This is a genomic window from Rhodococcus sp. PML026 (genome assembly GCF_000963615.1).
Lineage (GTDB): Bacteria > Actinomycetota > Actinomycetes > Mycobacteriales > Mycobacteriaceae > Rhodococcoides > Rhodococcoides fascians.
Window position 1 is genome coordinate 227501 of sequence record NZ_KQ031368.1, and the last position, 81737, is coordinate 309237.

78 protein-coding genes, 1 tRNA gene, 2 rRNA genes and 1 riboswitch (1 of these 82 cut by a window edge) are annotated in these 81737 nt (G+C 64.2%); of the genes, 28 read left to right on the plus strand and 53 right to left on the minus strand.

The genetic code is table 11. From position 1 onward, the window contains the following. Window positions 1-325: the 5' portion of a pyridoxamine 5'-phosphate oxidase family protein gene (locus VF34_RS03900; RefSeq protein ID WP_045840888.1), read on the minus strand. The gene continues 359 nt to the left of window position 1, outside the view; 325 of the gene's 684 nt are visible here — the first part of the coding sequence; its start codon is at window positions 323-325; the stop codon falls past the left edge of the window. Between the two features lie 92 nt (window positions 326-417). Here VF34_RS03900 and pdxR point away from each other — a divergent pair, with 92 nt between their 5' ends. Continuing rightward, window positions 418-1821, plus strand: a complete 1404-nt coding sequence (pdxR, locus tag VF34_RS03905; protein WP_231578184.1) for a MocR-like pyridoxine biosynthesis transcription factor PdxR — start codon at window positions 418-420, stop codon at window positions 1819-1821. On the opposite strand, the gene murA is transcribed toward pdxR, so the two are convergent. Continuing rightward, window positions 1814-3067 (minus strand): UDP-N-acetylglucosamine 1-carboxyvinyltransferase, encoded by a 1254-nt coding sequence (murA, locus tag VF34_RS03910; protein WP_027497895.1) that lies wholly within the window; start codon window positions 3065-3067, stop codon window positions 1814-1816. The two genes, pdxR and murA, sit on opposite strands and share 8 nt — an antisense overlap. 53 nt (window positions 3068-3120) lie before the next feature. Here murA and VF34_RS03915 point away from each other — a divergent pair, with 53 nt between their 5' ends. Next, on the plus strand, window positions 3121-3714 hold the full coding sequence (locus VF34_RS03915; protein WP_045840889.1) for a cob(I)yrinic acid a,c-diamide adenosyltransferase: 594 nt from the start codon (window positions 3121-3123) through the stop codon (window positions 3712-3714). 19 nt (window positions 3715-3733) lie between these two features. On the opposite strand, the gene VF34_RS03920 is transcribed toward VF34_RS03915, so the two are convergent. The 22 genes from VF34_RS03920 to argS form a co-directional block, all read right to left on the minus strand. Next, window positions 3734-4171 (minus strand): DUF2550 domain-containing protein, encoded by a 438-nt coding sequence (locus tag VF34_RS03920; RefSeq protein WP_027497897.1) that lies wholly within the window; start codon window positions 4169-4171, stop codon window positions 3734-3736. 29 nt (window positions 4172-4200) lie between these two features. Further along, window positions 4201-4560: a F0F1 ATP synthase subunit epsilon gene (locus tag VF34_RS03925; RefSeq protein WP_027497898.1), complete on the minus strand. Its 360-nt coding sequence runs from the start codon at window positions 4558-4560 to the stop codon at window positions 4201-4203. A gap of 30 nt (window positions 4561-4590) precedes the next feature. Then, window positions 4591-6039, minus strand: a complete 1449-nt coding sequence (gene atpD / locus VF34_RS03930) for a F0F1 ATP synthase subunit beta (RefSeq protein ID WP_027497899.1) — start codon at window positions 6037-6039, stop codon at window positions 4591-4593. A gap of 3 nt (window positions 6040-6042) precedes the next feature. Then, complete coding sequence (locus VF34_RS03935) at window positions 6043-7014, minus strand: F0F1 ATP synthase subunit gamma (protein ID WP_032383690.1); 972 nt, start codon at window positions 7012-7014, stop codon at window positions 6043-6045. A gap of 52 nt (window positions 7015-7066) precedes the next feature. Further along, a complete protein-coding gene (gene atpA, locus VF34_RS03940) occupies window positions 7067-8710 on the minus strand; it encodes a F0F1 ATP synthase subunit alpha (RefSeq protein WP_027497901.1) in 1644 nt (547 codons plus the stop codon). A gap of 88 nt (window positions 8711-8798) precedes the next feature. Continuing rightward, a complete protein-coding gene (locus VF34_RS03945; protein WP_027497902.1) occupies window positions 8799-9626 on the minus strand; it encodes a F0F1 ATP synthase subunit delta in 828 nt (275 codons plus the stop codon). 8 nt (window positions 9627-9634) lie between these two features. After that, the gene (locus tag VF34_RS03950) at window positions 9635-10204 is read right to left on the minus strand and encodes a F0F1 ATP synthase subunit B (RefSeq protein WP_027497903.1); all 570 of its coding nucleotides are present in this window, start codon (window positions 10202-10204) and stop codon (window positions 9635-9637) included. A 7-nt stretch (window positions 10205-10211) separates the two neighbouring features. Continuing rightward, a complete protein-coding gene (locus VF34_RS03955) occupies window positions 10212-10451 on the minus strand; it encodes an ATP synthase F0 subunit C (RefSeq protein ID WP_027497904.1) in 240 nt (79 codons plus the stop codon). A gap of 78 nt (window positions 10452-10529) precedes the next feature. After that, on the minus strand, window positions 10530-11255 hold the full coding sequence (atpB, locus tag VF34_RS03960) for a F0F1 ATP synthase subunit A (RefSeq protein WP_027497905.1): 726 nt from the start codon (window positions 11253-11255) through the stop codon (window positions 10530-10532). 441 nt (window positions 11256-11696) lie between these two features. After that, complete coding sequence (locus tag VF34_RS03965; RefSeq protein WP_045840958.1) at window positions 11697-12128, minus strand: Cg1360 family ATP-synthase-associated protein; 432 nt, start codon at window positions 12126-12128, stop codon at window positions 11697-11699. A gap of 94 nt (window positions 12129-12222) precedes the next feature. Then, window positions 12223-13431, minus strand: a complete 1209-nt coding sequence (locus tag VF34_RS03970) for a glycosyltransferase family 4 protein (protein ID WP_027497907.1) — start codon at window positions 13429-13431, stop codon at window positions 12223-12225. 18 nt (window positions 13432-13449) lie between these two features. After that, the gene (locus VF34_RS03975; protein ID WP_027497908.1) at window positions 13450-14112 is read right to left on the minus strand and encodes an L-threonylcarbamoyladenylate synthase; all 663 of its coding nucleotides are present in this window, start codon (window positions 14110-14112) and stop codon (window positions 13450-13452) included. 66 nt (window positions 14113-14178) lie between these two features. Then, entirely contained in the window at window positions 14179-15063 is an 885-nt protein-coding gene (gene prmC, locus VF34_RS03980; RefSeq protein WP_027497909.1) for a peptide chain release factor N(5)-glutamine methyltransferase, read from the minus strand. Window positions 15064-15097: 34 nt separating this feature from the next. After that, a complete protein-coding gene (locus VF34_RS03985; protein WP_045840890.1) occupies window positions 15098-15892 on the minus strand; it encodes an SHOCT domain-containing protein in 795 nt (264 codons plus the stop codon). 106 nt (window positions 15893-15998) lie between these two features. After that, entirely contained in the window at window positions 15999-17075 is a 1077-nt protein-coding gene (gene prfA / locus VF34_RS03990; protein ID WP_027497911.1) for a peptide chain release factor 1, read from the minus strand. 96 nt (window positions 17076-17171) lie between these two features. Continuing rightward, window positions 17172-17405 carry a 50S ribosomal protein L31 gene (gene rpmE / locus VF34_RS03995; protein ID WP_008715081.1) on the minus strand — a complete coding sequence of 78 codons (234 nt, stop codon included), beginning with the start codon at window positions 17403-17405 and terminating at the stop codon, window positions 17172-17174. Between the two features lie 200 nt (window positions 17406-17605). Next, window positions 17606-19738, minus strand: a complete 2133-nt coding sequence (gene rho / locus VF34_RS04000; RefSeq protein ID WP_231578185.1) for a transcription termination factor Rho — start codon at window positions 19736-19738, stop codon at window positions 17606-17608. A gap of 310 nt (window positions 19739-20048) precedes the next feature. Continuing rightward, window positions 20049-20981 carry a homoserine kinase gene (gene thrB, locus VF34_RS04005; RefSeq protein ID WP_032365577.1) on the minus strand — a complete coding sequence of 311 codons (933 nt, stop codon included), beginning with the start codon at window positions 20979-20981 and terminating at the stop codon, window positions 20049-20051. Between the two features lie 19 nt (window positions 20982-21000). Beyond that, entirely contained in the window at window positions 21001-22068 is a 1068-nt protein-coding gene (gene thrC, locus VF34_RS04010) for a threonine synthase (RefSeq protein WP_045840891.1), read from the minus strand. Then, the gene (locus tag VF34_RS04015) at window positions 22065-23366 is read right to left on the minus strand and encodes a homoserine dehydrogenase (protein WP_032368776.1); all 1302 of its coding nucleotides are present in this window, start codon (window positions 23364-23366) and stop codon (window positions 22065-22067) included. The genes thrC and VF34_RS04015 overlap by 4 nt, the downstream gene beginning before the upstream one ends. Next, window positions 23363-24784 carry a diaminopimelate decarboxylase gene (gene lysA, locus VF34_RS04020; RefSeq protein WP_045840892.1) on the minus strand — a complete coding sequence of 474 codons (1422 nt, stop codon included), beginning with the start codon at window positions 24782-24784 and terminating at the stop codon, window positions 23363-23365. Before lysA ends, VF34_RS04015 begins: the two co-directional genes overlap by 4 nt. Beyond that, on the minus strand, window positions 24781-26433 hold the full coding sequence (argS, locus tag VF34_RS04025; protein WP_032385058.1) for an arginine--tRNA ligase: 1653 nt from the start codon (window positions 26431-26433) through the stop codon (window positions 24781-24783). Before argS ends, lysA begins: the two co-directional genes overlap by 4 nt. A 232-nt stretch (window positions 26434-26665) precedes the next feature. Here argS and VF34_RS04030 point away from each other — a divergent pair, with 232 nt between their 5' ends. The 8 genes from VF34_RS04030 (at window position 26666) to VF34_RS04065 (ending at window position 32976) form a co-directional block, all read left to right on the plus strand. Beyond that, window positions 26666-27589 carry a DUF3105 domain-containing protein gene (locus tag VF34_RS04030; RefSeq protein WP_027497918.1) on the plus strand — a complete coding sequence of 308 codons (924 nt, stop codon included), beginning with the start codon at window positions 26666-26668 and terminating at the stop codon, window positions 27587-27589. Next, on the plus strand, window positions 27589-28305 hold the full coding sequence (locus VF34_RS04035) for a DUF305 domain-containing protein (RefSeq protein ID WP_032389965.1): 717 nt from the start codon (window positions 27589-27591) through the stop codon (window positions 28303-28305). Before VF34_RS04030 ends, VF34_RS04035 begins: the two co-directional genes overlap by 1 nt. Window positions 28306-28374: 69 nt before the next feature. Then, window positions 28375-28447 (plus strand) — tRNA-Arg (locus VF34_RS04040). Between the two features lie 60 nt (window positions 28448-28507). Then, window positions 28508-29428: a hypothetical protein gene (locus VF34_RS04045; RefSeq protein ID WP_045840893.1), complete on the plus strand. Its 921-nt coding sequence runs from the start codon at window positions 28508-28510 to the stop codon at window positions 29426-29428. A gap of 14 nt (window positions 29429-29442) precedes the next feature. Next, a complete protein-coding gene (locus tag VF34_RS04050; protein ID WP_045840894.1) occupies window positions 29443-30030 on the plus strand; it encodes a class I SAM-dependent DNA methyltransferase in 588 nt (195 codons plus the stop codon). A gap of 106 nt (window positions 30031-30136) precedes the next feature. Beyond that, entirely contained in the window at window positions 30137-31480 is a 1344-nt protein-coding gene (locus VF34_RS04055) for a DUF2254 domain-containing protein (protein WP_045840960.1), read from the plus strand. A 35-nt stretch (window positions 31481-31515) separates the two neighbouring features. Continuing rightward, on the plus strand, window positions 31516-32049 hold the full coding sequence (locus VF34_RS04060) for a MarR family winged helix-turn-helix transcriptional regulator (protein WP_032365573.1): 534 nt from the start codon (window positions 31516-31518) through the stop codon (window positions 32047-32049). A gap of 102 nt (window positions 32050-32151) precedes the next feature. Then, window positions 32152-32976 carry a DUF7159 family protein gene (locus VF34_RS04065; protein WP_045840895.1) on the plus strand — a complete coding sequence of 275 codons (825 nt, stop codon included), beginning with the start codon at window positions 32152-32154 and terminating at the stop codon, window positions 32974-32976. A gap of 81 nt (window positions 32977-33057) precedes the next feature. Here VF34_RS04065 and VF34_RS04070 read toward each other — a convergent pair whose 3' ends face one another. The 7 genes from VF34_RS04070 to VF34_RS04100 all read right to left on the minus strand — a co-directional run bounded on the left by VF34_RS04070 (window position 33058) and on the right by VF34_RS04100 (window position 42147). Next, window positions 33058-33834 (minus strand): enoyl-CoA hydratase, encoded by a 777-nt coding sequence (locus tag VF34_RS04070; RefSeq protein ID WP_027497924.1) that lies wholly within the window; start codon window positions 33832-33834, stop codon window positions 33058-33060. Then, window positions 33831-34739: a 3-hydroxyisobutyrate dehydrogenase gene (mmsB, locus tag VF34_RS04075; protein WP_027497925.1), complete on the minus strand. Its 909-nt coding sequence runs from the start codon at window positions 34737-34739 to the stop codon at window positions 33831-33833. Before mmsB ends, VF34_RS04070 begins: the two co-directional genes overlap by 4 nt. After that, window positions 34736-35794 (minus strand): enoyl-CoA hydratase/isomerase family protein, encoded by a 1059-nt coding sequence (locus VF34_RS04080; protein ID WP_032383698.1) that lies wholly within the window; start codon window positions 35792-35794, stop codon window positions 34736-34738. Before VF34_RS04080 ends, mmsB begins: the two co-directional genes overlap by 4 nt. Then, window positions 35791-36930, minus strand: coding sequence for an isobutyryl-CoA dehydrogenase (locus tag VF34_RS04085; protein ID WP_032383699.1), 1140 nt, complete (start codon window positions 36928-36930; stop codon window positions 35791-35793). Before VF34_RS04085 ends, VF34_RS04080 begins: the two co-directional genes overlap by 4 nt. 6 nt (window positions 36931-36936) lie before the next feature. Beyond that, the gene (locus VF34_RS04090; RefSeq protein ID WP_045840896.1) at window positions 36937-38478 is read right to left on the minus strand and encodes a CoA-acylating methylmalonate-semialdehyde dehydrogenase; all 1542 of its coding nucleotides are present in this window, start codon (window positions 38476-38478) and stop codon (window positions 36937-36939) included. Window positions 38479-38551: 73 nt separating this feature from the next. Further along, window positions 38552-39304 carry an SWIM zinc finger family protein gene (locus tag VF34_RS04095; RefSeq protein ID WP_045840897.1) on the minus strand — a complete coding sequence of 251 codons (753 nt, stop codon included), beginning with the start codon at window positions 39302-39304 and terminating at the stop codon, window positions 38552-38554. Then, window positions 39304-42147, minus strand: coding sequence for a DEAD/DEAH box helicase (locus VF34_RS04100; protein WP_045840898.1), 2844 nt, complete (start codon window positions 42145-42147; stop codon window positions 39304-39306). Before VF34_RS04100 ends, VF34_RS04095 begins: the two co-directional genes overlap by 1 nt. A 69-nt stretch (window positions 42148-42216) precedes the next feature. Between VF34_RS04100 and VF34_RS04105 the strand changes: the two genes are divergently transcribed. The 3 genes from VF34_RS04105 (at window position 42217) to VF34_RS04115 (ending at window position 44792) form a co-directional block, all read left to right on the plus strand. Continuing rightward, window positions 42217-43116: an NADP-dependent oxidoreductase gene (locus VF34_RS04105; RefSeq protein ID WP_045840899.1), complete on the plus strand. Its 900-nt coding sequence runs from the start codon at window positions 42217-42219 to the stop codon at window positions 43114-43116. A 95-nt stretch (window positions 43117-43211) separates the two neighbouring features. Further along, complete coding sequence (locus VF34_RS04110; RefSeq protein ID WP_052718588.1) at window positions 43212-43928, plus strand: HNH endonuclease family protein; 717 nt, start codon at window positions 43212-43214, stop codon at window positions 43926-43928. A gap of 36 nt (window positions 43929-43964) precedes the next feature. After that, entirely contained in the window at window positions 43965-44792 is an 828-nt protein-coding gene (locus tag VF34_RS04115) for a shikimate 5-dehydrogenase (protein ID WP_045840900.1), read from the plus strand. Window position 44793: 1 nt separating this feature from the next. On the opposite strand, the gene nagB is transcribed toward VF34_RS04115, so the two are convergent. The 3 genes from nagB to VF34_RS04130 are packed head-to-tail and all read right to left on the minus strand — an operon-like array spanning window position 44794 to window position 48017. Next, a complete protein-coding gene (gene nagB / locus VF34_RS04120; protein ID WP_045840901.1) occupies window positions 44794-45588 on the minus strand; it encodes a glucosamine-6-phosphate deaminase in 795 nt (264 codons plus the stop codon). Beyond that, window positions 45589-46773 carry an N-acetylglucosamine-6-phosphate deacetylase gene (locus VF34_RS04125; RefSeq protein ID WP_045840902.1) on the minus strand — a complete coding sequence of 395 codons (1185 nt, stop codon included), beginning with the start codon at window positions 46771-46773 and terminating at the stop codon, window positions 45589-45591. Beyond that, window positions 46770-48017 carry a PTS transporter subunit EIIC gene (locus tag VF34_RS04130; RefSeq protein WP_032365561.1) on the minus strand — a complete coding sequence of 416 codons (1248 nt, stop codon included), beginning with the start codon at window positions 48015-48017 and terminating at the stop codon, window positions 46770-46772. Before VF34_RS04130 ends, VF34_RS04125 begins: the two co-directional genes overlap by 4 nt. Window positions 48018-48194: 177 nt before the next feature. Between VF34_RS04130 and VF34_RS04135 the strand changes: the two genes are divergently transcribed. Together VF34_RS04135 and VF34_RS04140 are read left to right on the plus strand one after the other, a co-directional pair. Next, a complete protein-coding gene (locus VF34_RS04135) occupies window positions 48195-48425 on the plus strand; it encodes a PTS sugar transporter subunit IIB (protein WP_027497937.1) in 231 nt (76 codons plus the stop codon). After that, window positions 48422-48886 carry a PTS sugar transporter subunit IIA gene (locus VF34_RS04140; protein WP_045840903.1) on the plus strand — a complete coding sequence of 155 codons (465 nt, stop codon included), beginning with the start codon at window positions 48422-48424 and terminating at the stop codon, window positions 48884-48886. The genes VF34_RS04135 and VF34_RS04140 overlap by 4 nt, the downstream gene beginning before the upstream one ends. Before the next feature lie 2 nt (window positions 48887-48888). Here VF34_RS04140 and VF34_RS04145 read toward each other — a convergent pair whose 3' ends face one another. After that, window positions 48889-49635 (minus strand): GntR family transcriptional regulator, encoded by a 747-nt coding sequence (locus VF34_RS04145; protein ID WP_027497939.1) that lies wholly within the window; start codon window positions 49633-49635, stop codon window positions 48889-48891. 173 nt (window positions 49636-49808) lie between these two features. Here VF34_RS04145 and VF34_RS04150 point away from each other — a divergent pair, with 173 nt between their 5' ends. Next, entirely contained in the window at window positions 49809-50285 is a 477-nt protein-coding gene (locus VF34_RS04150) for an acyl-CoA thioesterase (protein WP_027497940.1), read from the plus strand. Window positions 50286-50287: 2 nt separating this feature from the next. Here VF34_RS04150 and VF34_RS04155 read toward each other — a convergent pair whose 3' ends face one another. Then, window positions 50288-51313: a phosphotransferase family protein gene (locus VF34_RS04155; protein WP_045840904.1), complete on the minus strand. Its 1026-nt coding sequence runs from the start codon at window positions 51311-51313 to the stop codon at window positions 50288-50290. A gap of 107 nt (window positions 51314-51420) precedes the next feature. After that, on the minus strand, window positions 51421-51735 hold the full coding sequence (locus VF34_RS04160) for a hypothetical protein (RefSeq protein ID WP_141214498.1): 315 nt from the start codon (window positions 51733-51735) through the stop codon (window positions 51421-51423). A gap of 588 nt (window positions 51736-52323) precedes the next feature. On the opposite strand from VF34_RS04160, the gene VF34_RS04165 reads away from it, so the two are divergent. After that, on the plus strand, window positions 52324-53037 hold the full coding sequence (locus VF34_RS04165; protein WP_156158490.1) for a hypothetical protein: 714 nt from the start codon (window positions 52324-52326) through the stop codon (window positions 53035-53037). Between the two features lie 37 nt (window positions 53038-53074). Here the strand turns inward: VF34_RS04165 and VF34_RS04170 are convergent, their stop codons facing one another. From VF34_RS04170 to VF34_RS04180, 3 genes are read right to left on the minus strand one after another with little or no spacing between them, the layout of a single operon-like run. Further along, a complete protein-coding gene (locus VF34_RS04170; protein WP_027497942.1) occupies window positions 53075-54496 on the minus strand; it encodes an NAD(P)(+) transhydrogenase (Re/Si-specific) subunit beta in 1422 nt (473 codons plus the stop codon). Next, complete coding sequence (locus VF34_RS04175; RefSeq protein ID WP_027497943.1) at window positions 54496-54819, minus strand: NAD(P) transhydrogenase subunit alpha part 2; 324 nt, start codon at window positions 54817-54819, stop codon at window positions 54496-54498. The genes VF34_RS04170 and VF34_RS04175 overlap by 1 nt, the downstream gene beginning before the upstream one ends. Continuing rightward, complete coding sequence (locus VF34_RS04180) at window positions 54819-55937, minus strand: Re/Si-specific NAD(P)(+) transhydrogenase subunit alpha (RefSeq protein ID WP_032365557.1); 1119 nt, start codon at window positions 55935-55937, stop codon at window positions 54819-54821. Before VF34_RS04180 ends, VF34_RS04175 begins: the two co-directional genes overlap by 1 nt. A 254-nt stretch (window positions 55938-56191) precedes the next feature. Between VF34_RS04180 and VF34_RS04185 the strand changes: the two genes are divergently transcribed. After that, entirely contained in the window at window positions 56192-56632 is a 441-nt protein-coding gene (locus VF34_RS04185; protein WP_045840906.1) for an HIT family protein, read from the plus strand. Beyond that, a complete protein-coding gene (locus tag VF34_RS04190; protein ID WP_045840907.1) occupies window positions 56629-57273 on the plus strand; it encodes a Type 1 glutamine amidotransferase-like domain-containing protein in 645 nt (214 codons plus the stop codon). Before VF34_RS04185 ends, VF34_RS04190 begins: the two co-directional genes overlap by 4 nt. 7 nt (window positions 57274-57280) lie before the next feature. Here the strand turns inward: VF34_RS04190 and VF34_RS04195 are convergent, their stop codons facing one another. Continuing rightward, window positions 57281-57592 (minus strand): hypothetical protein, encoded by a 312-nt coding sequence (locus tag VF34_RS04195; RefSeq protein WP_027497947.1) that lies wholly within the window; start codon window positions 57590-57592, stop codon window positions 57281-57283. Window positions 57593-57824: 232 nt separating this feature from the next. Here VF34_RS04195 and VF34_RS04200 point away from each other — a divergent pair, with 232 nt between their 5' ends. Next, a complete protein-coding gene (locus tag VF34_RS04200) occupies window positions 57825-59207 on the plus strand; it encodes an FAD-binding oxidoreductase (RefSeq protein WP_032368798.1) in 1383 nt (460 codons plus the stop codon). A 103-nt stretch (window positions 59208-59310) separates the two neighbouring features. Here VF34_RS04200 and VF34_RS04205 read toward each other — a convergent pair whose 3' ends face one another. From VF34_RS04205 to VF34_RS04230, 6 genes are all read right to left on the minus strand, one after another. Beyond that, window positions 59311-60615, minus strand: coding sequence for an aspartate aminotransferase family protein (locus tag VF34_RS04205; protein WP_045840908.1), 1305 nt, complete (start codon window positions 60613-60615; stop codon window positions 59311-59313). Window positions 60616-60689: 74 nt separating this feature from the next. Further along, window positions 60690-61721, minus strand: a complete 1032-nt coding sequence (locus VF34_RS04210; RefSeq protein WP_045840909.1) for a TIGR03842 family LLM class F420-dependent oxidoreductase — start codon at window positions 61719-61721, stop codon at window positions 60690-60692. A gap of 2 nt (window positions 61722-61723) precedes the next feature. After that, a complete protein-coding gene (gene hydA / locus VF34_RS04215) occupies window positions 61724-63145 on the minus strand; it encodes a dihydropyrimidinase (protein WP_045840910.1) in 1422 nt (473 codons plus the stop codon). After that, on the minus strand, window positions 63145-63984 hold the full coding sequence (locus tag VF34_RS04220) for a nitrilase-related carbon-nitrogen hydrolase (RefSeq protein ID WP_197077429.1): 840 nt from the start codon (window positions 63982-63984) through the stop codon (window positions 63145-63147). The genes hydA and VF34_RS04220 overlap by 1 nt, the downstream gene beginning before the upstream one ends. 110 nt (window positions 63985-64094) lie before the next feature. Beyond that, window positions 64095-65615, minus strand: coding sequence for an ATP-dependent DNA ligase (locus VF34_RS04225; RefSeq protein WP_027497953.1), 1521 nt, complete (start codon window positions 65613-65615; stop codon window positions 64095-64097). A 196-nt stretch (window positions 65616-65811) separates the two neighbouring features. Then, window positions 65812-67377: a carboxylesterase/lipase family protein gene (locus VF34_RS04230; RefSeq protein WP_045840963.1), complete on the minus strand. Its 1566-nt coding sequence runs from the start codon at window positions 67375-67377 to the stop codon at window positions 65812-65814. 101 nt (window positions 67378-67478) lie between these two features. On the opposite strand from VF34_RS04230, the gene VF34_RS25175 reads away from it, so the two are divergent. From VF34_RS25175 to VF34_RS04260, 6 genes are all read left to right on the plus strand, one after another. Then, the gene (locus tag VF34_RS25175; RefSeq protein ID WP_027497955.1) at window positions 67479-68129 is read left to right on the plus strand and encodes a hypothetical protein; all 651 of its coding nucleotides are present in this window, start codon (window positions 67479-67481) and stop codon (window positions 68127-68129) included. Between the two features lie 116 nt (window positions 68130-68245). Beyond that, window positions 68246-69643: a sugar porter family MFS transporter gene (locus VF34_RS04240; protein WP_045840911.1), complete on the plus strand. Its 1398-nt coding sequence runs from the start codon at window positions 68246-68248 to the stop codon at window positions 69641-69643. Between the two features lie 62 nt (window positions 69644-69705). Further along, window positions 69706-69805: riboswitch (TPP riboswitch) on the plus strand. After that, entirely contained in the window at window positions 69799-70521 is a 723-nt protein-coding gene (locus VF34_RS04245; RefSeq protein ID WP_045840912.1) for a TenA family protein, read from the plus strand. It overlaps the preceding riboswitch by 7 nt. A gap of 23 nt (window positions 70522-70544) precedes the next feature. Continuing rightward, the gene (locus tag VF34_RS04250) at window positions 70545-71531 is read left to right on the plus strand and encodes an ABC transporter substrate-binding protein (protein WP_045840965.1); all 987 of its coding nucleotides are present in this window, start codon (window positions 70545-70547) and stop codon (window positions 71529-71531) included. Next, window positions 71509-72345, plus strand: a complete 837-nt coding sequence (locus VF34_RS04255) for an ABC transporter permease (RefSeq protein WP_045840913.1) — start codon at window positions 71509-71511, stop codon at window positions 72343-72345. The genes VF34_RS04250 and VF34_RS04255 overlap by 23 nt, the downstream gene beginning before the upstream one ends. Then, window positions 72338-73075 (plus strand): ABC transporter ATP-binding protein, encoded by a 738-nt coding sequence (locus VF34_RS04260; RefSeq protein WP_045840914.1) that lies wholly within the window; start codon window positions 72338-72340, stop codon window positions 73073-73075. Before VF34_RS04255 ends, VF34_RS04260 begins: the two co-directional genes overlap by 8 nt. A 12-nt stretch (window positions 73076-73087) precedes the next feature. Here the strand turns inward: VF34_RS04260 and VF34_RS04265 are convergent, their stop codons facing one another. Both VF34_RS04265 and VF34_RS04270 read right to left on the minus strand, forming a co-directional pair. Beyond that, window positions 73088-74350: an LCP family protein gene (locus VF34_RS04265; RefSeq protein WP_045840915.1), complete on the minus strand. Its 1263-nt coding sequence runs from the start codon at window positions 74348-74350 to the stop codon at window positions 73088-73090. A 20-nt stretch (window positions 74351-74370) separates the two neighbouring features. Then, window positions 74371-75027, minus strand: coding sequence for an FMN-dependent NADH-azoreductase (locus tag VF34_RS04270; protein ID WP_082079136.1), 657 nt, complete (start codon window positions 75025-75027; stop codon window positions 74371-74373). A gap of 65 nt (window positions 75028-75092) precedes the next feature. Here VF34_RS04270 and VF34_RS04275 point away from each other — a divergent pair, with 65 nt between their 5' ends. Next, window positions 75093-75455, plus strand: a complete 363-nt coding sequence (locus tag VF34_RS04275) for a helix-turn-helix domain-containing protein (protein ID WP_032365543.1) — start codon at window positions 75093-75095, stop codon at window positions 75453-75455. Between the two features lie 17 nt (window positions 75456-75472). Here VF34_RS04275 and VF34_RS04280 read toward each other — a convergent pair whose 3' ends face one another. Together VF34_RS04280 and VF34_RS04285 are read right to left on the minus strand one after the other, a co-directional pair. Beyond that, on the minus strand, window positions 75473-75793 hold the full coding sequence (locus VF34_RS04280; protein WP_027497963.1) for a colicin immunity domain-containing protein: 321 nt from the start codon (window positions 75791-75793) through the stop codon (window positions 75473-75475). A 227-nt stretch (window positions 75794-76020) separates the two neighbouring features. After that, window positions 76021-76788, minus strand: a complete 768-nt coding sequence (locus VF34_RS04285; protein WP_032365542.1) for a hypothetical protein — start codon at window positions 76786-76788, stop codon at window positions 76021-76023. 183 nt (window positions 76789-76971) lie between these two features. On the opposite strand from VF34_RS04285, the gene VF34_RS04290 reads away from it, so the two are divergent. Then, the gene (locus VF34_RS04290) at window positions 76972-77256 is read left to right on the plus strand and encodes a GNAT family N-acetyltransferase (RefSeq protein ID WP_027497965.1); all 285 of its coding nucleotides are present in this window, start codon (window positions 76972-76974) and stop codon (window positions 77254-77256) included. Between the two features lie 1116 nt (window positions 77257-78372). On the opposite strand, the gene rrf is transcribed toward VF34_RS04290, so the two are convergent. Together rrf and VF34_RS04305 are read right to left on the minus strand one after the other, a co-directional pair. After that, window positions 78373-78489: ribosomal RNA gene (rrf, locus tag VF34_RS04300) — 5S ribosomal RNA — on the minus strand. Window positions 78490-78655: 166 nt separating this feature from the next. Further along, window positions 78656-81737 (minus strand): 23S ribosomal RNA (locus VF34_RS04305).

Genomic DNA, 81737 nt, shown 5'->3' on the forward strand with positions numbered 1-81737 from the left:
AGTGATGGAACGCGGACCGGGCCAGGACCAACCCGTCGACGACCGTGACCGTCACGCAGATGTCCTGATCAGGCGCCTCCACCAGGCTTCGAGAGGCGACCGAACCATGGAGGTACAGGGTTCCCGCCCTGTCCGGCCCCTCCGGATCCAGGCCGAACACGGTCGGGAGCACACGTGGCACGTTCCCCACCAGTACCCCCATATGACAGAGGCGAGCCGATCGGAGCACGTCGAGCAACGCCGTCCGCTCCGACTGCGCACGCTGCCGACCTCGGACCACGGTGGTTCTGGATGTTGGGGACAGAAGTGTTTCGTCGGCCGTCATGCCACCAGAGTGCCGCCCCGTTGGCTCACTGTCATGGTCTAATAGGGAGCAATAACGCTAGGCCACTTTCTGCCATGAACAGGTGACGCACGATGACCTTGCCGCCGAATGCCCTGTCGATCGCGATAGATCGAGCCGACCACCGCACGTTGCCCGTTCAGGTAGCCGACGGTATCCGGGCGGCAATCGATCGCGGCGAGCTCGAGCCCGGCGTCCGATTGCCAAGTACCAGAGCACTTTCCGTCGAAATGGGTCTGGCTCGTGCGGTGGCGGAGAAGGCGTACGAGCAGCTCGTCGCCGAAGGATGGCTGGAGGCACGTCGCGGATCCGGCAACTACGTCCGAGATGTTCCGCATGCCGTTCGGTCGGACCACAGGCTGCACCGAGCACAGGAAGGCCCACCCACTACGCAGCGCATTTCGCTGCGCCCCGGAATACCGTGGACTCCGCCTCGCGCATCCGATGCGTGGAAGCGGGCATGGCGAGACGTCGGTGGCTCTCCCCCACCGGGCGACTATCCCGATCCGGCCGGCTCACTCGACTTGCGGATGCGCATTGCCGACTTGCTCGGCCGTGCTCGCGGGCTGCACACCACCGCGGATTCGATCGTCGTCACCACGGGCAGCATTCACGGTCTGGACCTGGCACTGGGTTCCCTCTCTGTAAACGTCGGCGTCGAACATGTTCTCGCACTGGAGAATCCGGGATACCGGGCTGCTGCTGCCCTCGCTACACACCGCGGGTGGTCCGTTCACGACATCCCCGTCGACCGCGAGGGCCTCGTCGTCGACGAGCTCGAATCGGTTCCTCACGGCACCCCGGCCGTTTACGTCACTCCCTCACACCAATACCCCACCGGCGGACTCATGCCCATCGGTCGTCGGCGCGCCCTGGCGGACTGGGCACGAAGCACCGGAACCACCATAATCGAGGACGACTACGATTCCGAATTCCGTTACGGCATAGCACCTTTGACGACGGTCACCGAGCTCGTTCCGGACCGTGCCGCCTACCTGGGAACGGTATCGAAGACGCTGGGTGCCGGCGTACGCCTCGGATGGATGGTGGCTCCCCCGTCGATGGTCGAGCGCATCACCGACACACGTCGCGCCATCGGCGACTTCCCGTCGGTTCCCGTCCAGCAGGCCATGACCTCGCTGTTGCGGGACGGCGAATGGGACCGGTCCGTACGCACAGCACGTCGGATCTATCGGGCACGTGACCGCGTCGTCGCCGCTGCGCTGGCGCCATTCGGCGAACTTCGGGGCGTCGGTGCCGGGCTGCACACGGTGCTCGTGCTCGACGCAGACGTTGCACGCGATATTGCAGCCGACTGCGCGGACAACGGGGTCGATCTGCCGACACTCGCACATTCGACGCGATCGCCGACCACCGATGGTGGCATCGTCATCGGCTACGGGTCGGTGGCGGACGATCGATTCGAGCGCGCGCTCCGGGTGCTGGTCGACGCTCTCGAGAAGAGGTCGGTCAGCTGACCCGCTCTATGCTCCCGCCGAGAGCGGTCAGGTTTTCCACGAATCGCGGATAGCCCCTGTCGATGTGGAACACGTCGTGCACTTCGGTCGTACCGTCCGCCACCAGCCCGGCCAGGACCAGCCCGGCCCCAGCTCGAATGTCCGAAGACCACACCGGCGCACTGGAAAGTTGGGGAACACCGCGAACCACAGCATGGTGGCCATCGGTACGCGCATCAGCGCCCAGTCGGATCATCTCCTCGACGAACCGGAAGCGTGCCTCGAACACGTTCTCGGTGATCATCGACGTCCCGTCGGCGACGGTCGCGAGCCCGATAGCCATCGGTTGCAGATCCGTCGGAAACCCGGGGTACGGCAACGTCGCAAAGTTCACTGCTCGCGGCCGTTCGTGCTGAACGACGCGGAAGCCGTCCGGTTCGCTGGTCACCTCGGCACCCGCAGACCGCAGCTTGTCCAGTACGAGCGAGAGATGTTTCGGGTTGACCCCACGCACTCGAACGTCCCCGCGCGTCATCGCGGCCGCGATTCCCCACGTAGCAGCGACAATTCGGTCGCCGATGACGCGATGAGTCGTCGGCTTCAACGCGCTGACACCCCGGATGGTGAGGGTCGAGGTGCCTGCGCCCCGGACATCGGCACCCATCTCGTTGAGCATGTTGCACACGTCGACGATGTCCGGTTCGCGGGCCGCGTTGTCGATCACGGTCTCACCGGTAGCGAGCACAGCCGCCATCAGGATGTTTTCCGTCGCTCCCACAGAGGGGAAAGCCAACCTGATGTTCGCGCCGCGCAACTCGTCGGCTTCCGCAACGACGCATCCGTGTTGAATTTCGCTGCGCGCCCCCAGCAACTGCAGTCCGGACTGGTGCATATCCAGCGGACGCGACCCGATGGCGTCTCCGCCCGGCAATGCCACCACCGCTCGCTTGCACCGCGCGACGAGAGGGCCGAGGACACAGACCGACGCTCGGAACTGGCGAACAGCCGCGAAATCGGCGTGGTATTTCGGCATGGCCGGGGTCGTGATGTGGACGACCGAGCCGTCGAGCTCCACCTCGCACCCGAGTCCGCGCAGCACCTCCGCCATCAGCGGAACATCCAGGATGTCGGGGCAGTTGGTGATCGTGCTGGTTCCCTCGGCGAGCAGGGCCGCGGCCATCAGCTTGAGGACGCTGTTCTTCGCACCACCGACCGCCACCTCACCCACGAGGCGATTACCACCGTTGACCAAAAAGCGTTCACTCACTTCGACAGCGTAGCCAGCGGTACCGACCGGCACCCGCGCGGTACCGTAGCCGCATGGCCGTTCACCTCACGCGCATCTACACCCGGACCGGCGACGACGGGACCACGGGATTGAGCGATTTCTCGAGGGTCTCCAAGAACGACGAGCGGCTGATCGCCTACGCAGATTGCGACGAGACCAACGCGAACCTCGGAGTCGCACTGGCACTGGGAAATCCGAGTGAAGCCGTGCGAACCGTCATCCGGACCGTTCAGAGCGATCTGTTCGACGCCGGTGCCGATCTGTCGACGCCTGTCGTCGACAATCCGGAATACCCACCGCTGAGGATCGATCAGAGTTATGTCGACCGCCTCGAAGCCTGGTGCGACGAATTCAACGACGAGCTACCGGCGTTGACGTCGTTCATCCTGCCCGGCGGAACACCTCTGGGAGCGCTGCTGCACGTCGCGCGCACCGTGGCTCGGCGCGCGGAGCGGTCGGCCTGGGCAGCGGTCCACGCCTCCCCGGAAACCACGAGCGATCTACCGGCCAAGTACCTCAACAGGCTCTCGGATCTGCTGTTCATCCTGAGCAGGTACGCAAACCCGGAGGGCGACGTGCAGTGGGTACCCGGAGCGAGCCGCTCGACAGGTACCGATACCGACTGATTTCTGGCAAGCGACTCGTTCAGGCCGCCGGCCGACGGCGGCGCGAGCGCCCCGACGGGCGTGACTCCACCCAGGACAGGAAAGCGGTCAACGCACTTCTGTCCAGTGCCATTTCGTACTTCTTGCCGTTGTCCGACAACTCCAGCACAGCGATGTCCGGAGTCATGATGTCGAACTCGGTGTCGCGGGGGGCCCGTCGGTCCCCCACCTGAACGTCCTGTCTACCGAGCCGATGATCGGGCCCGGGCCGCAGACTGGACAGTTTGAAGAACACCAACGTGTTGTCGCCGTACCGAATGATGCCGTGTCGCCAACCGGCACCGCCCTCGGACGGCAGCACGCGCATGATCGCTGCCGTACCACCTCGCCGCAGCACTGCAAGACGGTACGCAAAAGCCGCGACGAGCCCTGCGAGCAGCACAACCAGAATGATCAGAGCAATCAATCCGGAGTGCATCGCAGGTCTCGTCGCGGCTTCTCGTGAACCTAGGACCGCTCGACAGCGCGGATACGTCCCTTGGCCACCGCAATGGCCTCGAGGTCGTCGCCGTTCTCTGCCACTACAGCCCGTGCCGATTCGACATCGATGTCATCGGCGAAATCGGCGGACTCCGCCAGCACTGTGACGGTCTTACCCGTCACCGACAGGAAGCCACCGTGCACCGCAGCGATGATCTTCTCGCCGTCGGTCGTCGTGATCGACACCGTGCCCGCCTCGACCAGCTGGCCGAGGACAGGCTCGTGGCCGGCCATGATGCCGATCTCACCTTCGGTGGTCTGAGCACTGACGATGGTCGCAGTACCGGACCACAGCTTCTGCTCCACAGCGACCAGGGAGACCTCCATGCCGCTCTTCTCGGAAGAAGTCACGTCGGTCTACTTTCCGGCCATCTTCTTCGCGGCTGCCTCGACGTCGTCGAGACCACCACAGCTGTTGAAGGCCTGCTCGGGAAGGTGGTCGTACTCACCCTTGGTGACCTTGTCGAACGCCTCGATGGTGTCCGAGAGGGACACGACCGAACCGGCCTCGCCGGTGAACTTCTCGGCAACGATGAAGTTCTGGCCGAGGAACTTCTGCAGACGGCGTGCGCGGCCGACCAGAACCTTGTCCTCTTCCTGAAGCTCGTCCATACCGAGGATGGCGATGATGTCCTGCAGCTCCTTGTACTTCTGCAGGATTCGCTTGACCTCGTTGGCGACGCGGAAGTGCTCGGCACCGACGATGCCGGGCTCGAGGATGCGCGAGGTCGAGCTCAGCGGGTCCACAGCGGGGTAGATACCCATCTGCGAAATCGGACGCGACAGTTCGGTCGTCGCATCGAGGTGCGCGAACGTCGTGGCCGGAGCCGGGTCGGTGTAGTCGTCGGCGGGGACGTAGATCGCCTGCAGCGAGGTGATCGAGCGGCCACGGGTCGAGGTGATGCGCTCCTGGAGCTCACCCATCTCGTCCGCCAGCGTGGGCTGGTAACCGACGGCCGACGGCATACGACCGAGAAGGGTCGACACCTCCGAACCTGCCTGCGTGAAGCGGAAGATGTTGTCGATGAACAGCAGCACGTCCTGGCCCTGCACATCGCGGAAGTACTCCGCCATGGTCAGTGCCGACAACGCCACGCGCATACGCGTGCCGGGCGGCTCGTCCATCTGTCCGAAGACGAGGGCGGTGTCCTGGAGGACGCCCATCTCTTCCATCTCGAGGTGAAGGTCGGTGCCTTCACGAGTACGCTCGCCGACTCCTGCGAACACCGAGGTGCCCGAGAACTCGCGTGCGATACGGGTGATCATTTCCTGGATCAGCACGGTCTTGCCGACACCGGCACCACCGAACAGACCGATCTTTCCGCCCTTGACGTACGGCGTCAGCAGGTCGATGACCTTGATGCCGGTCTCGAGGATCTCGGTCTTGCCCTCGAGCTGATCGAAGGCTGGTGGCTTGCGGTGGATGCCCCACTGCTCGCCGTCGCGGCCGAGTCCGGGGGTGTCAAGGCAGTCACCGAGGGCGTTGAACACGTGGCCCTTGACGACATCACCGACGGGAACCGAGATCGGCTTGCCGGAGTCGACGACAGCCGTGCCACGGACGAGGCCGTCGGTGGGCTGCATCGAGATGGTGCGAACCAAGTTGTCACCGAGGTGCTGTGCAACCTCGAGCGTCAGGGTCTTGGCCACGGTCGGCAGAGTGATCTCTGCGTTGAGGGCGTTGAACAGTGCGGGAATCGAGCCGCGCGGGAACTCGACGTCCACAACGGGGCCGATGACCCGAACGACACGGCCGGACTGTGTGTCCGCTCCGCTCGCGTTCTCTTGGGCTACTGCTGCGGTCATTGCTTAGTCACTTCCTGCGCTGTCGGCCAACGCGTTGGCGCCACCGACGATTTCGCTGATTTCCTGGGTGATCTGGGCCTGCCGAGCCTGGTTGGCCTGACGGCTCAAGGTCTCGACCAATTCGTTCGCGTTGTCCGTCGCTGCCTTCATGGCGGTACGACGCGCCGCGGACTCCGACGCTGCTGCATCGAGCAACGACGCGTAGATCCTGGTGCTGATGTACTTGGGCAGCAGCGCCGAGAGCAGAGTGCCTGCCTCCGGCTCGAACTCGTACTGTGCCTGCACATCCGCGGTCGGTGAGTCGGTCAACGCGTCCGCACCCATCTCGAATTCCTCGTCGGTGTACGAGATTTCGAGTGGTGCCATCCGGCGAACTTCGGGCTTCTGCGTGAGCATCGACACGAAGCGGGTGTAGACGATGTGCAACTCGTCCACGCCCTCGACGGTGCCTTCACCGTTGGGAGCCTCCACCTCGGTGCCCGAACCCGCCATGAACAGCTCGACCAGATGCTTACTGGCCTTCGCTGCATCGGCGTATCCAGGTTCCTGCGAGAAGCCCGTCCAGGCACCCTTCACGTCCCGCTCACGGAACGTGTAGTAGCCCAGGCCTTTTGCGCCGAGCACGTAGATGACCGGGTCCTTGCCCTCGGAGCGCAGGAGCTGGAAGAGCTCCTCCGTTTCCTTGAGGACGTTGGAGTTGTAGCCACCGCACATACCGCGGTCACTGGTCACGACCAGGACTGCAGCACGCTTGGGCTCGGGTCGCTCGTTGAGCAACGGGTGATCGAGCGAGCTCGATGCACTCGCCAGTGCGGAGAGCACCTTCGTGATCTCTTCCGCGTACGGCTTCGATGCGGCAACGCGGGCCTGCGCCTTGGTGATTCGCGAAGTTGCGATCAACTCTTGCGCTTTGGTGATCTTCTTCGTCGAGTTGACCGACTTGATACGGGAGCGAAGCTCGAGAATGCTTGCCATCTAGCTGTTCACGCTCCCTTCTGTGCTCGTCATGTCACCTGTCATCGCCGGCCTACTTGCTGACTGTCTTGCGGGTGACGTTGACCTGCTCCTGGCTGACCTCGTCGGCGTTCAGAGTGTCTGCCTCGGCCTCGTTGACGACGCGGTTGCCGTCCGAGTCCACGAAGCCGGCCTTGAACTTCTCGGTCGCTTCGGTCAGTGCCTTCTGGTTGTCCTCGTCGAGAGCCTTGCCACCGGCAATGCTGTCGTAGACGCCGCTTGCGTTGCGGTGCAGATCTTCGAGCAGCTCGGTCTCGAAGCGGCGAACATCGCCGACCGGAACGGAGTCGTACGTGCCCTGGCCTGCGAGCCAGATCGAGACGATCTGGTCTTCGACGGCCACCGGTGCGTACTGATCCTGCTTGAGCAGCTCCACCAGTCGAGCGCCGCGCTCGAGCTGCGCCTTGGACGCTGCATCGAGGTCGGACGCGAACGCCGAGAAGGCTTCGAGCTCACGGAACTGAGCAAGCTCGAGACGAAGGGATCCGGAGACCTTCTTCATGCCCTTGGTCTGCGCAGCGCCGCCGACTCGGGAAACCGAGATACCGACGTTGATGGCGGGACGGACGCCCTTGTTGAAGAGGTCCGATTCCAGGAAGACCTGGCCGTCGGTGATGGAGATGACGTTGGTCGGGATGTACGCGGAGACGTCGTTGGCCTTGGTCTCGATGATCGGCAGTGCCGTCAACGATCCGCCACCGAGCTCGTCGGACAGCTTCGCCGAACGCTCCAGCAAGCGGGAGTGCAAGTAGAAGACGTCACCGGGGTATGCCTCGCGGCCCGGCGGGCGACGCAGCAGCAGCGAAATCGCGCGGTACGCCTCGGCCTGCTTGGTCAGGTCGTCGAACACGATGAGGACGTGCTTGCCCTGGTACATCCAGTGCTGGCCGATGGCCGAGCCGGTGTACGGAGCGAGCCACTTGAAGCCGGCCGAGTCGGACGCGGGTGCGGCGACGATCGTGGTGTATTCGAGTGCGCCCTGCTCTTCGAGTGCAGCCTTGACGCCTGCGATCGTGGAGCCCTTCTGGCCGATGGCGACGTAGATGCAGCGAACCTGCTTCTTGTCGTCGCCGCTCTCCCAGTTGGCCTTCTGGTTCAGGATCGCGTCGATGCAGACCGCAGTCTTGCCGGTCTTGCGGTCGCCGATGATGAGCTGACGCTGGCCGCGGCCGATCGGGGTCATGGCGTCGATCGCCTTGATGCCGGTCTGCAGCGGCTCCTCGACGGGCTGGCGCTCGAGCACCGAGGCAGCCTGCAATTCGAGGGCGCGGGTCTCGGAGGACTCGATGTCGCCGAGGCCGTCGATGGGCTTGCCCAGCGGGTCCACGACGCGACCGAGGTAGCCGTCGCCCACGGGGACCGACAGCACGTCTCCGGTGCGCTTGACTTCCTGGCCTTCTTCGATGTGCTCGTAGTCACCGAGGATGACGGCACCGATTTCGGTGGCATCCAGGTTCAACGCGACACCGAGGACTCCGCCCGGGAACTCCAGGAGTTCGTTGGACATCGCCGACGGCAATCCGGACACGTGAGCGATTCCGTCGCTCGTGTCCGTAACCGTGCCGACCTCCTCGCGGGAAGACTCCGGTGAGTAGCTCGCGGTGAAGTTATCGATCGCGCTACGGATCTCGTCGGAGGAGATCGTCAGCTCCGCCATAGTGTTTCCTGCTCTTCCTTCGAATGATCGCGGTATGAAAAGCCTCGAATGCCGAGGCAATTCTTCTCGTTACTGTGTCCGTGTCGGACTATTTGAGCGTCTTTCGCAATGCAGCGAGGCGGCCTGCCCCGCTACCGTCGATGACCTCGTCGCCGATACGAACGACAAGTCCGCTGAGCAGTTCGGTATCGACCTCTACGTGCACCGTGACCTGCTTGCCGTACGTGCGGGTCAAGGTCGCGGTCAGCTTTTCGAGCTGACTGTCGCTCAGTGGGGCTGCGCTGCGTACGTGTGCAACTGCGCGGTCGCGCTGTTCGGCGGCCAGATCTGCCAGTCCGTTCAGAACGTCGGCGGGTGCCGCCTTCCGTGGACGCGTGACGGCCTGCACCGCGAGCGCCTCGGTGACCGCGGTGACCTTGCCGTAGAGCAGACGACCCAGCAGTTCGCGCTTGGCCTGTGCCGGCTTGGAGCGATCCGACAATGCCTGCTCGAGCTGCGGGTTGGCAGCCACGATGCGGCCGAGCCGGAACAGCTCGTCCTCGACCGTGTCCAGCTGGTCCTGATCGGCAGCAGCGCGGAGCAGAGCTTCGCGTCCCAACTCGACCAGCGAGTTCAGCAGGTCACGGGCGGTGGACCAGCTTTCGCCGGCCGCAGCCTTGACGATGGTCGCCGTTGCGCTCGACACCTGGCCGGAGAAGACCTCTCCGGCCAGAGCGCTTCGTCGATCGCCCTCGACCGAGGAGTCGGCGAGAGCGGTACGCAACGTGCGCTGCGCGTCGAGAGTCTCGACGACGGCGAACAACTCGGCACCGGTCTGAGCGGCGACGGCCGTTGCCTCGCCGCCCGACGCGGACCCCAGAGCTTCGTGGGCGACCGACCGTGTGCGGGCGAGCGCCTCACGAGAAGTTGCGTACATGGTTCGACTCACTTTCCTGATGCGGAGTCCGCGGTGACGGAATCCAGCTCGTTGAGGAAGCGATCGATCGAACTGGAACGCTTCGCGTCATCGGAGAGCTGCTCTCCGATGACCTTCTCGGCGAGTTCGACGGCCGTACGTCCGAGGTCGCCACGAAGTTCGGTGACGATCTGCTGACGCTGAGCAACGAGCTGACTGTGGCCTGCGGCCACGATCCGATCGCTCTCTTCCTGCGCCTTTTCCTTCATCTCGGCGAGAATCGCCTGTCCCTGGGTGCGCGCTTCCTCGCGGATCTGCGCAGCCTCGGAACGGGCGTCGGCGAGCTGAGCGTGGTACTGCTCGAGAGCAGCCTTCGCCTCTGCCTGTGCCTGCTCGGCCTTCTTGATTCCGCCTTCGATGAGCTCGGAACGCTCGGAGAGGACCGTCTGGAAACGCGGTACGACGTACTTCCAGAACAGGAAGCCGATGATCACGACACAGACGATCGACCAAACGATGTCGTATGTTGCGGGCAGCAGCGGGTTCTGGGATTCCTCCCCCTCCGCCCCGGCTGCGAGCAGCGTTATCGCGTTTGTCATCGCGCTCTCAGAGAATGAAGCCGGCGACGAGGCCGATCAGGGCGAGGGACTCGGTGAATGCAATGCCGAGGAACATGGTCGTACGGAGCTGACCGGCCAGCTCGGGCTGGCGAGCGGTTGCTTCCATGTTCTTGGCGACGACGAGGCCGAGGCCGATGCCACCACCGATCGCTGCGAGGCCGTAGCCGATGGCGCCGTATCCGTTTGCGGTGATTTCCTGCGCCTGGGCCAGAACTTCAAGGCTCATTCGGTTTTCCGTTCCCTTTCTTCGGTCCACATCCGGGTGTCGGAGGTGGCGGTGTAGCTAGTTCGGTCTGTTGGTCGGTCAGTGCGAGTCGGCGTGCAGCGACAGATCGATGTAGATCGCCGTCAGCAGCGCGAAGATGTATGCCTGCAGGAAGATCACGAGCATCTCGAACATCGTGAACAGGAAGCCCATGATGAGCGAGGGTGCGGCGAAGATCTTCAGGCCGGCAGAGGCCTCGAAGAGGAAGAACTGCGTGGCGCTGAAGAACAGCACGAGCATGATGTGACCGGCGAGCATGTTGGCCAGCAGACGCACCGTCAACGTGAACGGGCGAAGCACGAAGTTCGAGATGAACTCGAGCGGGATCAGCAGCACGTGCATGGCCTTCGGAATGCCCGGGATCACGATCGTGCCCTTGACGAACTTGGCTGCACCGAACTTCTTCACACCGGCGTAGACGAACGCGATGTACGCGACTGCGGCCAACACGATCGGCAGACCGATGCGGGCGTTGGCCGAGATGTTCAGGAACGGTATGACCGCGCTGAGATTCACCGCGAAGACCGTGAAGAAGATCGTCATGATGACGGGCAGGAAGCGGCGTCCCTGTTCCTTGCCGAGGACATCCTCGGCCACGTGGATCCGGACGAAGTCGAGAGCGATCTCGGCGACGTTCTGGATTCCGCGAGGAACGATCTTGGGGCTGCGCAGAGCGATCAGCATGAAGACGATCAGCAGAGCCGACATCAGGATGCGGATGAGCATCAGCCGGTCGAGCTCGAACGGGGTTCCCTCGAACAGCACCGCGGGAGGAAAGAAATCGGATAGTGACGGCGGATGGAACTCCGCAGCCAGAGTGGTGACGCTCAGCGGTCTCTCCCGTGTTCGGGCCGCAACCGAGTAACGGCTGCGGTTCGATCGGACAATGACGATCTATCAAGTCGACGAAAATCGGCTCGCAATCGTCAGAGGCTGAGGCCCGGTCTTCATCGGCCAAGCGTCTGTCGGGTGTCGGCGACTCACGTCGACTCGGCAACTCTCAGGGCGAAACCCTACGTTGCCGAAGTCTGTGACTCCGGGCCTACTGTAAGGAAGCTCACGCTGATGGTTACCTGCGGGGGTCCAGTCCGGGGAAAAAGTCTCTTTCGTCCCGGTCTTGCCCATCGCTTGATGCAAACTTTATCAACAGAACTACGACGTTGTGTAGGCGGCCCTCAGCTTAACCGATTACGACAGCTTGTCGTACTACGACTTGTCGGGGTTCCCGTCGGCAGGAACGCTGTCGACGTAGCCCACCTTCGTCTTGACGACACCGAACACCTCCGCGCCCAGGACCACCACCAGAGCCCCCAGAATGGTCAGCCCGAGCGAATACCGGTTGTAGAAGTCCGCATCCTTGAGTGCCACGAGCACGATCAGCGCGATGACCATCTTGACCAACCACCCACCGAGCAACAGCGCTCCGACCGCCGACGCGGGAAACCGTGTGGTCAGAGCCACCGACAGCGCGGTCGTGATGACGAACCCGCCCCCGATGGCCACTCCGATGATCGATCCCCACAATCCTGGAGTTCCCGCAGCAGCAACCGAGATCCCCACGCTCACCACCGTCAGTACCACCAGGCCGATGAGGCCGTAGCGGACCGCGGCACGAAGCGGTGCGAATTGGTCGGGCATGGGCTGCGGGGTGAAGGTCACAGTTGTCGAGAGTACCCAGTGGCACCCGGTTGCCGGCACCAGCCGGGACACGACCGAAGAACCACCGAGCCGATCAGCGGCGTCGGACACCCCGGCGTTCGGATCCGGGTGATCGATCCACCCGCAGAGTGGGCACAGCCGTGACGACGAGCGCGAACACCAGACCGGCAGCGACGAGGAGCACCACGATGCGCCGGTCGAGTAGCGAGGATCCGACCGCACCGAACGCGAGCACACCGACCCAGAGGTAGATCACCAGGACCACCCGTCGATGCGAGTGACCGATCTGCAGGAGTCGGTGATGGAGATGCATCTTGTCGGGGCTGAACGGACTTCGCCCGGCCCGAGTGCGGCGAACGACGGCGAGCAACAGATCGAGTATCGGAATGAGCATCACGGCCCCGACCAACAGGAGCGGCGACAACAGACCCAGCAGATCGCGTGGACCGTAGGCCGTCAACGGAATGCGGCCCGAGGCACTCGTCGAGATCGTGGCCAGTGTCAACCCGATCAACATGGACCCCGAATCGCCCATGAAGATGCGCGCCGGTTGAAAATTGTGCGGCAGAAATCCCAGGCAGGCACCGGCCAGCGCCGCCGCGATCAGGGCAGGAGGGTAGACGCCGACGTCGCCTCCCTGTTCCTGCAGCAGGCCCACCGAAAAGATGCAGATCGCGACCGACGAAATGAGGCCGAGTCCGGCTGCGAGCCCGTCGAGGCCGTCGACGAAGTTCATCGCGTTGACGATGACGACGGTGATCAGAACGGTCACCAGTCCGGCCTGAAGTTGGTCGAGCACCAGGGTGCTGCCCGGTTGGCCGGGCTCGCCGCCCCAAGGCTGGTACAGCACGACCCAGCTCACACCCATGATGACCAGGACGCCGGCCGCCGTCACCTGGCCGACGAACTTCGTCAGTGCGTCCAGACCCCAACGGTCGTCGATGACGCCGACCAACACGATCACGAAGCCTGCGACCAGCGCAGCCGGAATGTCGCGGTTGTAGGCGACATCGAATCCGCGGGCCAACGCGGGCAGCTGCGAGGCGAACAGCAGCGCAGCGAGCATGCCGGCGTAGATGCCCACTCCCCCGAGTCGGGGGGTGGCCTGTACGTGGACGTCACGATCACGAGGAATGGCGACTGCGCCGAACTTGATCGCGGCCACTCGAACGCCACCGGTGGCGAAGAACGTGACGACAGCGGCCGTCAGGAAAACAAGCAGCAGCTCGCGGATCGGAACGCCTGCGCCCAGATTCGACTGGGCAAGCACCTCGACGCTCATGCGGAACGGACGGGCATGTCAGGACGCTCCTGGGACCAGGCTTTCGGCGGTGACACCGAGAACCTCGGCAATCTGCTCCGTGGGAATGGCACCGACCCGCAGGATTCGTGCGTGCTCACCGGTCAGGTCCACGATGGTGGAAGCCACCGCGTGGTCGGCCGGCCCCCCGTCGAGATAAACCGCTGCAGATCCACCGAGTTGTTCTCGCGCCTGCGTCACCGTGGTGGCGGGCGGACTTCCCGAAATATTCGCACTGGACACCGCCAGCGGACCTACTTCACGAAGAAGCTCGAGCGCGACCGGGTGCAGCGGCATCCGGAGCATGACGGTTCCCTGAGCATCACCCAGATCCCACGCCAGCGACGGTGCCTGCTGGACCACGATGCTCAATGCGCCGGGCCAGAAGGCTCGAATCAGATCTCGGGTCCGCGGCCGGACGCTCTGCACCAGGCCGTCGATCGTGTTCCACGAACCGACGAGGACCGGGACCGGCATATCGCGTCCCCGCCCCTTGGCGCGCAGCAGGTCGGTGACCGCGCTGCCGTCGAACGCGTCGGCGGCGATCCCGTAGAGCGTGTCGGTGGGCATCACGACGAGTCGACCGGATTTGAGGGCACCGCGCGCTGCGGTCAATCCGGCAGCCCGCGCATCGGCTTCACGGCAGTCGTAGACGGTACTCACTCCGCCTATCCTTCCACCTTCGGTAACGAAGTGATGTCAGGTGCCGCCGGCTTGCCGCCTTGCCGCTCAGGCAGAGGGCGGCGTCGCCCGTGCCGCCACGACGAAGCGGGGGCGGCCGGCCAGGTCCGGATGCTCGGTGACCTGGGTGAAGACTCGTCGCCGAGACAACAGGGCAGCGACGCCCTCCCCGTTCGAGTCGTCGTGCTCGATGGCGACTCCGCCGCCGACACGTAGCCACCGCGCGATGTTGCCGATCATCGGCTCGATGACCGACAACCCGTCCTCGCCGCCGAAGAGCGCGATGTGCGGATCGTGGTCGAGTACTTCCGGATCGAGCTCGGCCCCGTCCGGAATGTACGGCGGGTTCGCGACGATCATGTCCACCGAGCCGTCGAGGTCGGTCAACAGCTCCCGAGAAGTGACGTCTCCGTGATGCAACGTGATCGGCGAATCACCCTGCTCGGCACGCAGATCCGCGTTGCGCCGGGCCCACGCCAACGCCGATGGATCGAGCTCGACGGCGTGCACGACGGCATCCGGGCGTGCGTTCGCGATGGCCAGCGCCAGCGCGCCCGACCCCGTGCACAGGTCCAGCACCACGGGCGGGTGATGGCCGACGTTCTCGAGAAAAGCGAGCGCCCACGCCAGCAGCAACTCGGTTTCGGGACGTGGAACGAACACCCCGGGACCCACCTCGACATCGATGTTTCCCAATGACGTCGTTCCCGTGATGTATTGCAGGGGAATACGTTTCGCGCGCTGCTCGACTGTTCGGAAGTACGCCTCGACGAGCTCGGGCTCCACCAACGGCACCAACCCCAGCCGACCGCGATCGACTCCGACGAGGTGCGCGGCGAGTAGCTCCGCATCCACCCGAGGGCTCGGCACACCGGCGGCCTCGAGCATCGACGTCGCTTCGAGGATGGCTAGGCGTAACGGCTTGCGGCTCACTTGTACAGACTGCCACGGCGGTCCGACACCGGACTCACAGCCGCCCCAGCAACTCCGACTTCTTGGCGAAGAACTCGTCGTCGGTCAGAAATCCCTTCGCATGCAGACCGGCGAGCGCCTCGATCGCAGCGGTGATGTCCGAGATGTCGACACCGGTGTGAGCAGGTGAACCCGACTGCGCAGACGCGAAATTCTGTGCCGCCGGCTGCGGCTGCTGCGACGAAGGCATGTTCTGCGGTGGCGCGTCGGCGGACCGTTGGTCGACGCGCGGCAGACTCGCCGCGGTGAACGTGCCGTACTGGCTGGTGAACTCCACCGAACCCGGACCCCCACCCTGCTGCTGTTGCACTCCCCCGATGGAGTGATCGAGGGTGTCGTACACCGCCAATTCCCCTCCCACGAGGACAGCGAGGCGACGAGATCCCGGAAACACCGCGTACTGCGATCCGTTCTGGCCACCGCTCGAACTCGGCGAACCCAGATCCGACGGCCACCACGAGCCCCCGCCGAAGGAAGTGCCGCCGAACGATCCCGTACCGGCATCTCTCGGCGGATAGACCTGATGCTGCGCCAACACGGCGGACAGATCGCGGCACAAACCGTCGACCCGACTCTTCAGGCCGTAATCGAACATGTTGCCCACCATCGTCATACCGCCGCGCATCCACTGCCCACTGCCGCCGAGCTCGGGAATGTTGAACTGCGCCATGGTGCCGCGGCCGTTGTTGACGGCGTCGAGCATGGTGCGGACGGCGTCGGTGGACACCCCGTAGCGGGAGGCGAGTTCGGTGACGGCGTTCTCGCCTGCGGGGGTCAAGGCCTGATTCATCTCGGGTGTGCCTTTCGTGGCGCGCGGGCGGGTCGAATCCGATCGCCAGGGTAGCTCGAGATTCGTTCGATCAGCAGCGTGAGAACCGAAAACGGTTGCCGCGCAATTACTCTGCTTGCATACGTGCGTCGCGGTCTGCCTTGGCGAGCGCGTCGAGCAGTGCATCCATGTCACCGTCGAGCAGAGCGTCGAGGTTGTGCGCTTTGAATCCGATGCGGTGATCGGTGATGCGATTCTCGGGGTAGTTGTACGTCCTGATCCGCTCCGAGCGGTCGACGGTACGCACCTGGCTGGCTCGGCCGGCCGAGGCCTCTTCGTTGGCTGCTTCCTCAGCGGCCGCCTGCAGACGCGCCGCCAGCACCTGCATCGCACGTGCCTTGTTCTGCAACTGCGATCGCTCGTTCTGACAGGTGACGACGATGCCGGTGGGCAAATGGGTGATGCGGACAGCGGAGTCGGTGGTGTTGACACCCTGACCGCCCTTGCCGGACGAGCGGTAGACGTCGATGCGCAGATCGGTTTCGTCGATCTGCACTTCCTCGACCTCGTCGGGTTCCGGATACACCAGAATGCCGGCCGCGGAGGTATGCACGCGTCCCTGCGATTCGGTGACCGGCACCCGCTGCACGCGATGGACGCCACCCTCGAACTTCAGCCGCGCCCAGACGCCGTCGAGCGGATCCTTGGTCTTGATCGACAACGTCGCGTCCTTGTAGCCACCCAGGTCCGAGACGTTCGCGTCGAGAACCTCGACTCGCCAGCCGCGGCGTTCGGCGTAGCGCACGTACATCCGCGCCAGATCGGCCGCGAAGAGCGCCGATTCCTCGCCGCCCTCACCCGACTTGACCTCCATCACGATGTCGTCGCCATCGTGCGGGTCGCGTGGTGCCAGCAGATCGGTCAGCGTCTGTTCGAGGTGCAGAACCGTTGCCTCGAGCTCGGGAATCTCTGCGGCGAACGACGAATCGTCGGCGGCGAGTTCACGTGCGGCTTCGAGGTCGTCCTGAGCGGCGGTCAACTTGGTGTGCGCCGACATGATCGGTGCCAGCTCGGCGAACCTCTTGCCTGCCCTGCGCGCTGCGGACGGGTCGTTGTGCAGGGCGGGGTCGGCCAGTTGCTGCTCGAGGCCGGAGTGTTCGGCGAGGATGTCGTCGATGGCCGAAGGCTTGTCTGTTCTCGCCATGGTGACGACTCACTCTCCGAACGGGTGAAACCGGGTGTGGACACAAAAAAGCCGACGCCCGCCCTGTAGTTCACAGGACGGGCGTCGGCGAAACAGCTAGCTGTCTGCGTCGGCCTTCTTGCCGGCGCGCTTGCCGTAGCGAGCCTCGAAGCGAGCGACGCGACCGCCGGTGTCGAGAATCTTCTGCTTGCCGGTGTAGAAGGGGTGGCACTGCGAGCAGACCTCGACGCTGATGCGCTCTTTGTCGGTGGTGCTTCGGGTCTCGAAAGTATTGCCGCAACCACAGACGACTGTCGTCAGTGTGTAGTCGGGGTGAATTCCTGCCTTCATGGTGTCCTTACCGTTCTTTGTAATGGTCGCCGGGTCGCCTTCGCTGATCGAAGACGTGAACCGGAACCGGACTCGGCCGTTGATTATGCCAGAGCGTGTATCTGCCCTGCTAATCGTCGGTACTTCTGTGCCGACAGATGCTTACAACGCGGGCACCTGCCCTCTTGTTCCCCGGACCCTCGGACCCGGGGAACACGGGATCAATCGTTGATGCCGCCGGGAGCTGTCTTCGACACTTCCATCAGGAATTCGAGGTTGTTCCTGCTCTTCTTCAGGCGATCGACCAGCAGGTCGATGGCCTGATGCGAGTCGAGACCGGACAACACGCGACGCAGCTTGTGCACCACGGCCGCCTCGTCCGGAGCGAGAAGAAGCTCGTCGTGACGGGTGCTGGACGGGTTGATGTCCACCGCGGGGAACACCCGACGCTCGGCGATCTTGCGATCGAGCTTGAGCTCGGCGTTACCGGTTCCCTTGAACTCCTCGAAGATCACGGTGTCGCCGGTGGATCCGGTCTCGACCATGGCCGTGGCGATGATCGTCAGCGATCCACCGTGCTCGATGTTTCGTGCCGCGCCGAGGAATCGCTTGGGCGGGTACAGCGCGGTCGAGTCGACACCACCGGAGAGGATGCGGCCCGAAGCAGGCGAGCTGTTGTTGTACGCGCGGCCCAGTCGAGTGATCGAATCGAGCAGGACAACGACGTCCTGGCCGGCCTCGACCAGACGCTTGGCACGCTCGATCGCCAGCTCGGCGACCGCCGTGTGGTCACCCGGCGGGCGGTCGAAGGTCGAGGCGATGACCTCGCCCTTGACCGAGCGCTGCATGTCGGTCACTTCCTCGGGACGCTCGTCGACGAGGATGACCATCAGGTAGCACTCGGGGTTGTTGATGGCGATCGCGTTGGCGATGGCCTGCAGAACGCTCGTCTTACCGGCCTTCGGGGGGCTGACGATCAACGCGCGCTGACCCTTACCGATGGGCATCACCAGGTCGATGATGCGCGTGGTCAGGATGTTCTGCTGGGTCTCGAGGCGCAGCCGCTGGTTGGGGTACAGCGGGGTGAGCTTGCCGAACTCCGGACGCTTGCGCGCGGCCTCGACCTCTCCCCCGTTGACGGTATCCAGACGCACCAGCGGGTTGAACTTCTGGCGCTGACCCGACTGCTCACCTTCACGCGCCACCCGAACGGCACCGGTGACGGCGTCGCCGCGGCGAAGGCCATTCTTGCGCACCAGGTTCATCGACACGTAGACGTCGTTCGGTCCGGCCAGGTAACCCGAGGTCCGAACGAACGCGTAGTTGTCGAGAACGTCGAGAATGCCGGCTACCGGCTGGAGAACATCGTCCTCGCGGATCTCGGTGTCGCGCTCGCGACCGCCGCCGCCCTCGTTGCCCTCGCCGCGGTCGCGTCCACGACGACGCTCGCGGAACCGTCGACCCCTGCGACCGCGGCCTTCGCCGTCGTCGTCCTGGTTGTTGTCACGGTTGTCGCGCGGGCCGTTGTTGCGGTCCTCGTTGCGATTGTCGTTTCGGTTGTCGTTGCGGCCGTCGCCTTGATTGCGATTGCGTCCGCCACGGTCGTTCTGATTGCGGTTGCCGTTCTCACGGTTGGAGTCGCGGTTCGAGTTGTCCCGGTCGCCCTGGTTGCGGCCCGCATTGTCGCGATTGCCGCCGTCCCGGTCGCCCTGGTTGCGGTCGCCCTGGTTGCGGTCGTTCTGGTTGCGGTTGCCGTTGTCGGTGTCACGCGGTTCGCGCTCGGCACCGTCCTGGCGGTTGCGCTCGCCGCGGCTACGACGTGGGCGCTCCGCTGCGGCGTTCTCGCCGGAATCGTCCTGCTTGTCGGTGGTCTCCGCTGCAGCGGTCGACTCCGCGGTAGCGGGGGCCGATGCGGCCGTGTCGCCGCTGCCGTCCAGTGGCAACTGGTCGGGCGCACCTGCGCGGCGACCCGCGGCGCGGCGGCCCCGGGTGCGACGTCCGGCCTCGGGTGCTGCGTCCGACGTGTCGGCAGCCGTCGCAGGCTCGGGAGCAGTGTCGACTGCGGGTCGTTCGTCGGCAACCGGTGCCGACGCAGCAGCGCGTCGAGCCTTGGGAGCGTCGGCCTTCGGTGCATCGCTCTTCGGCGCATCGGACTTCGGCGCAGCGGACTTGGCCGGCGCGGTGCCCGATTGATGCTCGGTGATGGCCGCGATCAGATCGCCCTTGCGCATGCCGGAGATGCTCTTAATGCCGAGTTCGCCAGCGAGGCTGCGTAGCTCGGTGAGAACCATTCCGGACAGGCCGGCGCGACGGCGTGACGTTTCGGGCGCAGAGATGAGTTCCGTATCGGTCACGGAGGTCCTTTCCTTCCCTCGCTCGCTCGATGCGCAGCCGAGGGTTCGTTCCGCAGCTCGGCTTTCTGCCGAACTCGGATATTGCCGTTCATGTTCGACGCACTCCGCCGACGACACCATCGGTCCGAGACCGCAGCGAACTACGGGAAGGACCGAGCCAGGAGCGTCACATCACTCGGACGTTCTGAACTCCCCCGAATACAGTGACCTGATTGCCCTGACGAAACCGGCGTCTGAAGCGCACGATGTACGGACAGGGTTCACCATAGCGTCGTTGTCCTCGCTCGGCAAGAACCCTATTCGGTGTCGCTCATGCGACAGTGACTCCGTCGGCCACCTCGAGGTCGAGAACTCGCCATCCCTCAGCCAGCGCAGCGTCGCGCAGATCGGCCGGGAATTCTTCGGTGCACAGGGCCATGACGGTAGGGCCTGCTCCCGACACCACTGCGGCGATCGAGCGGGCGCGCAAAGTCGCGATCCACCGGGTGGTGTCGGGCAGCGCCTGTGCCCGCTGGCCCTGATGCAGTAGATCCTCGGTGGCAGCCATCAGCAGATCCGGACGCTCGGTCAATGCGACGACGGCGAGCGCACTGCGACTGACGTTGAAGGCGGCGTCGCGGTGCGGCACCAACTCCGGCAGCAATCCCCGTGTGTGCGAGGTCGAGGAGCGCTCGGACGGCACGAGCACGACGACCTTGATGCTGGGATGTACGTCCAGGCGCACGGCGGCGTACTTGCGTGCCGTCACACTGGCATTGGGCGGTTCGCTCCACGACACGACGGCACCGCCGAGGCAACTCGCCGACGCGTTGTCGGGGTGCCCCTCGAACTCGGACGACAACTGCACCAACTGACTGTCCGACAACGACAGCGCAGGGTCCACTTTCGACGCGAGTGCATTGGCCGCGGCGAGCCCGCCGACCACGGCCGAGGCCGAGGATCCGAGACCTCTCGAATGCGGAATGACGTTGCGGCAGTGGACATTCAATCCATCCGCCCATACTCCGGCCGCTTCCAGACCCCGTTCGATGGCCCGCACGACCAGGTGCGTCGGTCCCCACGGAACGTCCGCCGAACCCTCACCGTCGACGTGGATCGACAGGCCCGACGCCGTGGTCGTGACCTCGATCTCGTCGTACAACCCCAAAGCCATTCCGAGACTGTCGAATCCGGGGCCGATGTTGGCACTGGAGGCCGGCACACGCGCGGTCACCGTGAGCCCGATGGGAAGCGTCTTCGTCATTGCCGGAGATTCCGTCAACTCAGGCCAGCTCGAGCGCAGCCGCAACAGCGACGGGATCGACCGAAATCGGTTCCACGACAGGCATTCCCGACAGCGCAGTGTCGGGATCCTTGAGACCGTTACCGGTCACCGTGCAGACAACGGTCAGGCCCGGCTCCAGCCAGCCTTCCTTTCGAGCCGCCAACAGACCGGCGACGCTGGCCGCGGAGGCCGGTTCGACGAACACGCCCTCGGTCCTCGCGATCAACCGGTACGCCTCGAGGATCTCCTCGTCGGTCGCGGCCCGGAATGCTCCGTTCGATTCTTCCTTGGCATTGACGGCACCGTTCCAGGATGCGGGTGAGCCGATCCGGATTGCGGTCGCGATCGTTTCCGGGTCCTTCACGGGCGCACCGTGAACCAGAGGAGCGGCACCCGCGGCCTGCACGCCGAGCATGCGCGGCTTGCGGGTGGTGAGGCCGTCGCGGAAGTACTCGGAGTACCCGCGCCAGTACGCGGTGATGTTGCCCGCGTTGCCGACAGGCAGAGCATGGATGTCGGGTGCATCGCCGAGGGCGTCGCAGATCTCGAACGCCGCGGTCTTCTGCCCCTCGATACGCACGGGGTTGACGGAGTTGACCAGACCGATCGTCGGGAACTCGGCCGTGGTCTTGCGCGCCAGTTCGAGGCAGTCGTCGAAGTTGCCCTGGACCTGAATGATCTTCGCGCCGTGCATGACTGCCTGAGCCAGCTTGCCCATGGCGATCTTGCCCTGCGGAACCAGTACGGCACAGGACATGCCGGCCTTGGCCGCGTAGGCCGCAGCGGACGCCGAGGTGTTGCCGGTGGACGCGCACAGCACTGCTTCTTGCCCACGGGCGAGCGCGTCGGTGACGGCCATGGTCATGCCGCGGTCCTTGAACGAGCCGGTGGGGTTGAGTCCCTCGACCTTCAGGTGCACTGTGCAGCCGGTCAATTCGGACAGGTGCCCGGCGGGCAGCAGCGGGGTGCCGCCCTCGCGCAGGGTGACGGTCTTCCAGTCGGGACCGATCGCCAGACGCGAGCGGTACGCCTCGATCAGACCGGGCCAGGGGGTGTGGACGCTCATACTGTGGTGCCTTCCAATCTGAGAACGCTGGCGACGTGGACGACCACGTCCAACTGCTCGAGGGATGCAACGGTGTCGGACAGTGCGGAATCGGCCGCGAGGTGCGTGACCACGACGAGCCTGGCCCCGTCACCCGCGCCGTGCTGGCGCACGGTGGAGATACTGACGTCGCGCTTGGAGAATTCGGCGGCCACGGTAGCGAGAACGCCGGGCTTGTCGGCCACCTGCATGCTGACGTAGTACCGGGTGAGGATGTCACCCATCGGGGCCACCTTGAGCTTGGCGTACTTGGACTCGAGTGGGCCGCGGCCTCCGTAGAACTTGTTGCGCGCGGCCATCACCAGGTCGCCGAGCACGGCGGACGCCGTCGGCGCGCCGCCCGCACCCTGGCCGTAGAACATCAACCGGCCTGCGGCCTCGGCCTCGACGACGACGGCGTTGAACGCGCCGTTCACCGACGCCAACGGGTGATCGAGCGGAACGAGTGCCGGGTAGACCCGGGCCGAGATGCGCTCCTTGCCCTTGGGCGTGGTGATGCGCTCGCAGATGGCCAGCAATTTGATGGTGCAGTCCAGAGACTTCGCGGTCTCGAGGTCGTCTGCAGTGATCTTGCTGATGCCCTCGCGGTAGACGTCGCCGGCCGTGACCCGAGTGTGGAACGCGATCGAGGCGAGGATGGCCGCCTTGGACGCGGCGTCGTAGCCCTCGACATCGGCGGTCGGATCGGCCTCGGCGTATCCCAATCGCCCTGCCTCGGCGAGGGTTTCGGCGTAGTCCGCACCGGTCTCGTCCATGGCCGAGAGGATGAAGTTGGTGGTGCCGTTGACGATGCCCGCGACCTTGTTCACGCGGTCGCCTGCCAACGACTGCATCAACGGCCGCACCACCGGAATGGCTCCGGCGACAGCTGCCTCGAAATACAGGTCGGCACGCGACTTCTCGGCCGCGTCGGCCAACTCTCCGGTGTATTCGGCGAGCAGGGCCTTGTTCGCAGTGATGACGGACTTGCCGTTCTCGAGCGCCGACAACACCAGCTTGCGTGGGATGTCGATACCGCCGAGCACCTCGACGACGATGTCCACGTCGTCGCGACCGACCAATTCGGCCGGGTCGTCGGTGAGCAGTTCGGCCGGTACTCCGCGATCGCCGTCGATCCGACGTACCGCGATTCCCCGAATCTCCAGTGGCGCACCGATTCTGGCCTCGAAGTCCGCTGCATTCTCGGTGAGGATCCGGACGACCTCGCTACCGACGTTTCCGAGTCCGAGTACGGCGACGCCTATCGGCTTCGATGTCATGGCTGAACCTCCAAGCTGAGCAGATCTTCGATGGTTTCCCGCCGCAGGATCAGGCGCGAACGCCCGTCCTTGACCGCGACCACAGCGGGCCGCGTCAGCAGGTTGTAGCGGCTGGACATGGAGTAGCAATAAGCGCCGGTGGCTGCGACGGCGAGCAGATCACCGGGCCCGACGTCGGCCGGCATCCACGTGTTCTTGATGACGATATCGCCACTCTCACAGTGCTTTCCGACCACGCGAGCCATCACGGCGTCGGCGCCGCTGGTACGCGAGACCAAGCGGCAGTCGTACTCGGCCTGATACAGCGACGTACGAATGTTGTCGCTCATACCGCCGTCGACACTGATGTACCGCCTGCGAGTGGCGTTGTCGACGGTGACGTCCTTGACGGTGCCCACCTCGTAGAGCGTCACGGTGCCCGGACCGGCGATGGCTCGACCCGGCTCGACGGCGATGGTCGGAACCGGCAAACCGGCCGCGGCCGACTCCGTCTCGACGATGCTCGCCAGCTTGGCCGCCAATTGGTCGACGGGCGGCGGATCGTCACTCGGTACGTACGAAATACCCATGCCGCCACCGAGATCGAGCGTCGAGATCTGCGAGGTCTTGTCCACGCCGAACTCGGCAACGATGTCGCGCAGCAGCCCGATGACCTTGTGCGCAGCCAGCTCGAAACCGTCGACCTCGAAGATCTGCGAGCCGATGTGACTGTGCAGCCCCACGAGACGAAGGTTGTCTGCGGCGAACACCCGACGGACGGCTTCGATCGCCGAGCCGTCGGCGAGCGAGAAGCCGAACTTCTGATCCTCGTGGGCGGTCGCGATGAACTCGTGCGTGTGTGCCTCGACGCCGACGGTGATGCGAATCAGCACGTCCTGCACCACACCGGCCGAACCGGCCACGGCGTCGAGACGGTCGATCTCGATATTGGAGTCGAGAACGACGTGCTCGACTCCGGCACTCACTCCGGCCTCGAGCTCGGCCACGGATTTGTTGTTGCCGTGCATCGCAATTCGATCCGCCGGGAATCCGGCAGCCAGGGCGATGGCCAGCTCACCGCCCGAGCAGATGTCGAGCGAGAGACCCTCGTCGGCCACCCAACGAGCGATCTCGCCACACAGAAATGCCTTGGAGGCGTAGTGAACTCGTTCGGGTGCCCCGAACGCAGCGGCCATCTCGCGGCAGCGTGCGCGGAAGTCGTCCTCGTCCACGACGAACAGTGGGGTGCCGTACTGCGCCGCGAGGTCGGTGACCGACACCCCAGCGAGCCGAACCGTGCCGTCGTCGCCGCGTGCCGCGTTGCGTGGCCACACCTGTTCGGGAAGCGTCGTCATGTCCGACGCGGCGCTCGGACGCTCGGACATCGACTGCTTGGCTGGGGCATCGGCGTGCTTGGGCCCTGCCGGATGTGCGCTCACATGCGCTCCGGTGCGCTGACACCGAGCAGTTCGAGGCCGTTGGCCAGAACCTGCCGGGTTGCGTTGCCCAATGCCAGTCGTGCGGTGTTCACAGGTCCGGGCTCCTCGTCTCCTTGGGGAAGTACTCGACACGCGCCGTAGAACCGGTGGTAGGCCCCCGCCAGTTCTTCGAGGTAGCGGGCGATCCGGTGTGGTTCGCGTAGTTCGGCGGCACTGGCCACCACCCGCGGGTACTCGCCGATCGTCCTGATCAACTCGCCCTCCTGCTCGTGCGTCAGCAGGCTCAGATCGGGATCGTCGCCCGAGATCCCCAGTTCGGCGGCATTGCGCGCGAGCGATGCCAACCGGGCGTGGGCGTACTGGACGTAGTACACCGGGTTCTCGTTGCTGGCGCTGGCCCACAGGGCGAGGTCGATGTCGATGCTCGAGTCGACGGACGACCGGACCATGACGTAGCGCGACGCGTCGACGCCGATGGCTTCGACCAGATCGTCGAGCGTGATGACGGTGCCTGCCCGCTTGCTCATCTTCACCGCGACGCCGTCTCGAACGAGGTTGACCATCTGCCCGATCAGAACCTCGACGGTCTCGGGGTCGTCGCCGAATGCAGCGGCGGCGGCCTTGAGTCGACCGATGTAACCGTGGTGGTCTGCTCCGAGCATGTAGATGCACAGGTCGAAACCGCGCTGCCGCTTGTTCTGGAAGTACGCGATGTCGCCTGCAATGTAGGCAGCATTACCGTCGCTCTTGATGACGACGCGATCCTTGTCGTCGCCGTACTCGGTGGACCGAAGCCACCATGCACCGTCTTCCTCGTACAGGCTCCCCGAGCCCTTGAGGTAGTCGACCGATTTTTCGACGGCACCGGACTCGAAGAGTGAGTTCTCGTGGAAGTAGACGTCGAAATCGACACCGAATTCGTGCAGGTTCGCCTTGATGCGGTCGAACATCAGCTGGGTACCGATCGACCGGAAGGTCTCGTCCTGCGCCTCGGGTGCCAGCGCCAGCGCTTCGGGCTCCTTCGCCAGCACCTGCTGTGCGATCTCGGCGATGTACTCGCCCGCATAGCCGTTCTCCGGTGCCGGCTCTCCCTTGGCCGCGGCGATGAGCGACCGGCTGAAGCGATCGATCTGAGCGCCGTGATCGTTGAAGTAGTACTCGCGAGTGACCTCGGCTCCGTGCGCGGTCAGGATGCGTCCGAGGGCATCACCGACGGCAGCCCATCGGGTTCCACCGAGGTGCACCGGTCCGGTGGGGTTGGCCGAGACGAACTCGAGGTTGACCTTCTTGCCTGCCATCGAGGATCCGTTGCCGAACTCGGCACCGGCGGCCAGCACGCGGGCAACGATCTCGCCCTGCGCTGCGGCAGCCAGCCTGATGTTCAGAAAGCCGGGGCCTGCGACGTCTGCACTGGCGATCGCGGCGTCGGCCGCGAGTGCCTCGGCGAGCCAGCCGGCGAAATCACGGGGATTGGCTCCGGCCTTCTTCGCCACCTGCAGCGCCACGTTGGTGGCGTAGTCACCGTGCTCGGGATTGCGGGGACGCTCGACCGTGAGCTTCGCAGGGAGAACGGATGCGTCCAGGCCGCGGTCGGCAAGCACCTTGGCGGCGGTCGCGTGAAGCAATTCGGCAAGATCGGCGGGAGTCACAGGTAGCCATCCTATTGGCTGGTGTGCGGCATACTCGCATCCACTGCCCGTCCGAGCGCGGGGCCACCTGGCCGATGCGGTCCACACGGGCTCTGAGCACGCTCTCAGACAGAGAACGTACAGTAGGGGCGCTCTGCGCGGACGACCGTCGAGCACGGCCGTCACCAGCAGATACGTACCACGAGCGCTACCGACCACCCACTTTTCCTCGACTGAGAGAGCAACCACAGCGATGCCAACGGGTCCCGACAAAGGCAGTCAGAACAAGTCGGCTGCGAAGGCAGACAAAGCCATCAGTGCAGCCAACAAGAAGTCAGCTCGCAAGAAACAGGGCGGTGTCCCCGCCGCCAAGGGCAGACAGATTCCCTGGCTGACGGTTGCCGGTGTCGTTGTGGTCGTCGGACTCGTCGTGGGCCTCGGGGTCAACCTCTACCCCAAGTACCAGGACCGCGCCGAGGCGCAGAAATTCGCGCCCAGCGAAAGCAATCAGGATCCGTCGACGGGAATCGACGGCGTCACCATCAAGGAATACCCGGCAGCCCTGCACGTCGGGCGCGCGCAACGCGTCGCCTACGACCAGACGCCGCCGTTCGGTGGACCGCACGATGCGGTGTGGGCCACTTGCACCGGCATCGTCTACCCCGAGGCCATCCGCACCGAGAACGCTGTGCACTCCCTCGAACACGGAGCGGTCTGGGTGACGTACAACCCCGACGACCTGAACGAAGACCAGATTCAGTCCCTCGCCGACCGCGTCGACGGGGAAACGCAGATGATGATGTCGCCGTACCCGGGCCTCGACACTCCCGTCTCGCTGCAGTCCTGGGGTCACCAGCTCAAGCTCGACAGCGTCGACGACGAGCGCATCGGTCAGTTCATCTCGGCTCTGCGCCTCAATCGATTCGCCTACCCGGAGGTCGGTGCCAGCTGCGCATCCGTGCCCGGAGTCGGTGACAACGCGTTCGATCCCGACAACCCGCCGCTGTTCGACGCTTCGGCCCCGGGAGCGGACGCCGTTCCGATGGACGGCGCAGGCATCACTCCCGACGCCAGCGAGACCAGCGGCGCAGGCGGAATGCCGAGCGGCCTGCCCGGCGGAGCACAGTTGCCCGGCGGAGCACAGCTGCCCAGCGATCTCCAGGTGCCCGCGAGCTGATGACCGAATCGACAGTCGACTCGGTCAACGGCGTCCCCGAGACCAAGCGGAGCCAGCGCACTGCGCTGGTCGCCTTGGCCGTGATAGCCGTACTTGCGATCGGATTCGCGCTGGGCTTCCTGGCGCAGAATCCGTTCCGCAACGGTGACAACTCCCCCGCAGCAGATTCGGTCGACGTCGGATTTGCCCAGGACATGACGGTGCACCACAACCAGGCCATCGAAATGGCCGCGGTCGCGTTGACCAACGCGCCCGATCAGGCCGTCAAGAGCCTTGCGTTCGACATGCTCACCTCGCAACAGAATCAGGTGGGCCAGATGCAGGGCTGGCTCGCGTTGTGGGACCGCGCGCCGATCTCGACCGACGGCTACATGACCTGGATGACGGCCGACGACTCTCACGGCCATTCGATGGGCGGCATGTCGATGGAACCGGGATCCTCCGATCCCACCAGAGCCATGCCCGGCATGGCCAGCTCCGCGGAGCTCGCCGCACTACGCCAAGCGACCGGAACCGACGTCGACGTCATGTTCTTGCAGCTGATGCTGCGTCACCACGAGGGCGGCCTGGCGATGATGGAATACGCCCAGACGCACGCGCAGTCTCCTGCGGTGATCAACCTGGCGAAGTCCATGGTCGCAACGCAGACGAGTGAGTCGACTCTGATGAAGCAGATGCTCGCGGCGAAGGGTGCGCAGCCGCTGCCCGAGGGGTGATTTCGACTCGCGTCGCACATGCGCTAGTCTTTCGTACAGCCCAACAGGCACGCCGGCTGAAGCCGGTGCGCCCCCGTAGCTCAGGGGATAGAGCGTTCGCCTCCGGAGCGAAAGGCCGCAGGTTCGAATCCTGCCGGGGGCACACATCTTTCACGCATGTCACTTCTCCGAGGTGACTGCTCGAACGAGACGGACTGTTCACATGTCCGAGGATCTCCCCGATATCGACACCGTCATCGACGAGCTGTATTCACTGGCACCCGCCGACTTCGTGTCGCACAGATCGGCGTATGTGACCCGGTTCAAGAAGGCCGGAGACAAGTCCGGTGCCACTCGTATCGGCGGACTCCGTAAACCCACTGTCGTGGCCTGGTTGGTGAACACACTCGCTCGTCAGGACGAATCCGCGGTCGCCGAGTTGTTCGACCTCGGTGCCGAACTCGAACGGGCTCAGCAACGCGGCGACGGTCATCGACTGCGTGAGTTGTCAACCGCTCGAAGCGCTTCGATACGCGCGCTCACCGATCGAGCCGTGGCATTGGGTCGCGAACGTGGCGTGACCGTCGGCGACAACGCGGCGCGCGAGGTTTCCAACACCCTCAATGCCGCAATGGCCGATCCGGAGATCCGCGACCGGGTTCGTGCGGGCCGAACGGTGGTGGCCGAGACATACAGCGGCTTCGGCCCCGCGCTGCTCTCGCTCGTTCCGGATCCTCCCGAGACCGAGACCGAGACCGAGGACGACGGCGAACCGGACATTGCCGATGACGCGCCCGAGTCCGCAGCGGAATCCGATGCCGAGAACGAAGCCGAGCTGCTGCGCCAGGCCGAACACGATCGCCTGGTCGCCGAACTCGACGCTGCCGAAACCGCATTCGATGCCGCACGTGATGCGGCCGACGCTGCCGACCAGGACACGGAGCGCGCTGCGTCCGAACGACGCAGCGCGACAGCAGAAGTCGAGAGACTCGAAGCCGAGCTGGAGGCCGCGAGAGCCACAGCGAAGGCAGCGCGGGCCGCGGAGAGAAAAAGCGTCGAACAGGCAGAGTCGACGGCGGAGGCGCTCGAGGCGGCCCGGGCACGCGTGACCGAAGCCCGGTCGGCCCTCGACGAACCGAGCTGACCTACCCTGGCGGCATGACCACACGCTGGCAAGCCGAGAACTCCGCCGACGACTCCGCCCGGTACATCGAGCGATTCGATCGTCTGGCCGAACGCGGCGTGGATCTGCACGGTGAAGCCCGCATGGTCGACGCGGTGGTCTCCCCCGCGTCGACCATCCTCGACGCCGGCTGCGGTACGGGCAGACTCGGTGCCGAACTGGCGCGACGTGGCCACCACGTCACCGCCGTGGATCTCGATCCGATTCTGGTCGAGAAGGCGCGTAGTCACCCCGAACTCGACGTGCATCTCGCGGATTTGACCACGCTCGAGTTGAATCGCACGTTCGACGCGGTCGTCGCGGCCGGCAATGTGTTGGTTTTTCTGGAGCCCGGCACCGAACATGCTGCGCTCGAACGCATCTGGGCACATCTGAACGACGGCGGAGTGTTCGTCACCGGCTTCGCCACCGACCGGGCATACACAGCCGACGAACTCCACGAGGATCTCACTGCCGTCGGATTTTTCGTCGAACATCGATTCTCCACCTGGGACCTGCGGCCCTGGCGCGCCGACGCGCACTGGGCCGTCACCGTGGCACGAAAGCCTGCTCTGCTCGCTTGAGACGAAACGAGACCGGCCTGTCCCGGCAGGCCTCGTTCGAACGAAGCGAGCGCCGCGATTCCAAGTGCGGGTGTCGATTCGTTCCTGGGCGGGAAGACTGTCGCTCATGAAGGAACACATAGCGCGGTTGCGGGAGTCGTTCTGGTTCATTCCCGCCGTCCTCGGAGTTCTCGCACTCCTACTGGCGCAGGCGCTCGTCAGTCTCGATCGCTACCTACTCGACACCCGCGTGGACCTGACGGGTTCGTTGCTCTATCACGTCGGGGCGAGTGGCAGCCGGGACATCCTCGGGGCGATCGGTGGCTCGATGCTGGGGGTGGCTGCCACGTCGTTCTCCATCACCATCTCCGTCCTCGCCACGGCCAGCTCCTCGTACGGCCCCCGCCTGGTACGAAACTTCATGGCGGACCGCGGGAATCAGGTGGTTCTGGGTATCTTCGGGGCGACGTTCCTGTACTCGCTGATGGTGCTGCGGTCGATTCGTTCGATCGAATCCGATGGTTCGGTGTTCGTCCCGGACATCGCCGTCAACGTGGCCGTCGCGCTCGCCGTCGTCGACGTGGGCGTGCTCGTCTACTTCATCCACCACATCGCGCAGTCGATTCAAGTGGCCACCCTGTCCGCGAGAGTCCGCGACGAGTTGTCGGAATCCGTCGACTCCCTTTACCCGACGGATCGTCCCGACGACGCCGCTTCGATCGACGGCTTCTCGAAACCACCTGTCTACGTGACGGTCCTGGCCGAGACATCCGGGGTGATCATCGACATCGACGAGGACGCACTGCTGGGCATCGCGACCGACAACGGCACGCTGATCGAGATTCATCGGGTCCCGGGCGAGCACATCGTCTCCGGCGAGCCGCTCGTCGACATTCTCGCCGACCGCTCGGCCGACATCTCCGACGCATCGATAGACCGAGTCCGCTCTTCTTTCGACATCGGTACCAGTAGGACGCCGCGCCACGACATCGCGTTCGCCGTCGAGCAAATGACGGAAATGGCGGTCCGGGCGCTGTCCACCGGGGTCAACGACCCCTACACGGCGCGTAACGCCATCGACGATCTCTCCGTCGGACTCGTTGCACTGGTCCAACGGCCGGCACTGTCACGCGGACGGCGTGGAACCGACGGAGAGGTGCGACTGATCGTGCGGCGGGTGCCCGTCTCGATCTTGATCGACCATGCGCTCGATGCGGTGCGCATCTACGGGACCGGCAGTCCCATGGTGGTCCAGGCCGGAATTCGTCTCGCCGAGAGGGTCGGCCGCGCTGCGCGCTCCACCGACGATGTCGACGCCGTGCTGGCGCAATTGAGCCTGTTGGACGCCGCCCTGACCGTCGACGAGACAGACAGCGCGCGCACAGTCGATGCCCGCGAGCAGATTTCGCGGACTCGAGCAGCGATCACCGATCGGGTACCACTCGCGGTACTTCGCACCGTCATTCGGTAGACGCTCGAACCGGGCATCGTGGGAGGATGGTGTGTATGCCAGCACCGTCGCCGCTTCCCCTCGACCCCATTGCAGAGGCCCACCGTCAGTGGACCAAGCACGGGTGGTCCGATGCCGCCGACGGTATGGCCGCGGTGACGTCGTTGATGCGCGCGCAGCAGATCATGCTGGCCCGGGTCGAGGAAGCGCTCAAGCCGACGGGACTGACCTTTTCGCGCTACGAATTGCTGACGTTGTTGACGTTCACCAAGAACGGCGCGTTACCGATGGCGAAGGCCAGTGCCCGACTGCAAGTGCACCCCACCAGTGTGACCAACGCGGTGGACCGCCTCGAATCGGTCGGCTACGTGCGCCGCATTCCCCATCCCAGCGATCGACGGACCACCCTGGTCGAAATCACCGAGCAGGGGCGCACGTTGGCGGTCGAAGCCACCGAGCGCCTGAACACGCTGGTGTTCGCCAAGCCCGGGCTCGCGCGCGACAAGCTGATGGCGCTGGTGCGCATCCTCGCGGAACTGCGTTCGGATGCAGGCGATTTCGACAGTGATGACATCACCACATCGTTCTGAGTTCGATGGTGACTCGTCACAAGACAATGGCACAGCCGTACCGTTCGTGGTCCAATTGCTCCGGGAACAGGCCGGAGTCGGTCTGCTGAAGGGCGGGGCGGGGTGCTGGTGTTGGGGGTCGGAGCGGGTGCGCACGGTGCACGCGCAATTCTGACGTATCTGGACAGCCCCCATCGCACACCTATCGTGTCTCGGACGGTGCGCCGCGCTCCCGGTCAGTCGCTGGCCACCACGATCGCCACCGGCGTCGACGCCATCCACTCCATTGCCGCGACGATGTCGCTCCCGGTGCAGTTCTCTGCCATCGCCTACCGGGTCGCCACCGATCCCGGCACGGTTGCCACCCGAGGGACCGCTCGAACGGCCTCCCTGGTTCCGGAAACCGCTGCGCAAGTGCGGTTTCTACGATTCATCGGGCTGGTACCCAATCACGGCGTCACCATGCTGTGCGACATCGGGAGTACCGGCACCACGGTCACCGTCATCGATCTCGCGTCCACTCGCACCCTCATGACGCGGCGCACTGCCACGTTCTGCGGCGACGATCTCGATCACTCGGTGCGCCGGCTGCTCTCGTCCAACGGCGTTCGCGTCGGAATCGACGCCAGCCGGTCCATCAAGGAGCAACTGAGCATCGATTCCGTCGTCAGCACCACAGATCCAGCCGGCACTGCACGGCATGTGCTGACGCGGCGCGACTTCGACGATCTGATCGCGGGACCCGTCCGTTACGCGGGCATGCTGGTGGAGCAGACCATCGAATTGTCCGGTGCCAGGCCGCAATCCATCGTCGTGGTCGGCGGCGGCGCGAACATCACCTCGATAGCGCGGTCTCTCGAACTGCGGACCGGCCTGACGACCCTGGTGCCGACGATGCCCGAGCTGGTCTCGGCCCGCGGGGCCGCCCTCCTGTCCCCCGACAGGTAGGACTGCCCCGGAAGTGGAGCCCGCGGAACGACCTGAAAGCACGCGTGGAGCCCGCGGAACGACCCGAAAGTGCGGCCAGCACTACCGGTGCTGGAAGTTGGGCGTGCGCTTCTCGATGAAAGCCGACATGCCTTCCTTCTGATCCTCCGTGGCGAACGTCGAATGAAACACGCGGCGCTCGAACAGAACTCCCTCACGAAGGCTCGACTCGAACGATCGGTTCACTGCTTCCTTCGCCATCATGGCAACCGGTAGCGACATCTCGGCGATCGTGGTCGCGGTTGCGATGGCGTCGTCGAGCAGATCGGCGACCGGCACGATGCGCGAGACCAATCCTGCTCGCTCGGCTTCCTCGACCTTCATGTTCCGGCCGGTCAGGCACATCTCCATGGCCTTGGCCTTGCCCACCGCACGCGTCAGGCGCTGCGAGCCACCGATTCCCGGAATGACGCCGAGCTTGATCTCGGGTTGTCCGAATACCGCGGTGTCGGAGGCGATCAGCACATCACACAGCATCGCGAGTTCGCAGCCGCCACCGAGTGCATAACCGGAGACCGCCGCGATGAGGGGCGTCCGCGCCGCGGCCAGTCGATCCCACGCCGCGAAGAAGTCGTCGAGGTACACGTCCATGTACGACTTGGGCTGCATTTCCTTGATGTCGGCCCCGGCCGCGAAGGCCCGTTCGGATCCGGTGATCAGAATGGCACCGATCTCGGAATCTGCATCGAGTTCCTCGACCACCGACACGACCTCACGCATCAACTGAGAGTTGAGCGCGTTCAATGCTTTCGGTCGGTTCAGCGTGATGATGCCGACGCGTCCCCGGCGTTCGAGCAGGATGGTTTCGTAGTCGGTCACTGAGCAGCTCCGTTCGAGCGTTCGCGGATGTCGTTGATGATGCCGGAGAAGTCCACGTCGGTTCCGCCGCCGGACGTTTCCTTGAACCGAGCGTAGAGCTCGGCTGCGCGAAGTCCGAGTACTCCCTCGACCCCGTTGTCGCGCAGTGCATTCGCAGCCAGACCCAGATCCTTGTCCATGAGGGCCGCCGCGAATCCGGGCTTGTACTCGTTGTTCGCCGGGCTCGTCGGAACCGGACCGGGCACCGGGCAATTGGTCGTCAACGCCCAGCATTGGCCGGACGCAGTCGATGCCACGTCGAAGAGCGCCTGATTGCTCAGGCCGAGCTTCTCGCCCAACACGAAGGCCTCGCTGATGGCGATCATCGATACGCCGAGAATCATGTTGTTGCAGATCTTGGCGGCCTGACCGTTGCCCGCCGGTCCGCAGTGCACGACCTTGCGACCCATGACATCGAGAACGGCAGCGGCGGAGGCGAAATCGTCCTCCGAACCACCGACCATGAACGTGAGCGTGCCTGCGGCCGCTCCCCCGACACCGCCCGAGACCGGAGCGTCGAGGCTACGGTGTCCAGCCTCGTGTACCAGCCGGTGCGCGGCATGCGCGTCGGCGACATCGATGGTCGACGAATCGATGAACAACGTCCCCGGTGCCGCGGCCGGAAGCAGGTCCCCGTACAGCCCGAGTACCAGTTTTCCGTTCGGCAACATCGTGATCACGATGTCGGCTCCGGCGACGGCCGCAACCGCGGACTCCACCACAGTGACGCCGTCCTTCGTGGCCTGCTCCAGCGCCGCGGGAACAAGATCGAAGCCCTGCACCGTGTACCCGGCCGCAGCCAGGTTGGCGGCCATCGGTCCACCCATGTGCCCGAGGCCGATGAATCCGATCGTCTTCTCGCTCATGACTGCTCACCTTCTGTAAGTGCTTTCGACAGACCGAGTTCGGCGTCGCCCAGGGGCGCGAAGTATCGATCGACGTCCTCGGCAGTGACATCCGCCGACGTGGCCGGCTGCCACTGGGGGTTGCGATCCTTGTCGACGACCTGCGCCCGAATTCCCTCGACCAGATCGTGACTGCTGAGCGACGCGACCGACACGCGGTACTCCTCGTCGAGCACGGCCTCGAGGGAGGGCAGCGTCGCCGCCCGTCGCAGCGACCGCAGCGTCACCGCAAGAGACACCGGCGATTTGGACGCGATGTCCTGTGCCGCCTGCTGCGCCTCCGGCACCGGCGATGCAGCCAGAGCGTCGACGATGCCCTGAATGTCGTCACCTGCGTAGCACTCGTCGATCCATTCCTGCTGAGCAGCGACGGTGGATTCCGGAGCCGACTCGCTGAACGTGTCGACGGCCTCCCCGACACTGACCGTCTCGAGGGCGGTGTAGAACTCCTCGAGTTTGTCCGACGGAATGTAGTGATCGGCGAATCCGACCGCGATGGCATCGGCCGCATTCATCCGCGCCGTGGTGAGCGCGAAGTGGGTACCGGTTTCGCCGGGCGCACGCGAAAGAAGGTAGGTGCCACCGACATCGGGAATGAATCCGATGCCGACCTCGGGCATCGCGATCTTCGAACGTTCGGTCACGATGCGGGTGTTCGCGTGGGCCGAGAGCCCGACGCCACCGCCCATGACGATGCCGTCCATGATCGCGACGAAGGGCTTGGGGAAGCGGGCGATCGCGGCGTTGAGCACGTACTCGTCGCGCCAGAAGTCCTTGCTTCCGCTGCCGCCGTCCTTGGCGTCGTGGTAGATCGAGACTATGTCGCCGCCCGCGCACAATCCGCGCTCGCCGGCTCCGGTCAACAGGACGACGTCGACGCTGTCGTCGGTTGCCCACTGCGCCAACGCCGGAGCTATCTGCTGCACCATCGCATGCGAGAGTGCGTTGATCGCTTTGGGGCGGTTCAGAGTGATGCGACCGATCCCGCCCGAAACCTCCAGTAGGACATCGCTCATGCTGCACCCACGATGGAGCGAGCTACGACCACGCGCATGATCTCGTTGGTACCTTCCAGAATCTGGTGGACCCGGAGGTCGCGAACGATTTTCTCGACACCGTACTCGGCGAGATAACCGTATCCGCCGAGCAACTGCAATGCTCCGTTGGCGACCTCGAACCCGGTGTCGGTACCGAAACGTTTTGCCATCGCGCACATTTCGACCTTGTCGGCTGCGTTGTTCTGCAACCCGTCCGCAGCTCGCCACAGCAACGTTCTTGCCGCTTCGAGTTCGGTCTTGAAATCTGCCAGTCGAAACTGCAGGGCCTGCGAGTCGAGCAACCTGGCGCCGAATGCGTTGCGGTCGGCGAGGTAGGACACGGCCTTGTCGAGAGCGGACTGTGCGCCGCCGATCGAGCATGCGGCGATGTTGATGCGTCCGCCGTTGAGCCCGTTCATCGCGATCCGAAATCCGTCGCCCTCGCCGCCGAGCAGGTTGGCAGCCGGAACGCGGGCACCTTCGAAGATCACCTGGCGGGTGGGTTGAGCGTTCCACCCCATCTTCTTCTCGTTCGCTCCGAACGACAGTCCCGCCGTGTCCTTCGGAACGATGAACGCCGAGATGCCGCGGGGACCCGGCGCTCCGGTGCGGGCCATGACGACGTACACCTCGGAAGTGCCTGCGCCGGAGATGAACTGCTTGACGCCGTCCAGCACGTACTCGTCACCGTCGCGGACGGCCTTGGTACCGAGCTTTGCCGCATCGGATCCAGCGCCGGGTTCGGTGAGGCAGTAGCTACCGAGCTGGTCCATCGAGCACAGCCCCGGAAGCCAGCGCTGCCGTTGCTCGTCGTCGCCGTACGTGTCGATCATCCAGGCGACCATGTTGTGGATGGAAATGTAGGCCGCGATGGACGGGTCACCGGTTGCGAGTTGCTCGAAAATGCGCACCGCGTCGACGCGGGTCAGACCCGATCCGCCCACGTCTTCACGAATGTAGATGCCGCCCATCCCGAGAGCAGCAGCCTTGCGCAGCACGTCCACCGGAAAGTGCTTCTGCTGATCCCATTCGACGGCGTTCGGTGCGAGGAACTCGTCCGCGAAATCACGAGCAGTGTCGTTGATGGCACGCTCGTCCTCGTTCAACGTGAACATCGTCGATCAGTCCATGTTCGGAATGACGAAGTGATTCTGCGCAGCAGGAGCGGAGTCCACGGAGTGACCCGACGAAGCTGCTTCCTTGGTGCCCGACGGCCAACGCTGAGTGACGGTCTTGGTCTTGGTGTAGAAGCGGATGGAATCCGGTCCGTGCTGGTTGAGATCGCCGAATCCCGAACGCTTCCAACCACCGAACGTGTGGTACGCGATCGGCACCGGAATCGGCACGTTGACTCCCACCATGCCCACCTGGACGCGGGAGCAGAAATCGCGAGCGGTGTCGCCGTCGCGGGTGAAGATCGAGACGCCGTTTCCGTACTCGTGTTCGGACGGCAGACGCAGCGCGCCCTCGTAGTCCTTCGCGCGCACGACGATCAGCACCGGACCGAAGATCTCTTCCTTGTAGATGCGCATGTCGGTGGTCACCTTGTCGAACAGCGTTGCGCCGGCGAAGAATCCGCCCTCGTGGCCCTCGAGACTGAATCCGCGTCCATCGACGACCAACTCAGCACCCTCGTCCACACCGATCTGGGTGTAATCGTTGACGCGCTTCAACGCATCGCTACCGACGAGCGGGCCGAAGTCCGCGTTCTCGTCGTCGCTGCGGCCGATCTTCAGTTTCGCCACCCGCTCGGTCAGTTTGGCGACCAACGCGTCGGCGGTCTCCTCACCGACGGGAACCGCGACGGAAATCGCCATGCACCGCTCGCCGGCCGAACCGTATGCAGCTCCGAGCAGAGCGTCGGCGACCTCGTCGAGATCGGCATCGGGCATCACCAATGCGTGGTTCTTCGCCCCACCGAAGCACTGTGCGCGCTTGCCGTGCTGCGCCGCCGTCTCGTAGATGTACTGCGCGATGGGCGTCGATCCGACGAAGCCGATCGCCTTGACGCGATCGTCGGTGAGCAGCACGTCGACGGCGTCCTTGCCGCCGTTGACCACGTTGAACACGCCCGGCGGCAGACCTGCCTCGAGGAACAGCTCGGCGAGCTTGAGGGGCACGGACGGATCTCGCTCGGACGGCTTGAGAATGAAGGCGTTACCGCAGGCGATGGCCGGGCCGGCCTTCCACAGCGGAATCATGGCCGGGAAGTTGAACGGGGTGATGCCGGCAACGACACCGAGCGGCTGACGCATCGAATAGACGTCGATACCGCCACCCGCACCCTCGGTGTACTCACCCTTGAGCAGGTGCGGAACACCGACGGCGAACTCGACGACCTCGACGCCACGCTGGATGTCGCCCTTGGCGTCGGCGATGGTCTTGCCGTGCTCCGACGAGAGCAGCCGCGCGAGTTCTTCGGTGTCGCGGGTGACGAGCGCGAGGAACTTCATCAGCACCCGAGCGCGCCGCTGCGGGTTCCACTTCGCCCACTCACGCTGCGCCTGCTCGGCGTCGGCGATGGCGGCCTCGACCTCGGATACGTCGGCCAGGGGCACCCGGGCCTGCACCTCACCGGTATTGGGATCGAACACATCCCCGAACTGTCCGGAGGTGCCGGCGACATGCTTGCCGCCGATGAAGTGCGTGAGTTCGCGAGCCATGGGTGTCCGTCCTCGAGCGTGGAATTAAGTACGCTCATCCTATAGTCGGATGTCCATGTAAGTCCAGGAGCGGTCACATTCGGTCGTAGAACGCGCGCAGATCAGCGCAGGCCCGGCTGACTTCCGCCTCCGTCGAACCGTCGGCGCGAAAGATTCTGCGCAGGATCAGCGGATCGAGATCGTCCGTCGCCGGAGCGAACGACACCTTGGGAAGTTCGGGGAACGCTGCACGATCGCCGAACCAGTCGTCCGGGTCGATCTCCTCGTCGCTGTCGCCGACCCCCTCGATCAACTGATCCAGATCGACACCGCGCAGTGTCAGGATCGTCCCCGCGGACGCGTCGATGTGCTCGGCGGCGATGTACATCAGCGCTGCCGCGTGTTTGCACGGCCACCCGTCGTCGGGGCACGAACAGTCGAAATCCAGTTGCCCCTTGTCGTGGGGAAGCAGCACCGACGCCAGCGCCTGAGGAATCGCGTTGGACGCGAGTTCCGCCAGCATGCCGGGGTTGGATCGCACTCGGCCGACGAGCGCGGCCACCTCGCCTTCGGTGAGCGGCTCGACGCTGACCGACGCCGAGAACGGCTCGAGCTGACTGCCCTGCACCTCGCCGTAGATCTGCCCGCGTTCGACGCCGAGAGTGAGCACCTGACCCTGGCGGGCATAGGTTCGGCCCCGTGCGATCCGGCCCGGATCGGCCAGATCTTCCATCGCGGCGACGAAGTGCCTGCCCCACCACGTCTGCCCGAAGGCACCCCGCTTGTTACGAGACTCGATGCCGCCCTTGGCTTGTCGACGCTTGCCGTACTGCGAGAAGTCGGCCATCACTCCCCCACTGCGTCTTCGCTGAGACGAAACAGTTCCTGCAGTTCCGCAGTGTCCATCTCGGTCACCCAGCTCTCACCGGTGCCCACCGCCAGGTCCGCCAAGTCCTGTTTGGACACCAGCATCGAATCGATGCGTTCCTCCACGGTGCCCACACACAGCAGCTTGCGCACCATCACATTCTTGCGCTGGCCGATACGGAAAGCGCGGTCGGTCGCCTGGTTCTCTACCGCCGGATTCCACCAACGATCGAGGTGCACAACATGATTGGCGGCAGTGAGGTTGAGCCCGGTACCACCGGCCTTGAGCGAGAGCATCATGATCGGCGGACCGTCGTCGCTCTGGAACTTCTCGACCATCTCATCGCGCTTGCCCTTGCTCACGCCGCCGTGCAGGAACGGCACCTGAACTCCGAAACGCTCGGCGAAATACGGTGCCACGAGCTCACCGAACTCTCGAAACTGCGTGAACAACAACGCCTTCTCGTTGTCACCGAGAACGGAATCGAGCATGTCCTCCACCAATCCGATCTTTCCGGAACGGTGCTGACCTCGCTTGAGTACCGACGAGCCGTCGGACAGGAAATGCGCGGGATGGTTGCACACCTGTTTGAGGCGGGTGAGGGCCGAGAGCACCGCACCTTTGCGCTTCATGCCCTTCGCGTCGGCGATCTGCGCCATCATCTCGTCGACGACCGCCTTGTACAACGCCGCCTGCTCGGCAGTGAGGTTGGCGCGCACGGTCATTTCGTTCTTCTCCGGCAGATCAGAGATGACCGTGGGATCGGTCTTGACGCGACGCAGAATGAACGGAGACGTGATGGCACGCAGCCGCGAGACCGCGTTCTCGTCGTTCTCCCGCTCGATCGGCACCGAGAACCGCTTCCTGAAGTCCGACGGCCGCCCCAGCATGCCCGGGTTCGCGAAATCCAGAATGGACCTCAGCTCGTCCAGCCGGTTCTCCACCGGCGTCCCGGTGAGCGCCAGTTTGTGATCGGCCGGAATGGCCAGTGCCGCCCTCGCCTGCACGGTGCCTGCATTCTTGATGTGCTGCGCCTCGTCGAGAACCACGCGACGCCACGTCTGTGCGGCCAACTGCGCGCGGTCCTTGGCCATCAATGCGTACGTGGTGACGATCAGGTCGTGCTCCGCGATGGCTCGATCGAGCTCCTCGTCGCGTAACCGCGTCGGACCGTGGTGCACCAGAACACGCAGTGCAGGAGTGAATTTCGCGGCCTCACGTTGCCAGTTACCGACCACCGACATCGGGGCCACCAACAGCGTCGGAGTCGCACTGTTCTCGTGAGCGAGCAGCGTGAGCACCTGCAGTGTCTTGCCCAGGCCCATGTCGTCGGCGAGCACGGCACCGAGACCGAGCCGGCTCATGAACGCGAGCCAGTCGAGACCGCGTTGCTGGTAGGGCCGCAGAGTCGCTCGGACACCGTCGGGCACCGGGATGGTTTCCGGAACCGCCCCGGGTTCGAGCAACGTTGCCGCCCAGCCGGTAGCGCGGATGTCCTGGACCGGAGCCGGAGGCGGATCGGCCAACGTCATCTCACGCATCAGCGTGCTGAGCGCAGTCCCGTCGCCGTGATGCTCGGCGACGTACTTCGCGGCCCGCGCCAGCTGTCCCCCGTCGGCGAGCACCCATTGCCCGCGCAGCCGGACGAGGTCGCCCTTCGAGACGGCAAGCCGGTTCATCTCCGCCTCGGTGAGCACCATGTCGCCCAGCTGCAGTTGCCAGTCGTACGACACCAGCTCGTCCATACCGACGGCACGATCAGCCGCAGCTTTGGTCACCGCGGGTGACTCGACCCGCAATCGCATCGACGGATCCAACCTGGTCCAGGCCCTCGGCAGCAGGACCGTCGTGCCGGTGGCCTGCAGCGCAGTGGCACCGTGTTCGACGAGATCGATGACCACCGACGTCGGCAACAACAGGTCGAGGGTGCCCTCCTGGGTGGGCAGATCACGCAACCTCGGGTAGGCAGCCACGGCCTCGCCGAGTTTGCGCACTGCCGTCGACAGCAAGGTCGCGTCGACCTTGCGGCTCATCGGGACCGGACGCGGCGCCTCCCCGTCCGCGCGCAGGCACACCTGAAGTGTCCAGAACGACTCGACGGCATCGTCCGCGGCACCGTCGGCATCACCCGTCTCGCCGTCCTGGTCGTCCGGTTCGAGCAGGCGCAGCACCAGCGCCGGTTCGTCGACGGTGAGGCTGGCGCGCCAATTGTCGAACAGCGTCGAGATCTTCTGCGTCCCATCGAGATACGGATCGTCACGCACGAGGGCCGACAGCAACGGATGCTCGGAGTCGGGCTTGCCGAGCACCGATCTGACGATCGGGTCGGTGAGCTCCTCGACCATGTCGTCCAGAAGCTTCTTCGGCCGTTCGTTCGCTCGCTGCACCGACGGCATCGCAACAGCGAGCTCGCTGAGCCATGCGCGTTGACGCTCGCCGCCGACCAGCCGCCAACGCGGCCACCACTGGCCGTCCATCAATTTCAGTGCCGGCACCACTCGTCCGGACCGGACCCACCGTTCGATGCCCTGGGCGACGTGGCCCAGGAACCGGAGGTCGCCGGAGATCAGCGGGTGGGTCGACGGGGTGCGGAGCAACAGGTCGGCCGCATCGTGCGGGGCCAGCGCGATCGCCGGCAGTTCGACCGGATCCCGAGGGGTGGCGCGTCGAGTGGAGTCGGGAAACGTCACTCGGGCGCGATGCCGGAACGCGCGGGTGAGCACGTGCGAGTGTGTCGCCGGTAGGTCGGGTTCGTCTCCGGTGCTGATCTCGTCGTCCCAGAGCAGCAATCCGGCACCGGGAGACCAGAGACCGTGCAGCATCGGTCCATCCAACCAGCACGCACCGACATACCCGGCGCCGCTGTGTCATCGATGAGGCACAGTGGTCCCATGATCGCGTACGGCTTCGACGAATACGGCGGCCCCGACACCGAGACATTTCTGGACCTCCCCGTGGCGGAACCGGGATCGGGGCAGCTTCTCGTGGCGGTACATGCCGCGGGGGTGAATCCCGCAGATTGGAAGGTGCGGGCGGGTAATCGCAAGGACACCGTGCAGATCACCTTGCCTGCGGTGCTGGGGCGGGAGGTGTCGGGCACTGTCGTGGGCGTCGGCTCGGGAGTGGACGGGTTCTCGGTCGGTGACGAGGTCTTCGGGGCGACGGCGTCGGGTCACGGCGGCTATGCGCAGTACACGCTGCTCAACGCGGCCGGTACGGCACACAAGCCCGAGGCCGTGTCCTGGTCGGTCGCGGCGACACTGCCGGTAGCGGCCGGGACCGCCTTCGACGCACTGCGAGGGTTGGCGCTGACTGCAGGCAACACGGTTCTCGTTCTCGGCGCAGGCGGCGGTGTGGGTTCTTCGGTTCTGCAGCTGGCGCGTGCCGACGGTATCGACGTTCTCGGGGTGGCGAGCTCGGGCAAGCGGGAGTGGATCGAGAGCCTCGGTGCGGAGTTCGTCGAGTCCGGACCCGAGTACGTCGGTTCGATATCGCGGCCGGTGCACGGCATCGTCGATCTGGTCGGCGGCGACACTCTTCGCGCGGCCGCTGCGAAGACCGGCGCTCCGATCGTCAGCGTGGCCGACCCGGTGCTCGCCGCCCAGTGGGGTGGGTCTGGAGCAGTGCGCGAGCGCACCACTGCGGCGTTCACCCGATTGGCCGATCTGGTCGTGACGGGCGTCCTTCGTCCACGCATCGATCACACGTTTCCACTCGACCGCGCAGGCGAGGCTCTTGCGCTCGTGGAGAACGGGCACGCACTCGGCAAGGTCGTCATCGAGGTCCGCTGACACCCGACCGTGTCGGGCGGTGTCGGTACCGTCCGGCACACTGCTGTCGCGAGGTACGAGAGTCGGCAAGATCGAAGTTTCACGATGGGGCGTGTGTGAAGAAGCTGTGGGTAGCGGCGGCGTTGGTGATCGCCGCGATCGTCATGGCGACGTTCGAATCCTGTGACCGGTCCGACATACCGGGATTGGCTCCCCCGCCCCCGGCTCCGGGCAGCCCCACCCGCGCCCAGATCGAAACGCTGTTGGATCGGGTGGCCGTCGTCGCCGCACGACCCGATCCCCGCGGGTACGAGCGCGGATGCAAGAGCGGTGAAGGGTGCGTGTTCGGACCGGCGTGGACGGACGACTACGACGGACCGGGCGGGCACGACGGGTGTGGAACCCGTGACAACGTGCTGGCACTGTCGATGACCGAAGTCGAGTTCAAGGCCGGCACCCGAGACTGCGTGGTGCTCTCGGGCTCCCTGGACGACCCCTACTCCGGTGAACGGTTGCAGTTCACCAAGTCCGACGCCGGCAAGATTCAGATCGATCACGTCTATCCGTTGTCTGCCGCCTGGGACATGGGTGCTGACGGATGGGCAGCGGACAAGCGCATTCGTTTCGCGAACGACATCGCGTTCAATCTGCTGGCGGTCAACGGGCCGGACAACCAGAGCAAGAGCGACAAGACGCCGTCGCAGTGGATGCCGCCGAACGCGGCGTACCACTGTTTCTACGCGGGTAAATACCTGTCGGTGGCGGCCCAGTACGAGCTGCCGATCACCGAGGCCGACCGCCGCGCCCTCGCTTCGGTGGCCCCCAGCTGCTGATCCAGCGATGCGAACGCGGGCGGTAAAGTCTGGCCAATGGCAACGACGTCGTCGCGCAGCTTTCTCGACCGTGACACCCAGCTCTGCATGTCTCTGTCGGGAAGGCCGAGCAATATCGGAACCCGCTTCCACAACTACCTGTACGACGAACTGGGATTGAATTTCGTCTACAAGGCGTTCACCACCACCGATCTCGCGGCCGCGGTCGGTGGAGTCCGTGCACTCGGTATCAGGGGATGCGCGGTCTCCATGCCGTTCAAGGAGGACGTGATCGAGCTGGTCGACGTCATGCACGAATCTGCGAGCGCGATCGCATCGGTCAACACCATCGTCAACGAGGCGGGCGTGTTGCACGCCTACAACACCGATTACCAGGCTGTGGCCGATCTGCTCGCGTCGAGCGATATCTCGACCGATTGTTCGGTGGCCGTGACCGGCAGCGGCGGTATGGCCAAGGCAGTGGTTGCCGCACTGCGGGATTCGGGTTTCACCCGCGGCACCGTGGTTGCTCGCAACACGTCGACCGGTCCGGCTCTCGCCGAGGCGTACGGATACGACTGGTCGGCCGAGTCCGTCGGAGCCGACTTGCTGGTGAACGTCACCCCGGTGGGAATGGCGGGCGGCCCCGCTGCCGATTCGACTCCCTTCCCCGAGTCGCAGATCCATGCGGCACAGGCAGTGTTCGACGTGGTCGCGATGCCGTCGGAGACGCCGCTGATCACCGCGGCGCGTGCGGCGAACAAACCGGTGATCACCGGCGCTCAGGTCATTGCCCTGCAGGCAGCAGAACAGTTCGTTCTCTACACCGGAGTTCGCCCGTCCGACGATCAGATCCAGCGGGCGTCGGAATCTTCCCGTCGCTGACTCACAGGCGTTGCCACGCGGGCTTGTTCGCGTAGGCGTGGCGGTAGTAGTCCGTGAGAGCGAGGGACGCAGCAGCCGCCTCGTCCACCAGTACCGTCACGTGTGGATGCCACTGAATCGCGGACGCAGGACAGCGTGCCGACAACGGCCCCTCGACGGCCGCGGCCACCGCGTCTGCCTTGGATTCTCCGGTAGCGATGAGCACGAGATGACGCGCCTCGTCGATGGTGCCGAGGCCTTGCGTCAGCACGTGGTGCGGCACCTCCTCCGGCGAGGGGAAGAAGCGCGCATTGTCGACCCGAGTCTGTTCGGTGAGAGTCTTGACCCGGGTTCTCGACCGAAGTGACGATCCGGGCTCGTTGAAGCCGATGTGTCCGTCGGTGCCGATGCCGAGAATCTGCACATCGATACCACCGGCCTCCCCGATCGCGGCGTCGTATCGTCGCGCTTCGGCAGCGATGTCGACGGCTTCACCGTCCGGCGAGAACACCGCGGAATCGTCCAGATCGACGAGGTCCACGAAGTTCTCGCGAATGAACGAAAAATACGACTGCTCAGCAGTTCTGGGTAGCCCTATGTATTCGTCGAGCAGAAACGCTCGACACCCAGCGAAGGACAGCCCTTCCTCGCGATGTCGGCGGGCCAGCTCGCGATACGTGCCGACGGGACTCGACCCGGTCGCCAACCCGAGGACGGGGCCCGATCCCGGGACCGAGTCGGTTCGCACGACGTGCTCGACGATGTCGGCCGCGGTTCGGTCCACGTCGGTGACTGTGGGGAGTACGACGATCTCCATCTAACTTTCCTCCTCGATCGCGCGTCCGCCGCGAATGACCTGCACCGGCTCGAAGGATGCGTCGACCACCAACACGTCCGCTCTCGATCCGGCGACGAGAGAACCGGTTTCGGCCCCGATCCCGATCAATGCTGCCGGGGTGGTTGCCCCGGCACGCACTGCGTCGAGCAACGGCACGCCGGCGTCGAGCACTGCGCGGCGTACCAGGTCGAGCACACTCGACGTGCCGCCCGCGATCGGGGCCGACTCGGGATCGTTCTCCCGCGACAGGCGGGCGACCGAATCGTGCACGGTGACATCCAGCGGCCCGAGCCGGTAGCGGCCGTCGGCCATTCCCGCTGCAGCCATCGCGTCGGACACCAACGCGATGTTCCCACCGCCGACGAGATCGAACACCGCTCGCACGGTCTCGTCGGCGAGATGTACTCCGTCGCCGATCAATTCGAGCACCATCGACCCTCGCGCCGCGGCAGCCAAGCATTCGCTGACCGGCCCCGGCGACCGATGATGCCAGGTGGGCATCCCGTTGAACAGGTGCGTGGCACCGATGGCACCCTCTCCGAGGGCGTCGATTGCGCTGCGAGTGGTGCGTGCGTCGGCGTCGGTGTGCCCGATGCTGGGGACGATGCCGTTCTCTCGCAACATGTGTCCGACGGCCGTGAAGCCGTCGACTTCGGGAGCAAGTGTCATCGACCGTACCGATCCCCGCCCGGCGTCGATGATGTCTGCCAGCAGACCGGTGTCGCCGCCACGGAGTGACGCGGGGTCCTGCGCTCCGCAGCGGGCAACAGACAGGAACGGCCCTTCGAGGTGGACCCCGGCGATGTCCCCCGACTCGTACAGATCCGCGAGCGTCGACGTCTGCTCGACCAGTCGCCCAGGGGATGCCGACACCAGCGATGCGAGCATCGTGGTGGTGCCGCGGCCGCGGTGGTGCCGTACCGCGGTCATCAGATCGGCACGGGCAGAATCCGGGAACGACGCCCCGCCGCCGCCGTGGCAGTGCACGTCGACCAGCCCCGGCAGGATGGTCGAATTCGATTGCGGTGGAGCCTCGTCGGGCCACGCCACTACCGGACCCACCCAGGAGATTCGATCGCCGGACAACGCCACGACGGCATCCTCGATGACCGCGTCGGGTGTGACGACCCGCCCCCTGAGCGTCGTCGTGATCGATTCGCTCATGCCCGGTCGGGTTCGAGCACCGCGTCGTCCTCGCGGCCGGGGGTGCGCAGGTTCCACTTCTTGATGACGAAGCTGAACAGGAAGTAGTAGATCACCGCATACACCAGGCCGATAGGAATGAGAAGCCATGCCTTCGTGGCGATTCCGTAGTTCAACAGATAGTCGATACCGCCGGCAGAGAAGAAGAAGCCGTCATGGATTCCCAGGGCATTGGTCAGTGCCATGGAGGTTCCGGTCAGCACGGCGTGGATGATGTAGAGCGGCCAGGCGACGAACATGAACGAGTACTCGAGCGGTTCGGTGATGCCGGTGACGAACGCAGTCAGACCGGTGGACAACATGATTCCGCCGACGATCTTCTTCTGCGACGGCTTGGCGTTGCGATAGATCGCGAATGCAGCGGCAGGCAGAGCGAACATCATGATGGGGAAGAAACCGGTCATGAAGACTCCGGCGGACGGATCTCCCGCGAAGAATCGGTTGAGATCGCCACGCACCAATTGACCACTCGCGTCCTGATAATCACCGACGAGGAACCAGACGACCGAATTGAGAATGTGGTGCAGTCCCGTCGGAATCAGCATGCGATTGGCGAAACCGTAGATTCCGCTACCCACCACACTGTGATCGGCAACGGTGTTCCCGACCCAGTTCAGTGCGCTGTAGAAGAGCGGGTAGACGAACGACATGACGACGGCGACGACGAGGCCGGTGACAGCGGTCAGGATGGGAACCAGACGTCGTCCGCTGAAGAAGCCGAGGTAATCCGGCAGTTTCTGGCGGTAGAACCGCTGCCACAGAATGGCGGAGAGCAGGCCGATGACGATGCCGGCCAACACGCCGTAGTCGATCACGGCCGGATCGCCGTTCGCGTCGACTTTGCCTTCCAGTACCACCGGTGACATCGCGGTGAAGACACCGTTCATCACCATGTAGCCGACGACGGCGGCGAGGGCGGTCGAGCCGTCCGACTTCTTGGCCCAGCCGATGGCGATGCCCACGGCGAAGATCAAGGGCAACCAGGTGAAGACCGCCTGTCCTGCAGCGGAGATGACGGCCGCCGCGGTGCCCAGAGCACTGAATCTGCCGAGGAGGTCGTCCTGGCCCAGCCGCAACAGGATTCCCGCCGCGGGAAGAACCGCGATGGGCAGCATGAGACTGCGCCCGAATCGCTGCAACCCGGCGAGAGATCTGGATTCCTTCTTCGGTTCGGCTTCGGCCGAGTCCGTCTTCTTCAGGGTCATGGCGACCTTCTCTTCGAGGCTGGTCCGGCAAGGGAGTTCTACTATTGTGACCGGATGACATCAGGGGTACTGTCCGGTCATTACCAGTTGTAGTTTGGCCAGGTGACGACCACATGTCAACCCGGAGATGTGACCTCGCCGACACCACTGCACACGAGAAGGAAGCAGGAACAGAACATGGCCAAGGCGGACGCGATCGTGAAGGGCCTCGGCGGTGCCGACAACATCGTAGAGATCGAAGCGTGCATCACCCGGCTCCGTACCGAGGTCAAGGACGGGTCGCTGGTGGACGAGGCTGCGCTCAAGGCAGCCGGTGCGCACGGAGTGTTCCACAAGGGGACAGCCGTGCAGGTCATCGTCGGCCCGGAGGCCGACACCCTCGCCGAGGACATCGGCGACATTCTGTGAGCGGGACCTCGACGATCTCCAGTCCTGTTGCCGGTCAGGTCATCTCGCTCGCCGACGTCCCCGACCCGGTCTTCTCTTCGCAGATGGTGGGCTCCGGGGTCGCCGTGCGCCCGGCGGCCGGTAGCGGGCCCGTCGAGGTGCGGTCTCCGATAGCCGGCAAGATCCTCAAACTCCACCCACACGCGTTCGTCGTGTTCACCGACGACAAGGCGGGAGTGCTGGTGCACATCGGCATCGACACCGTGAAGATGAAGGGCCAGGGTTTCGAACTCGTTGCAGCAGAGGGCGATCGGGTCCAGTCCGGCGATCTCGTGATCACCTACGACCCTGCGGCGATCGCGGAGGCCGGATACTCCGACGTGATTCCCGTGGTCCTGATGGACTCCGAGCCCGATGCCGTCACGAGCGCGGCCGTCGGAACCTCGGTGGCACAGGGTGACTCGCTGTTCGTGTTGCCCTGAGCCTAGCGGCGCTGCGTGGTGCGCCGCTCCCCCTGCACCTCCATCGAGAGTTGGTACCGGTCGCACCGGTACCAACTCTCCGTGTGCTCGATCGGCTCGTCGCCGCTGAACGACACTCGGTCGAAGTACAGCACCGGTGCGCCGCGTTTGGTCCCCAGCAGCGTGGAGGTGTCACTGTCGGCGGCTGTCGCTTTGACGGTCTGCTCGGCTCGATCGATGGTCAGGCCGTAGTGGTTGCGCACGGCCTCGTACACCGACTGACTCAGATCGTGGTCGATCAGCCCCGGAAGGAGTTCGGCCCGGTACCACCCGTCGTCGACACTGACCGGCTCGGCATCGGCCAGCCGTAGCCGTTTGATGTGGTACGTCCGATCACCGTCGACCAGGCCCAGAGCACGAATCGTTGCTGCCGAGGGCTTTTCGAGCCGCGCGAACAGGACCACCGTCGTCGGCGTCAGCCCCTGGGCACGCATCTCCTCGGAGAACGACGCCAGGTGCAACCGCGACTGCACGGTACGAGAAGCAACGAACGTCCCTTTCCCACGTACCCGAACCAGATGTCCGTCGTTGACGAGCTGTCCTATCGCCTCGCGTACCGTGATGCGACTGACGCCGTAGTCCTCCATCAACCGACGCTCGCTCGGCATCAGATCCCCCGGCGAAAGCTCCTTGGTGCAGCGGTGCAACAGAATTGCGCGTAGCTGTTCGTGCTTCGGGATCTGACTGTCCCTCAGGTGTACGGGCATCACCACTGCGCCGGCCTTTCGATCACTCGCAGAACCAGCGGTACGGACTGGTCCGGTCCAACCAAAGACTACGTCACGACGGCGATACCGAGGAAGCATTCGCCCGGACTCAGCTCTCCGATGCCTCGAATCCGGTCGCGTTTGTTGCCGACGTGGCGACGGGTTAGCGTCGTGCCATGACGGAGTCGCCGAAGGACAGCGTGGAATTGTCGAATGCGTCGGATTTCCCGGCGCTGTGGCCGGTGTCGACCCGATGGGACGACAACGACCACTACGGCCACGTCAACAACGTGACGTATTACGCATACTTCGACACCGCAGTGAACGGGTGGCTCATGGAAACGACGGGTGTGGACATCAGGACTCTGCCCGCGATCGGCGTCGTGGCCGAAACCTCGTGCCGCTATCTGTCCGAGCTCAGTTTTCCCGATCGCCTCCAGGTCGGTCTGGCGGTGGAGAAGCTGGGCACCCGCAGCATCGTCTACTCGCTGGCCTTGTTCCGAGAAGCCGAGGACGACGCACTGACATTGGCCGCTCGGGGACGGTTCGTTCACGTCTACGTCGACGCGAACTCCCGCCGTCCCGTCCCCATTCCCTCCGAAATCGAAACCGCAGCACGCACTTTGGTGATCGGAACGTCAGTAGACGCCTGAATCTAGAGCGCGATTTCGTCGGCGCGCTGCAACGCTCGGGTGACGATGTCGTCGATCAGCGTGGTGGTCGGCGCGCCGCCCACGGCGCGGTTGCGTGAATCGGCTTCCATCCGGCGCATGACGCCTTCGGCGATGATCGACAACTTCCACAGCGCCAGCACTTCCCAGAATCCGGCATCGGTCACATCGCGGCCCGTGTTGTGCGCGTAGGACTCGACCAGCTCCGCCCGGGTAGGGAAACCGGGCAGAGTCGATGCCATGAAAGGACCGGCAACCCCGTCGTCCGCCTGAGGCCAGTAGGCGAGCAGACCACCCAGATCCGCCAACGGGTCTCCGAGCGTGCACAACTCCCAGTCAACGACGGCAACCACGCGGCCGTCGTTTCGAGCGGTGATGACGTTGCTCAGATGGAAGTCGCCGTGAACCAGCGTCACCTCGTGCTGCTCGGGGATCTTGGCCGTCAATCGTGCTGCGAGCGAGTCGATTCCAGGAACCTCCCGGGTTCGGGAGGAGTCCCACTGCGTGGTCCACCGCGCGATCTGACGCGCAGCGTAGGGCTTGCGGCCGGCGAGGTCGGCAAGACCCGACGACTCGAGGTCGACACGGTGTATGTCGGACAACGCCGCGGTCAGACCGAGTCCGACACGTCGACGCTGATCGGGGTCCAACTGTTCGGCAGCCGACACCGAGTCGACGACGACCCCGTCGACGAAACTCATCAGGACCAACGGGACCTCGGAAATGGCTGGATCTTGCGTGATCGCAATCATTTTCGGCACAGGGACCGGCGAATTCTGCAGACCGGAGAGAATCCGGTGCTCGCGCACGACGTCGTGAGCCGACGCCAACAATTTGCCCAACGGCGGCCGGCGAAGGACCCACGCACTGCCACCGGCGTCGCGAACCGCATACGTGAGGTTGGACTGGCCGTTACCGATGCGCTGGAACGAGAGCGGCGATGTTGCGCCTATCCCCAACTCCGCGATCCACGTCGACACTGCATCTTCGTCCAAGCCCACCACGCCCATACAAAACCCTCACTTCGTTGTGCGGCACCGTTGCCGACGGACATCACCGGTTCGGGTGATCGTAACGAAGCGGTGCCAACGGATGCCGGTGGCACGAGCACAGACGGTCAGCTGGCGCGACCGAACGCGGAGATCAGCGCCGGAGTAGCAACGGCAGCGGCCTCGTGCCGCTTGACAGCAATTTCGTCGATTTCGCCGACGAGCAGTGCGGTCATCGACTCGGGCTCGGCACACCAGACGGACGAGATGTTGTGCACCTCCGCTGGCGCGAACAGTCCACTGGTGGACAGCGCGTCGATCCATTCGGCAACGGCATCGGCCGTGGGCTCCGGCATCACCGTACGGTCCAGCGAGTCCGCCTGGAACTCGTTGCAAAAGAACGCGCGGACCATATCGAGCTGCCCCTGCGACATTGTGGTCATGTTCTTCTCCTTCGAGTTTCCGACTTCTGTTGGTGCCGAATGCCCGTTCACGAGTTGCGATGAGCCGACCAGACCGTGTTCAGATCGTTACCAACTTGGCCGTAACGGGGGAATACGGTTTTCCGATGCGGCTGAAACTACGCCCTTTTCGACGGTCTCGCCCAGGGTGAACTGGACTATGTGACCATAGTCACACAGATCGGCCCATCCGATCAACGACTTGCAACGAATTCATAGTTCGCATTTCAAAATACTGTGACAGGAGACAAAATCCGCACAAAAGTCCAGGTAGGCGGGGTACGACACTCAAGAGCAACTACTCGGAGGCCGCAGTCGAGTAGCCTCCTCTACACCGCACTGGACCACACACTCCGACCGATCGGTTGGTTGCAGGGTCGAATTCTACTTTCGGATCGGTTTTTCGGCTGTTTGCAGACTCCAGGAATTTGACAGATCGCCATTACTAGGTTGCGGCTACAACAATAAATCGACGCTTCTTCGTCGTGATCCGACCGTTACCGCAGATGCTCAGCCGGCTCCCACGATGCTCACACCTCACGCTCAGCCGACTGCGGCAGTCTGGCGTCCATGCGATCACCGAGTCTCGACAGCGGACCGATCCGGTCACCCCGTGGAGCCGGCAACGAGAGCCGTTCGGCGAACACGACCGAGCGAGCGCACCGGCGGGCGATCCGCACCCGGCTGACGGTGTCGGGCCTCTGTGCGGCGCTCTTGTCGGTACTACTGATGTGGGTGCCGAACATGGCACCGGTGTGGCCCGTCTCCACGAGCCCGGCTGCCGCCCTGGCCTCGCGAGCACTGAACACGATCGACGTCACCGCCGTGCTGACCGTCCTCGCCGCCCTCACCGTTGTCGCCCTGGTCCGAAAACTGCCTTACGGCATCGGAGTGGTGATTGCCTGCGTCGTCGGCGCGGAAGTGACCACAGCTCTGGTGCGTCACCTCGCGGCGTCGTCGACAACGGCCACCGACCTTCCGAGCGGGCAGCTCGTCGCTGTCACAGCGCTGTTGGGGGCCGCGTCGATGGTGGCATCGGCCACGTGGCGGCCGATGATCCTCGGACTCGGGACCGTCGCCGCCCTCGCTGTCGGAGTGGCACAACTGGCCGTCGGGTCCGTCTCCCCCGTCGGGATTGTCAGCGCACTGCTGATCACGGGCGTGTGGTGGCCGGCGTGCTCGGTGGTGATGCTCTTCTCACCCGCAGCCGCTGCCCGCGAGGCTCGAAACCCGTTCGATACCGCTGCCCTCGTCGCCCAACGCAGAATGGGACGCATCCGTTGACACGGGAGCGTCCCATTCGGGCCGAGATGGCGACCGACTAGAGGGCCTTGAGCTCCTCGGTCACCTCGGACACCGACTTCTTTGCGTCGCCGAACAGCATCGACGTGCCTTCCGCGAAGAACAGTGGGTTCTCGATTCCAGCGAAGCCGGACGACATCGACCGCTTGAGGACGATGACCGACTTCGACTGATCGACGTTGAGAATCGGCATCCCGTGAATCGGGCTCGACGGATCGTTGCGCGCCGCCGGGTTGGTCACGTCGTTCGCTCCGATGACCAACGTGACGTCGGTGCGTGAGAACTCGTCGTTGATGTCGTCCATTTCCTTCATCGCGTCGTACGCGACGTCGGCCTCGGCGAGCAGCACGTTCATGTGTCCCGGCATGCGACCGGCGACGGGGTGAATGGCGTACTTGACCTCGACACCCTTGGACTCCAGCAACTTGGCCATGTCCTTGACGGCATGCTGTGCCTGAGCGACGGCAAGGCCGTAGCCGGGCACGACGATGACCTGGTTGGCGTAGGCCATCTGGATCGCTGCGTCTGCCGCCGAGGTCGCCTTGGCGGTTCCCCCGCCTGCACCGGCCGGGCCTGCAGCCGCGTCGCCGCCGCCGAATCCACCTGCGACGATCGCCGGAATGGACCTGTTCATGGCCTTGGCCATGAGGTTGGTCAAGATCGTGCCGGACGCGCCGACGATCATGCCCGCCACGATCATCGCGGTGTTGTTGAGCGCCAGACCCGCAGCCGCAGCAGACAGACCGGTCAGAGCATTGAGCAGCGAAATGACGACCGGCATGTCCGCGCCGCCGATGGGCAGTACCACCGTGAGACCGAGGATGCCTGCCAATACGAGAACCGCGACGATCCACCACTGCGACACGCCGCCGCCCGGAGTGGCGTTGATGCCGATGACCACTGCAGCGGCCACAGCGCCGATCAGCAGCAGAGCGTTGAGCGGCTGCTGCAACTTACCGATGGTGATCGGCGAGCCGGGCAGAGTTTCCTGCAGCTTCAAAAAGGCGATGAGAGAGCCCCAGAACGAGATGGAACCGATGATCGCTGCGAAGAGTGAGCCGATGACGATATGCACCGTCGGCGACTCTCCGTGGTTGAAGTTCGAGAATCCGGACGTGTCGAGGAACTCGGCCCACGCGATCAGTGCGACCGTGCCACCGCCGACGCCGTTGAACAGAGCCACCAGCTGCGGCATCGCCGTCATCTTCACCCGTCGCGCAGGCGGGATTCCCAGCGCCACGCCGACGACTAGTCCGACGATGATCAGGATCCAGTTACCGGTGTCGCGAATGGATATCAGCGTGGCCACCACGGCGATGAACATGCCGACCGCGGCGATCTGGTTGCCCCGCACGGCGGTCTTCGGTCCGGTCAGACCCATCAGACCGTAGATGAACATGCCGAAGGCGACGATGTAGAGAATGTTGACGAGATTGTCCATCAGGAGTCAGCACCCTTCGAGGTCTTGGCGGGCACCGGCTTGGACTTGAACATGCCGAGCATGCGGTCGGTGACCACGAAGCCACCGATGACGTTGACGGTTCCGAACACCAGCGCGACGAACAGGATGACCTGCAGTCCGATGGACGGGTCGTGCACCTTTCCGAGGACGACCAACGCGCCCAACACGACGATGCCGTGGATGGCGTTGGTTCCCGACATCAGCGGGGTGTGCAAGGTGTTCGGCACCTTGGAGATCACCGCGAAACCGACGAACCCGGACAACACCAGGATCGCGATGTTCGCGAGAAGCGGGGTGTACATCAGTTCTCCTTCTCACGTGTCACGCAGGCACCGGCGAGCACTTCGTCGGAGAAATCCGGAGCGAGTGCGCCGTCGACCAGCATGAGCTCGAGCAAAGCCGAGATGTTCTTCGAGTACAGCTCGCTGGCGTGCTCGGGCATCGTGGCAGGCAGGTTCAACGGCGAGCAGATGGTGACGTCGTGCTTGACGACGGTCTGGCCGGGCTCGGTGAGTTCGCAGTTTCCGCCGGTTTCACCGGCCAGGTCGACCACGACGCTGCCGGGCTTCATACCCTCGACTGCGGCGGCCGTCACCAGACGCGGCGCGGGACGGCCGGGCACCAACGCCGTGGTGATCACGACGTCGAATCCCTTGATCGCCTCTTCCAGGGCACGCTGCTGCTGGACGCGTTCGTCCTCGGTCAGCTCACGCGCGTAGCCGCCTTCGCCGGCAGCATCGATCCCCAGATCGAGCCACTGCGCGCCGACGGAACGGACCTGGTCGGCTACCTCCGGTCGCACATCGTAGCCGGTGGGTCGACCACCGAGACGCTTCGCGGTGGCCAGGGCTTGCAGGCCGGCCACACCGACACCGAGAACGAGCACAGTCGCCGGCTTGACCGTTCCGGCGGCTGTGGTCAGCATCGGGAAGAACCTCGTGGACTCCGACGCGGCCAACAGAACCGCCTTGTACCCGGCGACGTTCGCCTGAGAAGACAAGGCGTCCATCACCTGAGCGCGGGAGATACGCGGAATGGCTTCGACCGCGAACGCCTGTACTCCGGCGGCCTTCAGCGCGCCGATGCTGTTCTCGGCATTGCGTGGGGCGAGGAAACCGATGAGCGTCGAGCCCGACTTCAGCCTCGAGATCTCTGCGTCGGTGGGCGGCGCGACCTTGACCACGACCTCCGAGCCCCAGGGATCGCCGATCGTGGCCCCGGCTGCGACATAGAGCTCGTCCGGGATCAGAGCGCCGAGTCCGGCACCCGATTCCACGACGACCTCGACGCCCTTGCCCGTGAGCGCGGCAACGATCTTCGGGACCAGAGCGACACGTCGCTCACCTTCCCCCGATTCGCGGACCACACCGACGACCGTCGTGGATCCCGAACCCTTTTCAGTGCTCTGCGATGTATCCAAATCTCCGTCTTCCTGCGTTGAATGGTGCCCACCGATCGGCCAATGGCTCGAAATCTGCGACGAGTGGACGAACCCATGCGACAAGGCACGAGGTTCCTGATAGTAGCCACAGGTAATGGAGCGCGGGTAACCCAGAACACAGTCCGATTCGTTCTGAATCGAGTCCGTTTCGACATTTCGCGACTACAGGGCGAGCAATTGTGATGCACGCCATACAGGTCTATCCGTGATGATCGGACCTTACAGTGACAATCGTGGAATCTTGCATCTTCTGTGCCATCGTCGCCGGCGACGCACCCGCCCACCGCGTGTTCGAGAACGAGCACGCCGTCGCCTTTCTCGATATTCGACCGATCAGCAGGGGCCATGTTCTGGTGGTTCCGCGCGAGCATTCCGCAGACCTGACCTCCACCGGACCGGACACAGCTGCCGAGGTTTTCCGCGTCGGGCACACGCTGGCGCGCGCAGTGCGCGAGTCCGACCTCCGCGCCGACGGTGCAAACCTGGTGATCAACGACGGCGTCGCCGCATTCCAGACCGTCTTTCACCTGCATCTGCACGTGGTGCCGCGCTGGGACCGCGACCGACTGAAGTTCGCGGCGGGGTTCGTCACCCGTCGCCTGCGTGAACCCGAACGGGTGGCCGAGGCAATTCGATCCGGAATGGCCAGGGTCGCCGGGGAGCAGACCTCGTGAGGTTGTTCTTGTCTTCGTATCGATTCGGCGGCCATTCCGACGAGTTCGCCCGCCTCACCGGCCCGCCCGCCGACCTCGCGGTCATCGCCAATGCGGCCGATGCCTGGCCCGCCGCCGCCCGCGAATCCTCGCTCCGCAGCGAGTTCGGGCCCTTACGCGCCTTGGGATACCGGCCGTCGGAGTTGGATCTGCGCGATTTCGCCGGGAGACCGGCCGCATTCGAGCGCGCCCTGGCAGCGTTCGACGCAGTCTGGGTCCGCGGTGGCAACACGTTCGTATTGCGCGCTCAGATGGCTCGTTCCGGTGCGGACGAGGTCATCCGCGGGCGCGTTCGGGCCGACACCATCGCCTACGGCGGGTACAGCGCGGGAGCGTGCGTCGCTGCGCCGTCGCTGGCCGGGGTCGAGGATTCCGACGACCCGAACGAGGTACGGCCGGTCGCAGGCATCGATCCGATGTGGAGCGGGCTCGGTCTCGTCGACTTCTCCGTCGTCCCGCATCTCGATTCCGTGCTGGACGAGAAGGATTCGGGGTGGGCGACGCTGCGCCGTCTGCGACGCGAGGGAATCGAAACTCACGGACTGACCGACAGTCAGGCAATCGTGGTCGACGACTCCGGGACGACAATTCTGGGTGCGTGATCCGTGATCAGCCCAGGCGAGCGAGCGGCGCGAGCCGGTCGAGAGACGACCACGCGAGAGAGCAACGGCGAGCAGTCATTTCGTCGGCATCGAGGACGAGCATGTCGAACAGTCGACGGGGTGCTGCACGCCACGAGTCGGCGATGGCCGCGACGGTCGCGCTCTCGAACATCCCGGATTTCAGCAACGCGTGCACCCACTCGTCGACCTCGCCGCGGTGAATGCGCTCGATGGTGTCGTATTCGACTCCGCCCCCAAGGAATTCGTACGAGAACATCGCCGCCACATAGTTCCAGGAGTCACTTCCGGGATCGATCATCGTGCAGCCTCCTTGTCGACCCGCACCGAATGGGGTGCGAGATGCGCTGCGCTGGACGCTAGCGCTGCGAACTACAACATTGCGTGTCGACGACGCATCGATCTGGTAACGCCTGAGGCTGGTGTTACTGATGTGACTCGGACATTCTCGGAGTCGTCCTCGTTCACGCCCCACTGCGAGTCGTGACAGACTCGAGTGGCGACGGTCACATGTACGACGTGAGGAGAACCGGATGTCGGTGACTACCGATGCAGATGCCCACCTGAGCGAGCTCGAAGCGCTGCTTCCCGCCGGTGCCGTGGTCACCGACCCCGACATCACCGAGGGATACCGACGCGACTGGGCCAAGGACCCCGACGCGGGTACCCCATTGGCCGTGGTCCGCGCGCAGTCCACCGACGACGTCAGAGCCGTCATGCGGTGGGCCACCGAACACGCGGTGGCGGTCGTCCCGCGTGGGGCCGGCTCGGGCCTGTCCGGTGGTGCCACGGCCGTCGACGGCGGGATAGTGCTCACCACCGAGCTGATGCGCGAGATCACCGTCGACCCGGTAACCCGCATAGCCGTCGTACAACCCGGACTGCTCAACGCCGAAGTCAAGAAGGCAGTCGCCGAACACGGTCTGTGGTACCCACCGGATCCGTCGTCGTTCGAGATGTGCTCCATCGGCGGCAATGCGGCCACCAATGCCGGCGGGCTGTGCTGCGTGAAGTACGGCGTCACCACCGATTACGTTCTCGGACTCGAGGTCGTCCTCGCCGACGGGACTGCCGTCCGACTCGGCGGACCACGCCTGAAAGATGTTGCCGGACTGTCCCTTGCGAAGCTCTTCGTGGGATCCGAGGGCACCCTGGGCATCATCACCGAGATCACTCTTCGATTGATCCCGGCCCAACCTCCGGCCAGCACCGTGGTTGCCTCGTTCGCCTCCGTGCACGATGCGACGACTGCCATTCTGGCCATCACCCGTACCTTGCGGCCGTCGATGCTCGAGTTCATGGACCGTGCGTCCATCGGTGCCGTCGAAGATGCCATGAACATGGGACTCGACCGCGAGGCAGCTGCGATGCTCATCGCTCGGTCCGACTCCCCCGGTGCCGATCGAGGGCGAGAGATCGACATCATGGCCGCAGCATGCACCGAGGCCGGTGCCTCGGATGTCTTCACCACCGACGACCCCGACGAGGGTGAGGCCTTCGCTGCCGCACGTCGATTCGCCATTCCGGCGGTCGAACGACTCGGCAGCCTGCTGCTCGAGGATGTCGGTGTTCCGCTGCCTGCCCTCCCGGCTCTCGTCGACGGGATCGCCGAACTGTCGAAGAAGTACGACGTGCTGGTCGCCGTCATCGCGCACGCGGGCGACGGCAACACCCACCCGCTCATCGTGTTCGACCCCGAGGACGCCGACATGACTCGCCGGGCCAACGTCGCATTCGGAGCCATCATGGATCTGGCAATTTCGTTGGGCGGCACCATCACCGGGGAACACGGCGTCGGTCGACTCAAGAAGGCCTGGCTACCCGATCAAGTCGGCGAAGACGTCATGGAACTGACCCGGCGAATCAAGACCGCTCTCGATCCGGCCGGAATCCTCAACCCCGGTGCTGTGCTCTGATCAGAGCGGCTGACGCCGCACGTGCGTGCAGTGTTTTCGGGTCGTTCCGCAGGCTCCACTCCTGCCTCGTAGTCTGGGGCGAGTTTCCGCGCACGACCCCGAGTCAGACGGTGAACCCGTCCGCCACCGTCAATACCTCGTCGAGGATTTCCAGTCCCTGACGAATCTCGTCCTCGGTCGTCGTCAGTGGCGGTGCGATCTGCAGACGGTTGCCTGCGACGAAGGGCCACAGACCCCGTGACTTCGCCGCGGCGGTCACGCTGCCCATCGCCGCCGCATCCTTGCCAGACGCGGCGAAGGGCACCAGCGGCTCCCGCGTCGTGCCGTCCTTGACCAGCTCGACGGCCCAGAAGAATCCCTTGCCGCGCACCTCACCGACGCTCGGATGCGATTCGGCCAGCTTGGACAGGCCCGCACCGAGTACGTCCTCGCCGACGTGACGCACGTGAGGAAGGATCTTGTCGCGCTCGAACACCCCGATGGATGCGACGCCCGCGGCACACCCGAGGACGTGACCGGAGTAGGTCAAGCCGCCCGGATACGGCGTGTGGTCGAACTGCGAGGCGATCTTCTCCGAGATCACGACCCCGCCGAGGGGCACGTATCCGGAGTTGACGCCCTTGGCGAAGGTGATCAGATCCGGTGTCACATCCCAGGCCTGGCACGCGAACCATTCGCCGATTCGCCCGAAACCGACCATCACTTCGTCGGCGATGTAGACGATCCCGTACTTGTCGCACAGCGCCCGAACGCCGGCCAGGTAGCCGGGCGGCGGGATCAGCACACCGTTGGTGCCGATGACCGATTCGAGGATCAATCCGGCGATGTTCTGGGCACCTTCGAGCACGATGACCTGTTCGAGGTGTGCCAGTGCTGCGGCCGTCTCGTCCTCGGGAGTCGTTGTCCCCCAGGGTGACCGGTACGGGTACGGTCCGAAGAAGCGTACGACGTCGACGTTGGTCGGCTCGGTTCCCCATCGCCGCGGCTCGCCGGTGAGACCGATCGCGACGCCGGTGCCGCCGTGGTACGAGCGATACGCCGCCAGCATCTTCGTGCGCCCGGTGTGCTGGCGTGCCAGCCGCACCGCATGCTCGACGGCTTCGGCACCACCCGTCGTGAAGAACACTCGGTCGAGATCGCCCGGTGCCCGCTCGGCGATCAGAGCTGCGAGTTCACTGCGCTTGTTGTTGGCCACGGTCGGCGAGATGGTCGTCAGCACCTGGGCCTGTTCGACGATGGCGGCCACCACGTCGGGGTGTTGATGCCCGAGATTGACGTTGACCAGCTGGGACGAGAAGTCCAGGTACCGATTGCCCTTGTCGTCCCAGAACCACGACCCCTCGGCACCCTCGACCGTGATCGGGTTCAGTTCGGCCTGCGCCGACCAGGAGTAGAACACGTGATCCATCTACTTGCCGCCTTTCTTCGGTGTGACACTCACCGGAGCGTACGACTGGCCGACGGCAACAGTCCCGTCGCCCGTCACGACGTAGCCGTAACAGATGTGCGAATCTGCGGAATGATGCTTTCTCCGTACGCTTCGAGCGTCGCCGCTTTGGCATCGTGCTGGAGGTAGACCGAGAACTGATCGACGCCGAGTGCCTCGAGCTCCTTCAGCTTGGCGACGTGATCGGCCGGGGTACCGAGCAGACAGAACCTGTCGATCACCTCGTCCGGAACGAATTCTGCGTGCGAGTTTCCGGCTCGACCGTGCTCGTTGTAGTCGTACCCTTTGCGCGCCGCGATGTAGTCGGTGAGTGCCTGCGGAACACCGCCGCCGTCACCGCCGTAGCGTGCGACGATATCGGCGACGTGATTGCCGACCATCCCACCGAACCAACGACATTGGTCGCGGGCATGTTCGAGACCGGCCTCGGTACCGTCGGTGACGTAGGCGGGAGCTGCCACGCAGATCGAGATCGAATCCGGATCTCGGCCCGCCTGCTCGGCGGCAGCACGCACTCGGCCGATCGTCCACGCAGCGATATCCGGATCTGCCAATTGCAGAATGAATCCGTCCGCTACCTGCCCGGTGAGCTCGAGGGCTTTCGGTCCGTACGCCGCGACCCACACCTCCAGCGTCGAGTGTTCCGCCCACGGAAACTGCACCGTCGTCTCACCCACCCGGGCGCTGCGCCCGTTGGCCAGATTTCGGATCACCTCGATCGAGTCTCTAAGCGAGGCAAGCGTTGTCGGCTTACCTCCGAGAGCGCGGACCGCGGAATCACCCCGACCGATACCGCAGACGGTTCGATTGCCGAACATGTCGTTGAGTGTCGCGAACGTCGACGCCGTCACGGTCCAATCGCGGGTAGCCGGATTGGTGACCATCGGACCCACGGTCACACGCCTGGTCGCGGCCAGAATCTGACTGTAGATGACGTACGGTTCCTGCCACAGCAGATGCGAATCGAACGTCCATACGTGCGAAAACCCATGTGTCTCGGCCTGTCTGGCCAGATCGATCACCCGCGACGCCGGCGGATTGCACTGCAGCACCACCCCGATGTCCATGCTCAGATCAGATTCTGTGACAGGTCGCGCCGAACGAAGCGGCCGTGTCCCGCAGTGCCGGAATAGGATCCACTGTCGACGATGACGCGCCCGCGAGACATCACGGTGTCCACGTGCCCGTCGATCTCGAAACCCTCGTACGCCGAATAGTCCATGTTCATGTGGTGGGTCTTCTCGACCCCGATGCTGGTGTGCCCGTTCGGGTCGTAGATCACGATGTCGGCATCTGCTCCCGGGCTGATGACGCCCTTTCTCGGATACATACCGAACATCCGGGCCGGGGTGGTGCAACAGACGTCGACCCACTTCTCGAGGGTGATCTTGCCGCTCTTGACCCCCTGGAACATCAAGTCGATGCGATGTTCCACCGAACCGATTCCGTTGGGAATCTTGGAGAAATCGCTGATTCCCATTTCTTTCTGGTCCTTCATGCAGAACGGGCAGTGGTCGGTACTGACGGTTGCCACGTCACCGGTGCGCAGGTAGCGCCACAATTCGTCCTGATGGCCCTCGGCTCGCGACCGCAGGGGCGTCGAGCAGACCCATTTGGCCCCCTCGAAGCCGGGTGCACCGAGTTGTTCTTCGAGCGAGAGATAGAGGTACTGCGGACACGTCTCGGCAAACACGTTCTGCCCGTTGCCCCGAGCCTGCGCGATCTGTTCGAGAGCCTGCTTTGCCGATACGTGCACGACGTACAGCGGCGCTCCGGTGACGTCGGCCAGCATGATCGCTCGATGCGTCGCCTCTTCCTCCAGCTGCCACGGACGCGATGTCCCGTGGAAGTACGGGGCCGTGTCGCCGCGTGCGATGGACTGGGCCACGAGGACATCGATGGCAATCCCGTTCTCCGCGTGCATCATCAACAGCGCACCCGTTTCCGCCGCCGACTGCATGGCTCGCAGGATCTTGCCGTCGTCGGAGTAGAAGACCCCCGGGTACGCCATGAAGAGTTTGAAACTGGTGACACCCTCGGAGACCAACTCGCTCATGGCTTTCAGCGAATCATCGGTGACGTCGCCGATGATCTGATGAAACCCGTAATCGATAGCGCACCGACCGGCGGCCTTGTCGTGCCACTGCGCCAGAGTGTCCTGGACGCGTTGGCCGGGAGTCTGGATGGCGAAATCCACGATGGTCGTCGTACCACCCCACGCCGCTGCGCGAGTTCCGGTTTCGAAGGTATCGGAGGCGAACGTGCCCCCGAACGGCATCTCCATGTGCGTGTGTCCGTCCACGCCGCCCGGAATCACGTACTTCCCGGTGGCATCGATGACGACGTCCGCCGATGTCGTCAGATCTGCGGCCAAGGACACCGAGCCGGGTGCCAGCACTGCGACGATGGTCTCACCGTCGATGAGCACATCCAGTTCCTGTGCGCCGGTGGTGGATATGACAGTGCCGCCGTGCACGAAGGTGGTGGCCATCAGGGTTGCACCAGCGGGCCGTAGGCGTCGGGTCTGCGGTCACGGTAGAACGCCCATCGGTCACGAACTACTTTGATCAGGTCCATGTCCAGGTCCCGAACGACGATCTCGGACTCCGAATCCGACGCCACCTCGCCGACGAATTTGCCCTCGGGGTCCACGAAATAGCTGGTGCCGTAGAAATCGTCGTCGCCGTACTCGGATTCGATTCCGACGCGGTTGATCGCACCCACGTAGTACTCGTTCGCGACGGCCGAGGCCGGTTGCTCGAGTTTCCACAGATAATTCGACAGACCTCGTGAGGTTGCCGAGGGATTGAAGACGATCTCGGCACCGGCAAGTCCGAGAGCACGCCAGCCTTCGGGAAAATGCCGGTCGTAACAGATGTAGACGCCGATACGGCCGACGGCGGTATCGAACACCGGCCACCCCAGGTTGCCGGGACGGAAATAGAACTTCTCCCAGAATCCGTTGACGTGGGGAATGTGATGCTTGCGGTATTTACCGAGATACGTGCCGTCTGCGTCGACCACAGCAGCGGTGTTGTACAGCAACCCGGGCTGTTCCTGCTCGTAGACGGGCAGGATCATGACGATCCCGAGCTCTTTCGCCAACGCCGCGAACCGGTCGACCGTTGGGCCCGGTACGGATTCGGCGTACTCGTAGAATTTCGCATCCTGAAGCTGGCAGAAGTACGGACCGTAGAAAAGCTCCTGAAAGCAGACAACTTTCGCGCCCTGCTCGGCGGCTGACCGAGCGAACCCCTCGTGTGCCTCGATCATCGATTCTTTGTCACCGGTCCACGTGCTCTGGACCAACGCAGCTCGAACTGTGGACATCATCGGCACTCCATCTCTCGCTGGCTTGCACCCTCAAGGTATTTTGCGCCGTGTTACGGGATCGTTCGTCCGGTTTCGTATGTATTAATCGTGCACAGTTCTCGGCGAACTCACGAGTTCGAGTTGGGCAACAACGCGCGGACGGCATCGATGGTGTCTGCGGTGGCAAGGTTCTTGTCCGGTCGGTATCGCAACACTCGGGCGAAACGCAGCGCCACCCCGCCCGGATAGCGCGAGCTGACCTGCACTCCGTCGAGTTCGATTTCGACTATCAACTCGGGCCGCAGGTACACGGTGTGCTGATCTCGCTCGCGTTCGTGCTTCGGGAATTCCTCCGTCTGCCACTGCAGCAGCACATCGGTCAGGCCTTTGAACGTCTTGCCGACCATGATCGGTTCACCGCCGTCGGGATCGCGGGCCCCCAGATGCAGGTTGGACAGAAAGCCCGTCCGTCGGCCGTATCCCCACTCCGCGCCGAGAACAACGAGATCGAGAGTGTGTTCGGGTTTGACCTTCTGCCAACTCTTTCCGCGCCGGCCTGCCGCATACGGGGCGCTCAGGGCCTTGAGCATGACTCCCTCGTGCCCGGCATCGAGCGCAGCATCGAAGTGGGCAGCCGCCCCGTCGGCGTCGGGCCGTACGGCACTCGGAATGCGATGTCCCGGCGCCACCTTGTCGAGCGCTGCGAGACGCTCTTCGAGTGGAGCGTCGAGCAGATCGACGCCGTCGAGATGCAGACAGTCGAAGAAGTAGGGCTGCAGCAGCAATTCGTGTGCGCTCTCGGCACCGAACCGGCTCATCGTCTCCTGGAACGGACGCGGCCTGCCACTGTCGTCCAGTGCGAGTGTTTCGCCATCGAGGACCACCGACTCGCAGGGAAGTGCACGGACCAGTTCCACCAGCTCGGGCACACCGGCGGTGATATCGCGCAGGGTGCGGGTGTAGATGCTCACGTCGGATCCCGAGCGATGCACCTGAATTCGGGCACCGTCCAGCTTGTACTCGACCGTCACATCCCCCGCCAGCTGCTCCCAGGCACCCCGAAGAGACTCCGCCGGCGACGCCAGCATCGGGCGAACCGGCCGACCGACTTCGAGTCGAAAGGCGTTCAATGCCTCGACACCACCGGTCATGGCGGCGACGGCAGTGGCAGACAATCGACCGGACAGCATGAACGCGCGCCGCACCGACGCCTGCGGCAGAGCTGTGGCAGCGGCGACAGCGTCGACCATGATGCCCTCGAGCGCACCTTGCCTCAGCTCGCCCGTGACCAACCTGATGACGAACGCACGCTCGTCGGCAGTGGTCCGCGAGAACAAGTCCAGCAGCAGGGCAGAACGTCGCGCAGCCGAACCAGCGCCCGACGTCGCCGCCACCTCGGACAACTTCTCGTCCACCTCGGCAACGGTCAGCGTCGACTCCGATGCGGACGGGACATCCAGATCTGCGAGTGTGCGCCAGCCGACCCCGATCCGTCCCTGTGGCAATTCGCCCGACAACCACGACACCGCCGGTTCGATGTCACCCGCCTGTGCCTCGGACAGCACAGCACCGAGCTCCTCGATCTTGACCTTGCGCGAACGCGTCGCGGCCACGGCCCGAGAGGTTTCGACAATCCTGGACATCAGCACTCATCGAACATAACCGCACCCACCGACTGGCCTACCCAACCGGGTCATTCCGCAGGCTCCACTCCTGCCTGACATTCGATTGTTACCGCTGTGACTCCAGCGGCCGGTGTTCTTGCTGTTACGTTCGATGCATGCCTGTGACGTCCCGAGCAGGAGTGAAGCCTGCGGAACGACCCGGCGGCGGGCCGGCGACGGGTCAGCTGAATCCCACCACCCGGTCGCCCCAGGCAGCGCGCATGTCTCCGTCGGGATCGTCGACGAGAGTGTCGGACGTATCGATCACCAGAGTCCATCGATTCTTCTCGGTGTACGGGGCCCAGTGCTTGGACGCGTCCAGCGCGGCCGGTACTCCGTACCGCGCGAAGGCCAGCCACCGCCGCTGCATCCGGGCCGACACCGCCATCGCCGGTTTGCGACCCCCCAGCCAGAAGGTGGGATCTCGGTTGAGAGTTCCGAAATTGCCGAACACGTACGGCAGTTCGGTCGCGTGGCCGGCCCCTACTCGCGCGGCCTTGAGCATCGGCGTCGCGTGATCGAAACGGTACATCCAGGTCGGCGAATGTCTACTGTGCCCGTCGGCGATCCACAGACTCGGCATGACGAAGCCTGCATCACGCGAGATCGCCTGCGCCCCAGCGGGTTTGTTCCTGTCCGGGTAGGCGGCCATGATCTCCGCGATGCGCGAGGCGGGCATGTCCGCGTGATCGTGCGCGATGGCCTTGAACATCTCCGAGACGGTGTCGGACGTGATCGGCATCAACGGGGACTTCATGAACCGGAAGATCGAGGGCTCGTCGTGGTTGGTGCCGATGATCAACGGAATTCTGTGCGACAGACCTTTCTGGAAGGCCGCGACCGGATAGCGGGGCACGATGTCTCCGTCGACGACGGGCGAAAGTCCCAGTGTCCCAGGCACTGTGGTCGGAATCTCGTAGCAGAGAGTGTCCCCCGCGGTGACCAGTCTGCTGAAGTGCATCTCGAGCAACTCGCCGACGTCCTCGCGGTCGACCCCCACGAGCTCGAGGAACCGGGCGGCCACCGCAGCGCCGCGTTCGGGACCGTACACGGACGTGGCCGGGGCACTTTGCACGATCGCTCGATGGAAGAGCCCCTCGGCCTTGGGCGAGGTCATCAGAGTGGTGACCGACGCGCCCCCGGAGGACTCGCCGAAGACGGTGATCTCGTCGGGGTCCCCACCGAAGGCGGAGATGCACTCCCGGACCCAGTGCAGCGCCGCAATCTGGTCGCGCAAGCCGAGATTGGTCTCGAAGACGTGCTCGTCGGTGGAGAAGGACGACAGATCGAGAAAGCCGAATGCGCCGAGACGAAAGTTGATCGAGACCACGACCACGTCGCCGTTCTCGCTCAGATGTCGCCCGTCGTACACCTGTTGCGCGGACGAACCGAGCGAATACGCGCCGCCGTGGATCCACACCAGCACCGGACGCAGTTCGCCGTCCGGCCGTGGTGCCCACACGTTGAGCGACAGGCAATCCTCGGAGATCGACAACGACGGATCGATCGGGACCGGGCTGTCGCGGCCCTGCGGTGCCATCGCACCGAAGTGCAGACCGTCGAGCACGCCGTTCCACGGCTGCATGGGACGCGGTGCTCGAAACCGCAACTCACCCACCGGCGGCGTCGCGTACGGAATACCCCTCCAGGCGACGGTCGGCGATGCGTCGGCCGCAACCGGGTAGCCGAGAACGTCGCCGTACGGCGTGCTCACACGCACGGTGGAGTCGGACGTGGTGTCGTCCATCGCACCTCCCTTCGGGTCGTTGCTCAACGTACCAACTCCATCCCCGACGCCGGCCCGCTCGAAACCCCCGGCAGCGCTCCCATCGAACCGAGGAACGAGTCATGAAGAGAATTGGATCCGCCCTGGCGGCGGTCGTCGGAGTGTGCCTGTTGTCTGCCTGCGGTTCGGGCGGCGGAGGTGACGGACCCATGGCGACGGTCATCACCGACCGCCCCCAGCCGATCACCGCGGTTCCGACCACCGACCGTGGCCTGCCGTCGAGCAGTGTGCCTTCCACGCCGTCCTCCACGACACCGTCCAGCACCACGAAGACCACGCCGAGTGCCGTTGCGCAGCAAGCGAACCCGACACAGTACGCGGGCAAGGCTCCGGGCTGGTACTACTTCACGAGCCCCAGCGGCAAGTTCGAGTGCGGTATAGCCGTACAAGAGACGTCGATCGCCGGTTGCCACGGCTCGCTGCCCGACTCGGCCCCCGAGGTGACCGACAGTGCATCCTCCGACCGGGTGAAACCCAATTCCGTGCAGATCATCGCCGGCTCCCCCGCGAAGTTCGAGAGCCTGGGCGATCCCAAGTTCCACCGATTCGACGGACCCGCGGCGGCACTCCCGTACGGCGAAGAACTCACCGTCGCGGGTAGCGGATCCACCAACGGGCTTCGATGCAGCGTCGACGAGCAGACCGGAGTCACCTGCACCGATCAGGTCGGCCACGGATTCACCGTCTCGGACGACGATTTCGACCTTCGCTGACGGCGTCGTTCGCGCGGCGAAAGACCAGGCGTAATGTCCCAGGACGGTACGACAATCCCTGCCGTACGGTCTCCCCAGCGGCCGGCGCCCGCGCGCGGCCAGAAGGTGCATCACACATGAATCAGACCTCGGACCGTCACACAGCGAAGGTCATCGGCGTCAGCGTCGCCGCCGCTGTAGGCGGCTTCCTGTTCGGCTTCGACAGTTCGGTCATCAACGGAGCTGTCGATTCGATCGAAGACCACTTCTCTCTCGGCTCGTTCACCACCGGCTTCGTGGTTGCGATCGCCCTGATCGGCTGCGCGATCGGTGCCTGGTTCGCCGGTAGCCTCGCCGATCGCTGGGGCCGCAAGAAGGTGATGCTGCTCGGCTCGGCCCTGTTCGTCATTTCCTCGGTCGGCTCCGGGCTCGCGTTCAGCGTTCCCGATCTCATGCTCTGGCGTGTGCTCGGCGGTCTCGGCATCGGCATCGCGTCGGTCATCGCACCGGCCTACATCGCCGAAATCGCGCCCGCCAAATGGCGTGGCGCGCTGGCCTCGCTGCAGCAATTGGCGATCACCATCGGTATCTTCGCTGCCCTACTGTCCGACGCCCTTCTCGCGGGTGCGGCCGACGGAGCCTCCAACGACCTGTGGTTCGGTGTCGAGGCGTGGCGCTGGATGTTCCTCGTCGGTGTGGTCCCCGCTCTGGTCTACGGAATCCTGGCCACCCTGATCCCGGAGTCACCCCGCTACCTGGTGGGTCAGCATCTGGACGAGGAAGCCGCCGCGGTTCTGGCGAACATCACCGGCGAGCTGCATCCCGACGAGCGAGTGCACGAGATCAGGCTGACGCTGCGCAAGGAGGCCCGATCGTCGTTCGCCGACATCCGTGGCCCCAAGTTCGGTCTGCAGCCAATCGTCTGGGTGGGCATCACGATGGCCGTCCTGCAACAGCTGGTCGGCATCAATGCGATCTTCTACTACTCGACGACGCTGTGGCGGTCGGTCGGGTTCACCGAGGACCAGTCGTTCACCACCTCGGTCATCACCTCGGTCATCAACGTGGCCATGACGTTCGTGGCGATTCTGTTCGTCGATCGCATCGGCAGGCGCAAGCTGCTGATGGCGGGGTCCATCGGAATGTTCGTCGGACTCGTCATGGCATCCGTCGCCTTCTCGCAGGCGACCGGCAGCGGCGACGAGGTCAGTCTGCCGTCGCCGTGGGGTGCGATCGCGTTGGTCGGGGCGAATCTGTTCGTCATCTTTTTCGCATCGACCTGGGGACCGATCATGTGGGTCATGCTCGGCGAGATGTTCCCCAACCGGATGCGCGCCATGGCTCTGGGTATCGGTACGGCTGCGAATTGGATCGCCAACTTCGCTGTCACGCTTGCCTTCCCACCACTGACGTCGTCCGTCGGATTGTGGGTCATCTACGCCGGCTTCGCGCTCTTCGCTGCGCTGTCGTTCCTCTTCGTCAAGTCCAACATCCGTGAGACCAAGGGCATGGAGCTCGAGGACATGCTGGGCTAGACCCAGGCCGAGGTGAAGGGGCAGTAACACCGGCACATCGTGACCGGTGTTACTGTCACTGACGTTCTGACACGGGGTGTGTCCGCCGATGCGGATGCTGAGATCAAACCCGCCGAACCTGATGCAGGTAATACTGACGAAGGGATGTCAAGGCGATGACGCCTGTTGTATCTGCGGACCCGGTCCGCTTCACCGATCGACTCTGGGACGCATCCGCGCACATCAGACGCGCGATCGACGATCTCGAATTTCTCTGCCTACTCGGTGCGGGAACCCTTCCACTCGACGCGTTCCGTCGATATCTGGAACAGGATTCGCTGTATCTCGGTGGCTACGTGAAGTCGCTGTCCCTGCTGGCAGCGCACGCGCCGACACCGGTGGCCGGAGCCTTCTGGGCCGGCGCTGCAGCGAGTGCGATGGACGAGGCCGCCTCGCACGAGGCCATGCTCACCGGAGACGTTCTCCCGCCCTCCGCCGAGACGCCGACGCCTTCACCGGCATGCCTCGGCTACACCTCCTACCTGACGGCCGTCGCCGCGACCGAGCCGTATCCCGTTGCGGCGGCAGCTGTTCTGCCGTGCTTCTGGATCTACGCCGACGTCGGCCGCTCGCTCGCCGGAGCGGCGAAAGCCGTGCTCGCACGCGATCCCGGTCATCCCTACGCACAGTGGGTGGCCAACTACGACGCACCCGAATTCCATGCCATCGTCGATGCCGCCAAGGGCTTCGTCGACGACGCGGCCGACTCTGCGACGGAACTGCAGCGTGAGCAGATGATCGACGCCTTCGTCGTCGCGTCGAGGTACGAATTGATGTTCTGGAACAGCGCATTACACCCCACTCCGTGGCCATCGACCGAGAGCGCGGTGCACGCATGAGAACGTCTCGATTGCTCACGGTGATGGTGGCGACAGTCCTCGCAACCACGGTGATGGCCGGCTGCTCGCAGTCGACGGATTCCGACACCATCCGTTTCGCCCTCGACTGGACTCCCAACACCAATCACACCGGCCTCTACGTCGCCCTTCAGGAGGGCTACTTCGCCGACGCCGGGCTCGATGTGGAAGTACTGCCGTACAACAACACCGCCGCGGACACGCTCGTCGATGCAGGCAACGCCGAGTTCGGTATCAGCACCCAGAGTTCGACGGTCTTCGCGAGATCGGCAGGCGCCCGGACCGTGTCCGTCCTCGCACCACTGCAGCACTGGGCCACCGGTATCGGAGTGCGTGCGGATCGGGACGACATCGCGAGCCCACGCGCACTCGACGGCAAGGTCTACGCCGGTTTCGGTGAATCCGGCGAGCAGGCCGGGCTCCGGCAGGTCATCGAGAACGACGGTGGCACAGGCGAATACGAGACCGTTGTGCTCGGCACATCTGCCTACGAGGCGGTGTACTCCGGCACTGCCGACTTCACCGTGTCCTACCTCGCGTGGGAGGGCATCGAGGCAGAGCACAGCGGAACGCCGATGAAGTACTTCGATTACACCGATTACGGGTTCCCCGACGCCTACGCCATCACCATCAGCGGGAACGAGCCGTGGCTGGCTGCGCATCCGGACGAGGCGAAGAAGTTCGTGCAGGCGCTGCAGCGCGGCTACCAACTCGCAGCGGACGATCCGGACAGGGCGGCTCAGGATCTGATCGACGCCAATCCCGGTACGTTCACCGACGAATCGTTGGTGTTCGAGAGTCAGAAGATGCTCGCAGAGAAGTACATGAAGGATTCCGCGGGCGAGGTCGGACGACAGAGCATCGACACGTGGACCGCGTACTCGAAGTTTCTCTACGACAGCGGGGTACTCACCGATCAGAACGGTGCACCGCTGAGCGCCGAACCGGACTGGTCCACCTATTTCACCGATGACTACCTCGGCGATCGATGAGCCGGTGACCGCCGAGCGAGATACGTTCTCGCTCAGCGGTATCCGAGCTTCGTTGCGGTGGGCATGGCCCGCGGTGACCGTCGTCGTCCTGTCGATCGCGGTGTGGCAGATCTACGTCGAGGTCAGCGGCATCAGGCCACAGGTACTGCCCTCCCCCGGCCGCGTTCTCACGCAGGGCTGGGCCCAACGCGAGGCGATTGCCGAGAATGCCGCAGCGACACTGCAGGTGACACTCGTCGGGTTCGCGGTCTCTCTCGTGCTGGCCTGGCTGCTCGCCATTGCCGTGGACTTCTCGCCGTGGCTGCGCCGTGCGTTCGTACCCTTGTTCGTCGTCTCGCAGACACTGCCGATCATCGCCATCGCACCGCTGCTCATCATCTGGTTCGGGTTCGGACTGTTACCGAAGATTCTCGTGATCGCACTGGCGACGTTCTTTCCCATGGCCATCGGGCTCATCGAGGGGTTCGCCGCCGCAGATCGCGACGCGCGAGCCCTCCTGGCCACCATGGGGGCCGGCCGCTGGCAGCAGTTCCGCTACGTACGGCTGCCGTCGGCACTTCCTCGATTCTTCACCTCGCTTCGCATCGGCATCACCTACGCCGTCGTCGGTGCGATCTTTGCCGAATACGCAGGAGCCACCGCAGGACTCGGTATCTACATGAGTCAGCAGAAGAATTCGTTCCGTACCGATTTGGTACTTGCAGCCGTTGCCGTCACCGCGGTGATCAGCGTGCTCCTGTTCGTCTCGACGTTCGTGGTCGAACGCGTCGTCGCCCCGTGGGCACGTCAGGGGTCGGCGGGGCACAATGTCTGAACTCGAGCACAGCATCGACATCTCGGCTCTGAGAAAATCGTTCGGCGGAAAACCGGTACTCGACGACGTGTCGTTCGGAGTCCGGCCCGGTGAATTCGTGTCGATCATCGGTCCGAGCGGGTCGGGCAAGAGCACGGTGTTCAACATGCTCGCCGGCCTCGATACACCCGATTCGGGCTCGGTCCGAGTCCCGCCGTGCGCGTACATGCCGCAGAAGGACCTGTTGTTCCCGTGGCGATCGGTGCTCGACAACACCTCGCTCGGCCTCGAAGTACAAGGCGTCGCCAAGAAGGAGGCACGAGCTCGGGCACGCGAGTTGTTCCCGGTGTTCGGTCTCGACGGGTACGAATCCGCACGCCCGTCCGAACTGTCCGGTGGCATGCGGCAGCGAGCAGCACTGCTGCGCACCGTGGTGCAGGGACGGTCGGTGTTGCTGTTGGACGAGCCCTTCGGGGCACTGGACTCGTTGACCCGTAGTGACATGCAGGCCTGGCTGCAGCAGGTCTGGTCGGAGTTCAGGTGGACGGTGCTGATGATCACCCACGACATCCGCGAGGCGGTCTACCTGTCCGATCGGGTGGTGGTCCTCTCGCCACGACCCGCCCACGTTCGACGGCAGGTCGACGTACCGCTGCCTCGACCCCGGGAGCTCGAGATCGTGACGACGCCACAGTTCGCCGCCGTCGAGAAGCAGTTGATGGATGTTCTGTCGAGCTCGCCGAACCATTGACCGATGCAGGGATCAGTCGACGCAGGGGATGCCGCCGTTGCTGTGCACACCCTGATCCGGGGCGGCGGGTAGATCCTGGGACGGCTCGGGTACGGCTACCTCGAGCGGTGGTGGTGCCGGATCCGACGTCGGATCGAGGGCTGCGGGCGTCGGTTGCGCAGGACCGATCAATCGCGCCGCCTCCGCTCTGATGGCGTCGACGTCGACGAGATTGACGTCCTGACCGTCGACGGTGTCGTAGCCCGTGATCGGCAGCGTGTAGAAGTCGATATCACCCTTCATGACGGCACCGGCTCCCCCGGCAAGGCCGATCGGGTCGAGGCCCGCGTCGATGACGATGTCGTTCTTGGTACCCGCGATCAGCGCACGCAATTCGCTGATGTTCGCCAGCACGCCGGATGCGCTGAGCTTGGCCATCACCCCGGCCACGAACGCCTGCTGCCGCTTGGTTCTGTCGAGGTCACCGTTGTCGAGTCCGTGCCGTTGACGCACGAAGGACAACGCCTGAGTCGCGCTCAATTCCTGCGCACCCGCAGGGAAGTCCGCACCCGAGTACGTATCGTGCACCGGGTTGTTCAGGCAGACCTGGATCGGGCCGACTGCCGTCGCCACGTCGTAGAACCCCAGAAGATTGACTTCGGCGAAATGATCGATCGGCACATCGAGGAGATCGCGAACGGCCGTCAGTGTCGAGCGGCGCCCCGCCTCGCGTGCTCGACGCTCACGCTCGGCCGCGTCGGTGACACCCTCGTCGAGCAATTGGGTGTCGGCATCGGCCTTGGCGAGCCCGTAGGCCTCCTTGATCTTGCGCTTGCCGTACCCGGGAACGTCGACGTAGTCGTCGCGCGGTATCGACAGCGCTGTCGCTCGTCCACCGCCGGCCGGAAGATGCACCAGCAGAAGCGTATTGGTGTTGTATCCCCCGACGTCGCTGTCACCGGCATGCAGGGTGTCGGTGACGAACGCGGCCGGCAGATCGTTGCCGTCCATGTCCTTACGACTGTCGAGCCCGATCAGCAGAATGTTGGTGTCGGCACCGTTGACATCCGGATCGTTGTTCGCGATACCGTCGAGCGCATCGGAGGTGGTCAGTCCGGTGGTTGCCTCCCGGTACACCGCGAATCCGACGCCACTGACTGCGACGGACGCCACCGCCGCCGTCGCGACGAGCACCCGGCCGATCCGCAGCGCAACAGCGTGGTCGCCGGACGGACGCGCCAACCGGTGGCGTCCTGGTCCACGTTCGATGCCGCTACCAGGGCCGTTCGGTTGCACCCTGACAGGCTACTCGGCTCTCACACGGGCGAGATCATGCCCAGACGCCGCGCGAGCTCGTCGACGGCCGAGAATGCCGCGTCGAGGCTGGCCCGAGCCTGCGGAATCTTCGGTGTCAGACCGGCAACCCGCTCGGCAAGGGTCAGGTCGATCGGGACGAAATGCACGTCCATGCCCAGTGCAGCGCCGAGAACCTGCCGCAGCTGCCCCGTGGTGTGGTCGATCGACGCTGCCTCCGAGCCCGGGGTGTACTCGTTCCCCCGACTGGTGACCACAACCGCAGGCTTGCCGACGAGTGGTGCTGTATCGCCGTCGAACGGCACCGTGATGCCGGGAACGTGCACGTAGTCGATCCACGCCTTCAGCGTCGACGGGATCGACCAGTTGTACATCGGCGCACCGATCAGTACGACGTCCGCGGAGATCAGTTCCTCGACCAGCTCGACTTGAAGAGCCTCGGCTGCCGCGTCCACGGTCTCGTCGGCAGTCCGCAGGTGCGGCGCCCAATGCAGTGCCGAGGTCGGCAGATGTGGCAATGCATTGACGTGCAGATCACGGCGAATCACCGAATGATCGGTTCCGATGCTGTGCCACGCGTCCGAGAAGTGGGCTGTCACCCGACGGCTGATCGAACGGGACAGGTCGGCAGACGAATCCAGGTGCAACAACTGCGGCACTGAAACACTCCTCGGATGGTGGGTGTCCCGAGCCTAGGCGAACCGGACGCTCCTATCCTGGTCGGATGGACTTCCGATTCGTCACCCGCGCGCTGAGTTCGCGCTCCGCCGCACGAATCACGACGGCACTGCACGAGAACACGGACACGGACGTCGATGTCCGTCTCGGCGGAGTGTCGGTGGACCTGGACGACTCCGCGCGCGCTGCGGTGCTCGAACTGCTCACCCAGCTGGCCACCGCCAGGGCTGTGGCCATCGGAACCGTCGAAGAACTGCTGACGACCTCGCAAGCGGCAGAGGTACTCGGTGTCTCCGACACCTACGTCCGGCGTTTGGCCGACGCCGGAGACCTACCGATCGAAATGCGTGGCACCCACCGACGCTTCCGGCTGGAAGACCTTCTGCGACACCGTGATCGATTTCGCTGACGGGCTGCGGTGGCCGATCAGCCGGCCTCGCGCTCGAACTGCTCGGACTGCAATGTCATGAGGTCACGAAACGCGTGGCCGGCTGCACGCCACAGCTGTTCCGCATCGATGTAGTCCACGCCGCGAAGGTCGACGTCTCCCAGATACGCCCCGACGTCGACCGACAGCATCCCGATCACCGACGACACCTCTGCATCGAGGTACGTCACCCGCGTGTTCTGGAGTTCTCGAAACTGCGTCGAGAAGAACTCCGCCGGAATTCTCCGATCGACGAACTGTGCGATGAGAAAAAGGAAGCGGGACGAATGAGCGGATGCCGCTCGGTATGACTGCTCCATGGTGAATACCTCTCCCCACGGTCGACAGCACCCCTCGCACTGTCGACCGTCGAGCTCGCTGAGACCCGAAACCTGCACAGACGAACTCTCGAGCATCGATTCGACCCAGCGATTGAAACAGGGAGCTCGTCGTACAAGCGCCAGGTTAATCAGACACTTCGACGGTTTCCGCACGTTGCGCGAAGTTGGTGAAAGCTCACAAGATCACCGCGTTCACCTGCTAGTTCTTACTGAAAGGAACCGAGGGGGGCGCGATCGGGAGTGTCCAACTGCCAGAACTGCCAGCCGTCCCGCTCCTCGACATCTCCGCTGATGTGCGTGGCGACGGCACTGGCGGCGACGGACGGGTTGTCGAAGCGTCGACCCTCCATCGGCCCGGCCGTGATTTCCAGGCGCTGAGTGTGCGGGTCGAATCGCCCGCTGAGCCGGTATCCCTCGCAATCGGCCACCACCCGTACCCGGTTGTCGATCACTTCCTCTTCGACGACGACCTTGGACTTCCGCGTTGCTTTGACCCTGGGCGTGCGAACCCACGTCTGCTCGGGTCCGACGTCGACGGACGTGTCCAGGGTGGCGCTCAGTCCCAGCAGTTCCCAGCGCTCACTGCCGTGAGCCACCCTGTCGACTGCAATGGCGTGATGCCCGGTTCGCGTCCGTAGCGGCGAATCCTGCACCCACAGATCCACTTCACCGCGAATATCCGACGCCATCTCCTCGGAGGACACCATGTAGAAACGCGGTTCCTCGGTTGCCAGGTCCACGAACACCCAGTACGACGACCCCGTGTCGTCGCTCTCGAGCGACTCGTCCTGTCTGCGGGCCTTCCAGTCGCCCGTCACCTTCGATCGCACCCGCACGATGCACGAGGACTTACCGTCCATCGACCAGACCTGAACGGGATTGCGACGCGAGGTGGTCAGACGCTCCGCGCGTCCACCGCGCTGCGCGACGGTTCTGATGAAAGCCTTGATTCCCCGGTCGGATGTGTCTTCCACGGTTTGCCGCCTTAAGCCTCGAGCGCCCCGTACTTATGAAGAGAGGTGTTGCGACGGGTGGCGCTCGCACGACTCGGTTTCCCTCAGCCTACTGCGTCGATGCGTGCTCGAGTAACTACCGAACGATCGCCGTTCGGCTGCCGGTTACCGTGGAGACATCGAACACTGCCAGGAGGTACCGCAATGCCGGTGACGATCACCCATGACACCGCTGCCCACCGATTCGAGATTCACGTCGACTCCGAGCCGGCCGGGTACTCCGAGTACTTCGAGTCGAACGGCGTCCGAACCTTCCACCACACCGTGACACTGCCTCGGTTCCGCGGCCGAGGGCTGGCCGCCGCGCTCACCGAATACGCCCTCGACGACACCAGCACGCAGGGCCTCCAAGTGGTCCCTGCGTGCTGGTTCGTGCGCGACTTCATCGACGCAGCCGGCGATCGATATTCACATCTGGTCAAACGATGACCGGTCAGCGATTTACCGAGACGAATCCGGACCCGATACCGGATTCAGAACTGTCACCGTTTCCGGGTGTTCCCTCGTCGTTCCCGGTGGTTTTCCCGACCGATTCCTGAACGGGTTCGATTCGTTCTTGTGCCGCAACACTTTCCGCAGCCCGCTCGGCTGCTACGCGACGCCGTTCGTAGTTCTCGACACCCCGGGCAACCCGTTGTCGATGTTCACTCAAGACATGTTCGTAGTACATCTGTTCTCCTACAGAAAGAATGGACGCCTCACACGGAGCACAGCCGTGCGGCGCAAAATAGTCGACGCGTCGTTGTCGAGGCTCATCGGCCTCGATCCGCGAAAGCTCTACTCAGAGAGCGTGATCGGCAATAGCCGCGGATCGCGTGTAGACGACGCCCCGGCCTGCGAGCTCGAAATTTGCTGCCATTGTCCACCTCCACGATCGATGCGATGTACCCGTACGACGATCATGCACTGCCGAGGCATCGAACTCCACTGATTAAATTCGGCGCTCGAGAATTGTTGTGCAGCTGGGCGTTCCAGGGGCGCACGCGAACGAGTGGTGGAGTGCGGCCCAACTACTTCGATTCGATCGGCCGGTAGACCTTCCCGGTGTACGCAAACGCGCGCGCGTTTGTCAGGTACGCGCGTTCCGGTGTCGCTGTTCTGCTCGCGTGTGGCGAACGCGCTCGCGTGTGCGAACGGGGTGGGGTGGCGTCTCAGCGGCCGACACGGCTGGGGATCACCGATCCCCTTTGTCTGTGCGATGCGCTCGCGTATGCGACGGGGGGGTGGGTGTTGCGCGTGAGCGTCCGGCACTGTCGGAGGCGACGTGGTGCAGGCACCTCAGGTGCTAGGCGAATGCGCGCGCGTTTGTCGGGTGCGTGCAGTCTGGTGTCACTGTTCTGCTCGCGTCCGGCGAGTGCGCGCGCGTTCGCGGCCCTGAGGCGAGGGGGCCGGAGGGTCCGTATGGCGATAATGGGACTGGGGGTGCAGGTGTCGATGCCTGCGCGTTCAGTTCGACGAGAGCGGTGAATTCTGTTGTGTTGGTGTTGGTTTCGAATGCAAACAACCCCCGACCGTGATGGTCGGGGGTTGTTTGTTTCACGTTGTGTTCGGCGGTGTCCTACTCTCCCACACCCTGTCGAGTGCAGTACCATCGGCGCTGGAGGGCTTAGCTTCCGGGTTCGGAATGGGACCGGGCGTTTCCCCTCCGCTATGGCCGCCGTAACTCTGCGAAACAGTGTCACGAGCGGTCTCAGTCGGAGAACACATCCCCCACATTATTGTCGGGGTCGGTGTTTCGTTCTTGGACCTGTATTCGATTGTGCTTGCTGAACAACTACTCGTGTGTTGTTTCAGATATTGCACAGTGGACGCGTAGCTTCTTTGTGGTAAGTCCTCGGCCTATTAGTACCAGTCACCTGCATACATTGCTGTACTTCCAGTTCTGGCCTATCAACCCGGTGGTCTGCCGGGGGCCTTACCCCCTCGAGGGGGTGAGAAACCTCATCTTGGAACAGGCTTCCCGCTTAGATGCTTTCAGCGGTTATCCCTTCCGAACGTAGCCAACCAGCGGTGCTCCTGGTGGAACAACTGGCACACCAGAGGTTCGTCCGTCCCGGTCCTCTCGTACTAGGGACAGCCTTCCTCAAGTTTCTTACGCGCGCGGCGGATAGAGACCGAACTGTCTCACGACGTTCTAAACCCAGCTCGCGTGCCGCTTTAATGGGCGAACAGCCCAACCCTTGGGACCTACTCCAGCCCCAGGATGCGACGAGCCGACATCGAGGTGCCAAACCATCCCGTCGATATGGACTCTTGGGGAAGATCAGCCTGTTATCCCCGGGGTACCTTTTATCCGTTGAGCGACACCGCTTCCACTTGCCGGTGCCGGATCACTAGTCCCGACTTTCGTCCCTGCTCGACTTGTCAGTCTCACAGTCAAGCTCCCTTGTGCACTTGCACTCGACACCTGATTGCCAACCAGGCTGAGGGAACCTTTGGGCGCCTCCGTTACATTTTAGGAGGCAACCGCCCCAGTTAAACTACCCACCAGGCACTGTCCCTGAACCAGATCATGGTCCGAGGTTGAGGTATCCAATACGATCAGAGTGGTATTTCAACAACGACTCCACAGTAACTGGCGTCACCGCTTCACAGTCTCCCACCTATCCTACACAAACCGAACCGAACACCAATACCAAGCTGTAGTGAAGGTCCCGGGGTCTTTTCGTCCTGCCGCGCGTAACGAGCATCTTTACTCGTAATGCAATTTCGCCGAGTCTATGGTTGAGACAGCTGAGAAGTCGTTACGCCATTCGTGCAGGTCGGAACTTACCCGACAAGGAATTTCGCTACCTTAGGATGGTTATAGTTACCACCGCCGTTTACTGGGGCTTAAATTCTCAGCTTCGCCATTACTGGCTAACCGGTCCTCTTAACCTTCCAGCACCGGGCAGGCGTCAGTCCGTATACATCGTCTTACGACTTCGCACGGACCTGTGTTTTTAGTAAACAGTCGCTTCTCACTGGTCTCTGCGGCCCACACCAGCTCAGGAAGCAAGTTCCATCACCGGCAGGGGCCCCCCTTCTCCCGAAGTTACGGGGGCATTTTGCCGAGTTCCTTAACCATAGTTATCTCGATCGCCTTAGTATTCTCTACCTGACCACCTGTGTCGGTTTGGGGTACGGGCCGTGTAACAACTCACTAGAGGCTTTTCTCGGCAGCATAGGATCACTGAATTCGCCTCAATCGGCTACGCATCACCTCTCAGGCTTGATGAACGGCGGATTTGCCTACCGTTCGCCCTACAGGCTTACACCAGTACAACCACTGACTGGCCCAGCTACCTTCCTGCGTCACCCCATCGCTTGGCTACTACCAGATCAGGTCCCACGCATCCACCCGCCTTCTAGGTACCCGAAGGCACCAGATAAGCGAGATTCAGGGTGGTTAGTGTCACTGATTCACCATGGGCGCGGTTACACGGGTACGGGAATATCAACCCGTTGTCCATCGGCTACGCCTGTCGGCCTCGTCTTAGGTCCCGACTCACCCTGGGCGGATTAACCTGGCCCAGGAACCCTTGGTCATTCGGCGGACGAGTTTCTCACTCGTCTTTCGCTACTCATGCCTGCATTCTCACTCGCGCAGCCTCCACACCTGGATCACTCCGATGCTTCCATGGCTGCACGACGCTCCCCTACCCACCCACACACCTGCACACAGATCCGCAGACCTGAATGGGGCTATTGTGTGAGTGCCGCAGCTTCGGTGGTGTACTTGAGCCCCGCTACATTGTCGGCGCAGGATCACTTGACCAGTGAGCTATTACGCACTCTTTCAAGGGTGGCTGCTTCTAAGCCAACCTCCTGGTTGTCTTCGCGACCCCACATCCTTTTCCACTTAGTACACGCTTAGGGACCTTAGCTGGCGATCTGGGCTGTTTCCCTCTCGACTACGAACCTTATCGCCCGCAGTCTCACTGCCACGCTCTCACTCACCGGCATTCGGAGTTTGGCTGATTTCGGTAAGCTTGTAGGCCCCCTAGACCATCCAGTAGCTCTACCTCCGGTGAGAAACACGTGACGCTGCACCTAAATGCATTTCGGGGAGAACCAGCTATCACGGAGTTTGATTGGCCTTTCACCCCTACCCACAACTCATCCCCTCAGTTTTCAACCTAAGTGGGTTCGGTCCTCCACGACGTCTTACCGTCGCTTCAACCTGGCCATGGGTAGATCACTCCGCTTCGGGTCTAGAACACGCCACTACACCACACAAGGTGGATACGCCCTATTCGGACTCGCTTTCGCTACGGCTACCCCACACGGGTTAACCTCGCGACATGCCACTAACTCGCAGGCTCATTCTTCAAAAGGCACGCCATCACCAGCCATGACAAGTCATGCACCGGCTTTGACGGATTGTAAGCGCACGGTTTCAGGTACTATTTCACTCCCCTCCCGGGGTACTTTTCACCTTTCCCTCACGGTACTAGTCCGCTATCGGTCACCAGGGAGTATTCAGGCTTATCGGGTGGTCCCGACAGATTCACAGCAGATTTCACGGGCCCGCTGCTACTTGGGTATCCACAACGACAGTTGCAATGTTTTCGTCTACGGGACTCTCACCCTCTACGACAGGCCGTTCCAGACCACTTCGACTAACACCACAATTTCTCACTGTCGGCCGATCCGGCAGAATCGACAATGCAAACCCCACAACCCTCCATACGCAACCCCTGCCGGGTATCACACGCACAAAGTTTGGCCTCATCCGCTTTCGCTCGCCACTACTCACGGAATCACTATTGTTTTCTCTTCCTGTGGGTACTGAGATGTTTCACTTCCCCACGTTCCCTCCACACACCCTATATATTCAGATGCGGGTAACACGACATCACTCGTGCTGGGTTTCCCCATTCGGACACCCTCGGATCACAGCTCGGTTGACAGCTCCCCGAGGCTTATCG

What these genes read in the sequence shown, in the direction of transcription:
- nagB (WP_045840901.1), bottom strand. Translation starts at nt 45,588, where the DNA reads ATGGAGATCGTCGTACTCCCCACAGTCACCGACGTGGACCGAACCGCG.
- VF34_RS04130 (WP_032365561.1), bottom strand. Translation starts at nt 48,017, where the DNA reads ATGACCCTGAAGAAGACGGACTCGGCCGAAGCCGAACCGAAGAAGGAA.
- VF34_RS04115 (WP_045840900.1), top strand. Translation starts at nt 43,965, where the DNA reads ATGGCAACGACGTCGTCGCGCAGCTTTCTCGACCGTGACACCCAGCTC.
- VF34_RS04125 (WP_045840902.1), bottom strand. Translation starts at nt 46,773, where the DNA reads ATGAGCGAATCGATCACGACGACGCTCAGGGGGCGGGTCGTCACACCC.
- VF34_RS03915 (WP_045840889.1), top strand. Translation starts at nt 3,121, where the DNA reads ATGGCCGTTCACCTCACGCGCATCTACACCCGGACCGGCGACGACGGG.
- VF34_RS04080 (WP_032383698.1), bottom strand. Translation starts at nt 35,794, where the DNA reads ATGAGCGATGTCCTACTGGAGGTTTCGGGCGGGATCGGTCGCATCACT.
- VF34_RS04045 (WP_045840893.1), top strand. Translation starts at nt 28,508, where the DNA reads ATGTCCGAGGATCTCCCCGATATCGACACCGTCATCGACGAGCTGTAT.
- VF34_RS04035 (WP_032389965.1), top strand. Translation starts at nt 27,589, where the DNA reads ATGACCGAATCGACAGTCGACTCGGTCAACGGCGTCCCCGAGACCAAG.
- mmsB (WP_027497925.1), bottom strand. Translation starts at nt 34,739, where the DNA reads ATGAGCGAGAAGACGATCGGATTCATCGGCCTCGGGCACATGGGTGGA.
- VF34_RS04105 (WP_045840899.1), top strand. Translation starts at nt 42,217, where the DNA reads ATGATCGCGTACGGCTTCGACGAATACGGCGGCCCCGACACCGAGACA.
- VF34_RS04275 (WP_032365543.1), top strand. Translation starts at nt 75,093, where the DNA reads ATGGACTTCCGATTCGTCACCCGCGCGCTGAGTTCGCGCTCCGCCGCA.
- VF34_RS04155 (WP_045840904.1), bottom strand. Translation starts at nt 51,313, where the DNA reads ATGGGCGTGGTGGGCTTGGACGAAGATGCAGTGTCGACGTGGATCGCG.
- prfA (WP_027497911.1), bottom strand. Translation starts at nt 17,075, where the DNA reads ATGGCGAGAACAGACAAGCCTTCGGCCATCGACGACATCCTCGCCGAA.
- VF34_RS04280 (WP_027497963.1), bottom strand. Translation starts at nt 75,793, where the DNA reads ATGGAGCAGTCATACCGAGCGGCATCCGCTCATTCGTCCCGCTTCCTT.
- VF34_RS04250 (WP_045840965.1), top strand. Translation starts at nt 70,545, where the DNA reads ATGGTGGCGACAGTCCTCGCAACCACGGTGATGGCCGGCTGCTCGCAG.
- rpmE (WP_008715081.1), bottom strand. Translation starts at nt 17,405, where the DNA reads ATGAAGGCAGGAATTCACCCCGACTACACACTGACGACAGTCGTCTGT.
- pdxR (WP_231578184.1), top strand. Translation starts at nt 418, where the DNA reads ATGACCTTGCCGCCGAATGCCCTGTCGATCGCGATAGATCGAGCCGAC.
- VF34_RS25175 (WP_027497955.1), top strand. Translation starts at nt 67,479, where the DNA reads ATGAAGAGAATTGGATCCGCCCTGGCGGCGGTCGTCGGAGTGTGCCTG.
- hydA (WP_045840910.1), bottom strand. Translation starts at nt 63,145, where the DNA reads ATGGCCACCACCTTCGTGCACGGCGGCACTGTCATATCCACCACCGGC.
- VF34_RS04160 (WP_141214498.1), bottom strand. Translation starts at nt 51,735, where the DNA reads ATGACCACAATGTCGCAGGGGCAGCTCGATATGGTCCGCGCGTTCTTT.
- VF34_RS04220 (WP_197077429.1), bottom strand. Translation starts at nt 63,984, where the DNA reads ATGTCCACAGTTCGAGCTGCGTTGGTCCAGAGCACGTGGACCGGTGAC.
- VF34_RS04095 (WP_045840897.1), bottom strand. Translation starts at nt 39,304, where the DNA reads ATGGCCGACTTCTCGCAGTACGGCAAGCGTCGACAAGCCAAGGGCGGC.
- VF34_RS04090 (WP_045840896.1), bottom strand. Translation starts at nt 38,478, where the DNA reads ATGGCTCGCGAACTCACGCACTTCATCGGCGGCAAGCATGTCGCCGGC.
- VF34_RS04290 (WP_027497965.1), top strand. Translation starts at nt 76,972, where the DNA reads ATGCCGGTGACGATCACCCATGACACCGCTGCCCACCGATTCGAGATT.
- VF34_RS04085 (WP_032383699.1), bottom strand. Translation starts at nt 36,930, where the DNA reads ATGTTCACGTTGAACGAGGACGAGCGTGCCATCAACGACACTGCTCGT.
- VF34_RS04100 (WP_045840898.1), bottom strand. Translation starts at nt 42,147, where the DNA reads ATGCTGCACGGTCTCTGGTCTCCCGGTGCCGGATTGCTGCTCTGGGAC.
- thrB (WP_032365577.1), bottom strand. Translation starts at nt 20,981, where the DNA reads ATGACGAAGACGCTTCCCATCGGGCTCACGGTGACCGCGCGTGTGCCG.
- VF34_RS04030 (WP_027497918.1), top strand. Translation starts at nt 26,666, where the DNA reads ATGCCAACGGGTCCCGACAAAGGCAGTCAGAACAAGTCGGCTGCGAAG.
- VF34_RS04175 (WP_027497943.1), bottom strand. Translation starts at nt 54,819, where the DNA reads ATGTACACCCCGCTTCTCGCGAACATCGCGATCCTGGTGTTGTCCGGG.
- VF34_RS04255 (WP_045840913.1), top strand. Translation starts at nt 71,509, where the DNA reads ATGACTACCTCGGCGATCGATGAGCCGGTGACCGCCGAGCGAGATACG.
- VF34_RS04015 (WP_032368776.1), bottom strand. Translation starts at nt 23,366, where the DNA reads ATGACATCGAAGCCGATAGGCGTCGCCGTACTCGGACTCGGAAACGTC.
- VF34_RS04170 (WP_027497942.1), bottom strand. Translation starts at nt 54,496, where the DNA reads ATGGACAATCTCGTCAACATTCTCTACATCGTCGCCTTCGGCATGTTC.
- VF34_RS04195 (WP_027497947.1), bottom strand. Translation starts at nt 57,592, where the DNA reads ATGATCGATCCCGGAAGTGACTCCTGGAACTATGTGGCGGCGATGTTC.
- VF34_RS04230 (WP_045840963.1), bottom strand. Translation starts at nt 67,377, where the DNA reads ATGGACGACACCACGTCCGACTCCACCGTGCGTGTGAGCACGCCGTAC.
- VF34_RS04205 (WP_045840908.1), bottom strand. Translation starts at nt 60,615, where the DNA reads ATGGATCACGTGTTCTACTCCTGGTCGGCGCAGGCCGAACTGAACCCG.
- VF34_RS04210 (WP_045840909.1), bottom strand. Translation starts at nt 61,721, where the DNA reads ATGGACATCGGGGTGGTGCTGCAGTGCAATCCGCCGGCGTCGCGGGTG.
- VF34_RS03965 (WP_045840958.1), bottom strand. Translation starts at nt 12,128, where the DNA reads ATGCCCGACCAATTCGCACCGCTTCGTGCCGCGGTCCGCTACGGCCTC.
- VF34_RS04050 (WP_045840894.1), top strand. Translation starts at nt 29,443, where the DNA reads ATGACCACACGCTGGCAAGCCGAGAACTCCGCCGACGACTCCGCCCGG.
- atpA (WP_027497901.1), bottom strand. Translation starts at nt 8,710, where the DNA reads ATGGCGGAGCTGACGATCTCCTCCGACGAGATCCGTAGCGCGATCGAT.
- VF34_RS03985 (WP_045840890.1), bottom strand. Translation starts at nt 15,892, where the DNA reads ATGAATCAGGCCTTGACCCCCGCAGGCGAGAACGCCGTCACCGAACTC.
- thrC (WP_045840891.1), bottom strand. Translation starts at nt 22,068, where the DNA reads ATGAGCGTCCACACCCCCTGGCCCGGTCTGATCGAGGCGTACCGCTCG.
- VF34_RS04060 (WP_032365573.1), top strand. Translation starts at nt 31,516, where the DNA reads ATGCCAGCACCGTCGCCGCTTCCCCTCGACCCCATTGCAGAGGCCCAC.
- VF34_RS03970 (WP_027497907.1), bottom strand. Translation starts at nt 13,431, where the DNA reads ATGAGCGTCGAGGTGCTTGCCCAGTCGAATCTGGGCGCAGGCGTTCCG.
- VF34_RS04260 (WP_045840914.1), top strand. Translation starts at nt 72,338, where the DNA reads ATGTCTGAACTCGAGCACAGCATCGACATCTCGGCTCTGAGAAAATCG.
- VF34_RS04240 (WP_045840911.1), top strand. Translation starts at nt 68,246, where the DNA reads ATGAATCAGACCTCGGACCGTCACACAGCGAAGGTCATCGGCGTCAGC.
- VF34_RS04055 (WP_045840960.1), top strand. Translation starts at nt 30,137, where the DNA reads ATGAAGGAACACATAGCGCGGTTGCGGGAGTCGTTCTGGTTCATTCCC.
- VF34_RS04245 (WP_045840912.1), top strand. Translation starts at nt 69,799, where the DNA reads ATGACGCCTGTTGTATCTGCGGACCCGGTCCGCTTCACCGATCGACTC.
- VF34_RS03955 (WP_027497904.1), bottom strand. Translation starts at nt 10,451, where the DNA reads ATGAGCCTTGAAGTTCTGGCCCAGGCGCAGGAAATCACCGCAAACGGA.
- VF34_RS03935 (WP_032383690.1), bottom strand. Translation starts at nt 7,014, where the DNA reads ATGGCAAGCATTCTCGAGCTTCGCTCCCGTATCAAGTCGGTCAACTCG.
- VF34_RS03950 (WP_027497903.1), bottom strand. Translation starts at nt 10,204, where the DNA reads ATGACAAACGCGATAACGCTGCTCGCAGCCGGGGCGGAGGGGGAGGAA.
- VF34_RS04150 (WP_027497940.1), top strand. Translation starts at nt 49,809, where the DNA reads ATGACGGAGTCGCCGAAGGACAGCGTGGAATTGTCGAATGCGTCGGAT.
- VF34_RS04135 (WP_027497937.1), top strand. Translation starts at nt 48,195, where the DNA reads ATGGCCAAGGCGGACGCGATCGTGAAGGGCCTCGGCGGTGCCGACAAC.
- VF34_RS04165 (WP_156158490.1), top strand. Translation starts at nt 52,324, where the DNA reads ATGCGATCACCGAGTCTCGACAGCGGACCGATCCGGTCACCCCGTGGA.
- VF34_RS03925 (WP_027497898.1), bottom strand. Translation starts at nt 4,560, where the DNA reads ATGGAGGTCTCCCTGGTCGCTGTGGAGCAGAAGCTGTGGTCCGGTACT.
- atpD (WP_027497899.1), bottom strand. Translation starts at nt 6,039, where the DNA reads ATGACCGCAGCAGTAGCCCAAGAGAACGCGAGCGGAGCGGACACACAG.
- VF34_RS03920 (WP_027497897.1), bottom strand. Translation starts at nt 4,171, where the DNA reads ATGCACTCCGGATTGATTGCTCTGATCATTCTGGTTGTGCTGCTCGCA.
- VF34_RS03945 (WP_027497902.1), bottom strand. Translation starts at nt 9,626, where the DNA reads ATGTACGCAACTTCTCGTGAGGCGCTCGCCCGCACACGGTCGGTCGCC.
- VF34_RS04200 (WP_032368798.1), top strand. Translation starts at nt 57,825, where the DNA reads ATGTCGGTGACTACCGATGCAGATGCCCACCTGAGCGAGCTCGAAGCG.